The 100,903-nt window shown below is 63.1% G+C and carries 96 protein-coding genes, 1 pseudogene and 1 riboswitch; of the genes and pseudogenes, 47 read left to right on the forward strand and 50 right to left on the reverse strand.

Annotation, left to right across the window (positions count from 1 at the left end):
• Nucleotides 1-658 precede the first annotated feature (658 nt).
• From fliR to fliF, 13 genes are all read right to left on the reverse strand, one after another.
• Entirely contained in the window at nucleotides 659-1,441 is a 783-nt protein-coding gene (gene fliR / locus ACFSNN_RS26760) for a flagellar biosynthetic protein FliR (protein WP_134457571.1), read from the reverse strand.
• A gap of 37 nt (nucleotides 1,442-1,478) precedes the next feature.
• Nucleotides 1,479-1,748 (reverse strand): flagellar biosynthesis protein FliQ, encoded by a 270-nt coding sequence (fliQ, locus tag ACFSNN_RS26765; RefSeq protein WP_011490196.1) that lies wholly within the window; start codon nucleotides 1,746-1,748, stop codon nucleotides 1,479-1,481.
• Between the two features lie 61 nt (nucleotides 1,749-1,809).
• On the reverse strand, nucleotides 1,810-2,643 hold the full coding sequence (gene fliP, locus ACFSNN_RS26770; RefSeq protein ID WP_134457572.1) for a flagellar type III secretion system pore protein FliP: 834 nt from the start codon (nucleotides 2,641-2,643) through the stop codon (nucleotides 1,810-1,812).
• Nucleotides 2,643-3,254, reverse strand: a complete 612-nt coding sequence (gene fliO / locus ACFSNN_RS26775; RefSeq protein ID WP_208949495.1) for a flagellar biosynthetic protein FliO — start codon at nucleotides 3,252-3,254, stop codon at nucleotides 2,643-2,645. The genes fliP and fliO overlap by 1 nt, the downstream gene beginning before the upstream one ends.
• Nucleotides 3,251-3,715, reverse strand: a complete 465-nt coding sequence (fliN, locus tag ACFSNN_RS26780) for a flagellar motor switch protein FliN (RefSeq protein ID WP_106303379.1) — start codon at nucleotides 3,713-3,715, stop codon at nucleotides 3,251-3,253. The genes fliO and fliN overlap by 4 nt, the downstream gene beginning before the upstream one ends.
• Nucleotides 3,708-4,706, reverse strand: a complete 999-nt coding sequence (gene fliM, locus ACFSNN_RS26785; protein WP_012434692.1) for a flagellar motor switch protein FliM — start codon at nucleotides 4,704-4,706, stop codon at nucleotides 3,708-3,710. The genes fliN and fliM overlap by 8 nt, the downstream gene beginning before the upstream one ends.
• A 65-nt stretch (nucleotides 4,707-4,771) precedes the next feature.
• Nucleotides 4,772-5,272: a flagellar basal body-associated protein FliL gene (gene fliL, locus ACFSNN_RS26790; RefSeq protein WP_134459078.1), complete on the reverse strand. Its 501-nt coding sequence runs from the start codon at nucleotides 5,270-5,272 to the stop codon at nucleotides 4,772-4,774.
• A 477-nt stretch (nucleotides 5,273-5,749) separates the two neighbouring features.
• Complete coding sequence (locus ACFSNN_RS26795) at nucleotides 5,750-7,243, reverse strand: flagellar hook-length control protein FliK (protein WP_134457573.1); 1,494 nt, start codon at nucleotides 7,241-7,243, stop codon at nucleotides 5,750-5,752.
• Nucleotides 7,244-7,313: 70 nt separating this feature from the next.
• A complete protein-coding gene (gene fliJ, locus ACFSNN_RS26800; protein ID WP_106284820.1) occupies nucleotides 7,314-7,763 on the reverse strand; it encodes a flagellar export protein FliJ in 450 nt (149 codons plus the stop codon).
• A 2-nt stretch (nucleotides 7,764-7,765) separates the two neighbouring features.
• Entirely contained in the window at nucleotides 7,766-9,415 is a 1,650-nt protein-coding gene (fliI, locus tag ACFSNN_RS26805) for a flagellar protein export ATPase FliI (protein ID WP_012434688.1), read from the reverse strand.
• The gene (gene fliH, locus ACFSNN_RS26810) at nucleotides 9,409-10,092 is read right to left on the reverse strand and encodes a flagellar assembly protein FliH (protein WP_012434687.1); all 684 of its coding nucleotides are present in this window, start codon (nucleotides 10,090-10,092) and stop codon (nucleotides 9,409-9,411) included. Before fliH ends, fliI begins: the two co-directional genes overlap by 7 nt.
• Nucleotides 10,079-11,074 carry a flagellar motor switch protein FliG gene (fliG, locus tag ACFSNN_RS26815; RefSeq protein ID WP_134457574.1) on the reverse strand — a complete coding sequence of 332 codons (996 nt, stop codon included), beginning with the start codon at nucleotides 11,072-11,074 and terminating at the stop codon, nucleotides 10,079-10,081. The genes fliH and fliG overlap by 14 nt, the downstream gene beginning before the upstream one ends.
• On the reverse strand, nucleotides 11,064-12,863 hold the full coding sequence (gene fliF, locus ACFSNN_RS26820) for a flagellar basal-body MS-ring/collar protein FliF (protein ID WP_134457575.1): 1,800 nt from the start codon (nucleotides 12,861-12,863) through the stop codon (nucleotides 11,064-11,066). The genes fliG and fliF overlap by 11 nt, the downstream gene beginning before the upstream one ends.
• Nucleotides 12,864-13,098: 235 nt before the next feature.
• Here fliF and fliE point away from each other — a divergent pair, with 235 nt between their 5' ends.
• The 5 genes from fliE to ACFSNN_RS26845 all read left to right on the forward strand — a co-directional run bounded on the left by fliE (nucleotide 13,099) and on the right by ACFSNN_RS26845 (nucleotide 16,302).
• A complete protein-coding gene (fliE, locus tag ACFSNN_RS26825) occupies nucleotides 13,099-13,434 on the forward strand; it encodes a flagellar hook-basal body complex protein FliE (RefSeq protein WP_012434685.1) in 336 nt (111 codons plus the stop codon).
• A 217-nt stretch (nucleotides 13,435-13,651) separates the two neighbouring features.
• Entirely contained in the window at nucleotides 13,652-14,086 is a 435-nt protein-coding gene (gene fliS / locus ACFSNN_RS26830) for a flagellar export chaperone FliS (protein WP_012434684.1), read from the forward strand.
• Entirely contained in the window at nucleotides 14,083-14,409 is a 327-nt protein-coding gene (locus tag ACFSNN_RS26835; RefSeq protein ID WP_012434683.1) for a flagellar protein FliT, read from the forward strand. Before fliS ends, ACFSNN_RS26835 begins: the two co-directional genes overlap by 4 nt.
• A 91-nt stretch (nucleotides 14,410-14,500) precedes the next feature.
• On the forward strand, nucleotides 14,501-15,943 hold the full coding sequence (gene fliK, locus ACFSNN_RS26840; RefSeq protein WP_134457576.1) for a flagellar hook-length control protein FliK: 1,443 nt from the start codon (nucleotides 14,501-14,503) through the stop codon (nucleotides 15,941-15,943).
• Nucleotides 15,943-16,302: an EscU/YscU/HrcU family type III secretion system export apparatus switch protein gene (locus ACFSNN_RS26845; protein WP_012434681.1), complete on the forward strand. Its 360-nt coding sequence runs from the start codon at nucleotides 15,943-15,945 to the stop codon at nucleotides 16,300-16,302. The genes fliK and ACFSNN_RS26845 overlap by 1 nt, the downstream gene beginning before the upstream one ends.
• 3 nt (nucleotides 16,303-16,305) lie before the next feature.
• Here ACFSNN_RS26845 and ACFSNN_RS26850 read toward each other — a convergent pair whose 3' ends face one another.
• Both ACFSNN_RS26850 and ACFSNN_RS26855 read right to left on the reverse strand, forming a co-directional pair.
• Nucleotides 16,306-17,724, reverse strand: a complete 1,419-nt coding sequence (locus tag ACFSNN_RS26850; RefSeq protein ID WP_134457577.1) for a coniferyl aldehyde dehydrogenase — start codon at nucleotides 17,722-17,724, stop codon at nucleotides 16,306-16,308.
• A gap of 110 nt (nucleotides 17,725-17,834) precedes the next feature.
• Nucleotides 17,835-19,520, reverse strand: coding sequence for an isovaleryl-CoA dehydrogenase (locus tag ACFSNN_RS26855; RefSeq protein WP_134457578.1), 1,686 nt, complete (start codon nucleotides 19,518-19,520; stop codon nucleotides 17,835-17,837).
• Between the two features lie 308 nt (nucleotides 19,521-19,828).
• On the opposite strand from ACFSNN_RS26855, the gene ACFSNN_RS26860 reads away from it, so the two are divergent.
• Nucleotides 19,829-21,487, forward strand: coding sequence for a GMC family oxidoreductase (locus tag ACFSNN_RS26860; RefSeq protein WP_134457579.1), 1,659 nt, complete (start codon nucleotides 19,829-19,831; stop codon nucleotides 21,485-21,487).
• 172 nt (nucleotides 21,488-21,659) lie between these two features.
• The gene (locus tag ACFSNN_RS26865; protein WP_134457580.1) at nucleotides 21,660-23,414 is read left to right on the forward strand and encodes an OmpA family protein; all 1,755 of its coding nucleotides are present in this window, start codon (nucleotides 21,660-21,662) and stop codon (nucleotides 23,412-23,414) included.
• Nucleotides 23,415-23,473: 59 nt separating this feature from the next.
• On the opposite strand, the gene ACFSNN_RS26870 is transcribed toward ACFSNN_RS26865, so the two are convergent.
• Nucleotides 23,474-24,436 carry a LysR family transcriptional regulator gene (locus ACFSNN_RS26870; protein WP_134457581.1) on the reverse strand — a complete coding sequence of 321 codons (963 nt, stop codon included), beginning with the start codon at nucleotides 24,434-24,436 and terminating at the stop codon, nucleotides 23,474-23,476.
• A 174-nt stretch (nucleotides 24,437-24,610) separates the two neighbouring features.
• Between ACFSNN_RS26870 and ACFSNN_RS26875 the strand changes: the two genes are divergently transcribed.
• From ACFSNN_RS26875 to ACFSNN_RS26935, 13 genes are all read left to right on the forward strand, one after another.
• A complete protein-coding gene (locus tag ACFSNN_RS26875; protein WP_134457582.1) occupies nucleotides 24,611-25,387 on the forward strand; it encodes a glycosyltransferase family 2 protein in 777 nt (258 codons plus the stop codon).
• Nucleotides 25,388-25,513: 126 nt separating this feature from the next.
• A riboswitch (S-adenosyl-L-homocysteine riboswitch) is annotated at nucleotides 25,514-25,647 on the forward strand.
• 32 nt (nucleotides 25,648-25,679) lie between these two features.
• Nucleotides 25,680-27,101: an adenosylhomocysteinase gene (gene ahcY / locus ACFSNN_RS26880; protein ID WP_106284834.1), complete on the forward strand. Its 1,422-nt coding sequence runs from the start codon at nucleotides 25,680-25,682 to the stop codon at nucleotides 27,099-27,101.
• A gap of 129 nt (nucleotides 27,102-27,230) precedes the next feature.
• Nucleotides 27,231-27,584 carry a phage holin family protein gene (locus ACFSNN_RS26885; RefSeq protein WP_106284835.1) on the forward strand — a complete coding sequence of 118 codons (354 nt, stop codon included), beginning with the start codon at nucleotides 27,231-27,233 and terminating at the stop codon, nucleotides 27,582-27,584.
• Nucleotides 27,585-27,595: 11 nt separating this feature from the next.
• Nucleotides 27,596-28,426, forward strand: a complete 831-nt coding sequence (gene metF / locus ACFSNN_RS26890) for a methylenetetrahydrofolate reductase [NAD(P)H] (RefSeq protein ID WP_134457583.1) — start codon at nucleotides 27,596-27,598, stop codon at nucleotides 28,424-28,426.
• A gap of 298 nt (nucleotides 28,427-28,724) precedes the next feature.
• Complete coding sequence (locus tag ACFSNN_RS26895) at nucleotides 28,725-30,368, forward strand: ABC transporter substrate-binding protein (protein WP_134457584.1); 1,644 nt, start codon at nucleotides 28,725-28,727, stop codon at nucleotides 30,366-30,368.
• A gap of 341 nt (nucleotides 30,369-30,709) precedes the next feature.
• Complete coding sequence (locus ACFSNN_RS26900) at nucleotides 30,710-32,338, forward strand: ABC transporter substrate-binding protein (RefSeq protein ID WP_134457585.1); 1,629 nt, start codon at nucleotides 30,710-30,712, stop codon at nucleotides 32,336-32,338.
• Nucleotides 32,339-32,475: 137 nt separating this feature from the next.
• Nucleotides 32,476-33,486, forward strand: coding sequence for an ABC transporter permease subunit (locus ACFSNN_RS26905; protein ID WP_012434669.1), 1,011 nt, complete (start codon nucleotides 32,476-32,478; stop codon nucleotides 33,484-33,486).
• Between the two features lie 7 nt (nucleotides 33,487-33,493).
• Nucleotides 33,494-34,411, forward strand: coding sequence for an ABC transporter permease subunit (locus tag ACFSNN_RS26910; protein ID WP_134457586.1), 918 nt, complete (start codon nucleotides 33,494-33,496; stop codon nucleotides 34,409-34,411).
• Nucleotides 34,412-35,416, forward strand: coding sequence for an ABC transporter ATP-binding protein (locus ACFSNN_RS26915; protein ID WP_116143752.1), 1,005 nt, complete (start codon nucleotides 34,412-34,414; stop codon nucleotides 35,414-35,416).
• Entirely contained in the window at nucleotides 35,413-36,432 is a 1,020-nt protein-coding gene (locus tag ACFSNN_RS26920; protein ID WP_134457587.1) for a peptide ABC transporter ATP-binding protein, read from the forward strand. The genes ACFSNN_RS26915 and ACFSNN_RS26920 overlap by 4 nt, the downstream gene beginning before the upstream one ends.
• Nucleotides 36,425-37,588: a TraB/GumN family protein gene (locus tag ACFSNN_RS26925; RefSeq protein ID WP_134457588.1), complete on the forward strand. Its 1,164-nt coding sequence runs from the start codon at nucleotides 36,425-36,427 to the stop codon at nucleotides 37,586-37,588. Before ACFSNN_RS26920 ends, ACFSNN_RS26925 begins: the two co-directional genes overlap by 8 nt.
• Before the next feature lie 174 nt (nucleotides 37,589-37,762).
• Nucleotides 37,763-38,068, forward strand: coding sequence for a BrnT family toxin (locus tag ACFSNN_RS26930; RefSeq protein ID WP_244322806.1), 306 nt, complete (start codon nucleotides 37,763-37,765; stop codon nucleotides 38,066-38,068).
• Nucleotides 38,069-38,104: 36 nt separating this feature from the next.
• A complete protein-coding gene (locus ACFSNN_RS26935; protein WP_341868431.1) occupies nucleotides 38,105-38,365 on the forward strand; it encodes a BrnA antitoxin family protein in 261 nt (86 codons plus the stop codon).
• 71 nt (nucleotides 38,366-38,436) lie between these two features.
• Here ACFSNN_RS26935 and ACFSNN_RS26940 read toward each other — a convergent pair whose 3' ends face one another.
• The 6 genes from ACFSNN_RS26940 to pxpB all read right to left on the reverse strand — a co-directional run bounded on the left by ACFSNN_RS26940 (nucleotide 38,437) and on the right by pxpB (nucleotide 45,008).
• Entirely contained in the window at nucleotides 38,437-40,245 is a 1,809-nt protein-coding gene (locus tag ACFSNN_RS26940) for a tetratricopeptide repeat protein (protein WP_134457589.1), read from the reverse strand.
• Between the two features lie 213 nt (nucleotides 40,246-40,458).
• Nucleotides 40,459-41,415 carry a DUF979 domain-containing protein gene (locus ACFSNN_RS26945; protein ID WP_134457590.1) on the reverse strand — a complete coding sequence of 319 codons (957 nt, stop codon included), beginning with the start codon at nucleotides 41,413-41,415 and terminating at the stop codon, nucleotides 40,459-40,461.
• A complete protein-coding gene (locus ACFSNN_RS26950) occupies nucleotides 41,412-42,161 on the reverse strand; it encodes a DUF969 domain-containing protein (RefSeq protein WP_134457591.1) in 750 nt (249 codons plus the stop codon). The genes ACFSNN_RS26945 and ACFSNN_RS26950 overlap by 4 nt, the downstream gene beginning before the upstream one ends.
• A 288-nt stretch (nucleotides 42,162-42,449) precedes the next feature.
• Nucleotides 42,450-43,202: a 5-oxoprolinase subunit PxpA gene (pxpA, locus tag ACFSNN_RS26955; RefSeq protein ID WP_134457592.1), complete on the reverse strand. Its 753-nt coding sequence runs from the start codon at nucleotides 43,200-43,202 to the stop codon at nucleotides 42,450-42,452.
• A gap of 103 nt (nucleotides 43,203-43,305) precedes the next feature.
• Nucleotides 43,306-44,358, reverse strand: coding sequence for a 5-oxoprolinase subunit C family protein (locus ACFSNN_RS26960; protein ID WP_134457593.1), 1,053 nt, complete (start codon nucleotides 44,356-44,358; stop codon nucleotides 43,306-43,308).
• Complete coding sequence (gene pxpB / locus ACFSNN_RS26965) at nucleotides 44,355-45,008, reverse strand: 5-oxoprolinase subunit PxpB (protein WP_134457594.1); 654 nt, start codon at nucleotides 45,006-45,008, stop codon at nucleotides 44,355-44,357. The genes ACFSNN_RS26960 and pxpB overlap by 4 nt, the downstream gene beginning before the upstream one ends.
• A 207-nt stretch (nucleotides 45,009-45,215) precedes the next feature.
• On the opposite strand from pxpB, the gene ACFSNN_RS26970 reads away from it, so the two are divergent.
• The gene (locus ACFSNN_RS26970) at nucleotides 45,216-45,728 is read left to right on the forward strand and encodes a winged helix DNA-binding protein (protein WP_106284849.1); all 513 of its coding nucleotides are present in this window, start codon (nucleotides 45,216-45,218) and stop codon (nucleotides 45,726-45,728) included.
• 43 nt (nucleotides 45,729-45,771) lie between these two features.
• Here the strand turns inward: ACFSNN_RS26970 and ACFSNN_RS26975 are convergent, their stop codons facing one another.
• On the reverse strand, nucleotides 45,772-46,314 hold the full coding sequence (locus ACFSNN_RS26975; protein ID WP_244322807.1) for a 5-formyltetrahydrofolate cyclo-ligase: 543 nt from the start codon (nucleotides 46,312-46,314) through the stop codon (nucleotides 45,772-45,774).
• Nucleotides 46,315-46,391: 77 nt separating this feature from the next.
• On the opposite strand from ACFSNN_RS26975, the gene ACFSNN_RS26980 reads away from it, so the two are divergent.
• From ACFSNN_RS26980 to ACFSNN_RS26995, 4 genes are all read left to right on the forward strand, one after another.
• Nucleotides 46,392-48,359: a lytic transglycosylase domain-containing protein gene (locus ACFSNN_RS26980; RefSeq protein ID WP_134457595.1), complete on the forward strand. Its 1,968-nt coding sequence runs from the start codon at nucleotides 46,392-46,394 to the stop codon at nucleotides 48,357-48,359.
• 82 nt (nucleotides 48,360-48,441) lie between these two features.
• Nucleotides 48,442-49,395 (forward strand): complex I NDUFA9 subunit family protein, encoded by a 954-nt coding sequence (locus ACFSNN_RS26985; RefSeq protein WP_134457596.1) that lies wholly within the window; start codon nucleotides 48,442-48,444, stop codon nucleotides 49,393-49,395.
• Between the two features lie 26 nt (nucleotides 49,396-49,421).
• Nucleotides 49,422-50,075 carry a glutathione S-transferase family protein gene (locus ACFSNN_RS26990; RefSeq protein WP_134457597.1) on the forward strand — a complete coding sequence of 218 codons (654 nt, stop codon included), beginning with the start codon at nucleotides 49,422-49,424 and terminating at the stop codon, nucleotides 50,073-50,075.
• On the forward strand, nucleotides 50,072-51,304 hold the full coding sequence (locus tag ACFSNN_RS26995) for a multifunctional CCA addition/repair protein (RefSeq protein ID WP_134457598.1): 1,233 nt from the start codon (nucleotides 50,072-50,074) through the stop codon (nucleotides 51,302-51,304). The genes ACFSNN_RS26990 and ACFSNN_RS26995 overlap by 4 nt, the downstream gene beginning before the upstream one ends.
• Before the next feature lie 742 nt (nucleotides 51,305-52,046).
• Here the strand turns inward: ACFSNN_RS26995 and ACFSNN_RS27000 are convergent.
• Together ACFSNN_RS27000 and ACFSNN_RS27005 are read right to left on the reverse strand one after the other, a co-directional pair.
• A complete protein-coding gene (locus ACFSNN_RS27000; protein WP_134457599.1) occupies nucleotides 52,047-52,241 on the reverse strand; it encodes a DUF2905 domain-containing protein in 195 nt (64 codons plus the stop codon).
• 22 nt (nucleotides 52,242-52,263) lie between these two features.
• On the reverse strand, nucleotides 52,264-53,454 hold the full coding sequence (locus ACFSNN_RS27005) for a class I SAM-dependent methyltransferase (RefSeq protein WP_134457600.1): 1,191 nt from the start codon (nucleotides 53,452-53,454) through the stop codon (nucleotides 52,264-52,266).
• Nucleotides 53,455-53,467: 13 nt separating this feature from the next.
• Here ACFSNN_RS27005 and ACFSNN_RS27010 point away from each other — a divergent pair, with 13 nt between their 5' ends.
• From ACFSNN_RS27010 to glmS, 5 genes are all read left to right on the forward strand, one after another.
• Complete coding sequence (locus ACFSNN_RS27010) at nucleotides 53,468-54,286, forward strand: SDR family oxidoreductase (protein WP_134457601.1); 819 nt, start codon at nucleotides 53,468-53,470, stop codon at nucleotides 54,284-54,286.
• A gap of 90 nt (nucleotides 54,287-54,376) precedes the next feature.
• Nucleotides 54,377-54,772: a dihydroneopterin aldolase gene (locus tag ACFSNN_RS27015; RefSeq protein ID WP_106303481.1), complete on the forward strand. Its 396-nt coding sequence runs from the start codon at nucleotides 54,377-54,379 to the stop codon at nucleotides 54,770-54,772.
• Between the two features lie 3 nt (nucleotides 54,773-54,775).
• Complete coding sequence (gene ttcA / locus ACFSNN_RS27020) at nucleotides 54,776-55,795, forward strand: tRNA 2-thiocytidine(32) synthetase TtcA (RefSeq protein ID WP_134457602.1); 1,020 nt, start codon at nucleotides 54,776-54,778, stop codon at nucleotides 55,793-55,795.
• 126 nt (nucleotides 55,796-55,921) lie between these two features.
• Nucleotides 55,922-57,283 carry a bifunctional UDP-N-acetylglucosamine diphosphorylase/glucosamine-1-phosphate N-acetyltransferase GlmU gene (gene glmU, locus ACFSNN_RS27025; RefSeq protein ID WP_134457603.1) on the forward strand — a complete coding sequence of 454 codons (1,362 nt, stop codon included), beginning with the start codon at nucleotides 55,922-55,924 and terminating at the stop codon, nucleotides 57,281-57,283.
• Nucleotides 57,284-57,352: 69 nt separating this feature from the next.
• Nucleotides 57,353-59,170 carry a glutamine--fructose-6-phosphate transaminase (isomerizing) gene (gene glmS / locus ACFSNN_RS27030; protein ID WP_134457604.1) on the forward strand — a complete coding sequence of 606 codons (1,818 nt, stop codon included), beginning with the start codon at nucleotides 57,353-57,355 and terminating at the stop codon, nucleotides 59,168-59,170.
• Nucleotides 59,171-59,300: 130 nt separating this feature from the next.
• Here the strand turns inward: glmS and ACFSNN_RS27035 are convergent, their stop codons facing one another.
• Nucleotides 59,301-59,972: a DUF429 domain-containing protein gene (locus tag ACFSNN_RS27035; protein ID WP_134457605.1), complete on the reverse strand. Its 672-nt coding sequence runs from the start codon at nucleotides 59,970-59,972 to the stop codon at nucleotides 59,301-59,303.
• 196 nt (nucleotides 59,973-60,168) lie between these two features.
• Between ACFSNN_RS27035 and ACFSNN_RS27040 the strand changes: the two genes are divergently transcribed.
• Nucleotides 60,169-60,546, forward strand: coding sequence for a response regulator (locus ACFSNN_RS27040; protein WP_134457606.1), 378 nt, complete (start codon nucleotides 60,169-60,171; stop codon nucleotides 60,544-60,546).
• A 4-nt stretch (nucleotides 60,547-60,550) separates the two neighbouring features.
• On the opposite strand, the gene ACFSNN_RS27045 is transcribed toward ACFSNN_RS27040, so the two are convergent.
• The 3 genes from ACFSNN_RS27045 to ACFSNN_RS27055 form a co-directional block, all read right to left on the reverse strand.
• The gene (locus ACFSNN_RS27045) at nucleotides 60,551-61,153 is read right to left on the reverse strand and encodes a copper-binding protein (RefSeq protein WP_134457607.1); all 603 of its coding nucleotides are present in this window, start codon (nucleotides 61,151-61,153) and stop codon (nucleotides 60,551-60,553) included.
• A 74-nt stretch (nucleotides 61,154-61,227) separates the two neighbouring features.
• Nucleotides 61,228-61,488, reverse strand: coding sequence for a DUF6723 family protein (locus ACFSNN_RS27050; RefSeq protein WP_132376655.1), 261 nt, complete (start codon nucleotides 61,486-61,488; stop codon nucleotides 61,228-61,230).
• Between the two features lie 179 nt (nucleotides 61,489-61,667).
• Nucleotides 61,668-62,315 (reverse strand): glutathione S-transferase family protein, encoded by a 648-nt coding sequence (locus ACFSNN_RS27055; RefSeq protein ID WP_134457608.1) that lies wholly within the window; start codon nucleotides 62,313-62,315, stop codon nucleotides 61,668-61,670.
• 115 nt (nucleotides 62,316-62,430) lie between these two features.
• On the opposite strand from ACFSNN_RS27055, the gene ACFSNN_RS27060 reads away from it, so the two are divergent.
• From ACFSNN_RS27060 to ACFSNN_RS27080, 5 genes are all read left to right on the forward strand, one after another.
• Nucleotides 62,431-63,414, forward strand: a complete 984-nt coding sequence (locus ACFSNN_RS27060; protein ID WP_244322808.1) for a helix-turn-helix transcriptional regulator — start codon at nucleotides 62,431-62,433, stop codon at nucleotides 63,412-63,414.
• A 372-nt stretch (nucleotides 63,415-63,786) separates the two neighbouring features.
• Entirely contained in the window at nucleotides 63,787-64,440 is a 654-nt protein-coding gene (locus ACFSNN_RS27065) for a lytic transglycosylase domain-containing protein (RefSeq protein WP_134457609.1), read from the forward strand.
• Nucleotides 64,441-64,595: 155 nt separating this feature from the next.
• On the forward strand, nucleotides 64,596-65,282 hold the full coding sequence (locus ACFSNN_RS27070; protein WP_134457610.1) for a DUF2242 domain-containing protein: 687 nt from the start codon (nucleotides 64,596-64,598) through the stop codon (nucleotides 65,280-65,282).
• Between the two features lie 576 nt (nucleotides 65,283-65,858).
• Complete coding sequence (locus ACFSNN_RS27075) at nucleotides 65,859-66,065, forward strand: hypothetical protein (protein WP_134457611.1); 207 nt, start codon at nucleotides 65,859-65,861, stop codon at nucleotides 66,063-66,065.
• Entirely contained in the window at nucleotides 66,062-66,313 is a 252-nt protein-coding gene (locus ACFSNN_RS27080; RefSeq protein ID WP_106303515.1) for a hypothetical protein, read from the forward strand. The genes ACFSNN_RS27075 and ACFSNN_RS27080 overlap by 4 nt, the downstream gene beginning before the upstream one ends.
• A gap of 88 nt (nucleotides 66,314-66,401) precedes the next feature.
• Here ACFSNN_RS27080 and ACFSNN_RS27085 read toward each other — a convergent pair whose 3' ends face one another.
• The gene (locus ACFSNN_RS27085) at nucleotides 66,402-67,334 is read right to left on the reverse strand and encodes a DMT family transporter (protein ID WP_134457612.1); all 933 of its coding nucleotides are present in this window, start codon (nucleotides 67,332-67,334) and stop codon (nucleotides 66,402-66,404) included.
• Nucleotides 67,335-67,545: 211 nt separating this feature from the next.
• Between ACFSNN_RS27085 and ACFSNN_RS27090 the strand changes: the two genes are divergently transcribed.
• The gene (locus ACFSNN_RS27090; RefSeq protein ID WP_134457613.1) at nucleotides 67,546-68,298 is read left to right on the forward strand and encodes an IclR family transcriptional regulator domain-containing protein; all 753 of its coding nucleotides are present in this window, start codon (nucleotides 67,546-67,548) and stop codon (nucleotides 68,296-68,298) included.
• A 224-nt stretch (nucleotides 68,299-68,522) separates the two neighbouring features.
• Entirely contained in the window at nucleotides 68,523-68,732 is a 210-nt protein-coding gene (locus ACFSNN_RS27095) for a hypothetical protein (protein ID WP_012434606.1), read from the forward strand.
• A 154-nt stretch (nucleotides 68,733-68,886) separates the two neighbouring features.
• On the opposite strand, the gene ACFSNN_RS27100 is transcribed toward ACFSNN_RS27095, so the two are convergent.
• Both ACFSNN_RS27100 and ACFSNN_RS27105 read right to left on the reverse strand, forming a co-directional pair.
• Entirely contained in the window at nucleotides 68,887-69,165 is a 279-nt protein-coding gene (locus tag ACFSNN_RS27100) for a hypothetical protein (RefSeq protein WP_134457614.1), read from the reverse strand.
• A 127-nt stretch (nucleotides 69,166-69,292) separates the two neighbouring features.
• Nucleotides 69,293-70,054, reverse strand: a complete 762-nt coding sequence (locus ACFSNN_RS27105) for a Mut7-C RNAse domain-containing protein (protein WP_134457615.1) — start codon at nucleotides 70,052-70,054, stop codon at nucleotides 69,293-69,295.
• A gap of 94 nt (nucleotides 70,055-70,148) precedes the next feature.
• Between ACFSNN_RS27105 and ACFSNN_RS27110 the strand changes: the two genes are divergently transcribed.
• Nucleotides 70,149-71,018 carry an NAD(P)-dependent oxidoreductase gene (locus ACFSNN_RS27110; RefSeq protein ID WP_134457616.1) on the forward strand — a complete coding sequence of 290 codons (870 nt, stop codon included), beginning with the start codon at nucleotides 70,149-70,151 and terminating at the stop codon, nucleotides 71,016-71,018.
• 82 nt (nucleotides 71,019-71,100) lie between these two features.
• Complete coding sequence (locus tag ACFSNN_RS27115; RefSeq protein WP_134457617.1) at nucleotides 71,101-71,736, forward strand: LysE family translocator; 636 nt, start codon at nucleotides 71,101-71,103, stop codon at nucleotides 71,734-71,736.
• Nucleotides 71,737-72,006: 270 nt separating this feature from the next.
• Here ACFSNN_RS27115 and ACFSNN_RS27120 read toward each other — a convergent pair whose 3' ends face one another.
• The 6 genes and pseudogenes from ACFSNN_RS27120 to ACFSNN_RS27145 form a co-directional block, all read right to left on the reverse strand.
• Nucleotides 72,007-72,831 carry an OmpW/AlkL family protein gene (locus ACFSNN_RS27120; RefSeq protein WP_134457618.1) on the reverse strand — a complete coding sequence of 275 codons (825 nt, stop codon included), beginning with the start codon at nucleotides 72,829-72,831 and terminating at the stop codon, nucleotides 72,007-72,009.
• A gap of 172 nt (nucleotides 72,832-73,003) precedes the next feature.
• Nucleotides 73,004-74,248 carry a DUF2957 domain-containing protein gene (locus tag ACFSNN_RS27125; RefSeq protein ID WP_134457619.1) on the reverse strand — a complete coding sequence of 415 codons (1,245 nt, stop codon included), beginning with the start codon at nucleotides 74,246-74,248 and terminating at the stop codon, nucleotides 73,004-73,006.
• A 125-nt stretch (nucleotides 74,249-74,373) separates the two neighbouring features.
• Nucleotides 74,374-75,804 (reverse strand): DUF2957 domain-containing protein, encoded by a 1,431-nt coding sequence (locus ACFSNN_RS27130; protein ID WP_134457620.1) that lies wholly within the window; start codon nucleotides 75,802-75,804, stop codon nucleotides 74,374-74,376.
• A 493-nt stretch (nucleotides 75,805-76,297) separates the two neighbouring features.
• Nucleotides 76,298-77,245, reverse strand: a complete 948-nt coding sequence (argC, locus tag ACFSNN_RS27135) for an N-acetyl-gamma-glutamyl-phosphate reductase (protein ID WP_134457621.1) — start codon at nucleotides 77,243-77,245, stop codon at nucleotides 76,298-76,300.
• A gap of 184 nt (nucleotides 77,246-77,429) precedes the next feature.
• Complete coding sequence (locus tag ACFSNN_RS27140) at nucleotides 77,430-78,002, reverse strand: flavodoxin family protein (protein ID WP_134457622.1); 573 nt, start codon at nucleotides 78,000-78,002, stop codon at nucleotides 77,430-77,432.
• Nucleotides 78,003-78,202: 200 nt separating this feature from the next.
• Nucleotides 78,203-78,804 (reverse strand): annotated as a pseudogene (locus ACFSNN_RS27145) (YbhB/YbcL family Raf kinase inhibitor-like protein).
• Between the two features lie 265 nt (nucleotides 78,805-79,069).
• Here ACFSNN_RS27145 and ACFSNN_RS27150 point away from each other — a divergent pair.
• Nucleotides 79,070-79,759 carry a response regulator gene (locus ACFSNN_RS27150; protein WP_134457623.1) on the forward strand — a complete coding sequence of 230 codons (690 nt, stop codon included), beginning with the start codon at nucleotides 79,070-79,072 and terminating at the stop codon, nucleotides 79,757-79,759.
• Between the two features lie 91 nt (nucleotides 79,760-79,850).
• Here ACFSNN_RS27150 and ACFSNN_RS27155 read toward each other — a convergent pair whose 3' ends face one another.
• Complete coding sequence (locus ACFSNN_RS27155) at nucleotides 79,851-80,537, reverse strand: orotate phosphoribosyltransferase (RefSeq protein WP_007179868.1); 687 nt, start codon at nucleotides 80,535-80,537, stop codon at nucleotides 79,851-79,853.
• Between the two features lie 363 nt (nucleotides 80,538-80,900).
• On the opposite strand from ACFSNN_RS27155, the gene ACFSNN_RS27160 reads away from it, so the two are divergent.
• Both ACFSNN_RS27160 and ACFSNN_RS27165 read left to right on the forward strand, forming a co-directional pair.
• Nucleotides 80,901-82,133, forward strand: coding sequence for an MFS transporter (locus tag ACFSNN_RS27160; RefSeq protein ID WP_134457624.1), 1,233 nt, complete (start codon nucleotides 80,901-80,903; stop codon nucleotides 82,131-82,133).
• A 312-nt stretch (nucleotides 82,134-82,445) separates the two neighbouring features.
• Complete coding sequence (locus tag ACFSNN_RS27165) at nucleotides 82,446-84,728, forward strand: NADP-dependent malic enzyme (RefSeq protein ID WP_134457625.1); 2,283 nt, start codon at nucleotides 82,446-82,448, stop codon at nucleotides 84,726-84,728.
• A 226-nt stretch (nucleotides 84,729-84,954) separates the two neighbouring features.
• Here the strand turns inward: ACFSNN_RS27165 and ACFSNN_RS27170 are convergent, their stop codons facing one another.
• The gene (locus ACFSNN_RS27170) at nucleotides 84,955-88,554 is read right to left on the reverse strand and encodes an indolepyruvate ferredoxin oxidoreductase family protein (protein ID WP_134457626.1); all 3,600 of its coding nucleotides are present in this window, start codon (nucleotides 88,552-88,554) and stop codon (nucleotides 84,955-84,957) included.
• A 357-nt stretch (nucleotides 88,555-88,911) separates the two neighbouring features.
• Between ACFSNN_RS27170 and ACFSNN_RS27175 the strand changes: the two genes are divergently transcribed.
• Nucleotides 88,912-89,112 carry a hypothetical protein gene (locus tag ACFSNN_RS27175; RefSeq protein ID WP_134457627.1) on the forward strand — a complete coding sequence of 67 codons (201 nt, stop codon included), beginning with the start codon at nucleotides 88,912-88,914 and terminating at the stop codon, nucleotides 89,110-89,112.
• A gap of 157 nt (nucleotides 89,113-89,269) precedes the next feature.
• Here the strand turns inward: ACFSNN_RS27175 and hppD are convergent, their stop codons facing one another.
• A complete protein-coding gene (gene hppD, locus ACFSNN_RS27180) occupies nucleotides 89,270-90,367 on the reverse strand; it encodes a 4-hydroxyphenylpyruvate dioxygenase (protein WP_134457628.1) in 1,098 nt (365 codons plus the stop codon).
• Nucleotides 90,368-90,522: 155 nt separating this feature from the next.
• Between hppD and ACFSNN_RS27185 the strand changes: the two genes are divergently transcribed.
• Nucleotides 90,523-91,020 carry an Lrp/AsnC family transcriptional regulator gene (locus tag ACFSNN_RS27185; protein WP_134457629.1) on the forward strand — a complete coding sequence of 166 codons (498 nt, stop codon included), beginning with the start codon at nucleotides 90,523-90,525 and terminating at the stop codon, nucleotides 91,018-91,020.
• An 82-nt stretch (nucleotides 91,021-91,102) separates the two neighbouring features.
• Here ACFSNN_RS27185 and ACFSNN_RS27190 read toward each other — a convergent pair whose 3' ends face one another.
• The 8 genes from ACFSNN_RS27190 to paaA form a co-directional block, all read right to left on the reverse strand.
• On the reverse strand, nucleotides 91,103-91,771 hold the full coding sequence (locus ACFSNN_RS27190; protein WP_134457630.1) for a GNAT family N-acetyltransferase: 669 nt from the start codon (nucleotides 91,769-91,771) through the stop codon (nucleotides 91,103-91,105).
• Nucleotides 91,772-92,013: 242 nt separating this feature from the next.
• Nucleotides 92,014-92,622 (reverse strand): TetR/AcrR family transcriptional regulator, encoded by a 609-nt coding sequence (locus ACFSNN_RS27195; RefSeq protein WP_134457631.1) that lies wholly within the window; start codon nucleotides 92,620-92,622, stop codon nucleotides 92,014-92,016.
• Nucleotides 92,623-92,636: 14 nt separating this feature from the next.
• Entirely contained in the window at nucleotides 92,637-93,449 is an 813-nt protein-coding gene (locus ACFSNN_RS27200) for a DUF1835 domain-containing protein (protein WP_134457632.1), read from the reverse strand.
• 146 nt (nucleotides 93,450-93,595) lie between these two features.
• On the reverse strand, nucleotides 93,596-94,684 hold the full coding sequence (paaE, locus tag ACFSNN_RS27205; RefSeq protein WP_134457633.1) for a 1,2-phenylacetyl-CoA epoxidase subunit PaaE: 1,089 nt from the start codon (nucleotides 94,682-94,684) through the stop codon (nucleotides 93,596-93,598).
• 1 nt (nucleotide 94,685) lies between these two features.
• Nucleotides 94,686-95,237 carry a 1,2-phenylacetyl-CoA epoxidase subunit PaaD gene (gene paaD, locus ACFSNN_RS27210; RefSeq protein WP_134457634.1) on the reverse strand — a complete coding sequence of 184 codons (552 nt, stop codon included), beginning with the start codon at nucleotides 95,235-95,237 and terminating at the stop codon, nucleotides 94,686-94,688.
• A gap of 7 nt (nucleotides 95,238-95,244) precedes the next feature.
• Nucleotides 95,245-96,048 (reverse strand): 1,2-phenylacetyl-CoA epoxidase subunit PaaC, encoded by an 804-nt coding sequence (paaC, locus tag ACFSNN_RS27215; RefSeq protein ID WP_134457635.1) that lies wholly within the window; start codon nucleotides 96,046-96,048, stop codon nucleotides 95,245-95,247.
• Nucleotides 96,049-96,056: 8 nt separating this feature from the next.
• Nucleotides 96,057-96,341: a 1,2-phenylacetyl-CoA epoxidase subunit PaaB gene (gene paaB, locus ACFSNN_RS27220; RefSeq protein WP_007179854.1), complete on the reverse strand. Its 285-nt coding sequence runs from the start codon at nucleotides 96,339-96,341 to the stop codon at nucleotides 96,057-96,059.
• Between the two features lie 38 nt (nucleotides 96,342-96,379).
• On the reverse strand, nucleotides 96,380-97,378 hold the full coding sequence (gene paaA / locus ACFSNN_RS27225) for a 1,2-phenylacetyl-CoA epoxidase subunit PaaA (protein WP_134457636.1): 999 nt from the start codon (nucleotides 97,376-97,378) through the stop codon (nucleotides 96,380-96,382).
• Nucleotides 97,379-97,593: 215 nt separating this feature from the next.
• Between paaA and ACFSNN_RS27230 the strand changes: the two genes are divergently transcribed.
• Both ACFSNN_RS27230 and ACFSNN_RS27235 read left to right on the forward strand, forming a co-directional pair.
• Complete coding sequence (locus tag ACFSNN_RS27230) at nucleotides 97,594-99,216, forward strand: NAD(P)/FAD-dependent oxidoreductase (RefSeq protein ID WP_134457637.1); 1,623 nt, start codon at nucleotides 97,594-97,596, stop codon at nucleotides 99,214-99,216.
• A 91-nt stretch (nucleotides 99,217-99,307) separates the two neighbouring features.
• Entirely contained in the window at nucleotides 99,308-100,576 is a 1,269-nt protein-coding gene (locus ACFSNN_RS27235; protein ID WP_134457638.1) for an SGNH/GDSL hydrolase family protein, read from the forward strand.
• A gap of 45 nt (nucleotides 100,577-100,621) precedes the next feature.
• Here ACFSNN_RS27235 and ACFSNN_RS27240 read toward each other — a convergent pair.
• A partial coding sequence (locus tag ACFSNN_RS27240) for a hypothetical protein (RefSeq protein WP_377779200.1) occupies nucleotides 100,622-100,903 on the reverse strand: 282 nt, incomplete at its 5' end.

A 100,903-nucleotide genomic window follows, 5' to 3' on the forward strand; every position in this document is an offset into this window, starting at 1 on the left:
CAGCCCATTTCAAGGTGGACCAGCGGTTCCATGCAGCTGCATTGATCAGACCCAGGAGCACCGCCGGCCCTATTAGATATGCGAGAAGAAGCGCAGCGTCCCGCAACGAGACTGCACATTTGCCGAGTTCATGGCATTGAGCGATGGGCTCACCGGAGAGATGTGACCAGTGAGTGTGACTGAATGCGTACAAACATGCCCATGTCAGAAATAGACCGCAGACGGAACCGGCCAATGAGACACTAAAGCGCTTCACTTAATCTCCCAGAACAAGATTGATCTTGAACTCCGCAGACCGGAGTAACTCATCTCTGCAACTACGGTTGCCCTTGCCGAAACCGATTTCGACGAAAAGCGAAGAGATTAGGTATCCGATCAGTCCGAAAAGATGACTATTTTTGTAACGATTTGTCGATGTTTGATGCTGAGCCAAACAGGCAACGGAGACGGTTGATTTCTGTCGGACGCGTGGAAGTCGCGACCTGAGGCGACAACCTATTCCGCTAGTGCGGACACAAATCCAGCACTGTACGCAAAGCAAGCCGCTTCACTTCGGATCGTGCGCAAGAAAATGCCCGCGCGGAGCGGGCATATAGAGTGACGACTCGCTGCAACGTGTCGATGCAAAGGCCGCGTCGGCGCCTGAGTCCAACGCTTTCTATCTAAACCCCGCCGCCACACGCCCCATCTGATCGATACCAACCTCGAACAGCCGCGTGAAGAACGGAATCATATTCGGGACCATCAGTTGCAGAAGCAGCATGCCGATCAGCATGGTCAGCGGGAAGCCGATCTGGAACACGCCGATCTGTGGCGCGGCGCGATTCAGAATGCCTAGCGAGAGATTGGTAATGAGGAGCGCGGCGACCACCGGCAGCGACAACAGCAACCCGGCCGAAAACACCGTACTGCCGAAGTTCGCCAGCGTGCGCCAGCCGGGCGCGCCGAGAATGTTCGCCGACACCGGCACCGACTGGAACGTGGCGAGCAGCGCGCTGATCATCTGCAAATGGCCGTCGATCACCAGAAACACCAGCATGGCGATGGTGTTCATGTAGCTCGACAGCACCTGACTCGAACTGGCCGCCTGCGCATCGAAGAAGGTTGCAAAGCCGAGACCCATGCCGAGGCCGACAAAGTCGCCGGTCGCGCTGATCGCCTGAAACACGATCTGCATGGTCATTCCGAGCGCGATGCCGATCAGGAACTGGTTGACGATGATCCACACGCCTTCGGCCGAAAACACCGTGACTTGCGGCAGCGCACCGAGCGTGGGCGCGACGATGATCGTGATAAAGGCCGCGAGGCCGATCTTCACGCGGATCGGCAGCGAGCGGTTGCCGAGCACCGGCGCGGTGGCGACCAGCGCGAGGATGCGCACGAACGGCCACAGGAACGCGGTGAGCCAGGCGTTCAGTTGCGCGTAGGTGACGGAAAACATCGTGGCTCGGAAGGGAAGATGAAAACCGGCGCGCCGCTCAGTTGACGAGCGTCGGAATGTTGGTGAGCGTCTGACGCAGATAGTCGAGCATGGTCGTGAGCATCCACGGACCGGCGATCACCATCGTGACGGCGATCGCGAGCAGTTTCGGAATGAACGACAGCGTGCTTTCGTTGATCTGCGTGGCGGCCTGGAACAGGCTTACCACCAGGCCGACCACCAGCGCGACCAGCAGCAACGGCGCGGCGAGCAGCAGGCCGACATACATGGCCTGGTGCGCGAGCGTCATGACGGATTCTTGATTCATGGCGATGGGACCGAAAGCGTGAAGGGCGCGGGCGCGACTAAAACCGCGGTAAAAAAACGCGTTAAACGAAGCTCTGTGCGAGCGAGCCGAGCAGCAACTGCCAGCCGTCCACCAGCACGAACAGCATCAACTTGAACGGCAGCGAAATGGTCGCGGGCGACACCATCATCATACCCATCGACATCAGCACGCTCGCCACCACCATGTCGATGATGAGGAACGGAATGAAAATCGTGAAGCCGATCTGGAAGCCGGTTTTCAGCTCGCTCGTCACGAACGAGGGCACCAGCAGCGACAGCGGCACGTCTTCCGGACCTTGCATCGGCGCGGCGTGCGAAATCCGCGCGAACAACGCGAGATCGCTTTCGCGAGTCTGGCGAAGCATGAACGTCTTGAACGGCGCGAGGCCGCGGTTGACGGCGGTCTCCATCGGGATCGTGCCGTCGGAGAATGGCTTGTAGCCGTCGGTATAGGCCTTGTCGAGCACCGGCGACATCACGAACAGCGTAAGGAACAGCGCGAGTCCGACGAGTACCTGATTAGGCGGCGTCGTGGTCGTGCCGAGCGCCTGGCGTAGCAGCGAGAGCACGATGATGATGCGCGTGAAGCTGGTCATCATCAGCACCATCGCCGGCAGGAACGACAGCATCGTGAGCAGCAGCATCGTCTGCACGCTCAGCGAGTAGGTCGTGCCGCCGTTCGGGCCGGGGCTCGTGTTAAAGGCCGGCAGGCCCGCAGTCTGCGCGAACGACAGGGTCGGCAGTGCGAGCATCAACGCCGCCAGTGCGAACGGGGTGACAGGCGCCACGCGGCGCATGGCCGAAATCACTTTCAAAAGGGTGCTGGACATGCGAGCGGATTGCGCGTGACGCGCCGAAGAGAGACTGAACTGCATTACCGAACCCCGCCGCCTTGCCCGTTGAAACGTTTGCCCACTTCGCCTTTTAAAGCGTCGCGAAAACGTTGACCGAAGGTGCCCGGCAGTGCCGTGCCGGCAGCAGGCGCGCTTGCGGGGCCGGCCTGCGTGGCGCCGAGCGGATCGACGGCGGCCGAGCCTGCCGGCATCGTGTGAAGCAGACGGACATTGCCGGGCGCCGTGCCGAGCACGAGCCACATATCGCCGATTTCGACCACCGCGACCCGCTCCTTGCCGCCGAGCGAGGCGCCGCCGATGGTCTTCACGAGACCGCCGCGGTTCGCCGGCTGCAAGCCGAAGCGGCGCGCGAGCCACGCGCAACCGAACACCAGACCGATCACGACCAGCAGCCCGACAACGGTTTGCAATACCGCGCCGACGCCGAGCGCCGGAACAGCAGAACCCGCGCCGACGCCCGAGGCGATCTTCGCCGCGTTGTTGACCGCGTTCATGTCCGCCGCGAGAGCGGCCGAAGGTGCGAGCAGCGTGAAGATCGATGCAGTGAAGCATGCGGCCACGACGACATTCGCCGCCCGTGCAGCGCGATTCAGAACAGTGCGCGACACGGCGCGACCGGCGACGCGATTCATCGATTCAATTTCCGGATACGTTCGGACGGCGTAATGATGTCGGTCAGACGGATACCGAACTTGTCGTTCACCACCACCACTTCGCCCTGCGCGATCAGGCAGCCGTTCACCAGCACGTCCATCGGTTCGCCGGCCATGCCGTCCAGTTCCACCACCGAACCCTGCGCGAGTTGCAGCAGGTTGCGGATCGCGATCTTGGTGCGGCCGAGCTCGACGGTCATCTGAACAGGAATGTCCAGGATCATATCGATGTCGTTGCGCGTCGTGGTCGGCTCGACCTTCGACAGCGGCTGGAACACGCCGGCCGTCGTCGCGCTGACTTCCGAATTGTCGTTCTGCTCGGCCAGCGCGCTGGCCCAGTCCGCCATCGCCGCTTCGTCTTCGGCGGCGGCTGCGTCGGCGGCAAATTGCGGCGCGCCAGCGGCCAGTTCGGCCTCAGTCTTTGCGTTCAGGTCACTCATATCCACCTTCCTTCATCGTTTCGGCTGCGCTGATCATTTTCTGGACCCGCAACGCATACTGACCATTGAAAATTCCGTAGCCGCATTCCATCACCGGCACACCGTCGACTTTCGCCGTGATGTGTTCGGGGATGTTGATCGGCAGAACATCGCCTTTGCGCATGTTCAGGATCTGTTCGAACGTGACCGGCACCTGCGCGAGGTCGGCGGTCAGTTCCACTTCTGCTGCCTGCACCTGCTGCGACAGCACGCGGACCCAGCGGCGGTCGACTTCGAGCGCCTCGCCCTGGATCGGCGACGAGAGGATGTCGCGGATCGGTTCGATCATCGAGTACGGCATGCAGATATGCAGCGTGCCGCCCGTCGTGCCGAACTCGATCGAGAACTGCGTGACGATGACGATTTCGTTCGGCGTCGCCACGTTGGCGAACTGCGTGTGCATTTCCGAGCGCACGTATTCGAACTGCAGCGGGCGCACGCTTTTCCATGACGCCGTGTAGTTGTCGAACACCAGGTTCAGCAGCTTGTTGATGATGCGCTGCTCGGTCTGCGTAAAGTCGCGCCCTTCGACACGGGTATGGAAACGCCCGTCGCCGCCAAACAGGTTATCGACCACGAAGAACACCAGGTTCGGATCGAACACGAACAGCGAGGTGCCGCGCAACGGCTTCACGTGGACCAGGTTCAGGTTGGTCGGGATCGGCAGGTTGCGGGTGAATTCGCTGTACTTCTGCACCTTCACCGGGCCGACGGAGATTTCCGCCGAGCGCCGCATGAAGTTGAAAATGCCCACGCGCAACAAGCGCGCGAAACGGTCGTTGATGATTTCGAGGCCGGGCATCCGGCCACGGACGATGCGTTCCTGCGTCGCGATGTTGTAGGGCCGTACGCCTACACGGTCGCTTTGCTCGGCTTCCGAATCGGTTTCGCCGGTTACGCCCTTGAGGAGGGCATCGACCTCCTCCTGGGACATGAACTCTTCGTGGCCCATTCCTTATTCCTCGTGCGTCCCGTGGCGGTTGATGATGGCAGCGCTGATTAACGTCACGTCCGGCGTCACTGCACGACGAATTCGGTGAACAGCACGTCCTGGACGTGGATCGGCGCGGCGCCCTTGTCGGTCGGCTGCTCGATCAGCGTGCGCAGTTCCGTGGCGAGGGCGCGCTTGCCTTCGAGCGGCGCGAGTTCGTCAGGGTGCTTGTTCGACAATGCCAGCAGGATGCGGCTGCGCACTTCGGGCATGTGGTCGGTCAGTTCTTGCTGCGTCTTGGCGTCGGTGAGTTTTAGCGTCAGGCCGATGCGCAGGAAATGCTGCTGGCCGTCATCCGATTGCAGGTTCACCGTCATGGATTCGAGCGGGAAGAACAGCGGTGCTGGAGCCGGCGGCGGCGCTGCTTCAGCCGAAGTCGCGGCCGGGGCCCGCTTCGACATGAAGAACCAGACGCCCGCGCCTGCTGCGCCAGCGGCAATGATCGCAATCAGCACGATCAGGATGATGCGCTTCATCGGGCCGGGAGACGCCGGCGCGGCTTGTTGAGGTGCGGTCGTGGTTGCCATTTGGTTCGCTTTGCTTGCCTTTAGTGCTGGTGATGGTGATTGTTGTTGATTTGGTCGCTGCGCGATGGGCCGAAAAGAAGGGGGATTGTTGGTTATCTCTTGTTTTTGCTTCTTCTTTGGCCTTTCCTTGATTTGCTCGTGGTCTATTAGCGTTGCCCCTGTGCGGGGCGGCACCTACTTTCTTTGCCGCGGCAAAGAAAGTAGGCAAAGAAAGCCGCTTCACACCGCTAGCCCATAAGCGGGTCCCTCGCGCAGTCGCGCTCGTGGTCCATCTGGAATCCGTGCTCTCGCACACTCCGCGTCAGTGACAAAGCAGTCATTCTTCCGGCGGCGCTTCGCGCGCCGTCGCGGTTGATCTCCCCGTCGCTGGACGCAAATCGGCGCCCTTTTGAGGGCGCCGATGTCTAATCGTCCGCAATCGAGGTGCGGCTTGTGTTCGTCCTGGCGCGGCGGACGCCGCTGCCCGGGCGTCGAAATTCACGCGAATGTGTCGACCAGGCCTACCGTGCGGCGTACGGGGACGTTGACCGTCGAGGCCACCGCGTCGCCGCTGCCGCCGCCAAACGATCCGCTCCCGCCGCTCGAGCGGCCGCCGGAACGGCCGGAGTCGGCACTCTGCTGCTGGCCGCTCTGGCGCGCAAAGCCGTCGCTGACGCTCGCGCTTCCCAAACCAATGCCGTTGGATTCCATCGCCTCGCGTAACTTTGGCAGCGCGGCTTCGACGGCTTCGCGCACAGACTGGTGCTGCGACACGAACAACGCATGTGCATGGTTATCGGCAACCTGCAAGACAACCTGTAGCGGACCCAGATCCTTCGGATTCAAAGTCAACTCTGCGCTCTGCGAATGTGCGTTCGACAGAAACACCACCTTCTGGCTCAACGCGTCCTCCCAGTCAGTCGTGCCGACCTGCGGCGATAACGTATTCGCCGCTTCCGCCGCGCCAGCGTTGCCCGTGGTCTGGACGGCCGCCGTCGTGCTCGCCGCGCTCGCGGCCGCCTGCGAGGCGGCTAACGCCGCTGTTGCGGCATCCGCCGCGCTCTTGAAAGAGGCCAGGTCGTCGGCTTGCGTGCCGCCGGTCGCCGTTGCCGTCAATGCGTCCGCCGCAGCTTTTGCGGCCGCTGATGGATCGGCCACGGTCGTCGCCGCCGTCGTCATCGCGGCTTTCGATGCAGTCGACCCCTTGCCGTCGCCAAACAGGCCGGCCGCCAACGTCTTGCCGTCGGCTGTGCCGTTCAGTCCACCGTTCGTACCGTTCAAGCCGTTTGCCGAGGTCGCGGCGTTCGCGGCGGCGCCACTCGCCAACGCTTGCGCGGGAACGCCTTGACCATTCGCCAACGCGGCCAGCGCCGCCTGCAACGCGTCTTGCAATGACTTCGGATCGGTGGCGGCGGTTTTCTTGCCCGGCGTGCCGCCCGTCGTGGCGTCCGTGGTCGTGCCGGGCAGCGCGGTCGCGGCGTCGGTCAGAGCCGTGGCCGGGTCAGTGGCTGTCGGCGTGCTGGCGTTGTTCGTGTCGGCTTGAGCTTGAGCCTGCGCTTGAGCGGCAGCGGCCGCCGCCGCCGTGCCGGCGTCGGTCTGGCTCGCGGTGTTGCCGGTTTTTGCCGGCGCGGCGTTCGTCTTGTCGGTCGAAGCCTGTTGCGTCTCGCCCGACGATGCCGTGGACGAAGCCGAGTTCGTCGGCTTGCTCGTGTCCTTGCTGCTTGCGTCGTCCGCGCTCTTCGGCGCGGGGTCGGCCGGCGGCGGCGCGTCGTGCACGCTCGACGCAGACGGCGACGCTCCAGAAGACGCCGCGGCCGCAGCCGCAGCCTGCTGCTGGCTCGCGCTCAACGCAGCCGCGCTGTTCTGCTGGTCAATGCTCTGCTGCAAGGATTGCGAGAACGGTTTGGCATTCGCCGCAGCGGCCATGGCCGCGCTGGTGGACGTGCTGCTGGCGGAGCCGAGCAGCGAGCCGATCTGTGAAAGAAGCGACATAGGGAATCCTGTCAATCGGTCAAACGAGGTGTTCAGTCAATCGAGATGGCGCTCATGCGCCAGATGCGCGTCACGCGCCTTCGGCGCGCATCCGCAGAATCCGGGCGGCGTGTTCGTCGGCGTCGCGCTGGTCGCGCCGCGCCGTGGTTTTGGCTTCGGCGGCTTCGCCGCGCGCCTGCAGCACTTCGTACGAGCCCAGCTTCTGCTTCTGACGCTGCCAGTCGGGCTTGGCGGCCTCGACGCGCGCATTGGCCGTCACCAGCAAATTGCGCTGCTGCTCGATGGCGGCGTCGAGCGTGTCGATGAATGCCTGGAAATTGCGCATGTTTCCCGCGGGCATGCCGGTCTGGGCAGTCGCGGTGAAGCGCGCGTGATATTCGTCGCGGTACTGGACAAGGGCGTCGAGCTGCGACTGCACGTCGTTGCGCTCGCGCTGCGCGCGGCCCAGACGTTGCGCGGCGGCGTCCACATCGTCCTGAGCCAGGCCGATAAGGGTCTTGATCGGAAAGTGTTTCGCCATCGTCAGCCTCCTTGGGCAAACAGCGCGTCCAGCATCTCGAGACTCGGTTCAAAGTTTGCGCACTCGCGAAAACCTTGCTGCAAAAAGGCTTCCATCCGCGGATACAGCGCAATCGCGCGGTCGAGCAGCGCGTCGCGCCCGCTCGAATACGCGCCGACGTTGATCAGATCGCGGTTGCGCTGATAGCGCGACAGCATCTGCTTGAACATACGCGTCTTGTCCAGATGGTTATCGTCGATCAGCGCGGTCATTGCCCGGCTAATCGACGCTTCGATGTCGATGGCCGGATAGTGACCGGCTTCAGCCAGCGAGCGCGACAGCACGATGTGGCCGTCCAGAATCGCCCGCGCCGAGTCGGCGATCGGATCCTGCTGGTCGTCGCCCTCGGTCAGCACCGTATAGAACGCGGTGATCGAACCGCCGCCCGCCGGACCGTTGCCGGTGCGTTCGACGAGCGCCGGCAGCTTGGCGAACACCGAAGGCGGGTAGCCCTTGGTGGCAGGCGGCTCGCCCACGGCCAGCGCGATCTCGCGCTGCGCCATCGCATAGCGGGTCAGCGAGTCCATCAGCAGCAGCACGTGCTTGCCCTGGTCGCGAAAATACTCGGCAAGCGAGGTCGAATACGACGCGGCCTGCATGCGCAGCAGCGGCGAGACGTCGGCGGGCGCGGCGATCACGACTGAGCGCGCCAACCCTTCCTCGCCGAGAATCTGCTCGATGAATTCCTTCACTTCGCGGCCGCGTTCGCCGATCAGGCCGATCACGATCACTTCGGCGCTGGTGTAGCGCGCCATCGTGCCGAGCAGCACGGATTTACCGACGCCCGAGCCGGCGAACAGCCCCATGCGCTGGCCACGGCCGACGGTCAACAATGCGTTGATCGCGCGCACGCCGACGTCGAGCACCTTGTGAATCGGTTCGCGGTTCAGCGGATTGATGACCGGCGCGGACAGCGGGGCGTCGGCATGCGCGCCGAGTGGGCCGAGTCCGTCGAGCGGACGGCCGGACGCATCCAGCACGCGGCCGAGCAACTCCCAACCGACCGGCAGACGTTTGGCGCCCGCCATCGGATCGGCGATCGGCGCGCTTTCGAGCGGAAAAACGCGCGCGCCCGGGAGGAGGCCGATCACTTCGGTGGTCGGCATCAGAAACAGCTTGTCGCCGGAGAAGCCGACCACTTCGGCTTCGGCCATCGGCAGCGAACTGCCTTGCGGCAGTTCGATCATCACTTCGGCGCCCACGGACAGACGCAGGCCCACGGCTTCGAGCACCAGACCGGCCGCGCGCGTGAGACGTCCGCAGGCGCGCATCGGCTTGGCGATCGCATTGCGCGCGCGCAATGCGTCGAGGCGGCCGCGCCACGCTTGCATGTGCGGGTTGCTGTCGAGCGCAGGATCGTAAGGCGGGTGAGCGACTGCGGCGGAAGCAGGGCTCGCTGCGGCGGCATCGCGGCTCGCGGCGGCGCCCGTCGCCGGATGGGCATGGGCCGGATCGCGCAAGGCGGCTTCGATTGCCGCGACGGCGGCCGCCGCGGGTGTCACCGCAGCTGGTTCTTCCGCAAGCGCTTCGGCGCCGAACGACGCCAGCGCCAGTTCGCGTTCGAGCGGCGTCAGGTCGCTTGCGCGGATCTCTTCGAGCGTCGGCTTCACCATGTGCTCACCTTGCCGAGCGCGGCGGCCACGCGCTCCCAGCGCGTATCGATGCCGGCGTCCACTTCACCGGTGTTGGCTTGCGCGCGGCAGCCGCCGCGCTCCACCGCCGGATCGGTACGCACGGTCCAGCCGCGCGTTTGCAGTTCTTCCATCAAATAAGCTTCGACAACCGGCAGATCGGCGGGACTCACGATCAAAGCCGGTGCGCCGACCAGCGTGGGCTCGGCGGCCAGCACTTCACGTGCGGCGGCGATCAGCGCGGTCGGGTCGTGCTGCACGTGCTGGCGCACCACCTGTTGCGCGATGTCGAGCGCGAGCGCAACCAGCGTTTCGGAGATCGCGCCCTGAGCGCCGTCGAGCGCGGCCTTGAAGGTCTCGGCCAGCGCCGCGAGCCGCGCGGCTTCTTCGCGCGCTTCGCTCTGGCCTTGCTCGAAACCCTGCGCGTGGCCCTGGTCGTAACCGGCCTGATAACCGAGCGCCTGACCGGCCACATGGCCGGACGCGATGCCCTGTGCATGCGCGGCGTCGCGCAGACGTTCGAGTTCGGCTTCGAACGCGCCGTCGTCGACTTCGGGTTCGGGCGGCGCCGGCGGCACCGGATCGAACGACGCCATCTCCCAGCGCTGGTAGGCCGAGAGGCGTTCCTTCGCTGCGGAGTTCTGATCAGACATATGCATCTTCGGCCTTGCCGCCTAGAACGATCTGGCCGCCTTCGGCCAGGTTGCGCACGATCTGCAGGATGCGGCGCTGCTGCGTCTCGACTTCGGAGACGCGCACCGGACCGCGCGCGTCGAGGTCTTCGGCGAGCAGTTCGGCCGCACGCTGCGACATGTTCGACAGGAACTTCTGGCGCAGCGCGGGCGGCGCGCCCTTCAGCGAGATGATCAACGCCTCGGACTCGACTTCCTTCAGCAACAGCTGGATCGCGCGGTCTTCCAGATCGAGCAGGTTCTCGAACACAAACATCTGATCAATGATCTTCTGCGCAAGTTCCGCATCGTATTGGCGAACGTTCTCAATGACGCCTTCTTCATGATTGCTCGACATGAAGTTGAGAATTTCCGCCGCCGTGCGGATGCCGCCCATCGGGCTGCGCTTGAGGTTGTCGCTGCCGGACAGCAAGCCGGTCAGCACGTCGTCGAGTTCGCGCAGCGCGGCCGGCTGGATGCCGTCGAGCGTCGCGATCCGCAGCAGCACGTCGTTGCGCAGCCGTTCCGTGAAGCAGGCGACGATTTCCGAGGCCTGATCGCGGTCCAGGTGAACGAGAATGGTCGCGATGATCTGCGGATGCTCGTTCTTGATGAGTTCGGCGACCGCCGCGGAATCCATCCACTTGAGGCCTTCGATACCGCTGGTATCGCTGCCCTGCAGAATCCGGTCGATGATCGCGCCGGCCTTGTCGTCGCCGAGCGCCTTGGTCAGCACCGAACGGATGTATTCGTTCGAATCCAGCGACATACCGGTGTGCTGCTCGGCCTCGCGCACGAACTGCTGCAGGACTTCGTCGACCTGCTCGCGGGTCACGCTCTTTAATGCGGCCATCGCGACGCCGATCTTCTGGACTTCGCGCGGCCCGAGGAATTTGAACACCTGCGCGGCTTCTTCCTCGCCGATCGACATCAGCAGGAGCGCGCTCTTCATTACGCCTTCAGCGCTCATCGGACACCCAATTTTTCACGACGGTTGCAACGATCTTCGGATCCTGACGCGCGATGCTGCGCGCGAATTCCAGGTTCCGCTCATATTTGTGCTTGGCGCTTTCGAGCGCCAGCAGCTCGCTGTCGCTTTCCAGTTCGGCGACGCTGCTGCTACCGTTCGCGCCCAGGCGCTCGGCGGCGGGAATGCCGTCGAGCAGGATCGGCTCGTCCGGCGACGCCAGCGCCGCGACGGCGGCCGGCTCCGGCGGCGGGAAAGCGCGGCGCAGCGCCGGCTTCACCATCACGAAGTAGAGGAACAGGGCGACCGCGCCTATGCCGAGGTAAGTCGCGATCTGCTTGGCGAGCGCAATCATGTCCGGCGTGCGCCACCACGGCAGGTCGGCGTTCGGGTCGACTTCGGTGCTGAACGGGCTGTTGACCACGTTGACCGAGTCGCCGCGCGCCTGGTCGAAGCCCATCGCGTCCTTCACCAGTTGGTTGACCTGCGCGAGCTTGTCGGCGGTGACCGGCTGCATCGTGGCGTGACCCTTGGCGTCGACCACACGCAGATAGTTCACCACCACCGCCACCGAGAGACGCTTGATGCCGCCCATCGGCCGTTCCAGATGGCGAACCGTCTTGTCGAGTTCGTAGTTGGTCGTGGAGTCCTTGCGGTCGCTGACCGGCGTGGTCGTCACGCCGCTCGCGCCGTTGGGCGCGTTGATCGGCGCCGACGCGGGCTGCGGCGGCTGGTTCGACAGCGCGCCCGGCACGCCCGAGGCCGCGCCTTGCGACATTTCGGTGGCGCTGCTCGATTGCTGGCTGCGGATCGCCGCCTGTTGCGGGTTGCCGTTGGGGCCGTAGTTTTCCGAGGTCTGCTCGCTGTGCGAGAAGTCGATATCGGCGCTGACCTGCGAATGCGCGTTGCCCGAGCCGAACAGGGGCGCGAGGATCGCGTCGATGCGCTGCTGCGTGCTGCGTTCGATCTGCTGGCGGTACTTCAATTGCGAGGCGTCGAGTCCGCTGCCGGTGGACGGCTGCGTCAACAGGTTGCCGTCCTGATCGAGGATGGTCACGCCTTTCACCGGCATGTCCGGCACCGCCGACGACACCATATGCGTAATCGCCAGCACTTGGCCTTCGTCGAGCGCGCGGCCGGGGTAGAGGTTCACCAGCACGGAGGCCGACGGCGCTTCCTTGTCGCGCACGAACACGGAAGGCTTCGGAATCGCCAGATGCACGCGCGCCGACTTCACCGACGAAATCGACTCGACCGTGCGCTCCAGTTCGCCTTCCAGCGCGCGCTGATAGTTGATCTGCTCGGCGAACTGGCTGATGCCGAACTTCTGGTTGTCCATCAGTTCGAAGCCGACCGAGCCGCTCTTGGGCAAGCCTTGCGAGGCCAGACGCAGGCGCATTTCATGCACCTGCTCGGCCGGCACGAGGATCGCGCCGCCGGCGTCGGAGAACTTGTAGGGAATATTGGCTGCCTGAAGCGCCGTGATGATGGCGCCGCCGTCGCGGTCCGACAGGTTGCTGTAGAGCACCTTGTAGTCAGGCGCCCGCGACCACAGGAACAGCCCCGCCACCACGGCGACCAGCAGCGCCACCGCGAAAATCAGCGGCGCGCGCGGGTTGCCGCGCATTTGCGCGAGGCCGGACAGGCGCTGACCGAAGTTGCCACCGAGGTTGCTCCCCAGGCCGCCGAGGTCTGCTGCGCCGCCGGCCTGGCCGGCACCGGCGCCTGGCTGCGCGCCGGCTAGGCCCATGCGGGCGTCGGGGTTGATCAAAGAGTTGGCTGACGAATCCATGCGTCGGGTTTCTCCGGGATGCCTTTTGCGTTCTGCCCGCTACCGCACCGAGGGTCGGCGGGCGCACGGACAGAGACTTTCACCCTTGAAATTATCCGCAGCGCGGCTCAACCCGATTGCTTGAATAGAGCCGGGTTTCCCCCCTAGTTTCGGGGCTTTCCCGGATGGCCCGCTGCTATGCTTTCGTCCAGATCGGTACGGTTTGGCATGCCGGTCGTCCTTCCCTGGAGAAAACATGACTTTCCCCGTGAACGCGCTTTCGTCGGCGCTGCAACAGATGCAGTCGATGGCGGCGCAAGCGGCCGGCGGCAGCAATACGGTCGCTGACACGTCCGGCGCGGCGACGCCCACCGGCTTTGCGTCGGCACTGAAAGCCTCGCTGGACAAGATCAGCGGCGATCAGACCAAGGCGGTCGGCGAATCGCAGGCGTTCGAACTCGGCTCGTCGAACGTGTCGCTCAACGACGTGATGGTCGATATGCAAAAGGCCAACGTGGGCTTCCAGTTCGGCCTGCAGGTGCGCAACAAGCTGGTGTCCGCCTATAACGACATCATGCAGATGTCGGTGTGAACGCGGCTCGGGCGGCAGGGCTGTTCCGCCCGCCCGAACGCGTGCGCGCCGTGCGGCTCTCGAAGGCTGCACCATTTGGCCGCTTAATCCTCCTTGCGCTGGCCTAAAGCTTTCCCGCTGTCTTTCCGATAACAAGGTACAGGCAGAGATCGGGGCGCGGCAATGTGCCCGGATGAGGTGCCACGACCAACCGCAGTGCAAGAGAGGAGGAGCGCCGATGTTTTCCCCAGGACACTCTGGAGCCAATGCGTACGCACGCGTCGGCGTCGAGACAGGGGTGATGGGCGCGAGTCCGCATCGTCTGATCGTGATGTTGTATCAGGGCGCAAGGCAAGCGATCGCGCAGGCGCGCATGCATTTGCAGCAGGGCAATGTGCCGGCTCGCGGAGAGGCGGTCGGCAAGGCGATTCAGATCGTCGAAAGCGGGCTGCAGCAATCGCTCAACCTCGAGGCGGGCGGTGAGATTGCGGAGCGGTTGAACGCGCTGTATAGCTATATGTCGCGCCGGCTGCTCGAAGCCAACATAAAACAAAGCGAGGCGATGCTGGTCGAGGTGGACGGTCTTCTGGCCACACTCGAAGAGGCATGGATCGGGATTGCCCCGGAGATCGCGCGGATGGCAGCCCAGCCCGCCGCGGAAAGCATGAGATGACATCGAACGCAGAATACTTCGCCCGTTACGAGGCGATTGCAGCGATTTCCTGCCGCATGCTGATAGCTGCCCGGCGCGCACTGTGGAACGATCTGGTCCACCTGCAAGAGGAATACCGCCATCTGGTGGAGGCGCTGAAAGACGCCGAAACGGGCGTGAAGCTCGACGAGGCGGAGCGTCTGCGCAAGTACGCGCTGATCCGCCAGATCCTCGCCGACGATGCAGCGATCCGCGATCTGGCGAATCCGCGCATGGCCAATCTGTCCGCGCTGTTCGCCGGACGGCCGACGCGCGTGCTCAAGGAGCTGTACGGAGCGCGCTGAGTTGCGCCGCGCGCGCCGAGAGGCGCCTCTATCCATCCGGCTGACTGACTTTATTTGAGCGCGACGCCGCCAATGTGACCAAGGAATCGGCATGAACGGGATCGACACGACTGTCGCTTCGGTGCTCGCGAGCCGGATCGATAGTCTGCTCAATATCGCGCCAGGCAGTGCGGCTGCTTCGCAGGCCGGCACGGCGGGCGTCGAAACCGCGCCGACCATGCCGGCGCTCATTGAGACGCCCGCGCCGCAACCTTCCGCCCAGACCGCGCTGTCCGCCGTCGCGCTGACGCTCAATGCGATCGTGCGCTCGGGCGGCGAGGCGACGCCCGCCGTGATCGGCCAGACGCCGATCTGGCCGGCCGCGCCCGCGCTCGATATCGAAGTCGACGCGTTGCCGCTGTTCGACACGTCCGCCGCCGCAACGGCTTCCACCGCATCCACCGCCAATCCGAATGCCGCTACCACCGCTGCCACCGCGGCCACCGCCAATGTCGCGGCGGCCCAGGTGCCGGTCGCAGCGCTCGCCGCCGCGCTCGAACAGACCGTCGGCGATAGCGGCCTCTTTTATGAAGCGCATCTGGCGCAATGGCTGGCGGGTCAGCGCTCGCCCGCTTCGCTCGCCGGCGAGGCGCAAAACAAACTCGTTGCCGCTGCCGCGCAACTGCCGCTCGATTGGGCGAACGACGGCGGCGACGCGTCGCCCGCCAATCCGTCCGCCCGGCAGGGCATGGGTGCGGCGCCGAATGGTCCATCGAACGGCGGCGCGCAAGACGCCGGCGCCGCCGCTCGCGGGATGCCTTCGATCCCCAACGCGCAAGCCGCGCGTTTCGTGGCCGGCGAAGTGCTGGCCAGTTCCCTGTCCGACCTGAACGGCCAGCCCGCGCATGCGAGCCTGCACAACGCGGCCGCGCAAACCGTCGACGGCGGCACCTCGCAGAATTCGCAGCCGATGGCCGCCGCGGTTCATCCCGCGACCGTGCCGTTGGTGCGTCAGCAGCTCGATCTGCTCGCGACCGGGCAGTTTCGCTGGACCGGCGAAGCATGGCCGGGCGCCAAGCTCGACTGGACCATCGAACAGGAAGGCGACGAATGGGACCGCAGCGGCGGCGGCACGGCAAGCGAGGACGACCAGCCGTGGCGCACGCGCCTGACGCTATCGCTGCCGACGCTCGGCACCGTCGACGCGGAACTGACGCTGACCGGCACGCGCCTCGTCGCGCGCGTGCAGGCGAGTCCCGGCGGCGCCGCGCGTCTTGCGATGCAGGGTGAGAGCTTCCGCCAGCGGCTCGCGGCGGCGGGCATCCAGTTGAATGGCTTGACGATTCGCGAGATCGGCGGCGGCGCGCCCGCCACCGCCGCAAATGCAGCAGGCGCGGCGGCCGCACAGGCGGCGGCGTCGGCGTATGCGCGATCGGCTTCGGCGGCCGGTTCGGCGGAGGCGGGCGGTGCGGCCGGCTCGGCAGCGAACCGAACCGCGGGCGTGCGCCGTCGCGCCGCAGCCACGCCGCTCGACGATTTCGACTGGGACATGTGATGAGCCGCAAACATCGCCGCAGCGCGGCCGCGCTCGTCTACGACGCCCAAGGCAGTGACCCCGCGCCGCGCGTGATCGCCAAAGGCTACGGCATGCTGGCCGAGATGATCGTGCAGCGTGCCAAGGAAGCCGGCCTGTACGTGCACGAAGCGCCCGAAATGGTCTCGCTGTTGATGCAGGTGGATCTCGACGCGCGCATTCCGCCGCAGCTTTATCAGGCGGTGGCGGAAATGCTCGCGTGGCTGCATCGGCTGGAAAGCGGCGCTGAAAACGAGCCGCCGCCAGCCGCGAACGCCGACGCGCCGGATGTCATCGACGTGGTGGCCACCGAAATCGAAGGTGGACCGGCGACGCGCTGAGCGTCAGAACCGCATCATCAGTTTGAGCAGCGCGTCGACCCGTTTGCCGTACGGCGGCGAAATCCAGCCGCGCGCGTTCAGACGCGCCTGTGTCAACACCGGCTTCATCTTCGAGAACGTCACGAAGCCTTCGTAGCCGTGATACGCGCCCATTCCGCTCGCCCCGACTCCGCCGAACGGCAGGCTCTCGCACGCCAGATGCATCAGCGTTTCGTTGATCGCCATGCCGCCGGCAATGGTTTCGTGCGTCACGCGCTCAATGGTGGCGGTGTCGTCGGCGTAGAGATACAGCGCGAGCGGACGCGGCCGGGCGTTGATCCACGCGATCGCGTCGTCGAGCGTGTCGTAGGACACGATAGGCAGCAGCGGCCCGAAAATTTCCTCCTGCATCAGCGCGCATTCGTCCGGCGCGTTGGTGACGGCGATCAGCGGGAAGCGGCGGCTCGTTGCATCGGGCGAACTGTCGGTGAGCGCGTGCAATTGAGCGCCGGCGGCCTGGGCTTCGTCGGCGAGACGCTCCAGCCGCGCGAAGTGGCGCGCCGAAATGATCGACGTGTAATCCGGGTTGCCGGCGAAATTCGGATACATCTTCGCCATTCGCGCGCGCGCCCGTTCGACGAACGCCTGCTCCTTGCCACGCGGCACCAGCACGTAATCGGGCGCGACACAGGTTTGCCCCGCGTTGAGCGTCTTGCCGGCGATGAGGTTGTCCACCGCGTTGTCGAAACGCGCATGCGCGCCGATGATGGCCGGCGACTTGCCGCCCAGTTCGAGCGTGACCGGCGTCAGATGCTCGGCGGCGGCGCGCATCACTTCGTGACCGACCTTGGTCGAACCCGTGAACAGCAAGTGATCGAAGGGCTGCGCGCTGAAGGCGGCGGCGAGCGCGGCGTCGCCGTTCACCACCGCGACGTGATCGCGCGCGAAAGTCTGGCCGATCAACTGCTCGAATAGCGCCGACGTGCGCGGCGTCAGTTCGGACATTTTGATGATCGCGCGATTGCCGGCGGTCAACGCGCTGACCAGCGGCCCGACGGCGAGCAGCACCGGATAATTCCACGGCACGATGATGCCGACCACGCCGAGCGGTTGCGGCACGACTTTCGCGCGCGCCGGCAGCAGCCATTTGTTGGTGCTGCGGCGTTGTGATTTCATCCAGCGCTTGCCATGCCGTAGCGCGCCGTCAATTTCTTCCTTCACCAGCAGGAATTCCGCGAGCAGCACTTCCTGTTTCGCGCGATTGCCGAAGTCGGCGTTCATCGCATCGGCGAGTGCGTCGCGATTGTCGAGCATGACTTTGCGCAGCGCTTTCAGATGCGCAGCACGTGTGTCCCACGACGGATACGGCGCGCGCAAATAGGCGTGGCGCTGCTCGCGCAGCAGCGCTTCGAGCGCGGCGACTTCCGGCAGATCGTTCTTCATGTGTGTCCACTCCCTGATGGATTGCGTTGGGCGTCGAGTCGCGCTTTTATTGGGTTTGCTTGTGCTGCTTTTCCTGCTTTGCGGCGTGCCTGAAGCTTGCGTGCTGAACGTCAGGCAGGGAATGCTCTTTCGATGATCGCCGCGTGATCGAATGTGGCCGGCAGCGTGCCGTACACGCGGCCGCTTTCGCCGCAGCCATCGGCAAGACGCGTAGCGATGAACGCCTCTGCCACTTCGGCGGGCGCGTGTTTAAGCAGCAAGGTGGCTTGCGCGATCAGCACGACTTGCTGCGCGATCCGCCGCGCCGACGCTTCGCGATGCCCGGCCGGTCCGTTGAGCGTGGCGGCGAGTTTGCCGAGCGCGGCGCTCAATGCCGGATGCGCTTGCGCGTCCGCTTGCCACGCGGCGAACAGCGCCTGCGCCGCTTCCGGCTCGCGCTCCATTGCGCGCAGCACGTCGAGGCACATGACATTGCCGGAACCTTCCCAGATCGAATTCACCGGCGCTTCACGATAGAAACGCGCCATCGGACCGGTTTCGACGTAGCCGTTGCCGCCCCAGACTTCCATCGCCTCGCCGGTGAATTCCAGCGCGCGCTTGCAGACCCAGTACTTCGCCGCGGGCGTGACGATTCGGCGCCACGCGCGCTCGGCCAGCGAGGTGGAAGCGGCGTCGGTCGACTCTTCGAAAGCGCGCGCGAGGCGCATGAATAGCACCGTCGCCGCTTCCGATTCCAAAGCCAGATCGGCGAGCACGTTGCGCATCAGCGGCTGATCGGCGAGATGCCGGCCGAACGCGCTGCGATGACGCGCATGGTGAATCGCCTGCACGAGCGCCGCGCGCATCAGCGCCGCACTGCCGATCACGCAATCGAGCCGCGTGTAGTTCGCCATTTCGATGATGGTCGGCACGCCGCGTCCTTCGTCGCCGATCATGATGCCGAACGCGTCGAGGAATTCGACTTCGCTGCTCGCATTCGAGCGATTGCCGAGCTTGTCTTTCAGACGCTGGATCTGCACGTTGTTCTTGCGGCCGTCCGGCGCGAAGCGCGGCACGTAGAAGCACGAAAGGCCTTCGTGTTCGTCGGTGCGGCCGAGCACCAGATGCGCGTCGCACTGCGGCGCGGAGAAAAACCATTTGTGACCGACAAGCCGGTAGGCGGCGCCACGGCCGCTGCCGGCGGTGGAGTAGGCGCGGGTCTGATTGCTGCGCACGTCCGAGCCGCCTTGTTTTTCGGTCATGCCCATGCCGATCATCGCGGACGTTTTCTGCTTGAGCGGCAAATCGCGCGAATCGTGTTCGCGCGCGTAGAGCTTGTCGCGCAATGTAGCGAATAGCGCGGGTTCGCGTTGCAGCACGGGGATGCTCGCGAAGGTCATCGTCAGCGGGCACAGCGAGCCGGATTCGATTTGCGCATGCAGGAAGTAACCGGCGCAGCGCGCCACCATCGCGCCGCGTTGCGGATCGGAAAACGGCAGCGCGTGCAAGCCTTCGCGGCGCAGCAGCGAGAGCAGCGCGTGCCACGAAGGATGAAATTCCAGCGCGTCGATGCGCTCGCCGCGTGGACTATGCGTGACAAGCTCGGGCTCGTGACGGTTCGCCAGCTCGGCGAGCGCGAGCGTCTCGGGCGTGGTGAGCGCTGCACCGTGCCGCAGCAGTGCACCGCGATGCCACCCGGCGCCGTCGCGTTCGAGGGCGGCGGACAACGCGGCGTCGCTGGAAAACAGGTTGTAGTCCGCGAGGGGCGGAACCTGATTGGTCACCTCGTGAGTCTGGCCGAAGCTGTGCCGTTCCATCTGCTGTCTCCGTTCGACGCATGCTCGCCGGCGTTGGCCGGCAATGCGCTGTTTGATCGCCGCGTGTCATGCCGCGCGCTGAGAGGACGGCGTGTGCAACGCCGTGTTCGAATGCCGCGCGCAGCCGCCAGGCGGGCGTTAGCGCGTCTTTCATCATAGGGGCGCGGCGGCCGTTCCGTTTAGAGGAATCGCTCTGGCGCGAAGCCGCCGCGCCATCCGAACGCTCCCTACAATGCCGGGGAAACACACGTAGACAAGTGTGCACGACATAAGGGTTCGCGAGCAACGCGGCCCATCAGGAGGAGCGGATGCAATACGACTACATCATCGTCGGTGCGGGCTCGGGCGGTTGCGCGCTGGCGAGCCGTCTCGCGGATAGCTGCGCGGACGCGACGATCGCGCTGATCGAAGCCGGCCCGCACACGGACCGCAATCTGTTCGTCAACATGCCGGTCGGCGTGGCGGCCGTGGTGCCGCACAAACTCAAGACCAATTACGGTTATCTGACCACGCCGCAGCCGGGGCTCGGCGGACGGCAAGGGTATCAGCCGCGCGGACGCGGCTTCGGCGGATCGAGTGCGATCAACGCGATGATTTACACGCGTGGCCATCCGCTCGATTACGACGAATGGGCGGAATTAGGTTGCGAAGGCTGGTCGTGGGCGGAGGTGCTGCCGTATTTCCGCCGCGCCGAAGGCAACCAGCGCGGCGCCGATGCGTGGCATGGCGACAGCGGCCCGCTGACCGTCTCCGATTTGCGCTATCAGAATCCGTTTTCACGGCGCTTCGTGCAGGCGGCGATGGAAGCCGGCTACAAGCCGAATGGCGACTTCAACGGCGCGGACCAAGAAGGGATCGGCTTCTATCAGGTGACACAGCGCGACGGACGCCGTTGCAGCGTGGCACGCGCCTATATCTACGACCGCGCGCGTCCCAACCTGCATACGATCGCCGACGCGACGGTGCTGCGCGTCGCCTTCAACGGCAAGCGCGCGAGCGGCGTGGAGATCGTGCGCGGCGGCCGCAGGGAAACGCTCGAAGCACGCGCGGAGGTGGTGCTTGCCGCAGGCGCGTTCAATTCGCCGCAACTGCTGATGTGCTCGGGTATCGGCCCCGCGGCGCATCTTCAGTCGCTCGGCATTGCGGTGCTGCACGACGCGCCGGAAGTCGGCCAGAACCTGATCGACCACGTCGATTTCACGATCAACAAGCGGGTTTCGTCGATCGAGCCGACCGGCTTTTCGATTCGCGGCATTGCGCGGATGCTGCCGCAGTTCGTCACGTTCATGCGTCATGGGCGCGGCATGCTGTCGAGCAATGTCGCCGAGGCGGGCGGTTTTCTGAAGAGCACGCCGACGCTCGACCGGCCGGATCTGCAATTGCATTTTTGCGCGGCCATCGTCGACGATCACAACCGTCATATGCATTGGGGCCACGGTTATTCGCTGCACGTGTGCGTGTTGCGACCGCACAGCCGCGGCACCGTGACTCTCGCGAGCGCGGACGCGCGAACCGCGCCGGTGATCGATCCGCGTTTTTTCAGCGACCCGCGCGATCTCGATCTGCTGGTAGACGGGGCGCGGATGGCGCGGCGCATTCTCGATGCCCCCTCGCTCGCGCTGCACGGCGGCAGCGAGTTGTACACCCATTCTGGCCAGTCGGACGCGGAGTTGCGCCGCACGATCGCCGAGCATGCCGACACGATCTATCACCCGGTGGCCACCTGCCGGATGGGCGGCGACGCGCGCTCGGTGGTCGATCCGCAGTTGCGGGTGCGAGGCGTCACGGGGCTGCGGATCGTCGACGCCTCGGTGATGCCGACGCTGATCGGCGGCAACACCAATTCGCCGACGGTGATGATCGGCGAGCGCGCGGCCGATCTGATCACGGCGGCCCGTCGCGAATCGCAAACGGAACTGAAGATGGCATCGATCAGCAGAGCCGGCATGTCGGCGACGACCGCCTGAGCTTTCAGCGGCATGTCAGATTTTGCCGCCAAATATGAGACAAATTGAACGAACGTCTGCCAATTCGTCATAAATTGTGCCGTTTCGTTTATGAGATTTCCCGAAACCTATAATCGCGCCGCAAAAGGGAGCGTGCTAGGTGGCGCGTTCGGGAACTCGAGGAAGCGAAGCGATGAGCATCAACGCAATTCAACTGATTCAGTCCGCCATGACGGACGGTGTGGTGCGGCAGCTAGCGGGGCGCTTCGGGCTGCCGGCGGACGCGACTCAAAAGGTGCTGGCCGCCGCGGCGCCGGCGCTCGTCGCCGGTCTGATGCAAAAGGGCGCGACGCTCGACGGTGCGCGTTCGCTTTTCGCCACGATCCTCTCGCCGGAAGTAAACGGGCATATCGCCGAACAGCTGCCGCGCCTGATCGGCAGCACGACTGGCTTGAGCCAGCTGGAAATGGCCGGGCGGCAGTTGCTCGAACGAACTCTGGACCGCCGCGTCGACGTGCTGAGCGACGAGGTCGCCTCGCAAACCGGCGTGCCGGCGCACGCCACGCATGCCATGACGGGCATCGTCGGGGCAACGCTGCTCGGCTTGTTGAAGCGGCATTGCCTCGAAGGTCAGGGCAACGCCGGGCATTTGCCCACGCTGCTGGGTCATCAACTGCCGGTCATTGCGCCTTTTCTGAACGATCGCCTGATGGCCGCGCTCGGCCTGGGCGGCGTCGGCGCGTTTGCCGGCAACATATTGGCGCAATTGAAGGCTGTTTCGTCGCACATCGATCATCCGACGCCCGCGGCCACGCCGGCGGCCGACGCGTCGCCGAGTATCCAGGTGCCCGTGGACGCCGTGGTGCGCGGAGAGCGCCGCTCGCACACGTGGCTGTGGTGGCTGCTTGCGGCAATCGCTGCGGTGCTGGCGTTTCTGTTTTTGCGCGGCTGCCAGGGTGAGCAGAGCGCCGGCCGCGTCGGCGCGCACAACAGTGGCGACGCGCCGGTTACCGCGCAACCGGCTTTGGCGCCGGTTCAGGCTTCGGCCGCTGTGGTAGCTGCCAGCGATGTAGCGGCGTCGGCACCTGCCACCAGCGCCGCGACGCCCGCGAGTTCGGCAAGCGACCCGCAGCAACCGGCCGCCGCGATCGTGCCGACTCAAGACAGCCAGTTCAGCTTCACCGTCGACGCCGCCGGCAAGCCCACGCTGACGGCCACCGTCGGCAGCGAAGCCGAAAAGACCCAACTGATGGACGAGCTGACGAAGCGCCTCGGTCAATACAACTTCGTGCCGAACATCACGGTCGATCCGTCCACGAAACCGGCCGACTGGCTGGCCCATGTCGACAGCCTGTTGCCGCTGCTGTCGCTGCCCGGCGCGGAAGTGAAAGTGGCCGGCACGCACATCGAACTGAGCGGCACTGCCGCGGACAAGAAGCTCGGCTGGCTCGACAAGCTGAAGTCGCTGCTCGGCACGTCGTATCAGATCGGTTCGTTCGACGTCGCGCACGCCGTCGCCGATGCCAACGAGAACTTCCGCAGCGCGATCAAGAACCTGCTCGCGCCGGATAGTTCGTGCGCGGCAGCGGACGTGGTCAAAGTGCTGAACCTGCAGGTGATCAACTTCGCGAGCGCCAGCGCGCGTGTGCCGGCTTCGGCTGTGGATGATCTGAAGCAGTCGGCGCGCGTGCTGAACGCCTGCGCGGGCAACGGCAAGACGGCGCGGCTGGAAGTGGCGGGCTATTCGGACAACGTCGGCGGCGAACAGGCGAATCTGCAATTGTCGAAGCAACGTGCCAATGCGGTGCGCGCCTACCTCGTCAAGACGGGCGTGCCGGCTGATTCGCTGTTGGCGCAAGGCTATGGTCAGGCGCGTCCGGTGGCGAGCAACGACACGGCGAGCGGGCGCTTTGCCAACCGCCGCATCGAGTTCGTCGCGCAGCAGTAACTGCGCGCTGGAATCATCGCGTAAGACATGCCGCCCGGTTCGCGCCGGGCGGCTTTGCTTCATTCGGCGGGCCGCTTCGGAAACGGTGTCGTGATACCCGTCACGCCGATGCCCGGCCCGAGCATGAAATCGTCGGCGGCCTGGCCTGGCAGCGCCTCGCGCGCGACTTCGAGCCACGCGCGCGCGGCGTGTGACAAATAACCATTGCGGCGCCAGCCGATCGCCATTTCCCACGGAATCTCCGGTTCCACCACCGGCCGGCAGGTGAACTGCGCAGGGTCCAGACGCCGGCAATACGGCGCCGGCAACAGGGCGATGCCGACGCCGGCCAGCACCAGCGCCGCCATGAAATCCCAATGCCCGCTGCGCCCGACGATGGTCGGCGCAAAGCCGGCGGTGCGGCACGCGTTCAAGACGACATCGTTGAGAGCGAGACTTTCGCCGTAGAACACGAACGGCTCGTTGGCGAGTTGCGCGAGCGGCACCTCGTGCAGATCGTCCCAACTCGAGCCCGTGCGGGCGACGAGCCACAGCAACTGACGCGTCATGGGCAGCACGTCGATATTTTCCGGGTCGACGGGCTGCAGCACGCCGCCTAATTCCAGTTCGCCGTTGATCAGCGCCGTTTCGATGGCGCGTGAGCCCTGCTCAAACAGCTTGAGTTCGATTTTCGGATAGCGCTGGCGAAACGCGGCGATGGCCGGCGTGAAGAGCGAGCCGCCCATGGGCGGAATGCCAATGGTGAGTTGACCGCGGCCGAGCGTGTCGAGATCGTTCAGCTCCGCCTGCAATTGCGCGTGCGCCGCCAGCACGTCCTGGCCGCGTTGGTAGACGATCCGTCCGGCATCGGTCAGCACCATCTGGCGCCCGTCGCGCAGCAGCAGCGGCGAGCCGATTTCGTCTTCCAACGACTTGACCATTTTGCTGATGGTCGGCTGCGTGACGAACATCTGCTCGGCCGCGACGGTGAAACTCTGCTGACGCACCACTTCGACGAAATACCGTAGCGCACGTAGTTCCACGATCTCAGGCTCCAGAATTCCAAATTGGAATGATTCGCTGGATTGTAAGTCAATATATTTATATTGCAGAGAGCCGATCCAGAAACGTCGCGGCCATTTCAAGATGCCCCCGGCGGCAAGCGGAATAACATCAGGAGATTTTCACCGCCGAGCCGCCCATCACGCCCGTTCATCATGACGCCCATTTCGATCATCATTCCCTGCTACAACGGCGCTGCGACACTTGCGCGCGCTCTGCAAAGTTGCCGGACCCAGCCTGAAGCCACGCAGATCGTCGTGGTGGACGACGGCTCGATCGATGCCTCCGCGGACATCGTGGCCGAATGCGGCCGCCTCGACGCGCGCGTGGGTCTGCTGCGGATGCCGTGCAACGGCGGCGCGGCGCGAGCGCGCAACTGGGGCGCGATGCATGCGTCGCATGACCTGGTCGCCTTCCTCGACGCCGACGACGAATATCTGCCCGGCGCCCTCGCCGCCGCGAGCGCATTCCTCGCGCAAAACCCGCAGGAAGTGTCCGTGCGGCTCGACGTCGAGTACGCGGATTTTCCGCGCGAGCTCACGGCTCACCCTGACTTTGCCACGCATGCTGCAACGCTCAGCAATACGGTGCCCAGCGGCCTGTTCATCCGCCGGGCGGCTTATTTCGCGCTCGGCGGCTTTCCGATGGACGACGCGTTTCGCCGTATCGGCGGCGAAGACGGCGCGTTTTCGTGGGCGCTGCGCGATATCTTCGGCAACCCACGGCTGAGCGATGCGAAGCGTGTGCGCATGCATTACCACACGGGCATTCACGCCGAACGCTACTTCCGCGTTGCACTCGGACTGCAGATTCCGGATCCCGCCGATGTCGCCGAAGCGTTCCGCGTGTCTAAGCAGTTTCTCGACACCGCGCGCACCGGCATCGCGCAATTGCGCGCGGCGAATTTGACGGCCGAGGCCACCGCGTCGTAGGCCGTACGACGCCTGCAAGGCGTCCATCACGGCGGCTGCGCGCACGCACGAAGCGCAAGAAACCCGCGCAGCCTGAAAACTTGATCCGTGCCCCGAAGCCATCTCGTTTTGCTACAATCGCCGTTCGTCTTCGAGGAGCGTTGCGACGGGTACCGCGAACCAGCTATTCGCCGGCCGCCCGCCAGGCTCGGAGACTTCAATCGGAGGGCTGGATGCGCATAGCGCTTCCTGTCCACCGCATCGAACCGCGCTCACGTCAAATTTCTAGTCACTACTTAGAAAGGAGGGCGTGATGAACGCCGCTGTTATCGATTCCAAAAATTCCCAGGACTTCGTTGTTGCCGACATGTCGCTTGCCGACTGGGGCCGCAAGGAGCTCAACATTGCCGAGACGGAAATGCCCGGTCTCGTGCAGACGCGCGAAGAATACAAGGCGCAGCAGCCGCTGAAGGGCGCGCGCATTGCAGGTTCGTTGCACATGACGATCCAGACCGGCGTGCTGATCGAAACGCTGACCGCGCTCGGCGCCGACGTGCGCTGGGCCTCGTGCAACATCTTCTCGACGCAGGATCACGCCGCCGCCGCAATCGCCAAGGCCGGCACGCCGGTGTTCGCATTCAAGGGCGAATCGCTCGACGAGTACTGGGAGTTCTCGCACCGCATTTTCGAATGGCCGAACGGCGAATTCGCCAACATGATCCTCGACGACGGCGGCGATGCCACGTTGCTGCTGATCCTCGGCTCGAAGGCGGAAAAAGACCGCTCGGTGATCTCGAAGCCGACCAACGAAGAAGAAGTCGCGCTGTACAAGTCGATCGCGTCGCACCTCGACGCGGACCCGACGTGGTACTCCACGCGCCTCGCGCACATTCAGGGCGTGACGGAAGAAACCACGACCGGCGTGCACCGTCTGTATCAGATGGAAAAAGAAGGTCGTCTGCCGTTCCCGGCGATCAACGTCAACGACTCGGTCACCAAGTCGAAGTTCGACAATCTGTATGGCTGCCGTGAGTCGCTGGTCGACGGCATCAAGCGCGCGACCGATGTGATGATCGCGGGCAAGATCGCCGTGGTGGCCGGTTACGGCGACGTGGGCAAGGGCTGCGCGCAATCGCTGCGTGGCCTGGGCGCGACCGTGTGGGTCACCGAAATCGATCCGATCTGCGCACTGCAAGCGGCGATGGAAGGCTACCGTGTCGTGACGATGGAATATGCGGCGGACAAGGCCGACATCTTCGTGACGGCAACCGGCAACTACCATGTGATCGGCCACGACCATATGAAGGCGATGCGTCACAACGCGATTGTCTGCAACATCGGTCACTTCGACTCGGAAATCGACGTGGCGTCGACCCGCCAATACGAGTGGGACAACATCAAGCCGCAAGTCGACCACATCATTTTCCCGGACGGCAAGCGCGTGATCCTGCTGGCTGAAGGCCGCCTCGTGAACCTGGGTTGCGCGACGGGCCACCCGTCGTTCGTGATGTCGAACTCGTTCACGAACCAGACGCTTGCGCAGATCGAACTGTTCACGCAAGGCAAGAAGTACGAGAACAAGGTGTACGTGTTGCCGAAGCATCTGGACGAGAAGGTCGCACGCCTGCATCTGGCGCGCATCGGCGCGAACCTGACCGTGCTGTCGGACGATCAGGCCGGCTACATCGGCGTCGACAAGAATGGTCCGTTCAAGCCGAACCACTACCGCTACTAAGCGCGTCGCGGCGGTTTGACCGCATGACAGTTTGACGACAGGGCGGCGCATGATGCGCCGCTTTGTCCGCCATGCCCGCCGCTTTACGCGCTTTTCCCGTTATCGGACATCCTGCCGAAGGAGCTCTACATGACCTTGCTGCTGACCTGGCTGATCAACGCGCTTGCGCTCCTGATCATCACCTACCTCGTTCCGTCGATTCATATCCGCAGTTTCGGCACCGCATTGATCGTCGCGGTGGTGCTCGGGTTGATCAACACGATCCTGCGACCGGTGCTGATCCTGCTGACGCTGCCCGTCACGATTCTCACGCTCGGACTCTTCATTCTGGTGGTCAATGCGCTGTGCTTCTGGCTGTGCGCGTCGCTCCTGAAGGGCTTCGAAGTGTCGGGTTTCTGGTCGGCGTTCATTGGCTCGATTCTGTACAGCATCGTTTCCTGGCTGCTGTCCGCGCTTATTTTCGGCAACCGCAGTCTCGGTTGACTCACTGAATCATGAACCCGATCGAACTATCATTCGAATTCTTCCCGCCGAAAACGCAGGAAGGCGTCGACAAGCTGCGCGCCACGCGCGCACAGCTTGTCACGCTCAAGCCCAAGTTCATGTCCGTCACGTTCGGCGCCGGCGGCTCGACGCAACAGGGCACGCTCGATACCGTCGTCGAAATGGCGAAGGAAGGGCTGGAAGCAGCGCCGCACGTGTCGTGCATCGGCTCCTCGAAAGAGAGCCTGCGCGCGATTCTCAACCAGTACCGCGCGCATGGCATTCGCCATATCGTCGCGCTGCGCGGCGATTTGCCGTCGGGCATGGGCGAGGTCGGCGAGTTGCGTTACGCGTCGGAACTGGTGAGCTTTATCCGCGCCGAATTCGGCGACTGGTTCTGGATCGAGGTGGCCGGCTATCCGGAATACCATCCGCAGTCGCGCTCGCCGCGTCACGATCTGGACAATTTCGCCCGCAAGGTGAAGGCCGGCGCCAATTCGGCGATCACGCAGTACTTCTTCAACGCGGACGCGTACTTCCGTTTCGTCGACGACGCACGCAAGCTCGGCGTCGATGTGCCGATCGTGCCGGGCATCATGCCGATCACGAACTTCTCGCAACTGATGCGTTTCTCGGAGATGTGCGGCGCTGAAGTGCCGCGCTGGGTCGCGCGTCGGCTGGAAAGCTTTGGCGACGACCGTGAGTCGATTCGCGCGTTCGGGCTGGATGTGGTGACGGACCTGTGCGGACGTCTGATCGACGCCAAAGTGCCGGGCCTGCACTTCTACACGCTGAACGGCGCTGCGGCGACCAAAGCGATCTGCGAACGGCTGGCCGTTTAAGCTCGCATCACGTCGGGAAGACGAAACCGCGCGGCGCGTTTGGCCGCGCGGTTTTTTTTCGCGCGACGAATGGCGCGGCGGCGGGCGGCGCGCGCCTCTTATGGGTGCCAGCCGAGCGCCACGCGAACGAAGCCGAAACCGGGGATTCCCTGCTTGCGAGACCGCAGCAGCGGCTGCTGCGCCGCAATAAACACGCCCGCGCCAATGAAGCTTGCGGCGCGTAAGCCCTCATTGAACCCGATTTTTGTGCTGTCTATGATCAAAGCGCAGCTGACGTGGCTGCTGTGCGGAGAACGTGATGACGGTACCCAAGTTGCTGTTTGCAGTTCGCCAAACCTGCCTTCCTGTGCTGAGCGCCTGTGCGGTTCTGAGCGCCGCGCTGTTGCCCGCCGTCGCCGACGCGGCCAAGCTGCCCGACAAGACCCTCGTGTTCTGCTCCGAGGGCAGTCCGGCGGGCTTCGACAGTGCGCAGTACACCACCAGCGTCGAGTTCAGCGCGGCGTCGTACACGGTCTACAACCGGCTGATCGAGTTCGCGCACGGCAGCACGGATATCGAACCGGGCCTCGCCGAAAAATGGGATGTATCGCCCGACGGGCTCACCTATACGTTTCATTTGCGCCACGGCGTGAAGTTCCAGACCACGTCGTTCTTCAAGCCGACGCGCGAATTCAACGCCGACGACGTCGTCTTTACCTATCAGCGCATGCTCGATCCCGAGCAGCCTTTCCGCAAGGCGTACTCGGTGCCGTTCCCGTACTTCACCGATCTCGGCCTCGCCAAGAACATCGCGAAAGTCGAAGCGGTCGATCCGTATACGGTGAAATTTACGTTGAAGGAGGTCGATGCGCCGTTTTTGCAGCAGATCGCCATGCCGTTCGCATCGATTATCTCGGCTGAGTACGGCGATCAGCTATTGAAAGCGGGTAAGGCGTCGGATATCAATCAATATCCGGTCGGCACGGGTCCGTTTATTTTCCGAAGCTATACGAAAGACGACACGATCCGCTTCGACGGTAATCCGGATTACTGGAAGCCGGGCGTCGTCAAAGTCGGCAAACTGATATTCGCGATTACCGTCGATCCGGCCGTGCGTCTGCAGAAATTGAAACGCGGCGAATGCCAGGTCATGTCGTATCCGCGTCCCGCCGATATTCCGCAAGCTAAAGCCGACGCGTCGCTCGTGGTCCCCAATCAGGTCGGTTTCAATCTCGGCTTTATTGCCTACAACACCACCAAGAAGCCGCTCGACAACGTGCTGGTGCGCCGCGCGCTCGATATGTCGATCAATAAGAAAGCGATTATCGAATCGGTGTATCAGGGTGCCGGACAAGCGGCGACCAACCCCATGCCGCCGACCCAGTGGGGCTATGACAAGAATCTGAAGGATGCTCCATACGACACGGAAAAAGCCAAGGCACTGTTGAAACAGGCGGGTTATCCGGACGGCTTCGATTTGACGCTCTGGGCGATGCCGGTTCAACGGCCCTATAACCCGAATGCGCGGCTGATGGCGGAAATGCTGCAATCCGATTGGGCGAAGATCGGCGTCAAGGTGAAGATCACCACTTACGAGTGGGGCGAATATATTCGCCGCGGCCATGCTGGCGAGCATGAAGCCATGCTGATCGGCTGGACCGGCGATTATGGCGATCCGGATAACTGGCTCGGCGTGCTGCTCGGGTGCGACGCGGTGAACGGCAGTAACTTTTCCAAATGGTGCTACAAACCGTATGACGACCTGATCAAAAAGGGGCGCGGCACGACGGATCTGGCGGAGCGCACCAAGGCTTACACGGAAGCTCAGGAAATTTTCAAGGATCGGGTCCCGTTTACGCCGATCGCCCACTCCACGGTCTATCAGCCGATCAGCAAGGACGTCACCGGCTTCAAGATCGACCCGTTCGGCCCGACGCAATTCATGAATGTGGGTCTGAAATAAGGACGGCGGGCCATTTTTTGCTGAGACGGCCCTCTAGAGCCGCATGCTCCGGCCAGCGCCGGCGTGCGGCCGCCGCTTATGCCCGAACGGTTTCCGATCGTCCGCGCTGCGTGGGACCGGAGTAACCGCTAAAGCGCCAACTCCGGTCGTTCGCGCTGCGTGGGACGGGAGTAACCGCTAAAGCGCTAACTCCGGTCGTTCGCGCTGCGTGGGACCGGAGTAACCGCTAAAGCGCTAACTCCGGTCGCAACACCAGGAATTTCCTCCGCTTGGTGCTGTGAGCCAAGCTCAAGTAATATCGCGCTACGCCGGCGGGAGCCGGCCACGAACCTGGAGGAAACATGAAGCAAAACAATCTGTTGCGCGCCGCGCGTGTTACGACGCTCGTCGCAGCTGCAGCGGCATCGATGGTGGGCGCAAGTGTCGCGCGCGCCGAGATTCCGAATAAAACCCTGGTCTACTGCTCAGAAGGCAGCCCCGCGGGTTTTGATCCTGCCCAATACACCACGGGCACCGATTTCACGGCCAATACGTTCACCGTCTACAACCGCCTCGTCGAGTTCGAACGTGGCGGCACCAAGGTCGAGCCGGGCCTCGCCGAAAAGTGGGACGTGTCCGCGGACGGCAAGACCTACACGTTCCATTTGCGTCATGGCGTGAAGTTCCAGACCACGTCGTTCTTCAAGCCGACGCGCGAATTCAACGCGGACGACGTCGTGTTCACGTTCCAGCGCATGCTGGACCCGAACTCGGCCTTTCATAAGGCTTACCCGGTCCAGTTCCCGTACTTTACGGACATGGGCCTCGACAAGCTGATCACCGGCGTCGAAAAGGTCGATCCGTACACGGTCAAGTTCACGCTGAAGGAAGTCAACGCGCCGTTCATCCAGAATCTGGCCATGGAATACGCGTCGATCCTGTCGAGCGAATACGGCGACCAGTTGATGAAAGCCGGCAAGGCCGCCGACATCAACCAGTTCCCGGTCGGCACGGGCCCGTTCATTTTCAAGAGCTACACGAAGGACGCAACGATCCGCTTCGACGGCAATCCGGATTACTGGAAGCCGAACGCGGTGAAGATCTCCAAGCTGATCTTCTCGATCACGCCGGACGCCGGCGTGCGCGTGCAGAAGATCAAGCGCGACGAATGCCAGGTGATGAGCTATCCGCGTCCGGCCGACATCGCTCCGCTGAAGGCTGAAGCGAACATCGCGATGCCGTCGCAACCGGGCTTCAACCTCGGCTACCTCGCGTACAACGTGACGCACAAGCCGGTCGACAAGGTCGAAGTGCGTCAGGCGCTCGACATGGCGATCAACAAGAAGGCGATCATCGACTCCGTGTACCAGGGCGCAGGCCAGGCCGCCACGAATCCGATGCCGCCGACCCAATGGTCGTACGACAAGAACCTGAAGGGCGCGGCTTACGATACGGACAAGGCCAAGGCCCTGTTGGCCAAGGCTGGCTATCCGAACGGCTTCGATATCACTCTGTGGGCAATGCCGGTGCAGCGCGCATACAACCCGAACGCCCGTCTGATGGCGGAAATGATCCAGGCCGATTGGGCCAAGATCGGCGTGAAGGCGAAGATCGTCACGTATGAGTGGGGCGAGTACATCAAGCGCGCTCACGCCGGTGAGGACGACACGATGCTGATCGGCTGGACCGGCGACAACGGCGATCCGGACAACTGGCTTGGCACGCTGCTCGGCTGCGAAGCGGTGAACGGCAACAACTTCTCGAAGTGGTGCTACAAGCCGTTCGATGACCTGATCCAGAAGGGCCGCGTCACGTCCGATCAGGGCGCGCGCACGACGGCTTACATGCAGGCGCAGCAGATCTTCGCGCAACAACTGCCGTTCTCGCCGATCGCTCACTCCACGGTGTACCAGCCTGTCAGCAAGAAGGTCGTGGATATGCGTATCGAACCGCTCGGCTATGCGCGCTTCGACGGCGTCAGCATCAAGTAATTCGTCAAGCTAGTCGTAAATTCGCGCAGTACGCTTTTCGCACGGTTAGAAAACTGGTCGAAATGGTCCGGCGACCGGGGTCACGAGCCCTCGTCGCCGGTTGCGTTTTTTCTTCACCAAGACCATAGGGACGAACCATGTTCCGCTTTGTTTTGCGCCGCATCGGCATGGTGATTCCGACTTTCATCGGCATCACGATCCTCGCGTTTGCGCTGATTCACCTGATACCGGGCGACCCCATCGAAGTGATGATGGGCGAGCGCGGCGTCGATCCCGCCATGCACGCCGCGGCAATGCACCGGCTCGGACTCGACGAATCCCTGCCCATGCAATACGTCCACTACATTGGACGCGCGTTGCACGGCGACCTCGGCACCTCGATCATCACCAACACCAGCGTGATGGGCGAATTCCTCGCACGCTTTCCCGCCACCGTCGAACTGTCGATTTGCGCGATGCTGTTCGCATTGATCGTCGGCTTGCCGGCGGGCGTGTTCGCGGCTTTGCGGCGCGGCACGGTGGTCGACCACGGCGTGATGGGGACGGCGCTGACCGGCTATTCCATGCCGATCTTCTGGTGGGGCTTAATCCTCATCATGGTGTTCTCCGTGAAGCTCGGCTGGACGCCGGTGTCCGGCCGCATCGCGGTCGAATACGACATTCCGCACGTGACCGGGTTCATGCTGATCGACGCGATGATGTCCACCGACGAAGGCGCCTTCAAATCCGCGCTCAGTCACCTGATCCTGCCGGCTATCGTGCTCGGCACGATTCCGCTGGCGGTGATCGCGCGCATGACGCGTTCGTCGATGCTCGAAGTGCTGCGCGAGGACTATATTCGCACCGCGCGCGCGAAGGGCTTGTCGCCGGGGCGCGTGATCGTCGTGCATGCGTTGCGCAATGCGCTGATTCCGGTGGTGACGGTGATCGGTCTGCAGGTCGGCACGCTGCTCGCGGGCGCGGTGCTGACCGAGACGCTGTTTTCGTGGCCGGGTATAGGCAAGTGGCTGATCGACGCGATCGGCCGGCGCGACTACCCGGTGGTGCAGGGCGGTATTCTGATGATCGCCACGCTGGTGATCGTCGTGAACCTCGTCGTCGATTTGTTGTACGGCGTGCTGAACCCGCGCATCCGCCATACGAGGTGAGCTGAAAATGGCAGACATACAAAACACAGTCCCCCAGTCGGTCACTCCTCCGAGTGGCCGCGCTATCGCCGCCCGTGAATTCTGGGCGAATTTCTCACGCAACCGCGGCGCGGTCAGCGCCGGCGTCATCGTGCTCGTGCTGATCTTCATCGCGATCTTCGCGCCGTTGATCGCGCCGCACAGTCCGATCGAACAGTACCGCGACTTCGTGAAGATTCCGCCCGCCTGGCTCGATGGCGGCAACTGGAAGTTCATTCTCGGCACCGACGAAGCGGGCCGCGACATCCTCTCGCGTCTGATGTACGGCGCGCGGCTGTCGTTCTGGATCGGCTTCGTCTCGGTGGTGCTCGCGCTGATTCCGGGCGTCGTGCTCGGTCTGATCGCGGCTTTCTTCGAGAAGTGGGCCGACACGCCGATCATGCGCATCATGGACGTGCTGCTCGCGCTGCCGTCGCTGCTGCTCGCCGTTGCGGTGGTCGCAATCATCGGTCCGGGTCTCGTCAACACGATGCTCGCGATCGCGATCGTCGCGCTGCCGGGCTACGTGCGTTTGACGCGTGCATCCGCGCAGGGCGAGTTGCAGAAGGAGTACGTGACGGCTTCGCGCGTGGCGGGCGCCGGCACCATGCGCCTGATGTTCTCGCAAGTGCTGCCGAACTGCACCGCGCCGTTGATCGTGCAGGCCACCTTGGGCTTTTCGTCGGCGATTCTCGATGCCGCGGCACTCGGCTTTCTCGGCCTCGGCGTGCAGCCGCCTTCAGCGGAGTGGGGCGCGATGCTGGCCTCGGCGCGCGATTACATCGACAGCGCCTGGTGGATCGTCACCATGCCGGGTTTGTCCATCCTGATCTCGGTGCTTGCCATCAATCTGCTCGGCGACGGGCTGCGCGACGCACTCGATCCCAAACTGAAAAGGATGGCCTAAATGTCTAGCTTATTGACCATCCGCAATCTGGCGGTGAACTTCAACGGCCTGCCCGCTGTCGACCGCATCAACCTCGATGTCGCGCCGGGCGAAGTGGTCGGCGTGGTCGGCGAATCGGGCTCGGGCAAGAGCGTGACGATGATGGCGCTGATGGGCCTCATCGACGCGCCCGGCAAAGTCACCGCCGACGAAATCACCTTCAACGGCAAGAACCTGCTGAAGGCATCGGCGAAGGAACGCCGCAAGATCATCGGCAAAGACATCGCGATGGTGTTCCAGGACGCGCTCACCAGTCTGAATCCGAGCTACACCGTCGGCTATCAGATCAAGGAAGTGCTGAAGCTGCACGAAGGCTTGCGCGGCAGCGCGTTGGACAAACGCGCTCTGGAACTGCTCGATCAGGTCGGCATTCCCGACCCGAAAGGCCGCATCGGTTCGTTTCCGCATCAGATGTCGGGCGGCATGAACCAGCGCGTGATGATCGCCATGGCGATTGCATGCAACCCGAAGCTGCTGATCGCCGACGAACCGACCACCGCGCTCGACGTGACGATCCAGGCGCAGATCATGGAGTTGCTGATCAAGCTGCAGAAGGAACGCGGCATGGCGCTCGTGCTGATCTCGCACGATCTGGCAGTGGTGTCCGAAGTCGCGCAACGCGTCGCGGTCATGTACGCTGGCGAAGTGATCGAAACGAACAAAGTGCCGGACATCTTCGCCGCCCCGCATCATCCGTACACGGAAGCGTTGCTGGCGGCGATTCCCGAGCACAATGTCGGCGCCGTGCGGCTCGCCGCACTGCCGGGCATGGTGCCGGGCCGCGACGACCGTCCCAAAGGGTGTCTGTTCGCGCCGCGCTGCAAATATGTGGTCGACGACTGCCTGAAAGCGCGCCCCGCACTCGCGCCGATGCAAGGTCACGCTGAAGTGGCGCGCGTGCGCTGCATCAAACCTTTGAACCTGAGCGGCGACGCCAACGTTCACACCCATGGAGGCGCACGATGAACGCAGTACTCGAAACGCGGCGCCAGTCGGACCATGCGGGCGACCACGTGCTGGTCGCGGAACAGCTGGCGCGCTACTACACGGTCAAGCGCGGCATGTTCGCGTCCGGCACGGTGAAGGCGCTCAACGGTGTCTCGTTCGCGCTCGAACGCGGCAAGACACTGGCGGTGGTCGGCGAATCCGGCTGTGGCAAATCGACGCTCGCGCGTCAACTCACCATGATCGAAGCGCCCTCCGCGGGCCGTCTGCTGATCGACGGTGAAGACGTGGCCGGCGCCGATCACGCGAAGATCGCGGCGCTGCGGCGGCGCGTGCAGATGGTGTTCCAGAACCCGTTTGCCTCGCTGAATCCGCGCAAGACCGTCGAGCAGACGCTCGGCGAACCGCTCGCGATCAACACGCAACTGAGCGCAACCGAGCGCGCCGAACGGATCGCGCAGATGATGCGCACCGTCGGTCTGCGTCCGGAACATGCGAAGCGCTATCCGCATATGTTCTCCGGCGGCCAGCGTCAGCGTGTGGCCGTTGCGCGCGCGATGATTCTCGACCCGCAGATCGTGGTCGCCGACGAACCCGTATCGGCGCTCGACGTATCGATCCAGGCGCAGATTCTGAATCTGTTCATGGATCTGCAGGAGCAGTTCAAGACCAGCTACGTGTTCATCTCACACAATCTGTCGGTGGTGGAGCATATCGCCGACGACGTGATGGTGATGTACTTCGGCGGCGTGGCGGAACTCGGCGACAAGAAGCGGATTTTCTCGAACCCGCGTCATCCGTACACGCGCGCGTTGATGTCGGCCACGCCTTCGATCTTCGAGGCGGATCGCACGATCAAGATCAAGCTGCAAGGTGAAATGCCTTCGCCGCTGAATCCGCCGTCGGGTTGCACATTTCATCAGCGCTGCCCGTACGTGATCGACCGCTGTCGCAGCGAGGAACCGAAGCTGCGTGAAGTGGATGGCCGCCAGGTGTCGTGTCACCGCGCCGAGGAGGTGGGTGACGTGGATGCCTGATGGGTTGGCGGCGCGTCGTCTTGCGCGCCGCTTGCGTGATGGCGGCCTGAACGCCGCTTCAACGCGGCGCTGGTGGGCGCGTGCACTGGCTGGTGCCGCGCTCTTCGGCGTTTGTTTTGTATTTCATCTTGGCATAGGGCTGTCCGGCGTGGCGCATGCTGCGGGGGCGGCCGCCAATGCACCCGCGCAGGCGGGACGTCCGGCGCTGCCGGTGCCTAACATGCCGGCTCCGCCACGCGCCGGCTTGCCGGGGTCCAACCTGCCTCCCGCTTCACCGCCTGCCTTGCCGGGCACCACGGCGAGCGGCCCGGTGCGCGCGCAGCCAGCGCGCATGCCGTTCTATGTCGCGACGCGCGGCACGACCACCATCTACGTGCTCGGCACACTGCATGTCGGCGATCCCGCCGACTATCCCGCCGATCAGCCTTTCCGCGCCCCGATCCTCGGCGCGCTCGCCGCCTCGCCGACGCTGGCGCTCGAACTCTCGCCCGACGAACTGCTGGTTTCGCAAGACGACGTCTCGAAGTACGGCGTCTGCCGACGCGACTGTCTGCCGGGACTGCTGCCCGATCCTTTGTGGCGCAAGCTCGCCCTCCGGCTGCACGGCAACCCGGCGGCACTCGACGCCATCAAGAAGATGCGGCCGTGGCTCGCTTCGTTGCTGGTCGAAACCTACGATTCGCTGAGTGCCGGCCTGCAGACCGAGTACGGGTCGGAAGCGCAACTGCAAAACGTGTATCTGCGCACGCGCGGCAAGATCGTCGGTCTCGAAACACTGTCGCAGCAAATGCGCGCATTCACGGGGCTGTCGCTCGCGCAGCAGCGCGAGATGCTGGCACAGGATCTGGTGCAGACGCCCGCGGAAAATGTCGCGGACGTGCGGACCTTGCATCGGCTGTGGCGTGTGGGCGACGCGGATGCGATCGCCGCCTGGCAGGCCGCGAAATCCGAAAAGCTGGCCCGTGACAAACGCATCTCCGATTCGATCGACAACAAGATCGTCTATGACCGCAACCGGCGCTTCGTTTCGCGAATGCTGATGATCGCCGCGCCGAACAAGCCGGTTTTCGTGGCGATCGGCGCGCTGCATCTGGGCGGCCGCAAGGGCGTGCTGCAGCTTTTGCGGCAGCACGGGTTCGTGGTCGAGGCGGGGTGAGGTTCATCGGAACCGAACACGGAAAACATACGTAACGACTCAAACGTCCTAAACCGGATCGGCCGTTCGGCCATCATAGGAACCGGTATCTGAAGCACCCAGTCCGACGTACACGTATGCCGCAAAATGCTCGCGGCACACGCAGCCATAGCGGCCCTTTGCATGCTATGATGTATGTACAAACGTCAATACAGGTGGCGCGTGCTGTTTGAGTGGGACGAAATCAAAAATCAGATCAACATCCGCAAACACGGCATCGATTTTCAGGATGCTATCGACGTGTTCAATCACCCGTTACTCACGGCGTTGGACCAGCGGGAAGACTACGGCGAAGACCGCTGGTTCGCGATGGGCTGGATCGCAAACATTGTGGGAATCGTGGTGTATGTCGAACGGATTGAAGACGTGATCCGGATCATTTCGGCACGCAAGGCAACGCGGCACGAGGTCAGGCACTTCAAGCAGCGTGTCTGGCATTGACGGACACTGTGGCAATCAGGCATGAGCAGAGGTGAAATGATGGTTAAAGCATCGGGAACAGACTGGAAGCGGCTCGCCAAAACAGACGACACGCAAATCGATACGAGCGACGTGCCCGAACTGGGCGACGATTTTTTTCAACGCGCCGAGTTGCACGTTCCGCCGAAGCAAGCCGTGACAATGCGTCTGGATGCGGACGTGCTGAACTGGTTCAAGGAGCAGGGGCAGGGTTATCAGACGCGCATCAACAAGTTGTTGCGCGCCTATATGCTGGCGCAGCAGCGGCGGCGTCCGTAAGGCCGCACTTCGTCGATGCCCGGTGTCAGCGGTGCTGCGCACAGGCGTCGGGCCTCAGCGCAGTGTGGCCGTTAGAACCTGCCTTCGCGCAGTGCGCGGGTCACGTTCTCGACCACCGGCACCCAATCTCCTAGCATCGGCTGCCGGAACAATCTCATCCCCGGATACCACGGTGAGTCGCTGCGTGCTTCGAGCCAGCGCCAGTCCGAATTGGCGGGCAACATCAACCACACCGGCTTGCCCAACGCTCCCGCCAGATGCGCGACGCCGGTGTCCACGGCGATCACCAGATCCAGGTTCATGATCAACGCGGCCGTGTCTTCGAAGCTGTGCAGCTCGGCGGTGAAATCGTGGGCACGGAAAGCCGCTGGCGCCTCGGCCAGTTGCGCATGCGCGGGGCCTTTCTGCAGCGCGTACCAGGCAACGTCTTCCATGTCGCTGAGCGCGCCTAGTTCGGCTAGCTGCATCGAGCGGTAGCGGTCGTTGCCGAAGCCGGGACTGCCGGCCCAGACGAGTCCCACCTTGCGCTTCGACTTGTCGGTCGCGCCGAGCCGTTTGCGCCATGCCTTGATCTTCGCTTTGTCGGCGAACAGGTAAGGCACTTCTGCGGGAATGTCAGCGAGACGATCCAAACCGATACACGATGGCACGCTCATCATCGGCACCCAGAAATCGTACTCGCCGTCGGGTTTGCCGCTGAATGCGCGATGCACGCCCGCGATCCGTTCGACCAAAGGCAGCAGCGGTTCGCGCACGCACAGGTCGACCGTTGCACCGCGCTGGGCGAGCACGCTCGCAAAGCGCAGGAACTGGAAATGGTCACCGAAACCCTGCTCGCCGACCAGCAACAGACGGCGCCCCTCTAGCGACTCGCCACGCCATTCAGCAACGCCCAGCACCGCGATCGCGTCATAGTCGCTCTTGCGCCAGCGCAGCGCGAATTCGGCCCAGCCCTGTCGATAGTCGCCGCGTTTGAGCAACAGCCACGCGAGATTCTGATGCGCGTCCGCATAGTGCGGATCGAGTGCGAGCGCCTGGCGATAAAAGCCTTCCTCTTCGTCCAGCCGGCCTTGCGCGCCGAGCGATCCGCCCAGACACACGAGATGAGTCGGAATCGGTTTGAGCGCGACCGCGCGCCGGTAATGCGCTTCAGCGCCAGCGTAGTCGCCGAGCTTGCCGATCAGGCTGCCCAGATTGATGTGCGCCTCCGCGTAATTCGCGCGCAGCGACAGGGCTCGCTCGAAGCTGGCGATCGCCGCGCCGTGATCGCCTCGCGCTTGGTGCGCATTGCCCACGTTGAAGTGCGCTTCCGCCGATGCCGGATCGAGCGACAAGACCTCCCGATAACACGCCAACGCTTCGTCGAAACGCTCGAGTTTGCTGAGCACCGTGCCGAGGTTCAGACGTGCGTCGAGCAGCGTGGGGTTCGACGCCAGCGCCAATCGATACTGCTCGATCGCTTCACTGTGATCGCCTTGTGCTTGCAGTGCGACGCCGAAGTTGTTGTGCGCATCGGCGAAATCAGGCTGGAGTTGCAGCGCCTGGTCATAGCAGATCATCGCTTCATCGAGGTGGCCGAGTGCGGCGGCCACGAGTCCGCGGTTGCTCCAGCAGGCGGCATCGTGACGGTCGAGTTTGAGTGCGCGGCTCATCAGGCTCGCGGCCGTGTCGTGATCGCCGCGCTGGAATTGCAGCACGCCGAAGTAGTGCAGCGCTCCCGTATGAGCAGGATCGAGCACGAGTGCTTCGCGATAGAGGGATTCGGCGGCGTCGAGCCGGCCGGCTTGATGCGCTTCGAGCGCGGCGTCGATCAATGAGGCAAGGTAAGCGGCGTGCGACGGTTCGGTGCGCGCGTGATCAGGCGGGGATCGATGTTCCATGGAAACCTGCGGGAGAGCGTCGGCGGCGTGCGTTGCGCGCACCGGCGTGTGGATGGGAGAGCGTCCAGCATCGTAGAGTCGCCGCCCATTTCCCGACGATCGGACGCATCCTAATTCGGTCGCGTCCGCGCGTTGCAGTGAGTCCGTTTCACCGACGTATCGCAGAGCGGTCCTGCGATACGTCGGTGTTGCTCGATATCAGCGGTAAGAGTCCTATAAAAACATCAGGAAATTCAGCAGCAAGATATTCACGACCAGCAAGGTCAGCGCAGTGGGAATCTGCACTTTGATCACCGCGTTCTTATCCGGCAGCTCCAGCAGCGCGGCCGGCACCATGTTGAAGTTTGCGGCCATCGGCGTCATCAGCGTGCCGCAGTAGCCGGAGAACATGCCGATCGCGACCATCACCGCCGGGTTGCCGTGAAACACGCCCACCAGAATCGGCACGCCGACACCGCCTGTCATCACCGGGAACGCGGCGAAGCCGTTGCCCATCACCATGGTGAACAGCGCCATGCCGATGCAGTACACGGCCACCGCAATGAAGCGATAGTCGAGGCTGATGTACGCCGTCGTCACGTGCGCGACCGCCTTGCCGACGCCCGCGTCCGAGAACACGAGGCCGAGCATGCCGAGCATTTGCGGCAGCACGGCGGCCCACGACAGGGCGTCGACCAGCCGGCGGGCTTCCTTCATCGACTGGCCGACGGTGTCGCGCGTCATCACGCAGGCGATCGCCAGCGCGATCACGCAGCCGATGCCGAAACCGATCAGCGTGACGTTGGCCTTCTCGATCAGCGGAATGCCGCCGAACACCAGATGGCTCGCCGACAGCGTGATGATCACGGTGACGACCGGAATGGTCAGCGCGGGCACGAACAGCTTGTTGCGCAGACGCGCGGCGCTCGCCTTGCGTGCTTCGAGCGACAGCACCCTGGGCTTGCCCGCGGTGACGCCGCCGAAGCCGGCGATCAGCGCCATGACGATCACCAGCACACCGACCACGGCGGGCGGCAGCTTGTCGCCGATCAGGAAGATCAGCGCGTAGAGAATCCAGAAACCACCGGCGGTGAAGCGGCGCGGGTGATCCTTGTCCGTGACGATCATGCCGCCGACAACCAGCAGCACCACGCCCAGCAGCCAGAAAAGATAGGTGATCGTGAGCGTCATGCTTTGTCTCCTGCGGCGGATTGCGTCGACGTACCGGCGGCGTTGTTCGCCGTGGCATTGCCGCGCAGTTCGCGCTCTAGCTTGCGGTCGAGCAGATAGAGGCGGAAGCCGTGAATGAGAAACGCGCAGATCGCGGTCGGAATGCCCCACACGGCCACGTGAATCGGTTCGACGACGATCCCTGCTTCTTTCAGGAAGGTGGTCATCAGCACGATCGCGCCGAACGCGACGAAGATGTCCTCGCCGAAGAAGAGGCCGACGTTGTCGGTCGCCGCGGAGAACGCGCGCAGTTTGAAACGCACCGCGTCGCTGATCTTGCCGAAGCGGGTCTCGGTGGCGCCTTCGGCCATCGGCGCGATCAGCGGACGCACCATCTGCGGATGGCCGCCGAGTCCGGTCAGGCCGACCGCGGCGGTCAGCTCGCGCACCAGCAGATAGACGATCAGAAGACGCCCGGCGGTCGCGGCCTTGATGCCGCCGATCCACGTTTGCGCGCGTTCACGCAGGCCGTGCCGTTCGAGCAAACCGATCACGGCGAGCGGAAGAAGAATGATCAGCGGGATATTGCGGGTCTTGATGAAGCCGGTGCCGATCTCGGCAAGAATCTTTTCAGGCGGGAAGTGCGCGGCCAGGCCGGTGATAATCGCGGCGACCGCCACGATCAACATCGGATTGAACCGCAATAAAAAGCCGACGATGATGACGGCCACGCCAATGAGCGGCCATAGACTGACTGTTGTCTGCATCTGGATCTCCAAACAGGGTTTCAACCTCGCCGCTTGTGACGGCTAACGTGGGCCGGCGGCTGGTGGTCCAGACGCCGTCTTGCTGCCACGGCTCTTGACGGCCGCGTTTGCTTCGAACTACACCTGCATCTACACCTGCGCCTGCTGATCGACTGCGGGTACTGCAATGCGTCCTGTACCTGGCAAACGCCCCGCATGAAGCGGGGCGTTGCAATATGCACGAGGTTTGAATCGCGCTGTCCGGCTCGCGCTCCTGGCGACACTTCGGGCGATGCTTCGGCCGGCGCTTCAGGCGCGCGCGGCGCCGGCCGCGTGGACCTCGATGCCCGCGTCCTGCAACGCGCCGCGAATGCGCCGCGCGAACGCCAGAGCATGCGGACCGTCCCCGTGCAGGCAGATGGTCTGTGCGTTCAGCGACACCCATTGACCGTCCACGGCCTGCACGCGTTGCTCGCGAATCATGGCGAGCGTGCGCGTCAGCACTTCGTCTTCGTCGTCGAGCAGCGCGCCGGGTTCTTTACGCGGCACCAGCGAGCCGTCCGCGCGATAGCCGCGATCGGCAAAGACTTCTTCGACGGCGACGAGACCCGCGTTGCGCGCGGCCGTCACAAGCCCGCTGCTGGCAAGCGCGAACACCGCCACCGATGGATCGAAATCGTGCACCGCCGAGACGATCGCGTCGGCGATCTTGCTGTCGCGCGCGGCCTGGTTGTAGAGCGCGCCATGCGGCTTGACGTGCGCGATGCGCCCGCCCTCGGCCTGGGCAATCGCCGACAGCGCGCCGAGTTGATACAACACGCCCGCGTAAATCTCGTTGGCCGGCAGATCCATTTCCTTGCGGCCGAAATTCTCCGGGTCGTTGAAGCTCGGATGCGCGCCAATCGACACACCTTTCTGCACCGCCCAGCGCACGCAGTCGCGCATCGCGTTGGCGCCGCCCGCGTGCCAGCCACACGCGATGTTCGCCGAGCTGACGAGGTCGAGCAGTGCTTCGTCGGACCCGCAGCCTTCGCCGAGATCGGCGTTCAAATCGATTTCCATGGTGTTCCTCTACTTTTCAACAAAACGCCGGGCAGCCCCAGGTTTCCTGGGCTCCTCGGCAACTGGCGCGAAGCGCCAGGTTGGAGACGCTTATCGTTCGTCGTTACAGTGCCGCGACGGCCGGCTGCCGTGCGCAGCGTTCTTCATGCATTGCGATCGCGGCGTCGATCTGCCGCAAATACGTACGTTCTTCCAGCAAAGCCTGGCGCGCCTCGTAGGGTGTCGTCGGGATGAAGCGGACGGCGGCGTTCAGGCGCACTTGCGCGAGCTTCCACAGATCCGCCTGAATCACCGCGCCGATCTTCGGATAGCCGCCGGTGGTTTGCGCGTCGCTCATCAGCACGATCGGCTGGCCGTTCGGCGGCACCTGGATCGTGCCGGGCAGCACGGCGTGCGAAAGCAGATCGGCCTTGCGCGTGCGCTTGAGTTCGGTGCCCGCGAGGCGGTAGCCCATGCGATTGCTGTTCGGCGTGACGAGCCATTCATCGGACCAGAACGACTCGTGGGCTTCATCGGTGAAGCTCTCGTATTCCGGCCCGCGCAGCACGCGGATCGGCACCGCCCACGGCACGCCCGACGGATGACGGCCACGCCGCAGCGGCTCATGGACCAGCACGAACTTGCACCAGGCGGGCGCCTTGACGCCGAATTCCGGCGCCTCGGGGGTAAAGCCGAGATGGCCGCGCTGCGGCGGCGCGCCGACCGGCAGGCGGTCGCCGTCGCGCAGCGCGCGGCCGCCGAGTCCGCCGAAATGGCCGGCCAGATCGGTGCTGCGCGAGCCGAGCATCGGCAGGACGTCGACGCCGCCCGCCACGCACACATAGCCGCGCATGCCGCGCTTCGCCGCATTGAGCACCAGCTCCTGGCCGGCCTGCACCGGCAGGCTCCACCACGAGTACACAGGCTTGCCGTCGAGCGTCGCGCCGAATTCGGTGCCGGTGATGGCGACCCGCGTGGCGCGCAGAAAGCGCAGCACGGTCGGGCCGAAGGTGATTTCCAGACCCGCCGCATCGGGCCGGTTGCCGACCAGCCGGTTGCCCACTTCGAGCGACAGACGGTCGAGCGCCCCACCCATCGCGACGCCGAGATGCCGGTAGCCGTGACGGCCGAGATCCTGAATCGTGGTCAACAGACCCGCGCGAATCACATCGATCATGCGTGTATCCCCGCGATGGTGAAGCGCACCCGGTCTCCCGGCTGCAACAGCGTGGGCGGCCGGCGTGCCGGATCGAACAGCGGCAGCTCGGTGCGGCCGATCAACTGCCAGCCGCCAGGCGAGGTGGCCGGATAAATCCCTGTCTGTTCGCCTCCGATGCCGACCGAGCCGGCCGGCACTTCGAGCCGCGGCGACGCGCGGCGCGGCGTGTGCAGCGCGGCTTCGAGGCCGCCCATGTAGGCGAACCCCGGCTGGAAGCCGAGAAAGAACACGACATAGTCACCCTGCGAATGACGTTCGACGACCTCGCGCACGCTCAAGCCCGTGTGATTCGCGACCGTCTGCAGATCGGGGCCGAACTCGCCGCCGTACTGCACCGGAATCTCGACTTCGCGGCCCAGCGCGGGCGCGTCGCTCACCGCGTCCCAAGCCGCCTGAAGATGGCTCACCAGCGCGTCGCGGTCGGCCTCGAGCGGGTCGAAGACGAGCGTGAGGTTGTTCATGCCCGGCACCACCTCTAGCACATGCGGCCAGTCGCGCGCGGCCTCGGCGGCCGCCCACACGCGCCGCTGGCATTCCAGCGTGGCGGGCGGCGGCGCTTCGCAGACTAGCGCGGCATCGCCGAGCGGAAAGATTCTAGGTTGGATCATGAATTAAGGGCCCAGGTCGAGTCGGAGAATTCGGGCACAGCACGCCCTTTGATCGGTTATCGGCATCGGGCAAACGGCGGTTGAAGCGTACATTATCAATAAAATATCAACAATTTCTCAATAAGCGTTTGTGCCAGGCTCGCTGGGATCCGACGCGCGTCGTACACTCCCGACACCTTCCCAACCTGTTTGCCGAGAATCGTCACCATGTCGCGCCATCCCACCAAGATCGTCTCCTCGGAACATCTCGTGTCCGAGACCAGCGCGGAACTGTCCGAACTCGAGTACGCGCTCATCATGGCGGGCAATGCATTCAACCGATGGATGGTGCGCTGCATGTCGGCGGCGGGCGAAAAGGACATGACCGCCATCGAGGTCTCGCTGCTGCACCACGTCAGCCATCGCGAGCGCCGCAAAAAGCTGGCGGACATCTGCTTCGTGCTGAACATCGAGGACACGCACGTCGCCACCTACGCGTTGAAGAAGCTCGTAGCTAGAGGGTATGTAAAAAGCGAAAAGACCGGCAAGGAAGTGTTCTTCTCGGCAACCGACGCGGGCCGCGAGCTTTGTCTGAAATATCGCGAGGTGCGCGAGAGCTGTCTGATTTCGACGCTGAAGGAAAGCGGCCTGACCAACGAGCAGATCGGCGAAGCGGCGCAACTGATGCGCAACGCCTCGGGTCTTTACGACACGGCCGCGCGGGCGGCGGCGTCTTTATAACGCAGGGATGTCTCTTTGCCGCAGCGCGGCGCTGGCCAGTTGCTTAATCCACCGGGCGCGGATAGAGCGCGGCCTCGGTGACGATCAGGTCGAGCGGAATGTCATGGACTTCGCGCAGAAATGCCTGCGTGCGGCAGGCTTCATACGCGATGCCGACCGTGATCGGCTTGGTCTCTCCGGGCCACGCAGCCAGCGTGCGATCGTAATAACCGCCGCCGTAGCCGAGCCGGTAGCCGTGCGAATCGAAGCCCACGCACGGCACGAACAGCAGTTGCGGAATCACGATGCGCCCGGACGCGGGCTCGCCGATCTTGTGATGGCCGATCCTCATCGGCGTGTTGGGAGTCCATGCGTGAAATTCAAGCGGGGCGCTACGTTCCTTGACCACCGGCAGACTCGCCTCGCGTTGCGCATCTGCCGCAAGCCAGACCGAGATCGCGGCCCGCGCGTCGAACTCGCCGGCGAGCGGCCAGTAGAATCCTACGCTGTGCACGCCGTACTGCTTTAACGCATCGAGCAGGTGCCGGGCGAGCGCGCTATTGTGCGCGGGCTCGGAAGCGGCTTGCAGCCTTGCTTCCAATAGCATTTTCCGCAGCGCCTTTTTCGATTCCGCGGCAGGGTTGCATGCTATGCTTGGGTTCAATTCGCGCTCCAGAAACAACGATGTCAAAACGCCTTTACCGAGTATATCGCGCGGCCGGTCTGGCGCTTGCCGCTGCGGCACTCGTCGCGTGCAGCACGGCCTCCGCCGTCAAGCCCCTTCCCCTTTCGCAACTCACGAACGACGACCAGATCTTCGTCCAATTGCGCGAAGCCGCCCGCAATAATGACGCAGGGCGCGCCGCGCAACTGGCCGCCATGATTCCGAGCTACCCGGCGCCTTCGTATCTGGAGTACTTCCAGATCAAGCCGCAGTTGTTCGATTCGAGCGGCCACGCGCGGATCGACGCGCCGGACGCGCCGGTGCTGGCGTTCCTGCAGAAGTACGACGGCCAGGCGATCGCCGACCGCATGCGCAACGACTACCTCACGGTGCTCGGCGCACGGCACGACTGGCGTAACTTCGATCAGCAATATGCCCGCTTCGTGCTGAACGACGACACGCAGGTGAAATGCTATGCGCTCGAATCGCGTGCCTCGCGCGGCGAAAACGTCGCCGACGCGGCGCGCGCGCTGCTGGTCGATCCGAAGTGGTACGGCGACGGCTGCGTCGATCTGATCACCTCGCTGTCCATCAACCAGCAGTTCAATTCCGCCGACGTGTGGCAACAGATCCGCCTCGCCTACGAACAGAACTACACCAACACAGGCGCCAAGCTCGTCGACGCGCTCAGCAACCAGCCGCCCGATCCGGTGCTGTTCAATCAGGCCACCACCACGCCGCCGCTGTTGCTCGCGCGCGGCGTCGGCCCGGATACGCAGTCGCATCAACTCGCGCTGCTGGCCATCACGCGCATGGCGCGCAACGATCCGGCCATGGCCGCGGCCACGTTCGCGTCGGTGGCGCCGTCGCTGAGTTCGCCCGAGCGCGCCATCGGCTGGGGCACGATTGCCTATCAGGCTGCCGCCAAGCAGATGCCGAGCGCGGTGGATTGGTATCGCCTGTCGGTGAATGCGCCGCTGTCGAACCCAGCGTATGAGTGGCGCACCCGCACCGCCTTGCTCGCGGGCGACTGGACGATGGTGCGCTGGTCGATTGAACAGATGCCCGCTGCGCTGCGCAATCAGCCGTCGTGGGTCTACTGGCATGCCCGCGCGCTCAAGCAGGCCGGCGACACGGCCACCGCCACCCAGGAATTCGAGTCGATCTCGCAGGGCTACAACTTCTACGGTCAACTGGCGGCGGAAGAGTTGGGCCAGAAGATCACGGTTCCGCCGAAAACCACGGTGAGCGACGCCGAAGTGCAACAGGCCGGCAACACGCCCGGTTTCGATCTGGCGCAGCGTTTCTACGCGCTGAATCTGCGGCTCGAAGGCAATCGCGAATGGAACTGGCCGCTGCGCACCATGAGCGATCGGCAACTGATCGCGGCCGCCGAATACGCGCGCCGAATCGAACTGTATGACCGCACCGTCAACACGGCGGACCGTACGAAGAGCGAGCATGATTTCTCGCTGCGCTATCTGTCGCCGTTCAAGGATATCGTCGAGCGCGATTCGCAGTCGAATGGGCTGGACGTGGAATGGGCTTATGGACTGATTCGCCAGGAGTCGCGTTTCATCATGAACGCGCGCTCGGAAGTCGGCGCGAGCGGTTTGATGCAGTTGATGCCGGGCACCGCGCAACTGGTCGCGAAGAAGATCGGCCTCGGTCCGATCTCGCGCGAACAGATGAACGACATCAACACCAACATCCTGCTGGGCACGAACTATCTGTCGATGATCTACAATCAGTTCGATGGATCGGCCGTGCTCGCCACCGCGGGCTATAACGCCGGCCCCGGCCGTCCGCGCAACTGGCGGCAGTCCTTGCAGCATCCGGTGGAAGGCGCGATCTTCGCCGAGGCGATTCCGTTCCAGGAAACGCGCGACTACGTTAAGAATGTGTTGTCCAACACGGTCTACTACGCGGCATTGTTCGAAGGCCGTCCGCAATCGCTGAAGGCGCGTCTGGGTTATATCGCGCCGTAAAGCGCCGTGCCGCCGCCGCTTCATTCAGAGGCGGCGGCGCGCCACGCCAGCCGTTGCCGCGGCTTCCACCAGGGAGTCGAAAATGCGACATAAAGCCATTGCGATTATCGGCGGCTCCGGTTTTATCGGCAGCCATCTCGTCAACGCCCTCGTCGAAATGGGCAAAGACGTGCGCATCGCCACCCGGCGGCGTTACAACGCCCGCCATCTCACCCTCTTGCCCATCGACGTGATCGAAGCGGACGTGTTCGATCCGGTTCAACTCGCGCGCTTCGTAGAAGGCGCGGATTGCGTGATCAACCTCGTGGCCACGCTGCACGGCAAACGCGGCACGCCTTACGGGTCGGAGTTCGCGCGGATGCACGTGGAACTGCCGACCAAAATCGTGGCCGCGTGCGAAGGCAAGGGCGTGCACCGGCTGCTTCATGTGAGCGCGTTGGGCGCCGATCCGAACGGACCGAGCATGTACACACGCTCGAAGGGCGACGGCGAGAAGGCCGTGCACGCGGCGAATCTGGCGTGGACGATTTTCCGGCCTTCCGTGGTGTTCGGCCCGGAGGATCAATTCCTCAACAAGTTCGCCGTTCTGCAACGGATGTTTCCGGTGATTCCGCTCGCCATGCCGGATGCGAAATTCCAGCCGGTCTATGTCGGCGACGTGGCGAAGGCGATCGTCAACGTGCTCGATCTCGACGCCGCCAGCGGCCGCACTTATGAACTCGGCGGCCCGACCGTTTACTCGCTCGAAGATCTCGTCAAATATTGCGGCGATGTGATCGGCAAGCATGCACGCATCATCCGCTTGCCGGAGGCGTTCGCGCGCCTGCAGGCGCTGACATTCGAAATGGCGCCCGGCGAACCGGTGATCTCGCGCGACAATCTCGATTCGATGAAAGTCGACAACGTGTTGAGCGGACCGCTTGCGCCCGAACTCGGCATCGAGCCGGCCAGCATCGAAGCGATCGCGCCGATCTATCTGACCGGTGCGTCGACGCGTTCACGCTTCGACACATTCCGCGCCAGCGCGGGGCGTTAAATTTTTTTCCATTCCTTATACAAAGCATGAAGCTGCTTATTGGTGATAAGAACTACTCGTCGTGGTCGATGCGGCCGTGGCTGCTATTCAAACACTTCGACATTCCGTTCGAGGAAGTGTTGATTCATCTGAATCAGCCGGACACCAACGCAAAAGTGCTCGCGCTTGCGCCGTCGGGTCCGGGCAAGATTCCATGCATGGTCAACGACGACGGTTCGGCCACGTGGGATTCGCTAGCGATCGCCGAAACGCTGGCTGAGCGCTTTCCTCAACACGCGCTGTGGCCGCGCGACGCGGCGGCACGCAGCCGCGCGCGTAGCGTGAGCGCGGAAATGCATTCGGGCTTCGGGGATTTGCGCTCGAACATGTGGATGAACATTCGCGCATCGTTTCCGGGCAAGAACGCGACGCCGGGCACGCTTGCCGATATCGCGCGGATCGAGGCGATCTGGCGCGGCTGTCTCGAGACTTACGGCGGCCCGTTTTTATTCGGCGAGTTCAGCATTGCCGATGCAATGTACGCGCCGGTCGTGATGCGTTTTAACACGTGGCAGCCGGCGCTGTCGGAAGTCTCCAAAGCTTATGTGCGGCGCGTGACGGAACTGCCGGCGGTGAAAGCGTGGATCGACGACGCGCTCAGCGAAACGCATGCGGTTCCGTACCTGGACGTATGTCCATGAACATCTATGCAGTAGGCGGCGCGATCCGCGACGAGTTGTTGGGCGTGCCGGTGCAGGACCGTGATTACGTGGTGGTCGGTGCGACGCCGGAGCAGATGGTGGCGCAGGGCTACCGTCCGGTGGGCAAGGATTTTCCGGTCTTCCTGCATCCGCAGACGCATGAGGAGTACGCGCTCGCCCGCACGGAGCGCAAGACGGCGGCCGGCTATCACGGCTTCCAGTTCTTCTATGCGCCGGACGTCACGCTCGAAGAAGATCTGGCGCGCCGCGATCTGACCATCAATGCCATGGCGCGCGAGGTGCGCCCGGACGGCGAGTTGACCGGCCCGGTGATCGATCCGTTCAACGGCCAGGGTGACTTGCAGGCGCGCGTGTTTCGTCACGTCAGCGATGCGTTTCTCGAAGACCCTGTGCGGATTTTGCGGATTGCGCGGTTCGCGGCGCGCTTTGTGGACTTCACGGTCGCGCCGGAGACGCTGGCGCTCATGCGCAAGATGGTGGCCGACGGCGAAGTGGATGCGCTGGTGGCTGAGCGCGTGTGGCAGGAAGTGTCGCGCGGCTTGATGGAGAAGAAGCCGTCGCGCATGTTCGAGGTGCTGCGCGAGTGTGGGGCGTTGGCGCGGATTCTGCCGGAGATTGACGCGCTGTTTGGCGTGCCGCAGCGTGCCGATTATCACCCTGAGGTGGACACGGGGGTGCATGTGATGATGGTGGTCGATCATGCCGCGCAGCAGGGGTATGCGTTGCCGGTTCGATTTGCTGCGCTGGCGCATGATCTCGGCAAGGCGACCACACCGGAGGACGTGCTGCCGCGGCATATTGGCCACGAGGGGCGCAGCGTGGATCTGTTGAAGCCGTTATGCGAGCGGCTGCGGGTGCCGAACGATTGCCGCGATCTTGCGGTGCTGGTTGCGCGTGAGCATGGCAATATTCATCGCGTGATGGAGATGGGCGCTGCCGCGCTGGTGAGGTTGTTGGAGCGCAGTGATGCGATTCGGAAACCTGCGCGGTTTGCTGAAGCGTTGCAGGCTTGTGAGGCGGATGCTCGCGGGCGGCTTGGGTTTGAGATGCGGGAGTATCCGCAGGCTGAGCGGTTGAGGGTGGCGCTTGTCGCTGCGCGTGGCGTTGATGCAGGTGCTGTGGCTATGCGGCTTGCTGACGCGCCTGCGGGGATTAAGGATGCTGTGCATCAGGAGCGGGTGCGGGCTGTGGAGTTGGCTATTTCGTAGGGGTTTTGGTGTTCGGTTTGGTGTGGTTCGTTGTGCTTGGGGTGTTGGCCTTTCCTTGAATTTTTAGTGGTCTATTAGCGTTGCCCCTGTGCGGGGCGGCACCTACTTTCTTTGCCGCGGCAAAGAAAGTAGGCAAAGAAAGCCGCTTCACACCGCTAGCCCATAAGCGGGTCCCCCGCGCAGCCGCGGTAGTGGTGCATCTGGAATCTGTGCTCTCGCGCATTCGGCGCCTGTGACACAGCACTCATTCTTCCCGCCTCGCGCTGCGCGCTCGTCGGAACGGTCCGGCTGAAAAACAGCGGAGTCGTTCGCATGGCGGGCACTGGCCCCGCCTCGAAACTGGCAGATGCCAAACTCGGCTGCTCAATTCTTCAACGTTGCACTTAGGTGCCGTACAGTAGGCATCCTAACTATTAAAAGCACAAAAAAATCGTGGGTTGTTTGCCGAACGACCGCGACGGCGCGCGCAGCGCCGCCGGATGTATGACTGCTTTGTCACTTACGCCGAATGTGCGAAAGCACTGATTCCAGATGTACCACTACCGCAACTGTGCGGGGGACCCGCTTAAGAATTAGCGGTGTGAGCCGCTTTCTCTTGCCTACTTCTCTTTGCGGCGGCAAAGAGAAGTAGGTGCCGCCCCGCACAGGGGCAACGCTAATAGACCACAAACAAATCAAGGAAAGGCCAACCCTCAGCCAACCAGAAAAAAACACCCCCACCGCCAAAGGCAAAAAACCGAACCTACAAAACCCTGGCAACAATCGACAACAGCATGGAAAGCACCAACGTCGACATAAACGGAAACGGGTACTCCCGCCCAAAAATCCGCAAAGTCACATCGCCAGGCAACCGCCCAATACCGATTTTCCTGAGCCACGGCCAGCAAGACGACAACACCGCCACGGCAATAAACGTAGTCAACAGCCAGCGAATCATGGCCAGCTCCTGAAGCAAAAATTCACAACGTATGCGACCGGTCGCCACTGGAAAACGCCTGCAGCGTCTCATCCAGTCCGCGCGAAAACGCAATCACCTTGAACAACTCTCCCATCTCCGCCTCCGACAACAACTTCTGCACCGCATTCGCCGCAGGCAAATATCTCGCCGTATCCGCAGGATCGATTTCAGATAACACGTCGGTAATCCCGGCATTCAGCAAAAATCGCGCTTGCGACGTAAACCCCAGCAAGTCCGCACCCGTCTCGACGCCCGCTTCGGCGATGCCGGTAAATTCCACATGCGCCGTGATGTCCTGCAAACCCGGATAGAGGAACGGATCGCCATGCGCCCGGTGCCGGTAGTGACACATCAACGTGCCCTGCGCACGCTGCGCATGGTAATACTCGTGACGCGGAAAACCATAGTCGATGAAGAAGGCCGCGCCGCGCGCAAGCATCGTGCAGATGGTCCGCGTAAATGCGCTCGCGGCTTCGTGCGTTTCGGTCACGTAGTCTTCGCCGGCGGTTTCGATTTCCGACAGCAGCGCGAGATCCGCGGCGGCGGGCACAGGCCGGTCGTCGAATGCGAACGCCTCGTCGCGCCACACCACGCCGCGCTCGTGCCACGCCCCGCCGTTGGACGCGAACAGCCGCACCGGCATCGCGTCCAACACCTCGTTGCCGATCACCACGCCCTCGAATCGCTCCGGCAAAGCATCCAGCCAGCGCACTTTGGCAGCAAGCGTGGGCGCGGCGGCTTCGATCGTGTCCCGCTGGCGTTCGCGAAGCTCGCCCGACAGATCCACGATCGAGTAGCTGTCGAATTCCGCACCCAATGCGTCGAGCGCGTTCAGCACGCCGGCGGCGAGTTTGCCCGTTCCGGCGCCGAATTCCATCACGTCGCGCGTGCCGCTCGCTTGCAAGGCCTCGGCAACCGGGCGCGCCAGTGTCGCGGCGAACAGCGGCGACAGTTCCGGCGCAGTGACGAAGTCGCTGCCGTCGTCGCCGCGCAGCCCGAATTTGCGGGCGCCGCCGCTGTAATAGCCGAGTCCCGGCGCGTAAAGCACGCGTTCCATGTAACGGTCGAACGGCAGCCAGCCGCCGGCGGTGTCGAGCTCCGTGCGGATCTGCGCGACCAGCGCTTCGGACTGCGCAAGCGCGCCTGGGCCGGGAGCAGGTAAACTATCGGGTTGGTGAGCTTTCGGATTCATCCCCGCATTGTAAATGACCGTCTCTCTGGACACCGCCGCCCCCCGCGCGCCCGAAACGCCGCGCGTCGTGCTGATTACCGGCGCCGCCCGCCGTATCGGGCGGGCGCTCGCGCTCGGCTTTGCCGCGCGTGGCTGGGACGTGGCCGTCCACTACGGCGCATCGCGGGAAGAGGCCGACGAACTGGTCGCTGAAATCACCGCGCTGGGCCGCCGGGCCGTCGCCTTGCACGCCGAATTGGGCGATGAAGCGCAAGTCGAGCGGCTTTTGCCGGCTTGTATCGACGCTTTGGGCCTGCCGTCGTGTATCGTCAACAACGCGTCGCGCTTCGAGGAGGACACGGCGCAAACCGTCGGTTACGAACTGCTGCTGAAGCTGACCGCGATGAACGTCGGCGCGCCGCTGGTGCTGGCGCGCAGGCTGTTCGAAGCGACGCCGGACGCCGCGCGCACCGACGAAAGTCTGCGCAGCGTCGTCATCAACGTGCTGGATCAGAAGCTGTACAACATGAACCCGGACTATCTGTCTTACACGCTGACCAAGGCGGCGTTGCAGACAGCCACGGTCGCGCTGGCGCAGGCGTTGGCGCCGAAAGTCCGCGTGGTCGGGCTTGCGCCCGGTCTGACGATGCAATCCGGTGATCAAACGCCGCAAGGTTTTGAAGCCGCTCACCGTACTACGCCTTTGGGCCGCGCGTCGCGGGCCGAGGATATTGTCGCCGCCGCGCTGTATCTCGCGGATGCAGCGGGCGTCACCGGAACGACGCTGGTGGTCGACGGCGGGCAGCACCTCGTGCCCCTGCCGCGCGACGTTATGTTTTTGACGGGCGCCTGAAGCGCGCGCGGCCGGCCGTGATAGCGGCGGCCGCCGCGCGGTGAAGCGTCCCTTTGCGTGCTCCGCACGCCTTTTTCGACTGGAACGAACATGTTTGCCGCTCTTTCGCATCCCCGGCTCGCCGATTGCCGCCGGCTCTTTCTGCGCAATTACGAAGTGCACATCAACATCGGCGTGCACGACTTCGAAAAGCGCGGCGAACAGCGCGTCGTGATCAACGTCGAACTGTTCGTGCCGCTCGCGCTGTCCACGCCGGTTCAGGACAAGCTGACCGAAGTCGTCGACTACGACTTCATGCGCTCCACCATCTCGCGCCGCGTCGAGCAAGGCCACATCCACTTGCAGGAAACGCTCTGCGACGACCTCGTCAAGACCATGCTGGAGCATCCGCAAGTGCGGGCCGCGCGCGTGTCGACGGAAAAGCCGGACGTTTATCCTGATTGCGACGCGGTGGGCGTCGAAGTCTTCCGTATCAAGGAGGATTAAGCCATGAATGCTCCGGAAATCCTGAACGGCGCCGCGACCGCCTCGGCTGCTTCGACTGCTGAAGCCACCGAGGCCACGCAGGCCGCCGCGCGGACCAAGACGCCGCTCACGCGGCGTGAGCAGAAAGAAGCGTACGAGAACAACAAGCTGTTCAAGCGGCTCGCGCGCCAGGTTGGCGAGGCGATCGTCGACTTCAACATGATCGAGAACGGCGACAAGGTCATGGTGTGCCTGTCGGGCGGCAAGGACAGCTACGCGATGCTGGAAATTCTGATGCGGCTGCGTGAGCGCGCGCCGATCAACTTCGACATCGTTGCGGTGAATCTCGACCAGAAACAGCCCGGCTTTCCCGAGCACGTATTGCCCGAGTACCTGAAGCAGCTCGACATTCCGTTTCACATCGAGAATCAGGATACGTACAGCATCGTCAAGCGGCTGGTGCCGGAAGGCAAGACCACCTGCTCGCTGTGCTCGCGGCTGCGGCGCGGCATTCTTTACCGCGTGGCCGGTGAACTCGGCGCGACCAAGATCGCGCTCGGCCATCATCGCGACGACATTCTGCAGACGCTGCTGCTGAACATGTTCTACGGCGGCAAGCTGAAGGGCATGCCGCCCAAGCTGCAATCCGACGACGGCAAGAATATCGTGATCCGTCCGCTCGCCTACGTGAAGGAAACGGATCTGGAGAAGTACGCCGAGCTGCGTGAATTCCCGATCATTCCGTGCAACCTGTGCGGCAGCCAGCCGAATCTGAAGCGCGCGGAAATGAAGGCGCTGGTGCGCGATTGGGAGAAGCGCTTCCCGGGCCGCATCGAAAATATGTTCAACGCACTGTCGAACGTCGTGCCTTCGCACTTAATGGATCACAAGCTGTTCCCGTTCGCGGGTCTGCGCGCGACCGGCGAGGCCGATCCGCAAGGCGATATCGCGTTCGACGAAGAGCCGTGTTCGACCGATGCCGCAGGAGGCGCAATGCCCGGCGCGACCAAGTCGATTTCCATCGTCCAGTTCGACGATCTTTGACAAAAAACGCCCGTGGTATGGGCGTTTCCGCACATTGCAGCACGCATCGAGGCCGCCACAGCGGCCTTTTTCGCTAGAGGGTGCGTGTTAGAATCGACGCCTCCAAACTCGTCTATTTGCCGTGCCATGAACATTGTGATTTTGGCGGCAGGCACCGGCAAGCGCATGCGGTCCGCGCTTCCCAAGGTGCTTCATCCCCTGGCTGGCCAGCCGCTCCTCGCTCACGTTATTGACACGGCTCGCACGCTCAAGCCCACGCAACTCGTGGTGGTGATCGGCCACGGCGCCGAAGCCGTGCGCAAAGCGGTTGCCGCGCCGGACGTCCAGTTCGCCGTGCAGGAACAGCAGCTCGGCACGGGGCACGCGGTGCAGCAGGCGCTGCCGCTGCTCGATCCTTCAGCGCCCACGCTGGTGCTCTACGGCGACGTTCCGCTTACGCGCGCCGGCACGCTGCAGGCGTTGACCGAGCGTGCGGGGCAGGGCGGCTACGGCGTGCTCACCGTCACGCTCGCGGACCCGAGCGGCTATGGCCGCATCGTGCGTGATGCGCAAGGCAAAGTGGCGCGCATCGTCGAGCAGAAAGACGCGACGCCCGAGCAACTCAAGATCGCCGAGATCAACACCGGCATCATCGTCGCGCCGACCGAGCGTCTGGGCGGCTGGCTTGCCGCGTTGAAGAACGACAATGCGCAAGGCGAGTTCTATCTCACCGACGCGGTCGAGATGGCGATCGAAGCCGGACTCGAAGTCGTGACCACGCAGCCGGAAGACGAGTGGGAAACGCTCGGCGTGAACAGCAAGCAGCAGCTTGCCGAACTCGAGCGGATTCATCAGCACAACGTGGCGGATGCGTTGCTGGTCGCGGGCGTGACGCTCGCCGATCCGGCGCGTCTGGATGTGCGCGGCACGCTCGAATGCGGCCGCGATGTCTCGATCGACGTGAACTGCGTGTTCGAAGGCCGCGTGACGCTGGCTGACAACGTCACCATCGGACCGAACTGCGTGATCCGCGATGCGAACATCGGCGCCGGTACGCGCGTCGACGCATTCACGCATATCGAAGGCGCCGAAGTCGGCGCGAATGCCGTGCTCGGACCGTATGCGCGCTTGCGCCCCGGCGCGTCGCTGCACGACGAGTCGCATGTCGGCAACTTCGTCGAGGTGAAGAACGCGGTGCTCGGCCGCGGCTCGAAAGCGAACCACCTCACGTATATCGGCGACTCGGATATCGGCGCGCGCGTGAACATCGGCGCGGGGACCATCACCTGCAATTACGACGGCGCGAACAAATTCCGCACGATCATCGAAGACGACGTGTTCGTCGGTTCGGATACGCAACTGGTTGCGCCGGTGCGCGTGAAGCGCGGCGCGACGATCGCGGCGGGCACCACGGTCTGGAAGGATGTCGAAGCCGACGCGCTGGTTCTGAACGACAAGACGCAAACGAGCAAAACGGGCTACGTGCGTCCGACCAAAAAGAAGAGCTGATAGGCGTGCGGCGCGTAAAAAACGCGCTCATTGAAATCCAGCACTTAGAGCACTGAAAAGGAATGAGCCATGTGTGGCATTGTCGGCGCGGTAGCGCAACGTAATATCGTTCCCGTCCTGATCGAAGGACTGCGTCGCCTCGAATATCGCGGCTACGATTCGTGCGGCGTGGCCGTGCTCGGCAAGGACGGGCCGCGCCGCGCGCGCAGCGTGGCGCGCGTGGCCGACCTCGACGAGCAGGTGCGCGAGAGCCACCTTGAAGGCATCACGGGTATCGCCCATACGCGTTGGGCGACGCACGGCGCGCCGGTCACGGACAACGCACACCCGATTTTCTCGAAAGATACGTTGGCGTTGGTACACAACGGCATCATCGAGAACTACGAATCGCTGCGTGAAATGCTGCGTGGCAAGGGCTACACGTTTGTCTCGCAGACCGACACAGAGGTTATCGCGCATCTGATTCACAGCCTGTATCGCGGCGATCTGTTCGCGGCGGTGCGTGAAACTGTCGGGCAATTGCACGGCGCGTATGCGATCGCCGTGTTGCATAAGGACCAGCCGCATACGGTGGTCGGCGCGCGGCAGGGTTCGCCGCTGGTGGTCGGGCTCGGCCAGGGCGAGAACTTCCTCGCTTCGGACGCGCTGGCGCTCGCGGGCAGCACCGAACGGTTCATCTTCCTCGAAGAGGGCGACGTGTGCGAACTGTCGCTCGATGGCGTGCGAATCGCCGATCGCGACGGCAATGAAGCGCAGCGCGAAGTGCGTCAGGTGGCGGCGTATGGCGGCGCGGTCGAACTCGGCCCGTATCGCCACTTCATGCAGAAGGAAATTTTCGAGCAGCCGCGCGCGATTACCGACACGATTCCGCAAGCGGATTCGTTCGACGCATCGCTGTTCGGCGAGGGCGCGGGCAAGGTGTTCGCGGAAATCGACAGCCTGCTGATCCTTGCATGCGGCACGAGCTACTACTCGGGGCTGACCGCGAAGTACTGGCTCGAATCGATCGCGAAGATTCCGACGCAGGTGGAAATTGCCAGCGAGTATCGCTACCGTGAGTCGGTGGCGAATCCGAAGTCGCTGGTAGTCGTGATCTCGCAGTCGGGCGAAACGGCGGATACGCTCGCGGCGCTCAAGCATGCGCAGGAACTCGGTCACAAACATACGCTGGCGGTCTGCAACGTCGGCACGAGCGCGATGGTGCGTCAGACCGAATTCTCGTTCCTGACGCACGCGGGTCGCGAGATCGGTGTAGCGTCGACCAAGGCGTTTACCACGCAACTGGTTGCGCTTTTCGTGCTGGCGGCGACACTGGGCAAGATGCGCGGTCGTGTGAGTGACGAGCAGGAAGCGGAATACCTGAAGCAACTGCGCCACTTGCCGGCGGCATTGAATAGCGTGCTGGCGCTGGAGCCGCAGATCATCGCGTGGTCGGAAGAGTTTTCGCGCAAGGAACATGCGTTGTTCCTCGGGCGTGGCCTGCACTATCCGATCGCACTCGAAGGCGCGCTGAAGCTCAAGGAAATTTCGTATATTCACGCCGAGGCTTATCCGGCTGGCGAGTTGAAGCATGGGCCGCTCGCGCTCGTGACGGAAGCGATGCCGGTGGTGACGGTGGCGCCGAACGACACGCTGCTGGAAAAGCTGAAGTCGAATATCCAGGAAGTGCGCGCGCGCGGCGGTGAGCTGTACGTGTTCGCGGATGCGGATACGAAGATCGTCAATGACGAAGGTCTGCATGTGATCCGGATGCCGGAGCACTACGGTTTGCTGTCGCCGATTCTGCATGTGGTGCCGTTGCAGTTGCTGGCGTATCACACGGCGTGTGCGCGGGGCACGGATGTGGACAAGCCGCGGAATCTGGCGAAGTCGGTGACGGTGGAGTGAGTTGCCGGCTGGGTCGTTGACGGTTGTTGTTAGTGTGTAATCGAAGCGCTTCTGCCTTGCAGGTAGAAGCGCTTCGCGCTTTACGGCGTCTCATTCGTTGCCGACGGCGCTTGAGCACACGCGTATAAGCTCAATCGCTCAAGCAGCTCGACTTCCTCGTTCTGCTGCCGTCAATCGGAGCCGGCACGACGATGAATCCACCGAGTTCATCTCCATACGTCACGACTCTCGCTTCTTGCAGGTAATGAGCGCTCAACGCGCACAGCGCCGCATCCACTTCGTCGATAGACCTTAGCGAAGCTGCTTCAATTCCCGCATCTTTCAGAACCTCTCGGCGTTGCGTTCGTTTTTTCTTTGCAGAAGCAGCCTCAGTCTTGAGAAGCGCGCTGGTGATGGCGTGGGGAAACGTCTCGAAGCAGACTCGGCCGTTGGCTTCGCCTCGATGTGTGAAAAGAGGAAAATGCGGTACGAATGTCTGATAAACGCGCTCGCCGTTGAACATCCACTCGTAAAATCCGCTCTGACTGGCCAAGGCCAATTCACGAGTCGGCGTGGCAAATGAAAAGATTCGTTGCCGGGCGAGTTCTTTTTCGGCTTGCCTGCCAGCATCGCCAATTCGCCACAAACAGGGCGCATCAATACCTACCGCTGCCACCTCGAATTGGAGGCACTTTTCGAGCATGTAGGCGGGCGGCTCCTTGCTGATGTTGCACACAATCTCGGTGCCACGAAGAATGACGAGGTGATTCCCTTTCCGGTCTCCGCCAATATCGATTCCAGCTACAACTCGTTCCAACTTCATCGTGCAATTGCTCCTGAATTGAATCCCTGCGTCGGCGCGCGATGTTCTCCTCTGCGGCTATCGTTACTGGGTGCGATGCTGTTTCACTCAGTATCTTTTACTGCAATGGCGGTGATTGAGCTGAGCCTGAATCGCCGTGTGAACTTTGGCCGACACCAGACTGCCAAACGGGATAGGGCGACTCGGATAAATGGGTATGGCAAGCGTACTGCTGGTAGACGATGACGAGGAGGCGTTGGCCGCATGGGGCGCCATTTGTGCCGCTGATGGATTTGAAGTAAGGAGCGCGAGCGACGGCCAGTCGGCCTTGGCCATGTTCATTGAAGCCCCAGTCGATATAGTGGTCGCGGATTGGCGGATGCCAGTCATGTCGGGGAGCGAGTTTTGCCATCGGTTGCGAACACTTCCTGGATTAGCCGACTTCGCTTTCATTCTGGTTTCCGGAGAGCCTAGTCCGCCCGCTTTTGTCAGCTACGATGGCTTTCTTCGTAAGCCGGTAGATGGGCCAATTTTATTGGCTACGATGCATCGGCTGCTGGCTGAGCACGTCACGCATCGGCAACGGCATCGATAGGTCGCTATTCCCTCACCAGTTCCACCGCCGCCGCCGAAACGAATTCCGCGCGCACGCTATCGCCGACTTTCAACCCATCGAGCGAAATATCCTTTGCGGCCCTGAGCATCTGCAGATGCCTCGGGCCACGCAGCGTCACCATGCGGCTCTTGCGATCGATCTTCATCACCGTCGCGACCACCTTCACGCTATGCGCCGACGACGCGTAGCCCGCCGACGCCGGTATTGCCGCGGTCGTCTCCACGCGCTCGCGCACACCTTTTGTCGCGAGCTTGTCAATGCTCAACAGTAGCGCCTGCTGATAAGCAACGTTGAGCTTGTCGCCGACCTTGAGCCGGCTGACATCGGCCAGGGAAGGATTGACGTCGACATCGGCGAGATTGCCGCGTGGTCCGCGCAGCGTGACGCTATTCGTGGCGGTATTGATGGCGACGACGCGAACCTGTGCGTGAATCACCTCGGCGCGTCCGAGTGCCTGTTGTCCGGCGGGGGCACTGGCGTCCTGTGCGAAGCCGGATTGACAGAGCGTGGCGGCGAGCAGGCTCAAGAGGGAGGCCGCACGCCGCACGACCGCGGCCGATGAACCGACTTTGCGCGCGTAGATCATTTGCTGCTCCCGGAGTGATCGCCACCGACGATGAAACTCGAGCGATCAACGCAACACCGGCCACGCACTCGCTTCTACAACTCCGGCCGCGCCAGGTCGCTGATGACAATATGTTCGCCGTACACCTGCGCCGCCGCGACGGCTTCCAGCTTGGTCGCATACGGCCCGAGTTCAGGCGCGCCGTCGAACGGAAACAGTACGCGTCCGTCCGTGGTTCGAACCACTTTCAACACGCCGAAGAAACGCCGGTAGCCGGCCAGCTTCGACGTGGCTGAAATTTCAAAGTCGTCTTCCGACGTCGCGGGGACGCTGGGAATAAATGCGGTCTTGCTCATACCTGAAAACATCTCTTGTTCGATGGGCCGGCAGCGGCATGAAACGCCAAGCCTACACCCGGTTGTCCGGGGAAGATATTCGCCGGCGGGCTTCATTGTCTCAAATCCGTGCGGACTCAACCGGCGAGCCAGCACGCAAGCCGGGTGGTGGTCGGTGACAAGGCCGCCCGAAAGTCTGCTCAGGCGTCTTTGACGGCCGCCGCGTGCTCGGCCGCCAGCGCCACGTCCCGCTCGCTCACACGCACGAAACTCGGCCGCGAGCAGATGCGCTCGACGTACTCGAGCAGGACCGGCGTTTCGGGCACCAGCTTGAACATCATTCCCCAATGCAAGGCGATGCCCCACAAGATATCCGCCGCCGACATCGTGTCCCCGAGCAGATAAGGCGCGGCTTGCAACTGGCTTGTCACTGTTCCGATCATCGAATCGAAATCGCCGTAGGGTGACGTGGCGGCCGGGGCGGGGTCGCGCTTCATCGCTTTGTCGACCAGCGCGGGCTCGTAGCACGCCGCGTAGTACACCAGCCAGCGCAGATACGGTCCGCGCGACGGATCATCGAGCGCCGGCGCGAGACGCGCTTCAGGAAACAGGTCCGCCAGATAGATGAAGATCGCGACCTGTTCGGTAACGAGCGCGTCGCCGTGGAGGATCGCCGGCACTTTACCGAGCGGATTGATGGCGAGATAGGGCGCTTGACGCTGTTCGCCGGCTTTCATGTTCAGCACTTTCAACTCGTATGGCGCGCCAAGTTCTTCGAGCAATGTGAGTGCGCTGACGGAGCGGCACTGCGGCGAGTGGAACAGCGTGATCGTGCGATCTGTGGTCATGGCTTGAGCCTTCCCGAGTAAGTGTGGTGGACGAAAAACCCGGGCGCGGAGGCAACGATGAGGCGCCGGAGGTGTCTTCATCCTAAGCGACCATACCTGTCAGTTTGTGGCAGGTATGACTACACTTGTCCGCATGAGAGCGAGCCGCCTTCTTTCCATCCTCATGACGCTGCAGGCGCGTGGCCGCGTCACCGCACAGTTTCTCGCCGATGAATGCGCGGTGTCGTTGCGCACCATCTATCGCGATATCGACGCACTGAGCGCCGCCGGCGTCCCCGTTCATAGCGAGCGTGGGGCAGAGGGCGGCTACCGCCTGCTCGACGGCTACCGCACACGGCTGAACGGCCTGTCCTCGCAGGAAGCGGAGTCACTGTTCCTCGCCGGCCTGCCCGGCCCGATGCAGGCGCTCGGCCTGGGCGCGGTGATGGCCGGTGCGCAGACCAAGTTGCTCGCCGCGCTGCCGGTCGAATTACGCTCGACCGCGGAGCGCATGCGCTCGCGTTTTCATCTCGACGCCCCCGCGTGGTTTTCGGACGCGGACGAACCCGCCCATCTGCCTTTGATCGCGCGTGCGGTATGGGAGCAGCATCCGCTGGAGATTCGCTATCAGAGTTGGAAAGCCGAGAAGTTTCGCCGGATCGAACCGCTCGGCATCGTGCTGAAAAGCGGCGCGTGGTATGTGGTTGGGCGCGTGGGGCAGCATGTGCGCATCTACCGCATTTCGCGCATTCTCGAATTGAGCCTGTTGGACGAGACGTTCGAGCGGCCTTGCGCGTTCGATCTCGCCACTTACTGGCAGGAGAGCACGCAGCGTCTCTCCGAAGAAATGCATGCGAGCGAAGCGACGCTGCGTCTGTCGCCTTGGGGCATGCAGATGCTCGATGTCTTCACGTCGCCGTTCGCGCGTTCGGCGGCGATCATCGGAGAGCCGGATCCCGCCGATGGTTGGCGCACCGTGACGCTGCCGGTCGGTTCGGTGAGGCAGGCGTGCGCGGAGTTGCTGCGCTTCGGAACCGAGGCAGAAGTGCTGGCGCCGCCCGAGTTGCGCGCGCAGATGTCGGAGGTTGCGGCGGCGCTGCATCGCCGTTATGCGCAATGACGGCGTGACGGCATCCGTCGCAGGCGCGCTCAAACGGCGCGCGAGATGGCCGGCATACGGCTCAACCACACGCCGATATGAAGTCAGGCGCAGGCGGCGAGCGTGTCCGAGCGCCTGAGTGTCATAAACAACAGCAGCAAGTTCGACTACTAGCTAAACGGTGAATTGCAACTAACAGCACAAGAGTTGAGAGACAAAGAAACTGTTCGACAATCCGGCGGGCGGGCTACGTGTTGGAGTGCGAAGCCACCGCGCTAAAACTCAAATCAGGCCTGGTCGATCGCGATTCCTAAGACGAATTTCGACTGTTTCTGGGTCTGATTTGGGGGCAGAGCTATAATGCCCGGATCCCCTTTTTTCCCGTCCTCCGCTATGAGCCGGTTACTTTGCCTGATCGTGCTTTCGCTCGGCCTGATGCAGACCGCGACGGCCGACGAAAACACCGACCGAATGTCCGCGTATCTGACGCAAAAGTTCGGTCTGGCAAAAGAAAAGGCTCAAAAGATTTCCGACGCGGTGCAATCCGCCGCTTCGAAATATTCCCTCCCGCCGGCGCTCTTGCTGGCGATCATCTCGATCGAATCCCGCTTCAAGGAAAAGGCCAAGGGCGCCAACGGCGCGACCGGGCTGATGCAGGTTGTGCCGGGCGCGCATCGCGGGCTGTTGAGGAACGTCAAGGACCTCACCGAACCGACCGCGAACATCGAAGTGGGCTCGGCGATTCTGTACGGCTATATGCGCTCGGCCAACGGCGACATGAACGCCGCGCTCAAGAGCTACGGCGGATCGCAAGCGTATGCGCAAAAGGTGAGCTTGCGCGTCGAAGACTTTGCGGCAGTCGCACCGTCGCAAGACGCCGCCCAGCAATCGGACGCGCAGGCCGGCATGTGCACGGCACGATCCACGTCTGACCGTTGTGCGGAACCAGGCAACTGGGTCAACGCGTTCACCCTTCCGGCTGTCAATGCTGCCGGGTTGAACGGCACCGCTACGCCGGCGACCGGACCTCACGCGACGTCGCATTAAGCAGCCCCCGGCCCTTTTTCTGCCGTCGCGTTGCAGTCGCGGCGATGCTTTGTCACGTCCTGTACGACAGCCGTTGCGCGGTTTTTACGCACAGTTCGTAACCGCTCTACAATGCATTCCCATTCGCGCTGACGCAGCGCCTCTTCCGACCGATCATGTTGACCTCGCTTTTCAGAATCACAGCCGCCGCGTGTGTCGGCCTGCTGACGCTTGCCGCCTGTAGCAGCACGCCTCAGCCGAAATTCCAGCAGGAATTGTTCGAAACGGGCGCGAGCCCCTATGCGCGCAATTTCAATTCGAGCACGACGGATAGCTGCGAGGCCGCGCGTCGGGCGCTCCTGAGCCAAGGCTATCTGACCACGATGACGCGCAACGACACCGTCGACGGTACCAAGAATTTCCAGCCGACGGGCGACACCCACGTGGTCGTCGAATTTCATGTGGTCTGCACGCCGGGGGAAGAGGCGAGCGACACCAGCATCGTCTACGTCAACGCCGTGCAGAACGGTTTTGCGCTGAAGAAAAGCGACACGTCGGCGAGTGTCGGACTGAGCGTGCTGGGTTCGTTGTCGCTGCCAATCCGCTCGAACAGCGATGCAATGGTCAAGATTTCGAGCGAGACCATTCCGTCAGGCAAGTTCTACGACCGGTTCTTCGGACTCGTGGACCACTATCTGCAAACGGTGGTGCGCACGCAGCCGGTCGCCAATAACCGCATCGAGACGCGCCTTTTGCCGGTGCCGGTCGAAGCGACGGCGCCGGTGCCCGTTCCCGCGATGCCCGATGCGATCGGCAAAGCGGCGTCCGTGCAACCGGCGAGCGGCGCCGGCGTGGTGCCCTGATCCATCCGCGGGATTTCGCGATGTCGAGGCTGGTCAACATGCGATCAGCCTTTAATCGCATCGCGATGCATCACTTATCCTATGTCTTTTACTTCATACGTATACATATGTAGTAATAGTTAACAAGGGTTAACCCCTTCTGTGGATAACTCCCAAATGTTCCGTCACATCAACGTCATGCAGACTCCATAACCCTTCGGATCACGTCTGTAGAGAAACCGCCAACTCGGGATAACTTTGCTGGGGCTTGCCTCGCAAGGCGTCTTATCAAGATTCCGCACACAGGCTGTTCCATGCGCTATCCCAAAGTTATTCATAGGGAAATGTGGATAACTCGCGTTTGAAGTCGTTTTTCCAATAGGTGCCGGGCAAGTTTTTCAACTCGGCCAAGCGCTCGCCAGCGTACAGACCGCTTTCGGCCATACGCGCACATTAAAGTCGGACGGTACAAAGATTGCGTCTCTCTTTTTGCAAGCGCAACTGTTGCTATTTAGTCAAAACCATTTCGGCAACGGCTGATCCAGGCATAGAGTTAAAGTGTTTTCTGAAGTTATTGGTGCGGTGCGGGGGTGTGTAATGAAACGCAGAACAGCACGACAGCTTGTCCGTCTTCTTTCGGATCTTCGACATGCCAGCCACTGCAGTACGCTGCGGGCGGCAGCCACCAACCGGGCCATCGCGCTCGCCTCCACTGAACACGAAGCGGATGTCGCCGAGAGCGACGACAACACCGAGGCCGCGCGCGACGCGCGTCAGGACAAGCCGGCCCGGAGCAGATCATGAGAACGTCGAGCGAACAGTCACTGCGGTTTCTAGTCGATAAGTGGCTTGCGCCGGAGCCTTCGGCGGCGGTTCATGTCACCGAGTTCAGCCGTACTCGCCTGGGAGGCCGGCGTTATGTGCGCGTCGAGACTTCGCTTCAGGCGGGCTCACGCGGCCTGTTTTTCTTTCGTCACGACGACGGCTGCTGGTGCGTGTTTCCGCCGACCGCCGATACACCGTCTCTGCTTGCTTATCCGCGGGCGGCCTGAGCGCGGCAAGTAAGCCAACGACACCGACCGGCTGGGCAAACAAACACATTGCACGCGCCAGCGCCGAATGCGGCGCCTGGCTCCGTCCTCAAGACGACGCGTGCGGCACTCGTTCACGCCCGCGTTGCCACGCCGGCATGACCTGACACACGATCAAACCCGCGAGCATCAGCGCGCATCCGAACAGTGCGCGTGCCGACAGTGTTTCGCCGAGCACGAGCCACGCCGCGAGCGCGGCGAACACGCCTTCCATGCTGAAGATCACCGCCGCGTGCGACGGCGCCGCGTGCTTTTGCGCGACCACCTGAATCGTATAGGTGACGCCGACCGACAGCGCCCCGCCGTACAGGATGGTCGGCGCGGCGCGCACGATCACCGCCAAGCTGATTGGCTCGATGGCGAGACCGACGACGAGACATGTGAGCCCGCACGTCACGAACTGCACGAGCGCGAGCATCAGCGTGTCGTGGCGCAGCGCGAAACGTCCGACCAGCATCATCTGAATGGAGATCACGAGCGCGCCGGCAAGCTGATACCAGTCGCCGTACAGCATTGAAAAATGTTCGTTGACGCTCAGGAAATACATGCCCACTGCCGCGAGCACCGCACCGAGCCACGTGCCGATTCCCGTCCGATGTCTGAACAGCACCCCCAGCAGCGGCACGATCACTACGTACAGCGAACTGATGAAACCCGCGTTGGCGACCTTCGTGTATTGCAAGCCGATCTGCTGCAGCGAAATCGAGGCGGCCAGCACCATGCCGAGCAGCGCGCCCGCGCCGAGCAACTCGCGTGCGCCACCGGGCTCGCGCTTCGACAGTTCAGCGAGTGCGGAGCGCCGCACGCAAACGATCAGCGTCAACACAACGAGCGCGCCGAGCAGGAAGCGCAGGCCAGTGAAGAGAAACGGGCCGATCGCATCGAGACTCAGGCGTTGCGCGACGAACGCGGAACCCCAGATTATCGCGGCGATCAGCATCAGAACATTGGCGCGCAGATGTTGGCGGGTGTCGGTTTTCAACGGTGGAGTTTTCTAATTCGGTTGTTGCGACGGGCAGACGTCGATTTTATCCGCGAGCGCGGAAAAACCCGACGTGGAGCGAACACCTGAGCGCAAACGCGACCGAATCGCCACTCATTTCCCGGCCGACCCGCGCGATAATCGCGCGAGTCGGGCCTGAAACCTCAAGACACGACAGCTTCAACGACGGCCCGATTTTCAGGCGAACGCAATGGACGAAAAAGACTGGATCGCCGGCGCCGCGAAAGCGCTGGCGATCATCGAAGCATTTGACGAAGAGCACGCGCGCATGACGCCGACCACAGTGGCCGGCCGCGCGGGTCTATCCCGCACGGCGGCGCGCCGTTATTTGCTGACGCTGCGCGAACTCGGCTACGTGGATACCGACGGCAAGCTGTTCTGGCTCGCGCCGCGTGTCTTGCGGCTCGGGCAGTCGTATCTGGAGTCGGCGCGCTTGCCGCGTACCGTGCAGCCGTTCCTCCAACGCATTACCGCGACCGTGCAGGAGACCGCGCTGGTCGCGATCCTCGACGAACACGACGTGGTGTACGTTGCGCGCAACGGCGTGAACCGGGCAATGGCAGTGGGTTTCGTGCTCGGCTCGCGCGCGCCGGCGCCGTTGTCGTCGGCGGGACTGGTTCTGCTGGCGTTCCAGGCGCCGGAGAGCATCGAACAGTGGCTGGCGTCGTATCCAATCAAGGTGTTCACGCCGCACACCTATTCGACGATCGACCAGTTGCGCGATGTGCTCGGCGAAATTCGCCGCAATGGCTACGTGGTCACCGACCAGCAACTGGAGTTGGGCGTGCGCGGCGTCGCGGTGCCGCTGCGCGACCGGCACGGTTCGGTCGTGGCGGCAATCAGTGTCAGCATGCCGATCGGACAGGAGTCGGCCAATGCCGCGCTACACCGCGTATTGCCAACCCTTTTGGAGAACGCCAGCCTGCTGCGCAACCTCGTTTGAGGCGGCCTAGGTGAATCCCCTGGTATGGGCTGTTTAATGAGTGAAAGCGGGTCGAAAGCAAGCTGTCTCCCGGAAAATACATATCGAGTTTTGGGCATGACAAACCGCCTACACTGGGTAATACTCTCCCGCGGGGAGCGGGAAGGCGCCTCAAGCCCTGTCTGCTTCACCGTGCAGCTTATTCATTCACATTGACTCAGTCGTCCAGGTTTGGGGAACAACACATGAAAAAAGTTATCGTCTCGCTCGCAGCCGCTTCGATCGCGCTGGTTTCCGTTCAAGCTTTCGCACAAGCGTCGGACGCAGCACCGGCTGCTGCAGCAAGCGCGCCGAAGAAGCATCACATCAAGAAGCTGAAGACGCACGGCAAGCGCGCTCCGGTTTCGGCAGCCGCTTCGGCAGCTGGCACGAACGACAAGGGCGTGCAAAACTAAGCTGCCGCCCGATACTTCGGGCCAGCTTCACCGGTCGATTGCACGGCGCCGCTAGCCGGCGAGTGCGGCACGATCCGGACGAAGGTGTAGCAAGCAAAAAGGCCAGAGCACGAGCTCTGGCCTTTTTGCATTCGGGACAGCTTTGTTGCGGCGATCAGCCGGCAAGGCCGCGCTTGATGACTTCGTTCAGCAGACCGGTCATGCCTTCGGGATGAGTCGCGGCGCGCTCTTTCAGTTCGGTCACCAGATCGCCGTTCAGCTTGCACGCAAACGCGACGAGGCCCTGCGCCTGATCGAGCTTGCGCTGCTCGCGGCGATCGAGCTTCGGCTCGGCCACGGCGGCTTTGCCGAAACGGTCGGCGCTCGACTGCTTCATTGCGTTGTTGAGCTTGAGTGCCTTGTTCTTTTCAAGGTCGGTTTTTTTCATCGCCATTCGGAAGGCCTCTGCCAGATAAGTAATCCCGCATTGTACGCACCGCGCCGGACGTCGCGCGAGCGCAAGGTGTTCGGGGGCCGCGCACACCGATCGGCACGCGCAATCGGAACCGGGGTGAACCGCTCTACGTTCGCACGGACTGGTCCGGCGCGACAGCCACGCTGTCCATCAGCGCGCGCATTCTTTGCCAATGCGTGCCTTCCCAGAACACGCGGCGGCACACGTCGCAGGTGACGAATTGCGCATGCCGTTCCAGCACACCGTCGGGCGCACGTGTGCCGACTTCTTCCTTGGCGATGCGCCGCAGCGGCACGTTGCACATCAGGCATAAGCGGAACGGTTGCGCGCTGCCGGCCAGATCGAGCCGTTCAAACACTTCGCGCAATTGTTCGCGCGGCCTGAGCGTGCGAATGTAGCAGCCATGCGTGATGCTGCGGCGTTTCAATAATTCGCGGTCGCGTGTCAGGACAATGCGCTGCTCCGCAGCGGCCAGCGCTTCAATGTCGGCGTCGGGGTAGTGGTTGTCGTACAGAGTGTCGAAGCCCGCGAGCCGCAGAAGCGGCGCGAGACCGCCCAGATGCGCGTCGGCGATGAAACGCACCACGCGCAGCGGCCGTTCGCGCACCCGCAGGAGCGGCTGAATATCGAGCGCTTCAAACTTCGGATAGACGGCAACGCGATCGCCGTCCGCAAGAAGATGATTGAAACCGACCGACTCGCCGTTGACCAGAATCAGCTCGATCTCGGTGTGCGGCACGCCGAGCGCTTCGATCATGTGCTTCGCGGTGGCGCCCGGCGCGCAGGCGTAAGTGAACGCGCGCCGGCGCAGCGGCCGGGCGAGAAAGTCGTTCAGCTCCTCGTAGAAGCGGAATGTCGCGCTCACCATCACCGCAGTATCGCACCGTGTTTCTTTGCGCGCTGTCCTGCACGTGTCGCATGGGTGTGTTTTACTTCCAGTTCTTTAGAAGACGGAGCGACAGATGGACATCGGTTTTATCGGTCTCGGCGAGATGGGCGCCGCGATGGTTGCAAACATGTTGAAAGCCGGGCATCAGGTGCGCGTGTGGAACCGCTCACCGGAGCGCGCGCAGCCGCTCGCCGACGCAGGCGCGCGCGTCGTCGCGACGCCGGCCGAAGCGTTTGCGGGCGACGCCGTGTTCTCCATGCTCGCCGACGATAGCGCCTTGCGCGAGGTCATCACCGCTTCGTTGCTGGAACACGCTCCACGCGGGCTGATCCACGTGAACATGGCGACGATCTCGGTGGCGCTGGCCGAGGAACTGGCGACGGCGCATGCGTCGCGCGGCGTCAACTACGTCGCCGCGCCGGTGTTGGGCCGGCCCGACGTCGCGGCGGCGGGCAAGCTGACCATCGTGGCGGGCGGCCCGGCGGAATCGATCGACCGCGTGCAGCCGATTTTCGACGTGATCGGCCAGAAGACCTGGCGCATCGGTTCGCTGCCGCAACAGGCGAACGTCATGAAGCTTGCCGCCAACTTCATGCTCGGCGCGGCCGTCGAAACGCTCGGCGAAGCGGCCACGCTGGTGACCGGGCACGGCGTCGCCATGCAGGATTTCCTGGACGTCATCACGAGCGGCCTGTTTCCGGGGCCGGTCTATTCCGGCTATGGCAAGTTGATCGCGGAGCAGCGCTACGAGCCGGCGTTGTTCAAGGCGCGTCTCGGTCTGAAAGACATTCGTCTCGCGCTGGCCGCTGCCGACGCCGTGACGACGCCGCTGCCGATCGCCAGCGTGGTGCGCGACAGCCTGATCGAAGCTGTGGCGCACGGCGACGGCGAGAAGGATTTCGCGGTGCTGGGCCAGGTGGCCGCGCGTCGAGCCGGGCGCTAAAAGCTAAAACGAACTGACAGGCGGCACTGAAGGACGCGGGCGGGCATAATAGCCGCCCGATACCTTATCTGCTGTGATTTCCATGAGTCTGCATACCTGGTGGCTATTCGCCGCCACTGTCTTCGTCGTTTCCGCGATTCCTGGTCCGAATATGCTGCTCGTGATGACGCACGGCGCCCAGCACGGCTTGCGCCGCTCCAGCGCGACCATGGCGGGTTGCCTGTCGGCGCTGGTGCTGATGCTGGCGGTGTCGGCGGCGGGTCTCGGTGTTTTCCTCGAGGCGTGGCCGGCCATGTTCAACGCGCTGCGGATGATCGGCGCGGCTTACCTCGTGTATCTCGGCATCAAGGCGTGGCGCGCGCCGGCTGACGAAGCCGCCGCCGGCAATGCCGACGAACTCGCCGCGAAGCCCGCGCGCTCGCGCTTTGCGCTGTTTCGCAACGGTTTTCTGGTGGCGGGCAGCAATCCCAAGGCGATTCTGTTCGCGGCGGCGCTGCTGCCGCAATTCATCGACGCCGCGCAGCCCAAGCTGCCGCAGTTCGGCGTGCTCGTCGCTACGTTCGCCGTGATCGAGGTGAGCTGGTATCTGGTGTACGCGGGATTCGGCACGCGCATCGGCGCGAAATTGAAGAGCCGCAGCGTCGCGCGGATGTTCAATCGGCTGACGGGCGGCGTGTTCGTCGGCTTCGGCGCGATGATGGCGCTGGTCCGCCACTGAGCGCGGGCCGCAGCGCCACGTCAACGGAGGCGGCAATACGTTTAGTGATGTGTTGCACATTCGCAACATTGAGGGTCTACCCTAATTCTTATGTTGCGCCGCACCAAGCCGTTTGCTATAGTTTGTCTTGTCTCCTCCATGTCTCCTCTGATATGGATTCAGCCCGCCAACTTAGGCGGGCTTTTTTTTGCCTCGAATTTCCAGTTCCCAGAAAAGACCAAGCCGGCTGACCTTTGCGGGGCCGCCGGCTTTGTTGCGTCAGGACGGAACTCAGAACTTGTACGACACGGCGAGGAACGAAATGATCGGGTCTGCCTTCAGTTCCGCCTTCGACACCCCCAGTTCCGTGCCGTCCGCCGCCTTGATGATGACCGACGAGGTCGTCTTCAGCGGAATGTAGGTGACCGACGCCACCAGGCCCCAATGATCGGTAATGTTGTACGCAAGGCCCGCGTTGAACACCGGCGCCCAGGACGATGACGCTTTCGCCGACACCTGCGTCTGCCCCGGCTTGCCCGCGCCGGCAGCCAGCACGGCACCTAAGTTGTTTTGCGTCGACTGGACGAAGTTCTGGCCCAACTGCACGTCCGAGAACCAGTTATACGACACGCCGATGCCGACAAACGGCCGAAAATGCGCCGTCGGAGCATTGAAGTAGTACTGGAACAGCAGCGCCGGACTCCATTGGCGCACGCTTTTCACGATCGGGTTGGCCTGCGGATCGCCGAGATCCTGTTGGCCGAGCGCGCCGGCCGGTCCCGGCGGTTTGATGGTGCCATGCCCATAGATCTTGAAGACCGGCGGCACGCCCGCCACCGTCGTCACGGCGATGTGATCGGTGAGGTAGTGGCTGAACACCAGGCCGACGGTGTTGGCGCTATTGGTCGACAAACTCGTGCCGGGCGACGTGAAAGAATTCGGCAGACGCAGCGGCGTGTTGATCGGCGTCGGCGCGACATTGGTGGTGAGCGGCGAGCTCGAATCCTGCGGCATCACGTGAAACCAGCCGAGCACGGCAACGTTGTCGCCCGCATGCTGGGCGTGCGCGCTGGCGGACAGGCAGGCGGCCAGTAACGCGAAATAGATTTTTTTCATCTTGTTCCTCCTGGGGCGCGGCTCAAGCATCGCGCGCGGCAAGCGGCGGCGGGTTCGCGACCACGCCGGCGCGCTGCATATTCGTTGGGCACCGGCTGCCGCAGCGATGACGCTGCGCAGCAGCCGGGAAGCGAACGCCACGTTGCGGATTGGCGGGCGCGTGCTGCGTCCGTTACTGGACGAAGGCGCCGATCGTGAAGTACGGCGAGGCCGCGTTGGTCAGATCGAGGTAGCCGAACACGCCACCCGTGAAGATCATCTTTCCGGTCGGCGTGGTGCCGGTGGAAGCGCCCACGTGCGTCGTCGTCACCACGCCCGGCACGGCTTGCGTGAAGTCGAGATTCAGCGCCGTCGCGAGCGATGCCTGCGATGCGTTGAACGGATCGAGCAGCGTGGCCTGGGTGCCTTCGAGCGCGGTGGTGCGGTAGTCGAACTGGCTATCCACGCCGATGTACTCCCCGTTCTGCGAGTTCACCGTGATCGCGCTTTGCGGCGACAGAATCGAGATGCCCGATTCGTCGTCGGCGAACGGGCCGAGCGCGCCGTTTTGCGGCACCGTCACCGACGAGTTCGCCGCGCCCGTTCGCACCAGGATCGGCACGAGCTGGTTGCGCAGCTTGCCGACGATCATGTAGCCGCGCGCCTCCGGAGTCGCCGCGAGCGTCGGTTTGGCCTGGCCCTGGAAGTTGTTGGTCTGGAACGCGCCGCTGCCGTCCGCCGCCGGCGCGAAGTTGCCGCCCGGCTGCTGACACTTGCCCGCATTGACGCCGGAGTTGTCGCACTCGGTCCACGTGCCGTCCGCGTTGATCGTGATCTTCGAATCGACCGCGACCGGCGCGAAGTTTTGCGACGGCACCTGGTGATAGCCGAGCTGGTTGTACGTGCCGGCCACGTTCGCGAGATTCGTTTCAATCGACGAGAAACCGATGAACGGGTAGTACGGGAACTTGGTATCCGGCACGGCGCCCACGCCGAGAATGCCGCCAAACGAAATCTCCGCGCCCGGGATCGTGCCGCCCGCCACGCCTTCGCCAACGAAAATCCGCGCCGGACGATTCGGATCGAGACTCGCGCCGTTCAGGCGGAACGCGCATTGGTTCAGTTTGTTGGTCGGCAGGAGAGTTTCCTGAGTCAGCGTGCCGCTGGCGGACTGGCCCGCGCGCGTCGGGACGACGGTGCCGGTGGTCGCCGGGATCGGCGACTCGATGTAATTGACCTGCCAGGTCATCTTGGTCGTATCGAGTTGCAGCTTGACCAGTTCGCCGTCACCGCCGCCGCCCGTAAACACCGTGCTGTAGTCCAGCGACGCCGGACACAGCCGGACTTCTGTCACCGGTCCGTCGCCTCCGCCGCCGCCACCGCACGCCCCCAGCAACGGTGCAGCAAGAGCGAGCACCGAAAGGATTCTCCAATTCATACCGCCTCCAGAATTTTCTCGTTGTGTGTGGCCGGCTCCCAGTCCCGCCACCTCTTTGCTATTTGTCTCTCGTACTGCCCACTGCCGGTCCGCTGTGGCTTATTTGCGTTGCTCACTTGCGCGATTTACTTGCTGATCTGCGCTCCGATGCCGAAGTACGGCGCGCTCGAAGCCGTGCTGCTGAGTTGCGACGTCGGCGCCACGCCGCCATTGACCGTCCCTTGAATCTCGATCGCGTACAGGCCGCCCGAAGCGATCGCGAGTCCTTGTTGACCGTTGGCCTGCTGGACACCGACCAGTCCCGGGCTCGGCAAACCGTAGCCGAGGCCGAAGCCGTCTTCGCCCGCGGAAGTCGACGGATTGATGAAGGTGCCGACGCCACCCTGGATCAGCGCCGCGGTGTACTTGAAGTTCGAGTCGGCACCGACGTAGCCGCCGTCGAAGCCGCCGGAGGCAAGCGGCGTGGCGGCGGCAAGCATGGCGATACCGGATTCGTCGTCGACCTTGGCGTCGAGGTGCAGCGGGGCGGTGCCCAGATTCACGGAGCCCGTGCGGATCACGAGCGGCACCGTGGCGCCGTTGATCTGGCCGAGAATCATGTGCGCCGACGCGGACACGCCGCTCGGCTGATTCAGCGGCGGCAGCTTGAGCTGCGTGCCGATCTGCGGCGCGTTCTGGCTGTCGAAGTAGCCGCTGCTATTGGCGGCCCATGCCGTGCCTGTGGTCAGGCAACCGCTCGAACTCGGCGTAAAGGCCGCGTTCGCCGGATTGGAGCCCGTGCAGTTGCCGGCCGCGTCGAAGGTTTCGACCGTGTTGGTGGCGGTCGCCGCGTATGAGCCCGACGGCACCAGGTGATACAGCAGACCGTTGTAGGTGCCGGCCAGCTTGGTCACGTCGTTCGTCGTGCTGGCGAAGCCGAGGAACGGATAGAAATCGAAGTGCCGGTTAGGGACTGCGCCGACATGATCGATGATGCCAGGAATGATGGTCAGTCCGTCGTACTCGACTGTCGCGCCCGGAATGCCGCCGCCGGCCACGCCCTGGCCGACCAAGATCATCGGCGGGTTCGGGTTGTTGACGAAGTCGGGCGTCGTGTAGGTCGTGCCGTTGGCGGGTGCGGTGCCGGTGCCTTTGCCGAGGATGAATGCGCAACGCGTTTGCTCTGCGGTCGGCAGCGTGCCGGTCGGCGGATGAATGACCGCGCCGGTGATCTGAGTGCCTTCGCGCGTGAGCGTGACATCGGCGCTGGTCAGCGGGATCGGCGACTTGAGCCACTTCAGCGTGTACGTCATCGCCGTCGCGTCAATGTTCAGCTGCACCACTTCGCCGCTGCCCGCGCCACCCAGGAAGGTGCTCTTGACGATGTCGGCCGTTGCCGGGCACAACGCCGCCGCGCCGGCGCCCGAGGCGGGCGGACCTTGCACGCCGCAGCTCGCGCCCGAACATTGCGGTGCGTTGATCGCGCCTGGATTGTCGGCCTCGCCGCCGCCGCAAGCGATCAGGAATGGGGCCGTGGCAATGGCCAGCGCGAGGCCTCGAGTAATGGCGTGCGACATGCAGCTGTCTCCCTTCATGTAATTGTGCGAGCTAATTTCGCTGCGCGGATAATGGCTGTCAATTGAATGAGCCGTCTAAAAAGACCGATTCAAACAGCGCATTTTTTGCCACGCACGCACCGCGTTGACATCAGCGGGCCTTTTAAACAAAAAAGGATTTTTCGCCTGAAGGGCGGCAACGTTGCTTCGTCGCACTCCCTTGCCAGGTAAGCCTTCGAGCAAAATGGCTCTATCATCTGCGAACGACCGTTCGCGAAAAAATCCGGAGTTTCCCTAGGCGGAAAACTATGCGGCATACGTCGATATCAGGAATGAATTACCGGCGATTTGTCGGGTAGTCCGATTTTTATTTTTTAAGAAATACGGGCTACTACTGATTAATCGGGGAAAGGGAATTTTGATTGGCGCGCATTTAAAACAGAAAGGCCGGTCTTTTGCAGACCGGCCTTTCAATTGATTGACGGCGAATTACCGTCGGCAATTGCGAGCTCGATTAGCGTTTCAAGCCGCTTTCCTCAGCGGCGCCGATCGCGAGGTTCATGCACTGGATCGCGGCGCCCGACGCGCCCTTGCCCAGGTTGTCCAGACGCGCGACGGTCACGAAGCGCTCTTCGTTGCCGAACACGAACAGGTCGACCCGGTTCGTGTCGTTGTTTGCCTGCACGTCGAAGAAGCCGCTGTCCAGGTTCGCTTCCGCGTCGAACGGTGCGACGTTCACGAACGCCTCGCCAGCGTAGTACTCGGCGAACAGCGCCTGCACGTCTTGCGGCGTGGCTTTCTTCGCCAACTGGTTCGGCGAGAAGAAAGTGGTGACCGCCAGCCCTTTATAGAAGTCGCCGACGATCGGTGTGAAGATCGGCGCCGACTTCAAGCCAGTATGCGCGGCCATTTCCGGCAGATGTTTATGCGTAAGACCGAGCGCATACGGACGCGGGCTCTTGAGCTTGTCGTTGCCGCCGGCTTCGTAGTCGGCAATCATTTTCTTGCCGCCGCCGCTGTAGCCGGTGATCGAGTACGCGTGCGCGGCGAACTCGGGCGCCACCACGCCGGCTTCGACCAGCGGACGCATGGCGAGCACGAAGGCCGATGCATGGCAGCCCGGCACGGCAATGCGTTTCGCCGTGCGCAGACGCTCGCGTTGCGAGCGGGCCAGTTCGGGCAAACCGTAAGCCCAGTCGGCAGACGTGCGGAACGCAGTGCTCGCATCGATCAGCACGGTGCGATCGTTTTCGACCAGCGAGGCGGATTCGCGCGAGGCGACATCCGGCAGGCACAGGAACGTGACGTCCGAAGCGTTGATGAGACGACGGCGCTCTTCGAGGTCTTTGCGCTTCGCTTCTTCGATACGCAGGATCTCTACGTCGGCGCGTTGCGACAGGTATTCAAAAATCTTCAGGCCGGTCGTGCCTTCCTGTCCGTCGACAAAAACTTTCGTGCTCATCTCGCTCTCACTGGCTTGCTGGAAACGGGGCGCGACACCGCGCCGGAACGTCATTTTAAGACCTGACGGCGCCGGGCGTGCATAAGGGGTGAAAAAACGACGATGCGCGCCGAACATGACATCGGCGTGACCTGTTGTAAGGCAGATGCAAGCCGATGCCGGCCGGATCGCGGCAGTCCGCGCGTCAGCGGGCTCCGGCGATCCAGCGCGCCGTGACCGCGGCTACGCGTGCGCCGAACATCCGCGCTGTTTCCAGATCGCCGGGGGGCGGTGCTTCTTCCGGCGAGGCGTCGGCCGGTGATTGCGTGAGCAGGCCGGTCGAGCCGCCCACATAGTTCAGGTCGTTGCGGGTCGCCGCCTTGGTGTTGGACGGCATCATGCCGGTGCCCGCCCAGATCATGCCGTGCTGCATGGCCAGCGTGACGAAGTACTGGATCGTCGAGAACTTGTCGCCGTTCATGGTCGCGGAGTTGGTGAAGCCGGCCGCGATCTTGTCCTTCCACGCCTGCTCGAGCCACGGCTTCGAGCTTGCATCGGCGAATTTCTTGAAGTCGGCGGAGGGGCCGCCCATGTAGGTCGGCGCACCGAAGATGATGGCGTCGGCCGCGGCCAGTTCAGCCCAGGCTGCCTCGTCGATCTCGCCGACCGGCATCAGTTTCGCGTCCGCGCCGGCTTCGAGGGCGCCCGCCAGCACGGACTCGGCGGCTTTCTTCGTGTGGCCGTAGCCGCTGTGATAAACGATGACGATCTTCGACATGAGACGCTCCAGCAAAGTGAAAAGACGATGGGTCGGGCACGGCGGTGGTGCGCAACTGCGGCGGCGCGCCGGCGTTGAGCACGTCGCACATAGCGTGCACGGATGACCAAAGTTCCGGGCGGGCGGCAATATGACGCAAGCCGTACGCCAGCCACAGCGGCGCGGTTTGCACGCGATCCGCTGTGCCGCGATACGCGAAATCAGCGCCCGTAATTGACCACCATCCGCGCAAAGCCGAGCGTGGCGGTGCCAATCTCATGATCGAACATCAGCGCGGGACGGCCTTGCGCGAGGCGCAGGTCGACGGTGCTGAGCGCATAAACGGTGACGATGTAGCGATGCGGTTGCCCGGCGGCGGACAGGGGCCGCCATAGCCGTCGGTATCGAAGTCGTTGCGCGCTTCGACCGCGCCGAGTTTGCTAAGGAAGCCAGACGAACTCGCATTCTCCGGCAAGCTGGTGACAGTCGCCGGAATGCCGGCCACTGACCAGTGCCACCAGCCGCGGCCCGGCGCATCCTGATCGAACATGGTGACGGCAAAGCCGCGCGTGCCGGGCGGCGCGTCGTGCCAGGAAAGTTGCGGTGAGCGGTTGCCGCCTTTGCAGTCGTCCTGATTGAAAACCTGGGCGTCCGCCACGGTGCCGCCGGCGCGGAAGCTGGCGCTCGTCAGCGAAAACGCGCCTTCGGCAAGAGCATGAGGCCCGTGCGCGGCCAGTAGCGCGAGGCCCAGCATGGCGCAGGGAAACGACGGCAGACGGCGCAACGGCGAAGCAATCGAAACAACCAGGCAACGCGAGCGCATGTGCCGGTTCTCCTGTGAGGGCGCGAGGCGGTTGTCCTCGCGATGGTTATTGTCCCTATTTTGTGCCTCAAGGTCGATTCAAGTCTAACATTAGCTCCGTGACACATCATTGTCACGGTCCGCTGGAATTTGCGGGCCAGAATCGGCTATAGTCGGAAGAATTTTCCGCGCGGATATAGCCCGCGCCCTCACTCGTTTCAGTATCAAGAATACATAAGACATGTCGGAAGTTTTGCAGAGTGGTTTATCTGTCGAGGGGAGGGCAATGCAAGATCCAGTCAGGGTTGTGGTGGCTGACGACCATCCGGTTATTCTGTTCGGCGCCGAGCAGGCTTTGCTCAAGTTTCCCGGTTTGCAGGTCGTCGCGCGTGCGCGACAGTCAACCGAATTGATCAAAGTACTGCAAACCATTGCCTGCGACGTGCTCGTCACGGATCTGGCAATGCCAGGCGGTCAATACGGCGACGGTTTGCCGCTGATCGGCTACCTGCGCCGCAATTTCCCAAAGCTTCCCATCGTCGTCCTGACGATGCTTGAGAACGCGGCGCTACTTAAGCGGCTGAGCGAACTCGGCGTGACGTCCGTCGTCAACAAGTCGGACGATCTCAGCCATATTGGGCTCGCGGTGCAGCACGTCAGCCGCAACCTCGAATATATGAGCCCGTCGGTGAAGGCGTCGCTAGATGCATTGCGCATGAACGCCGGCGGCAAGAACGACGAAGTCATGCTGTCGAAGCGCGAGTTGGAAGTGGTGCGCCTGTTCGTGTCGGGCATGACGATCAAGGAGATATCGGAGCACCTCAACCGCAGTATCAAGACCATTAGCACGCAGAAGAACACCGCCATGCGCAAGCTCGGCATCGAACGGGATTCCGAGTTGTTCCAGTACGCGCAGAGCAATGGCTTGCTGAACCTGTCGTCGCATTCAACCGAAGACGATAGCGGAGCGTCTTAAGGTCGCATGCAAGACTTAAGGCAAAATAGAAAAGGGCGCCTGTTGATAAGACAGGCGCCCTTTTTACTCGACCCGCGCGAGGCGGAGACGCTTACTGCGGCGTCGAGGTTGCGCCGCCGTGCGCCGCCGACCATTCAGCCGGCGCGTGCAGGAATTTTTCCACTTCGTCGAGCGTCTTGGTGTCGAAGTACTTGTTTTCCTTCGCGACGCGCAACACGTCCCACCACGTGGCAAGCGCGTGCAGATCGACGTCGATGTCTTTCAGCACCGACACGCTTTCCTTGAAGATGTTGTAGTGGAACAGCACGAAGCAGTGGTTCACCGTGGCGCCGGCGGTGCGCAGCGCATTGATGAAGTTGATCTTGCTGCGGCTGTCCGTGGTCAGGTCTTCGACCAGCAGCACGCGTTGACCTTCGGTCAGCAGGCCTTCGATCTGCGCGTTACGGCCGAAACCCTTCGGCTTCTTGCGCACGTATTGCATCGGCACCATCAGGCGATCGGAGAGCCATGCCGCGAACGGGATGCCGGCGGTTTCGCCACCGGCGACGGCGTCGATCTGCTCATAACCGACGTCGCGCAGAATCGTGGTCTCGGCCATTTCCATCAGGCCGCGGCGCACGCGCGGATACGAGATCAGCTTGCGGCAGTCGATATAAACCGGGCTCGCCCAGCCGGACGTGAAAATGTACGGTTTCTCCGCGTTGAAGTGCACGGCTTGCACTTCGAGCAGCATTTTGGCGGTCGTGTCGGAGATCGTCTGGCGATCGAAGCCTGTCATGGGCGGATCCTTGGGTGTGAGCGGGGAGAAGCGGGCGCGCGGCCCGGTGGCGCAGCAAGCGTGGCATTCCGCGCCATGTTGGGCGGAATACGCGGCCGGTCAGTGGAGTGCAGGCCGGTTTTTGCTGCGCGCGTAGGCCGACATTTTACCCGAAACGGGCCCTTCCGAGGAGGCCGTCGTGCGTGGCCGCAGTGAATGACGGTCATAACGGACGCACCGGGCGAGCTTGCCGAACATTGAAGGACGGCGCTGGACGAGCGCTTTTTGGTTCGCTTGTGGGCCCTTAAGGGCGCCTTTACACTCACGCGCATTTCTCGGGCGCTTGCCGCCATTGCCGCCCATTCGACCTACGGAATACTTTCAATGAACGTCGCTCCCTCCGCCGCCGACTCCCGCGCATCCGTGCGAAATGGCTATGCCGGCCGCGCGTTGATCGCCTCGGTGCTCGGCTACGCGATGGACGGCTTCGATCTGCTGATCCTCGGCTTCATGCTGCCCGTGATTGCCGCCGATCTGCATCTGAGCTCCACGCAGGCCGGTTCGCTCGTCACCTGGACACTGATCGGCGCGGTGGCGGGCGGGTTGGTCTTCGGCGTGCTGAGCGACTATTTCGGCCGCGTGCGCATGCTGACGTGGACGATCCTGATCTTTGCCGTGTTCACCGGCTTGTGTGCGCTCGCGCAAGGCTATGCCGATCTGCTGGCCTATCGGACCATTGCCGGAATCGGGCTGGGTGGCGAGTTCGGCATCGGCATGACGCTGGTGGCCGAAGCATGGCCGGCAGCGCAGCGGGCGCGCGTGTCGTCGTATGTCGGCTTGGGATGGCAGCTCGGCGTGTTGGCGGCGGCATTGCTGACGCCGCTGCTGTTGCCGGTGATCGGCTGGCGCGGCATGTTCGCGCTCGGGCTGTTGCCGGCGGTGGTGTCGTTCTTCGTGCGGCGCCGCGTTGAAGAACCGGCGCTCTTTACCGAGCGTGTGGTGCGCGGCATGCGCAAGCTGCCGTTGAAATTACTGGTGGCGGACGGCCGCACCACGCGGGCAAGCATCGGCGTGACGATTCTCTGTTCGGTCCAGAACTTCGGCTACTACGGCCTGATGATCTGGCTGCCAAGCTATCTGTCGAAGACCTTCGGCTATTCGCTGACCAAATCCGGACTGTGGACCTCCGCGACGATTCTAGGCATGGCGTGCGGCATCTGGCTGTTCGGCATCGCCGCCGACCGCTTCGGCCGCAAGCCGACTTTTCTGTTCTATCAGGCGGGCGCCGTGGTGATGGTGTTCGTCTACGCTCACCTGAACACGCCGATGGCATTACTGATCGGCGGCGCGGCGATGGGCGTGTTCGTCAACGGCATGATTGGCGGTTACGGTGCGCTGATCTCCGAGCTCTACCCGACCGATGCGCGCGCCACCGCGCAGAACGTGCTGTTCAATGCCGGCCGCGCGGTGGGCGGTTTCGGACCGGTGGTGGTAGGCGCTCTGGCCGCGCGCTATTCGTTCGGCGCGGCGCTCGCTTTGCTCGCGTCGATCTACCTGCTCGACATCTTCGCGACACTCTTCCTGATTCCCGAACGACGCGGCGCCGAGCTCGAGTGAGTGCGAACCACCTGTCCATGACCTGCGGATGACACGCCGCAAGAAGCCCGTCGATGCGGCGCCGCAGCAATGCGCACGCTCTGTTTCGCCGATGGCGAGCATGGTTAACCAGTCAGTGCATCGTCTCATTCGGGGTGTACACTAACCGACCCGCAAAGCACTCCGCATCGTCCGGTCCTCGGGCGAGGTTCGACGCGGCGCCCAACCGGCGCAAGCGAAAACCGCCTCAATCGATTATCCATTCGATAGATGCGCGCGACGCTGACGGTGCGGTGTGCCGGGCCCAATTTCTTACGTCTCGCAGGCCAAAAAATGGACGAACAACTTAAGCAAAGCGCTCTCGCATACCACCAGAATCCGAAACCCGGCAAGATTTCGGTCACGCCCACCAAGCCGCTATCGAACCAGCTCGATCTGTCGCTGGCGTACTCGCCGGGCGTCGCCGCGGCCTGTATGGCGATCTACGACGAGCCGCTCGACGCGCAGAAATACACCTCGCGCGGCAACCTGGTCGGCGTGATCACGAATGGCACGGCCGTGCTTGGTCTCGGCAACATCGGCCCGCTCGCCGCGAAGCCGGTGATGGAAGGCAAGGGCTGTCTCTTCAAGAAGTTCGCCGGCATCGACGTGTTCGACATCGAACTCGCCGAGTCCGATCCTGACAAACTGGTCGAAGCGATCGCGATGCTCGAGCCGACGCTCGGCGGCATCAACCTCGAAGACATCAAGGCGCCCGAGTGCTTCTACATCGAGAAGAAGCTGCGCGAGCGCATGAAGATTCCGGTCTTCCACGACGATCAGCACGGCACGGCGATTATCGCTTCCGCGGCGATCCTGAATGGCCTGAAAGTGGTCGGCAAGAAGCTCGACGAAGTGAAACTGGTGTGTTCGGGCGCGGGCGCTGCGGCAATCGCCTGTCTGGACCTGCTGGTGAATCTGGGCCTGTCGAAGAAGAACGTTCTCGTCACCGACTCCAAGGGCGTGATCTACGAAGGCCGCGGCAACCTCGATCCGTCGAAGGAACGCTACGCGGCGAACACCGAGGCACGCACGCTCGCTGACGCGATCCGCGGCGCGGATGTGTTCCTCGGCTGCTCGAGCGCCGGCGTGCTGAAGCCGGAGATGGTCGCTGAAATGGGCACGCAGCCGCTGATCCTCGCGCTGGCCAATCCGGAACCGGAAATCCGCCCGGAAGACGCCAAGAAGGTTCGCCCGGACTGCATCATCGCGACCGGCCGTTCGGACTATCCGAACCAGGTCAACAACGTGCTGTGCTTCCCGTTCATCTTCCGCGGCGCGCTGGATGTCGGCGCGACCACCATCACGGAAGAAATGAAGCTCGCCTGCGTGCGCGCCATCGCCGAGCTGGCTGAAGAAACCGATCAGGGCGACGAAGTCGCGAAGGCCTACGAAGGCCACTCGCTGGAATTCGGCCCCGAGTATCTGATTCCGAAGCCGTTCGATCCGCGTCTGATCATCAAGATCGCGCCGGCTGTCGCGCAAGCCGCGATGGATTCGGGCGTGGCGACCCGTCCGATCAAGGACATGGACGCGTATCGCGAAGAACTCGGCACGACGGTGTATCGCACGGGCATGGTGATGCGTCCGGTGTTCGCGGCCGCGAAGGCGGAGCCGGCGCGTATCGTGTTCGCCGAAGGTGAAGACGAGCGCGTGCTGCGCGCCGCGCAATTCGTGCTGCTGGAAAAGATCGCAAAGCCGATTCTGGTCGGCCGTCCGTCGGTGATCGAGATGCGTCTGAAGAAGATGGGCTCGAAGCTCAAGTGCGGAGACGACTTCGAAATCGTCGATCCGGAAGACGATCCGCGCTATCAGAAATCCTGGCAGGCTTACCACGAACTCGGCGCGCGCGAAGGCGTGACGCCGGACGTGGCGAAGGCTGCGATGCGCAAGTTCAACACGCTGATCGGCGCGATCCTCGTGCGCCTCGGCGAAGCGGACGGCATGATCTGCGGCATGATTGGCCAGTACCACGCGCATCTGAAGTTCATCGAGCAGGTGCTGGGCAAGGCGGACAACGTGCAGAACTTCGCTGCCATGAACCTGCTCATGCTGCCCGGCCGCAATCTGTTCATCTGCGATACGTACGTGAACGAAACGCCGACCGCCGAGCAACTCGCCGACATGACGATGCTGGCTGCGGGTGAGATGGAGAAGTTCGGTATCACGCCGAAGGTGGCGTTGCTGTCGAACTCGAACTTCGGCAGCGCGCCGTCGTCGTCGTCGCAACGCATGGCCGCAGCTCGCAAGCTGATTGTCGAACGTGCGCCCTCGCTCGAAATCGACGGTGAGATGCATGGCGATGCCGCGCTGTCGGAAGTGGTGCGCAAGGCTGCGTTCCCGGGCACGACGCTGACTGGCGAAGCCAACCTGCTGATCATGCCGAACGTGGAAGCGGCGAACATCACGTACAACCTGCTGAAGATGATCGGCGGCGAAGGCGTGACGGTCGGCCCGTTCCTGCTGGGCGCGGAAAAGCCGGTGCACATCCTGACGCCGGCTGCGACCGTGCGCCGGATCATCAACATGACGGCAGTGGCTTCGGCCAACGCACGCAAGGCAGTGAACGCGAAGTAATGCGGATGCTTTGAGAATCGGAGCGGCGCGTCGTCGAGGCGCGCGCGACGAGTCTGCGAAAAAAGCCACGGATGTCGTTTCCGTGGCTTTTTTGTTGGCGCGCTGTCTTTGCAACAGCATCGCACGTCACTTTTCACAGCGCAGCACAGCACGTAAAAAAGGCGACTGTCCGCGAGGACCGCCGCCTTTCTGTTTTCAGACCGGCGAGCCGGTCAAGCCATCCCGATCACGCCGCGTGTTGCGTCTTGCCGGCCTCCGGCGACCGCCACCGCGCAAGCAACTCGTTCCATTTGACGCGCACGCCCTTCAGGTTGTTTTCCTTCACGTGACCGTAGCCGCGAATGCCGTCCGGCAGATTCGCCAGTTCGACTGCCAACTCACGCTTTTGCGTAGTCAGGCCGGCGATCAGTTCGCGCACCAGCGCTTCGTACTCGCCGATCAATGCACGTTCGGTGCGGCGCTCTTCCGTCTTGCCGAACACATCGAGCGCGGTGCCGCGCAGGAACTTGAAGCGTGCCAGCACGTGCATCGCGCTGAAAACCCACGGGCCGTACTTCTTCTTCACCAGATGACCCTTGGCATCTTTCTTCGAGAACGTCGGCGGCGCGAGGTGAATGTGCAGCTTCCAGTCGCCTTCAAAATTCGCCTTCAGCTTTTCGATGAACGCCGGATCGCTATACAGACGCGCGACTTCGTACTCGTCCTTGTAGGCCATCAGCTTGTGCAGGTTCTTCGCGACGGCTTCGGTCAACGGCAACTGGCTGTCGATCGAATCGAGCGCCGACTCCGCTGCACGCACTTGCGACACCAGCGCGCGATAGCGGTCGGCATACGCGCTGTTCTGCCACGCGGTCAGATACTCGGCGCGTTTGTCGATCAGCGTGTCGAGCGCCTTCGGCGTGTGCAGCGAGATGATCTTGCTGCTCGCCGTTTCCGCCGCGGCGCCGCGTCCTTGCGATTGCGCGAGCTTGCGCACGCCGGCCAGATCGTGCGCGGCGCGGCGGCCCCACTCGAACGCCGCACGGTTCTTCTCGACCTGTACGTTGTTCAACTCGATGGCGCGCATCAGCGACTGATACGTGAGCGGCACCCAGCCGCGTTGCCATGCATAGCCGAGCACGAACGGATTCGTATAGATCGCGTCGCCAAGCAGCGCGACCGCGAAGTGATTCGCGTCGACCGTATCGACACCGTCGTCGCCGGCGGCGGCGCGCACGTCGGCTTCCGTGCTGCTGCCCGGGAAGCGCCAGTTCGGGTTCTTGATGAGTTCGGCGGTCGGCGTATGCGCGCTGTTCAACACGACACGTGTGCGGCCCGCCTGCATACGCGACACGCATTCGTCGCTTGCCGTGACGATCGCATCGCAGCCGATCACGAGACTCGCTTCGCCCATGGCGATGCGGGTCGCATGAATGTCGGCCGGATTCTTCGCGATCTGCACGTGGCTCATCACGGCGCCGCCTTTCTGCGCGAGGCCGGTGACGTCGAGCACGGTAACGCCCTTGTTCTCCAGATGCGCGGCCATGCCGAGCAGCGCGCCGATCGTCACGACACCCGTGCCGCCGACGCCTGTCACCAGCACGCCATACGGCCGCTCCATGGACGGCAGGTCGGGTTCCGGCACCGGCGGCATCGCGTCGCCGGCGAGACCGGAAGCGGCCTTCGGCTTGCGCAACTGACCACCTTCAACCGAGACGAAGCTCGGGCAGAAACCGTTCACGCACGAGAAGTCCTTGTTGCAGGTGGACTGATTGATCTGGCGCTTCGTGCCGTACTCGGTGTCGAGCGGCTCGACCGACAGGCAGTTCGACTTCACCGAGCAATCGCCGCAGCCTTCGCACACGGCCTCGTTGATCACGACGCGGCGTGCCGGGTCCGGATACGTGCCGCGTTTCCTGCGGCGGCGTTTCTCCGTTGCGCAGGTCTGGTCGTAAATCAGGATCGTGGTGCCGGACACTTCGCGCAGCGCGCGTTGTACCTCGTCGAGCTTGTCGCGATGATGAATGTCGATGCCCGGCGCGAGGCCGACATTCGCCGAGTACTTCTCCGGCTCGTCGGTGACGATCACGATTTTCGTCGCGCCTTCGGCGGCGAGTTGATGTGTGATCTGCGGCACCGTCAGCACGCCGTCGACCGGTTGGCCGCCGGTCATGGCGACCGCGTCGTTATAGAGAATCTTGTACGTGATGTTGGCCTTCGACGCGATCGCCGCGCGAATCGCCAGCAGCCCGGAGTGGAAGTAGGTTCCGTCGCCGAGATTGGCGAACACGTGTTTGTCGTTGCTGAACGGCGCCTGGCCGATCCACGCCACGCCTTCGCCGCCCATCTGGCTGAAGGTGCTGGTGCTGCGGTCCATCCACACCGTCATGTAATGGCAGCCGATGCCGGCCATCGCGCGCGAGCCTTCCGGCACGTTGGTCGACGTGTTGTGCGGACAGCCCGAGCAGAACCACGGCTTGCGTTCGGCTTCGACGCGCGGGCGTGCCAGCGCTTTTTCCTTTGCTTCGATCACGGCGATGCGCGTGGCGATGCGCGCGCGCACATCCGACGGCAAGTCGAACTTGTCGAGCCGCGTGGCGATCGCCTTGGCGATGATCGCCGGCGAAAGTTCGTAGTGCGCCGGCAGCAGCCAGTTGCCCATCGGCACCGACCATTCGCCGCCCGCGCCGTCTTTCTCGTCGAACTTGCCAAACACGCGCGGACGTTGCGCGTCGGGCCAGTTGTACAGTTCTTCCTTGATCGCGTATTCGAGAATCTGGCGCTTTTCCTCGACCACCAGAATTTCGTCGAGGCCACGCGCGAAGGCCTGCGCGCCTTGCGCTTCGAGCGGCCACACACAGCCGACCTTGTACAGACGGATGCCGATGCGCGAACAGGTTTCGTCGTCGAGACCGAGGTCGGTCAGTGCCTGGCGCACGTCGAGATACGCCTTGCCGCCGGTCATGATGCCGAAGCGCGCATGCGGCGAATCGATTTCGACGCGGTCGAGTTTGTTGGCCCGCACGTAGGCGAGCGCGGCATACCATTTGTAGTCGAGCAGACGCGCTTCCTGCACCAGCGGCGGATCCGGCCAGCGGATATTCAGGCCGCCCTCGGGCATCGCGAAGTCTTCCGGCAGAATGATCTTCGTGCGATGCGGGTCGATGTCGACCGATGCCGACGACTCGACCACATCGGTCACGCATTTCATTGCGACCCACAGGCCGGAATAGCGGCTCATCGCCCAGCCGTGCAGACCGAAGTCGAGATATTCCTGCACGTTCGACGGGAACAGAACCGGCAGGCCGCACGCCTTGAAAATGTGTTCGGACTGGTGCGCGAGCGTGGACGATTTCGCGGCGTGGTCGTCGCCGGCAAGGACGAGAACGCCGCCGTTGCGCGCCGAACCGGCCGAGTTGCCGTGCTTGAAGACGTCGCCGGAACGGTCGACACCGGGGCCTTTGCCGTACCACATCGAGAACACGCCGTCGTATTTGGCGCTCGGGTACAGATTGACTTGCTGCGAACCCCAGACGGCGGTAGCCGCGAGGTCTTCGTTGACGCCTGGCTGGAACACGACCTGATGCGCGGCGAGATGTTGTTTCGCCTTCCACAGGGATTGGTCGAGTCCGCCGAGTGGCGATCCGCGGTAACCGGAGATAAAGCCGGCGGTGTTGAGCCCGGCGGCCCGGTCGCGTTCCTGCTGCAGCATCGGCAGACGCACTAGCGCCTGGATACCGCTCATGTACGCGCGGCCGCGTTCGAGGGTGTATTTGTCGTCGAGCGTGACGGAAGATAGCGCGGCTTCGAGCGAGGCTCGCTGACCTGCGTCTAGCGGGGCGTTCATTATGTGTACTCCTCCAACCAGTTTGGGATCACCAAAACTTTTTTGGGCCGCAGCATCTTGTGAATGCGTAGGGCCGGGGCCGTCATATTGACGTGTTTTAAGTGATGGTAGCACTGGTGGAAACCCGCCGCAGCCTAGGAAGAACGAGGCTTCCGCGTTTGTCGCGAATGTCGGCGCGCATGCGCGCTCCTCGCCGCGCATCGCTCTGGCGACAGCCTGTAACAAGCTGTAAAAACTACAAATCTGCGGAACCGCGCTCGAAATGTCTGTCTAACCCCCACCTGTGAGCAATGTCCGCGCAACGCTCCGCATTCGGCGGAGCTTCACGACAACAGGGCAGTTAGAAAAGGAGTACGCATGAACACTAGAAACATCCAGACCTTCCTGATGGTCTCGGCAGCATTTTTCGCCATGAGCGCACCGGTGCGCTCGAATTCGGGCAGTGCAGGGGCGCTGTCGAACGCGGTCACCCGTACGGCGCAGGTCGCACCGGCACGCATTGCCATGAACCGCGTCACGCGATCCGTTAAGCCCGGCGAGGAAGACCAGAATTCGTGATGCGCCGCGCATGCGGTGTGTCGGTTGAATAACCTGCCGTTGTCCTACCTAGGTTTCGCTTGAGATAACGGCGCCATGAAAAAGGGCGAAGATCGTGAGATCTTCGCCCTTTTTCATTTGGATCTACACAGCCGCTCTCGTGAAGCGGCCCAAGCCGTCAGACCTTGTCTTGCACCACGCCACGGCGAATCTGATCCAGTTCGATCGATTCGAACAGTGCCTTGAAGTTGCCCTCGCCGAAGCCCTGATTGCCCTTGCGCTGAATGATCTCGAAGAAGATCGGGCCGATCTGGTTTTCCGTGAAAATCTGCAGCAGCAGATCTTCGGGCGCTCCGTCGATCAAAATCTTGCGTTTGCGCAGTTCGTCGAGAGGCTCGCCGTGATTCGGCACGCGGCGATCGACCAGCTCGTAATACGTGTCGATCGTGTCGAGCAGCGAGATTTTCGATGCGCGCAAGCCGTCCACCGTGCGATAGATGTCGTTGCTGCCGAGGGCAATGTGCTGAATGCCTTCGCCGTGATACGCGTCGAGATATTCCTGAATCTGGCCGGCGGTTTCCGAACCTTCTTCATTGATCGGGATGCGGATCTTGCCGCACGGCGAGGTCATCGCCTTCGACTTCACGCCCGTCACCTTGCCTTCGATGTCGAAATAACGCACTTCGCGGAAGTTGAACAGACGCTCGTAGAACTCCGCCCATTCCTGCATCCGGCCGCGATGCACGTTGTGCGTCAGGTGGTCGATGTAGGTCAGGCCGTGGCCGAGCGGGTTCGGGTTTGCGCCGGGAATCGGTTCGAAGTCGACATCGTAAATGTCGATGTTGCCAATGCTGTTCGGCTCTGCGCCGTTCTTGCCACGCCACCGATCGACGAAATAGATCAGCGAGTCGCCAATGCCCTTGATCGCCGGAATGTTCAATTCCATCGGGCCGGTTTTGTTGTCGAAGCCCCAAGCGCCTTTTTCCAGCGCTTCTTTGTATGCCTTGGCGGCGTCCTGAACGCGGAAAGCGATCGCGCAGATCGAAGGGCCATGCAAACGCGTGAAGCGTTGCGCGAACGAATCCGGCTCGCCGTTGACGATGAAGTTGATTTCCCCCTGGCGGTACAGCGTCACGTCCTTATGACGATGCCGGGCCACGGCGGTGAAGCCCATCTGTTCGAAGAGCTTGCCGAGTGCCTTCGGATCCGGCGCGGTGTATTCGATGAACTCGAAGCCGTCGGTGCCGAGCGGATTTTCCCAAGTTGAAACCTGCATTGTCTGTCTCCTGATGGGCGCGAGCCGGTTGGGCGATTGCGCGACTGAATGACGCCAGTGTAAAGGCCTATCTGCGGCGAAAACTTGCGAAGTTAATCGCGCGTCGCTACGCTGACGCTAGTTTCTAGCTCAACGTTTCGAATGGACGGCAGAAAATGGCCAGTATAGAGATAGACGCCATCGACAGGCGAATTCTGGCGATTCTTCAGGAGAACGGCCGGCTGTCGAATCAGGAAATCGCCGAGCGCATCAATCTTTCGCCGAGTCCGTGTCTTCGGCGGATCCGTCGGCTGGAAGAGAGCGGCGTGATTCGCGGCTATGTGGCGCTGCTCGATGCTCAACAGCTTGGTCTCGATTTGCTTGCCTATGTGAATGTGCGACTCGAAAAGCGCGGCGGTCCGGCGCTCAGTTCGCGAGGCGACGCCACGCATGCGGATCTGTTTCGCGCGGCGGTGCAAACCTGGCCGGAAGTGGTGGCATGCCACGCGATGACCGGCGACATGGATTATTTGTTGCGCGTCCAGGTGAAAGACATGGCGCACTTTTCGCGCTTCGTGCAGGACCAGTTGCTACATCATCCGTCGGTCATCGACGTGAAATCGAGCTTCTCGCTGGAAAAGTTTAAGGAGACGACCGCGCTGCCGATCTTGTGAGGCGAACTGCGGGGTGAGAAGAAAAGCAAACAAAAAGGGCAGCCACAGGGCTGCCCTTTGTTCTTGCTGAAGCTCAATGCTCTCAGGCTGCGACAGCCGCCGGCATGAACGACTCGAACAGCTTCGACGCCTGACGCGCCTGCCGCTTGAGCGCGTAGTCGAACACGGCGGCCTGTTCCTGCAGCATTTCCGTGATGATGCTCGATTGATCCGCCGGCGGCAGCGTGAGGTAAGCGTCTGCCTCGCCGTACGCGTATTCGATCTTCATGCCGGCCTTCTTCGCGATATGCATCATGGTCGAATTGCGCGACAGGCAGTGCATGTACAGCATGGTGACGTGCGTATTGCGGCTGCGAATGGCGGCACGCTCGAACAGCTTCGAGCCTATGCCCTGGCCGCGGACGCTTTCCAGCACGGACACGCCGAACTCAGCCGTACGCTTGTCGCCTTCGGCCGGCAGGTAAGCCAGGTGGCCAACGCCGGTCAACTGCAATTGGTCGTTGAAGACGCCGAAGACGGTGTCGCGCTTGAAGTCGATCGCGCGAACATAGTTTTCGATGACGTGGTCCGGCACGATCTGGCCGAAGCGCAGAAGCCGGTCGTCTTCGTCGAGCGCCAGGAAGTGGGTGAGCAGGCGTTCGCGGTCGACTACAGTGAGCTCGCGGACCAGAGCAGGCGCACGACCGGCTGGCTGCATCAAGCGATCGTGCGCGACGATCGGCTCAGCGGCGCGGGGTGTTGTCAAGTTCATGGTCGGGTTCTCCTTTTGGTCGAGCGGCGTGGTGCACCGCAAAAGCAATTTTAGCGGAGATCGACACTACGCACTAGGGAAAACCCGTATCAATATTTGAAGAGGTTGCCTAAAAAGCTTGCACCCTATTTTTATGTAATTGATTTTAAATAATAAATAAATGAGACGAGCGTTCGAAACACGATGTCGCACGTCGGTCGCTTTCAGTCATTATTTCGTATGAATATTGTTGCGGTGCGGGATCAGGCCGGGTTTGAGCCCAATCCGTGGTCCACCATGCCGACCACTTGTTCGGCAAATTCACGGTAACCCATCCGGCCATCCGGCTTCAGCCAAGTGAAGGTCCAGTTGATCATGCCGAACACCATCATGGTGAGCGCCGTCTGGTTGTCGCGCGTGGCGCGCTCTGGATAGGCGCGAGCCAACTGCCGCGCAAAAGCCGCCACCACGTCACGCTGACGGTTCAGGATCACTTCGCGCTGGGTGTCGACCAGATACTTCACGTCGTTCAACAGCGCGACGTGCCGGCTGTGCGATGTCTCATACTCCGACAGAAACGCCCGGATCAGCTCGGCGAAGGTTTCGCGCTCCGATAAGCCGCGCCGCTGGCTCGCTCCTTCCACCTCCGCGATGATCAGCATCAGCCGCTTGGTGTAACGGTCCAGCAGATCGAACAGGATCGCTTCCTTGCTGGCGTAGTAGTGGTAGAGGCGCGCTTTCGAGGTGCCGCTCGCGGCGGCGAGGTCGGCCATCGAGGTACTGGGATAGCTGGTCTGGGCGAACTTCGCCGCGGCGAGTTCGAGAATCTGTTCGCGCTGGGTTTCGTGGTCGGGCGCTCGGGTGCGGGCCATAGTCGTCTGTTCTATTAATGTGGACAGGGGGCGAACGCCGCGCACAATTCGAGCGTGCGCCAGGCGCTTGCGTCGCCGCGCAGCTTGATGCGCCGGGTTGCGGCCATTTCACGGAAGCGCCACAGCACAACAGTGTCGCTGACCAGGAAGCCGAGCTCGGCGGCCATTAATTCGGCGGCGACGCGCGCGGCGGGCTGCCAGTCTTCAGTCACATGCTCGAGAATCAGCGCATCGAGTTCCGCGAAGCTGCCGCTCGTAAAAGTATTGTCGCGCCAGCGCCGGGTTTCGCCGTTCGCGTGTTTGACTTCCTGCCATTCGAGCGCGAGCCGGCTGATGCGCAGCACGGAAATCGGCGCGGCGTCCGGCAGACGGGATTGCAGAACGGCCGGCGCGAACATGCCGACCGACGTCGCGCGGTCTTTGCGGCTGTGCGCCCACGCGCCCGGATCGGTGAGGTCACGAATCGACAGACGCACTTCGTTCAGACGCTGCGGGTTGTTGCGCAGGTGATAGCAGACGCGGCGCAGCATCAATTGATCCGATGCGCTTTCGCCGTGCCAGACCACCAGATTCGCTTCGCCGCGCGCGATATTGTCCAGCGCCGCGGCCTGCTCGCGGAATTCCCGCAGGAAATCGCGCTTCGTGTCGGCGCTCACGCGATCCCAGAAGTCCGCGCGCACGTCGGGCGAGTCGTCGACGCCGCGCAGCGGGCCGACCGCGAGATCGTCGCGCAGTGCGTGCACGCGCTCGTCGCGGCCCGCATCGCGCAAAGCGGTGCGCAGTGACTCGGCGGCGACATCGCCGTTGGTGAGGTGGATCGTGCTCATCGGCAGTGGCGTAGGGCGGTTGACAACATTAGGGGCCGCTCACCGACCGGAACAGGTGTCCGGTCGCGAGCGGCCCCTAGTGTAAGCGGATCGCGGACCTGCTGAAAGCGCGACGGGCGTCTTGCGGGCCCGCCTTCGCACGCGGCTCAACGTTCGTCGTAGCTCACCACCACGCGGTCGCTGATCGGATGGCATTGACACGTCAGCACGAAACCGTCGCGGATTTCGTGTTCTTCGAGCGTGTAGTTCTTTTCCATCTTCACTTCGCCTTCCAGCACCTTCGCGCGACAGGTGCAGCAGACGCCGCCCTTGCACGCATAAGGCAGCGCGAGGCCGGCGCGCAGGCCGACGTCGAGCACGCTCACGCCCTGATACGGCAGGCGCAGCTTGCGGCGCTTTCCGTCGAGCACGATTTCGAGGTCGGCAGCCGGCGTATCTTCGGTGATTTCGAGCGGCGGCACGCCCGCTTGCGGCAGCGGCGAACCGAAGCGCTCCACATGCACCTTTTCCGATGGCACGCCGGCGGCTTTCAGCGCGGCTTCGGCGGCGTCCATCATCGGAGCGGGGCCGCAGATGAAGGCTTCGTCGATCGCGTCGGCCGGCAACAGATTCTCGATGAAGGCCGCGCACTTATCCTGATCGAGCACGCCGTTGAACAACTCGACGTCCTGCAGATCGTCGGACAGCACGTGATAGAGCACGAAGCGGTTCATGAAGCGGTTCTTCAGATCTTCGAGCTCTTCCGCGAACATGATCTGATCGACGCTACGGTTGCCGTACACGAGCGTGAAGGTGCTGCGCGGTTCGACTTCGAGCGTCGTCTTGATGATGGCCAGCACCGGCGTGATGCCCGAACCGCCCGAAAACGCCAGATATTGCTGACCCTGATCGGCGTTCAGATGGGTGAAGAAGCGTCCGTCCGGCGTCATCACGTCGATCGTGTGGCCGGGCTGCAGCGTGTCGAACGCAAAGTTCGAGAAACGTCCGCCGCGTACCCGCTTGATGCCGATGCGCAGTTCGCCGTCGCGGTCGTAATCGGTGACGCCGACGCAGATCGAATACGAACGGCGCGTTTCCTCACCGTCGATATGCGTCTTCAACGTGACGAACTGGCCTTGCGTGAAACGATAGTGGTCGCGCAGTTCGGCGGGGACTTCGAAGGCGACCGAAACCGAATCGGCGGTTTCGGGCCGCACTTCGCGGATACGCAGCGGGTGAAATTGCGGAGTGGCCATATCAGTATGGTTTGAAGTAGTCGAAGGGTTCGCGGCAGTCGAGGCAGCGGTACAGGGCTTTGCAGGCAGTCGAGCCGAATTGCGCGAGACGCTCGGTGTGCGCCGAGCCGCAACGCGGACACGACGGCGCGGGCAGCGCGCGGGGCACAAAGCGCATCACTTTTTCCTGCACGGGCGCGGGCGAACCGCAATTGCCCGTGGGCGGCGCAATGCCGTAGGCGCGCAGCTTTTCGCGGGCATCGGCGGTCATCCAGTCGGTCGTCCAGGCCGGCGCGAGCACCGTGGCGATCCGATAGGGCTTGAGTTCGGCCGCGTCGAGCGCATGCGAGACGTCCTCGGCGATCTGCGACATAGCCGGGCAACCGGAGTAGGTCGGCGTGATCACGACTTCGAGCGTGCCGTCGGCGTCGCGCCGCACATCGCGCAAAATGCCGAGTTCGCGAATCGACACCACCGGAATCTCCGGGTCCGGCACCGTTTCGAGCACGGCCCATGCGCGGGCGAGGGTGGCGTCGATTGTTTCGGTCGTGCGGAGGGCTGTCGAAGTCGTCATCGTCGGATTACCAGGTGGCGCCGGGGTGTTGGCGTGCAAGGCTCTGCATTTCAGCCAGCACGAAGCCCATGTGCTCGGAATGTTCGCCGTGCTTGCCGGTCGTGACGTGCTTGACCGGTTCGGGCAACGTCAAGGTGGCTTCGTCGAGCGTGGCGCGCACGTCGTCGAGCCATGCTGTTTCGAGGTCCGACGTCAACGGGCCGATGCCGGCTGCCGCGATGCTTTCCTCGACGGCATCCGTGCTGAAGAACTCCCGCGTATACGGCACCAGATAGTCCAGCGCGGCTTGCGCGCGGCGGTGCGATTCTTCCGTGCCGTCGCCGAAACGGATCAACCACTCGCGTGCGTGGTGCGCGTGATAACTGGTTTCCTTGATCGACTTGGAGGCAATCGCCGCCAACTGCTCGTCGCTGGATGCCATGAGGGCAGTCCACAGATGCGCCATCAGCGTCGAGTAGAGGAAATTGCGGACGATCGTGACCGCGTAATCCTTTTCGGCTTTCGCCGTGGCCGACAGCGGGCCGACATGCGGCAACTCGGCGAGCGTGAAGTTGGCGAACTCGCGCTCGGCGCGAAAGTACGCGTAGTCGTCTTCCGTGCGGTTTTTGCCGGTGAGTTGCTGTTCGAGCGACGCCGCGTGCGTGTACAGCAGCCGCGCCTGGCCAATCAGGTCGAGGCTCATGTTCGACAGCGCGATATCTTCTTCGAGGATCGGGCCGTGGCCGCACCATTCGGTATTGCGCTGACCGAGGATCAGCGCGGTGTCCGCGAGGCGCAGCACGTACTGGAGATGTTGGGGCGTGATGGTCATGGCCGCGCTTACATGTGGTTGACTTCGTCGGGGAGCGTGTAGAACGTCGGGTGGCGGTAGATCTTGTCGCCAGCCGGTTCGAACAGTTCCGCCTTGTCTTCCGGCGCGGACGCCGTAATCGCCGACGACGGCACCACCCAGATGCTCACGCCTTCCTGGCGGCGCGTGTAGACGTCGCGCGCCATGCGCAGCGCCATCGGCGCGTCGGCGGCGTGCAGGCTGCCGCAGTGTTTGTGGTCGAGTCCCTGCTTGCTACGCACGAAGACTTCCCAAATCGGCCATTCCTTGTTCATTGCAAATCTCCTGATTCTTTGTCCGGCAAACCGCGCGGTTAGGCGGCGTGCTGTTGTGCGCGCTGGCGCTGTTTTTCGGCGTGGGCGAGGGCGGCTTCGCGGACCCAGGCGCCGTCGTCGTGGGCTTTGACACGGGTGGCGAGACGCTCGCGGTTGCACGGGCCGTCGCCGTTCACCACGCGCCAGAACTCTTCCCAGTCGATGTCGCCGTAGTCGTGATGGCCGCGCGCTTCGTTCCATTTCAGGTCCGGGTCGGGCAGCGTGACGCCGAGCACCTTGGCCTGGTCGACGGTGGCGTCGACGAATTTCTGGCGCAGGTCGTCGTTCGAGATGCGCTTGATGCCCCATTTCGACGACTGGTTGCTGTGGATCGAATCCTTGTCGCTCGGGCCGAACATCATCAGCACCGGCCACCACCAGCGGTTCACGGCCTGCTGGACCAGTTCGCGTTGCGCTTCGGTGCCGGCCATCATCGACATGAGCGCGTCGAAACCCTGGCGCTGATGGAACGACTCCTCCTTGCAGATGCGGATCATGGCGCGTGCGTACGGGCCATACGTGCAGCGGCACAGCGGAATCTGATTCATGATCGCCGCGCCGTCCACCAGCCAGCCGATCACGCCGACGTCCGCCCAGGTCGGCGTCGGGTAATTGAAGATGCTCGAATATTTGGCTTTGCCCGAGTGCAGCGCGGCGATCAGCTGATCGCGCGACACGCCGAGCGTTTCCGCTGCGCTATATAGATAGAGGCCGTGGCCGGCCTCGTCCTGCACCTTGGCGAGCAGAATCGCCTTGCGCTTCAGGCTGGGCGCGCGCGTGATCCAGTTACCCTCCGGCAGCATGCCGACGATTTCCGAATGCGCGTGCTGCGAGATTTGCCGGACCAGCGTCTTGCGGTAGGCCTCCGGCATCCAGTCTTGAGCTTCGATCTTGCCGTCGGCGGCCATGACCGCGTCGAACTGCACCTGCTCGGACGAATCTGCGCCCGCGTCCAGCGGAGCGACATTGCCGGGAATATCCAGGGATTGCGTGTACATGGGGACGCTCTCTGCGGAAGTTGTCTGTGTGCGCACAGTATAAGCCAACCGACCGGTCGGTTAATAAATTTTTTGAGATGAGTCGATCGGGCCGATAGGGGCTTGCGCGGCTTCCTTTGCAAGGGTTTCGTCCGGCCGCCGCCCCGTCCCTACACTAAACCTATAAAATTGCGAATTGGCCGCGATTTGCGGCCTTCCTGCATCCCCCGGTACTCATGTTACGTCTAAGCGAAATCAAACTCCCGCTCGATCATCCCGAGAGCGCTCTCGAAGCCGCCGTACGCGCGCGCCTCGCGGAACTCGGCGTGGCTGCGGATGGGCTCATCCGATACACCGTGTTCCGCCGCGCGCATGATGCGCGCAAGCGCGCCGACATCAAGCTCACGTACATCGTCGATGTCGAGGTTACGGATGAAGCGGCGGCGCTCAAGCGGCTCGCCGACGTGCCGCATTGCGGCGTGACGCCCGACATGACTTACCAGTTCGTCGCCAAGGCGCCCGCGCAGATGACCGCGCTGCGCCCCGTCGTAATCGGCATGGGGCCGTGCGGCCTGTTTGCCGGGCTGATCCTCGCGCAGATGGGCTTCCGGCCGATCATCCTCGAGCGCGGCAAGGCTGTGCGCGAACGCACCAAGGACACCTTTGGCCTGTGGCGCAAATCGGTGCTCAATCCTGAGTCGAATGTGCAGTTCGGCGAAGGCGGCGCGGGCACTTTCTCCGACGGCAAGCTATACAGCCAGATCAAGGATCCGAAGCATTACGGCCGCAAGGTGCTCGACGAATTCGTGCGAGCCGGCGCCCCGGAAGACATTCTGTTTCTGAGCCGGCCCCATATCGGAACTTTCCGGCTGGTGAGCATGGTTGAAAAGATGCGAGCGACCATTCACGAGCTTGGAGGCGAGGTGCGTTTTGAAAGCCGCGTCGACGATATCGAGATCGATCAGGGCAAGGTGCGCGGGCTGAAGCTGTCGACCGGCGAAACGCTGCGCTGCGACCATGTCGTGCTGGCGGTCGGCCATAGCGCGCGCGATACCTTCCAGATGTTGAACGACCGCGGCGTCTATATTGAAGCGAAGCCGTTTTCACTCGGTTTCCGGATCGAGCATCCGCAGGGGTTGATCGACCGCAGCCGGTTCGGCAAATTTGCCGGTCACAAACAGCTTGGCGCCGCCGACTATAAGGTGGTGCATCACTGCAGCAATGGCCGCGCCGTCTACAGTTTCTGCATGTGCCCGGGCGGCACCGTGGTGGCAGCGACCTCCGAGCCGGGCCGCGTCGTGACCAACGGTATGAGCCAGTATTCGCGGGCCGAGCGAAATGCCAATGCCGGGATCGTGGTCGGCATTACGCCGGACGACTATCCGGGCGGGCCGCTCGCCGGCATTGCTTTCCAGCGCAAATGGGAAGAGCGGGCTTTCGAGCTCGGCGGCGGTAACTATATGGCGCCGGGCCAGCTGGTCGGCGACTTTATCGCCGGGCGGCCGTCCACGACGCTGGGTTCGGTGGTGCCGTCGTACAAGCCGGGCGTGCATCCGACCGATCTCAGCACGGCGCTTCCCGACTACGTGATCGAGGCCATTCGCGAAGCCTTGCCGCAAATGGACAAGAAGATCGCCGGGTTCGCGATGCACGATGCCGTGCTGACGGGCGTCGAGACGAGAACGTCGTCGCCGATTCGCGTGCGTCGGCGGGACGACTATCAGAGCATGAATGTCGAGGGCCTGTATCCGGCCGGCGAAGGCGCTGGCTATGCTGGTGGGATCTACTCGGCGGCCATCGACGGGATCGAAGTCGCCGAGGCGCTCGCGTTGAAGATGGCCGGGGCGCAGACGGCCTGAGTCGGCAGAGCGCGGGAACGCCGTCGTGCAGATCCGCGACGGCTGGTGCGATCGGGCACAATGCACGTTTTGCCTCGAACCGACGACCCGAATGACCATTCGCACCCTGGCTGCTGCTTGCGGCGCGGCGCTGCTTGCCCAGTTTGCCGTTTCCTCCACCGTTTTTGCCGCCGACGCTCCGGCACATTGGGTCACCGCCTGGGCGACGGCGCTGCAACCTATCCCACAGCGGGCGGACTTGCCGCCGCTCTACCGCGCACCGGAAGTAGCTGGCCGCACGGTGCGCCAGATTGTCTATCCGACGTTGTCCGGAAAATCGGCGCGCGTCCACCTGAGCAACCGGTACGGCAAAACTCCGCTCGTTATCGAAGATCTGCGCATCGCACGCTCGGCGGGCGGCGCGGCAGCAAGTGGTGGCGGGACGCGCGTGACCTTCGGCGGCAACGGCACAGTCTCAATTCCGCCGGGTGGCGAGTTGGACAGCGACCCAGTCGCAATCGATATCGCCGAAGGTGCGCCTTACTCTGTCAGCGTGTATGTGGGGCCCGAGCAGCGCATCGTGGCGTGGCATCGCGTTTCGAACCAGGTGAACTACGTTTCGACGCCGGGTAATCACACGGCGGACGCTTCCGCGGAAGAGTTTCGCGGCCGGTTTACGCAATATGTGTGGATGACCGGATTGTCGGTGGACGCGGCGCCTGCATCCGCCGCCGTTGCCGCGATCGGTGACTCGATCACCGACGGCATGCGCTCCAGTCTGAATCAGAATCGCCGCTGGCCTGATGTGTTGGCGCGCCGGTTTGCCGCTAGCGGCGACCGGTCGACCGCGATCGTCAATCTGGGAATCAGCGGCAACCGCTTGCTGAGCGACTCCCCTTGCTACGGCGACGCGCTCGCGACGCGCTTCGAGCATGACGTGCTCGCGCGCCCGGACGTCAAGACGGCGATTCTGCTGATCGGAATAAACGACATCAACTTCGCGGCAATGCCGCCGCGCAATGGTCTCGATTGCGACTTTCCGCACACCTCGGTGACCGCCGCCGATCTGATTGCCGGCTACCAGCGGTTGATCGCTACGGCCCGGCATGCCGGCGTGAAGGTGTTCGGTGCGACGCTGACGCCGGCGTCGCTTGCGCCGCAGCGAGAAAGCATTCGGCTCGCTGTCAACCAGTGGATTCGGACTAGTCATGCTTTCGATGGCGTCGTGGACTTCGACGCAGCGTTGCGTGACCCGGCACAAGTGGAGCGCCTGCAGCGCAACTTCGACAGTGGCGATCACATCCATCCAAGCGACGCGGGTTATGCAGCAATGGCGGAAGTAGTCCCGATGGACGCGGTAGTGAAATCGACCCGCAAGTGAGCCGCCAAAAAGATTTCGGTCAAACCCTTGTCATATGGCCGATGTTCACCTAAGATTCGCCTCCTCGTTGCAGAACGAGGCCGCGGCAGAAACCAGCGGGCGTAGCGTCAACAAGGTTTTAAGCGAAAGCGAAAAAATGTTGTTGACGAAACGAAAAAGAGCCTTCATAATCTCGTTTCTCTGCTGCTGATGCAGCGACGCAGAACGAAGCGGTGCCGGGTGGTTGGGAAGTCGACAGCGCGCGGTGCCGGTTTGGTGGTGAATGCGGAATCGATCTTTAAAAATTAACAGCCGATAAGTGTGGGCGCTTGATGCGCGACGCGCAGT

Origin of the sequence: Paraburkholderia dipogonis (assembly GCF_042680985.1) — a bacterium.
In the GTDB taxonomy this organism is placed as follows: domain Bacteria; phylum Pseudomonadota; class Gammaproteobacteria; order Burkholderiales; family Burkholderiaceae; genus Paraburkholderia; species Paraburkholderia phytofirmans.

Bases quoted from the DNA above. Each gene is read 5' to 3' on its own strand.
- fliO (WP_208949495.1), bottom strand. From the start codon at position 3,254: ATGAATCGCGTCGCCGGTCGCGCCGTGTCGCGCACTGTTCTGAATCGC.
- paaB (WP_007179854.1), bottom strand. From the start codon at position 96,341: ATGAACAAGGAATGGCCGATTTGGGAAGTCTTCGTGCGTAGCAAGCAG.
- fliS (WP_012434684.1), top strand. From the start codon at position 13,652: ATGTTTTCCCCAGGACACTCTGGAGCCAATGCGTACGCACGCGTCGGC.
- paaE (WP_134457633.1), bottom strand. From the start codon at position 94,684: ATGGCCACTCCGCAATTTCACCCGCTGCGTATCCGCGAAGTGCGGCCC.
- ACFSNN_RS27105 (WP_134457615.1), bottom strand. From the start codon at position 70,054: ATGGTGAGCGCGACATTCCGCTTCTACGAGGAGCTGAACGACTTTCTC.
- ttcA (WP_134457602.1), top strand. From the start codon at position 54,776: ATGAATGCTCCGGAAATCCTGAACGGCGCCGCGACCGCCTCGGCTGCT.
- ACFSNN_RS27190 (WP_134457630.1), bottom strand. From the start codon at position 91,771: ATGAACTTGACAACACCCCGCGCCGCTGAGCCGATCGTCGCGCACGAT.
- ACFSNN_RS27130 (WP_134457620.1), bottom strand. From the start codon at position 75,804: ATGTCGCACGCCATTACTCGAGGCCTCGCGCTGGCCATTGCCACGGCC.
- ACFSNN_RS27015 (WP_106303481.1), top strand. From the start codon at position 54,377: ATGTTTGCCGCTCTTTCGCATCCCCGGCTCGCCGATTGCCGCCGGCTC.
- ACFSNN_RS26975 (WP_244322807.1), bottom strand. From the start codon at position 46,314: ATGCTATTGGAAGCAAGGCTGCAAGCCGCTTCCGAGCCCGCGCACAAT.
- ACFSNN_RS27095 (WP_012434606.1), top strand. From the start codon at position 68,523: ATGAAAAAAGTTATCGTCTCGCTCGCAGCCGCTTCGATCGCGCTGGTT.
- fliL (WP_134459078.1), bottom strand. From the start codon at position 5,272: ATGGCAACCACGACCGCACCTCAACAAGCCGCGCCGGCGTCTCCCGGC.
- glmU (WP_134457603.1), top strand. From the start codon at position 55,922: ATGAACATTGTGATTTTGGCGGCAGGCACCGGCAAGCGCATGCGGTCC.
- ACFSNN_RS27045 (WP_134457607.1), bottom strand. From the start codon at position 61,153: ATGATCTACGCGCGCAAAGTCGGTTCATCGGCCGCGGTCGTGCGGCGT.
- ACFSNN_RS27235 (WP_134457638.1), top strand. From the start codon at position 99,308: ATGACCATTCGCACCCTGGCTGCTGCTTGCGGCGCGGCGCTGCTTGCC.
- ACFSNN_RS26970 (WP_106284849.1), top strand. From the start codon at position 45,216: ATGTCGCGCCATCCCACCAAGATCGTCTCCTCGGAACATCTCGTGTCC.
- ACFSNN_RS27160 (WP_134457624.1), top strand. From the start codon at position 80,901: ATGAACGTCGCTCCCTCCGCCGCCGACTCCCGCGCATCCGTGCGAAAT.
- ACFSNN_RS27115 (WP_134457617.1), top strand. From the start codon at position 71,101: ATGAGTCTGCATACCTGGTGGCTATTCGCCGCCACTGTCTTCGTCGTT.
- ACFSNN_RS27195 (WP_134457631.1), bottom strand. From the start codon at position 92,622: ATGGCCCGCACCCGAGCGCCCGACCACGAAACCCAGCGCGAACAGATT.
- ACFSNN_RS27170 (WP_134457626.1), bottom strand. From the start codon at position 88,554: ATGAACGCCCCGCTAGACGCAGGTCAGCGAGCCTCGCTCGAAGCCGCG.
- ACFSNN_RS26915 (WP_116143752.1), top strand. From the start codon at position 34,412: ATGTCTAGCTTATTGACCATCCGCAATCTGGCGGTGAACTTCAACGGC.
- ACFSNN_RS27100 (WP_134457614.1), bottom strand. From the start codon at position 69,165: ATGGCGATGAAAAAAACCGACCTTGAAAAGAACAAGGCACTCAAGCTC.
- ACFSNN_RS26865 (WP_134457580.1), top strand. From the start codon at position 21,660: ATGAGCATCAACGCAATTCAACTGATTCAGTCCGCCATGACGGACGGT.
- pxpA (WP_134457592.1), bottom strand. From the start codon at position 43,202: ATGGAAATCGATTTGAACGCCGATCTCGGCGAAGGCTGCGGGTCCGAC.
- ACFSNN_RS26875 (WP_134457582.1), top strand. From the start codon at position 24,611: ATGACGCCCATTTCGATCATCATTCCCTGCTACAACGGCGCTGCGACA.
- ACFSNN_RS26925 (WP_134457588.1), top strand. From the start codon at position 36,425: ATGCCTGATGGGTTGGCGGCGCGTCGTCTTGCGCGCCGCTTGCGTGAT.
- ACFSNN_RS26905 (WP_012434669.1), top strand. From the start codon at position 32,476: ATGTTCCGCTTTGTTTTGCGCCGCATCGGCATGGTGATTCCGACTTTC.
- ACFSNN_RS27060 (WP_244322808.1), top strand. From the start codon at position 62,431: ATGACTACACTTGTCCGCATGAGAGCGAGCCGCCTTCTTTCCATCCTC.
- ACFSNN_RS26990 (WP_134457597.1), top strand. From the start codon at position 49,422: ATGAAGCTGCTTATTGGTGATAAGAACTACTCGTCGTGGTCGATGCGG.
- ACFSNN_RS26985 (WP_134457596.1), top strand. From the start codon at position 48,442: ATGCGACATAAAGCCATTGCGATTATCGGCGGCTCCGGTTTTATCGGC.
- ACFSNN_RS26895 (WP_134457584.1), top strand. From the start codon at position 28,725: ATGACGGTACCCAAGTTGCTGTTTGCAGTTCGCCAAACCTGCCTTCCT.
- glmS (WP_134457604.1), top strand. From the start codon at position 57,353: ATGTGTGGCATTGTCGGCGCGGTAGCGCAACGTAATATCGTTCCCGTC.
- ACFSNN_RS26855 (WP_134457578.1), bottom strand. From the start codon at position 19,520: ATGGAACGGCACAGCTTCGGCCAGACTCACGAGGTGACCAATCAGGTT.
- fliE (WP_012434685.1), top strand. From the start codon at position 13,099: ATGACTTTCCCCGTGAACGCGCTTTCGTCGGCGCTGCAACAGATGCAG.
- hppD (WP_134457628.1), bottom strand. From the start codon at position 90,367: ATGCAGGTTTCAACTTGGGAAAATCCGCTCGGCACCGACGGCTTCGAG.
- ACFSNN_RS26930 (WP_244322806.1), top strand. From the start codon at position 37,763: ATGTACAAACGTCAATACAGGTGGCGCGTGCTGTTTGAGTGGGACGAA.
- ACFSNN_RS26910 (WP_134457586.1), top strand. From the start codon at position 33,494: ATGGCAGACATACAAAACACAGTCCCCCAGTCGGTCACTCCTCCGAGT.
- ACFSNN_RS26885 (WP_106284835.1), top strand. From the start codon at position 27,231: ATGACCTTGCTGCTGACCTGGCTGATCAACGCGCTTGCGCTCCTGATC.
- fliQ (WP_011490196.1), bottom strand. From the start codon at position 1,748: ATGAATCAAGAATCCGTCATGACGCTCGCGCACCAGGCCATGTATGTC.
- ACFSNN_RS26935 (WP_341868431.1), top strand. From the start codon at position 38,105: ATGATGGTTAAAGCATCGGGAACAGACTGGAAGCGGCTCGCCAAAACA.
- fliJ (WP_106284820.1), bottom strand. From the start codon at position 7,763: ATGGCGAAACACTTTCCGATCAAGACCCTTATCGGCCTGGCTCAGGAC.
- ACFSNN_RS27065 (WP_134457609.1), top strand. From the start codon at position 63,787: ATGAGCCGGTTACTTTGCCTGATCGTGCTTTCGCTCGGCCTGATGCAG.
- fliI (WP_012434688.1), bottom strand. From the start codon at position 9,415: ATGGTGAAGCCGACGCTCGAAGAGATCCGCGCAAGCGACCTGACGCCG.
- ACFSNN_RS26835 (WP_012434683.1), top strand. From the start codon at position 14,083: ATGACATCGAACGCAGAATACTTCGCCCGTTACGAGGCGATTGCAGCG.
- ACFSNN_RS27010 (WP_134457601.1), top strand. From the start codon at position 53,468: ATGACCGTCTCTCTGGACACCGCCGCCCCCCGCGCGCCCGAAACGCCG.
- fliN (WP_106303379.1), bottom strand. From the start codon at position 3,715: ATGAGTGACCTGAACGCAAAGACTGAGGCCGAACTGGCCGCTGGCGCG.
- fliP (WP_134457572.1), bottom strand. From the start codon at position 2,643: ATGCAGTTCAGTCTCTCTTCGGCGCGTCACGCGCAATCCGCTCGCATG.
- ACFSNN_RS26940 (WP_134457589.1), bottom strand. From the start codon at position 40,245: ATGGAACATCGATCCCCGCCTGATCACGCGCGCACCGAACCGTCGCAC.
- ACFSNN_RS27090 (WP_134457613.1), top strand. From the start codon at position 67,546: ATGGACGAAAAAGACTGGATCGCCGGCGCCGCGAAAGCGCTGGCGATC.
- ACFSNN_RS27140 (WP_134457622.1), bottom strand. From the start codon at position 78,002: ATGTCGAAGATCGTCATCGTTTATCACAGCGGCTACGGCCACACGAAG.
- ACFSNN_RS27155 (WP_007179868.1), bottom strand. From the start codon at position 80,537: ATGACAGGCTTCGATCGCCAGACGATCTCCGACACGACCGCCAAAATG.
- ahcY (WP_106284834.1), top strand. From the start codon at position 25,680: ATGAACGCCGCTGTTATCGATTCCAAAAATTCCCAGGACTTCGTTGTT.
- ACFSNN_RS26845 (WP_012434681.1), top strand. From the start codon at position 15,943: ATGAGCCGCAAACATCGCCGCAGCGCGGCCGCGCTCGTCTACGACGCC.
- ACFSNN_RS27165 (WP_134457625.1), top strand. From the start codon at position 82,446: ATGGACGAACAACTTAAGCAAAGCGCTCTCGCATACCACCAGAATCCG.
- ACFSNN_RS27055 (WP_134457608.1), bottom strand. From the start codon at position 62,315: ATGACCACAGATCGCACGATCACGCTGTTCCACTCGCCGCAGTGCCGC.
- ACFSNN_RS27125 (WP_134457619.1), bottom strand. From the start codon at position 74,248: ATGAATTGGAGAATCCTTTCGGTGCTCGCTCTTGCTGCACCGTTGCTG.
- pxpB (WP_134457594.1), bottom strand. From the start codon at position 45,008: ATGATCCAACCTAGAATCTTTCCGCTCGGCGATGCCGCGCTAGTCTGC.
- ACFSNN_RS26900 (WP_134457585.1), top strand. From the start codon at position 30,710: ATGAAGCAAAACAATCTGTTGCGCGCCGCGCGTGTTACGACGCTCGTC.
- fliM (WP_012434692.1), bottom strand. From the start codon at position 4,706: ATGGGCCACGAAGAGTTCATGTCCCAGGAGGAGGTCGATGCCCTCCTC.
- ACFSNN_RS26980 (WP_134457595.1), top strand. From the start codon at position 46,392: ATGTCAAAACGCCTTTACCGAGTATATCGCGCGGCCGGTCTGGCGCTT.
- ACFSNN_RS26850 (WP_134457577.1), bottom strand. From the start codon at position 17,724: ATGAAGAACGATCTGCCGGAAGTCGCCGCGCTCGAAGCGCTGCTGCGC.
- fliF (WP_134457575.1), bottom strand. From the start codon at position 12,863: ATGGATTCGTCAGCCAACTCTTTGATCAACCCCGACGCCCGCATGGGC.
- ACFSNN_RS26795 (WP_134457573.1), bottom strand. From the start codon at position 7,243: ATGTCGCTTCTTTCACAGATCGGCTCGCTGCTCGGCTCCGCCAGCAGC.
- ACFSNN_RS26945 (WP_134457590.1), bottom strand. From the start codon at position 41,415: ATGACGCTCACGATCACCTATCTTTTCTGGCTGCTGGGCGTGGTGCTG.
- ACFSNN_RS26950 (WP_134457591.1), bottom strand. From the start codon at position 42,161: ATGCAGACAACAGTCAGTCTATGGCCGCTCATTGGCGTGGCCGTCATC.
- argC (WP_134457621.1), bottom strand. From the start codon at position 77,245: ATGAGCACGAAAGTTTTTGTCGACGGACAGGAAGGCACGACCGGCCTG.
- fliG (WP_134457574.1), bottom strand. From the start codon at position 11,074: ATGAGCGCTGAAGGCGTAATGAAGAGCGCGCTCCTGCTGATGTCGATC.
- fliR (WP_134457571.1), bottom strand. From the start codon at position 1,441: ATGTTTTCCGTCACCTACGCGCAACTGAACGCCTGGCTCACCGCGTTC.
- ACFSNN_RS27080 (WP_106303515.1), top strand. From the start codon at position 66,062: ATGAGAACGTCGAGCGAACAGTCACTGCGGTTTCTAGTCGATAAGTGG.
- fliK (WP_134457576.1), top strand. From the start codon at position 14,501: ATGAACGGGATCGACACGACTGTCGCTTCGGTGCTCGCGAGCCGGATC.
- ACFSNN_RS27150 (WP_134457623.1), top strand. From the start codon at position 79,070: ATGCAAGATCCAGTCAGGGTTGTGGTGGCTGACGACCATCCGGTTATT.
- ACFSNN_RS27005 (WP_134457600.1), bottom strand. From the start codon at position 53,454: ATGAATCCGAAAGCTCACCAACCCGATAGTTTACCTGCTCCCGGCCCA.
- ACFSNN_RS27070 (WP_134457610.1), top strand. From the start codon at position 64,596: ATGTTGACCTCGCTTTTCAGAATCACAGCCGCCGCGTGTGTCGGCCTG.
- fliH (WP_012434687.1), bottom strand. From the start codon at position 10,092: ATGCATATGTCTGATCAGAACTCCGCAGCGAAGGAACGCCTCTCGGCC.
- ACFSNN_RS26995 (WP_134457598.1), top strand. From the start codon at position 50,072: ATGAACATCTATGCAGTAGGCGGCGCGATCCGCGACGAGTTGTTGGGC.
- metF (WP_134457583.1), top strand. From the start codon at position 27,596: ATGAACCCGATCGAACTATCATTCGAATTCTTCCCGCCGAAAACGCAG.
- ACFSNN_RS27185 (WP_134457629.1), top strand. From the start codon at position 90,523: ATGGCCAGTATAGAGATAGACGCCATCGACAGGCGAATTCTGGCGATT.
- ACFSNN_RS27075 (WP_134457611.1), top strand. From the start codon at position 65,859: ATGAAACGCAGAACAGCACGACAGCTTGTCCGTCTTCTTTCGGATCTT.
- ACFSNN_RS27200 (WP_134457632.1), bottom strand. From the start codon at position 93,449: ATGAGCACGATCCACCTCACCAACGGCGATGTCGCCGCCGAGTCACTG.
- ACFSNN_RS27040 (WP_134457606.1), top strand. From the start codon at position 60,169: ATGGCAAGCGTACTGCTGGTAGACGATGACGAGGAGGCGTTGGCCGCA.
- ACFSNN_RS27120 (WP_134457618.1), bottom strand. From the start codon at position 72,831: ATGAAAAAAATCTATTTCGCGTTACTGGCCGCCTGCCTGTCCGCCAGC.
- ACFSNN_RS26860 (WP_134457579.1), top strand. From the start codon at position 19,829: ATGCAATACGACTACATCATCGTCGGTGCGGGCTCGGGCGGTTGCGCG.
- paaC (WP_134457635.1), bottom strand. From the start codon at position 96,048: ATGACCATCACGCCCCAACATCTCCAGTACGTGCTGCGCCTCGCGGAC.
- ACFSNN_RS26960 (WP_134457593.1), bottom strand. From the start codon at position 44,358: ATGATCGATGTGATTCGCGCGGGTCTGTTGACCACGATTCAGGATCTC.
- ACFSNN_RS26920 (WP_134457587.1), top strand. From the start codon at position 35,413: ATGAACGCAGTACTCGAAACGCGGCGCCAGTCGGACCATGCGGGCGAC.
- ACFSNN_RS27230 (WP_134457637.1), top strand. From the start codon at position 97,594: ATGTTACGTCTAAGCGAAATCAAACTCCCGCTCGATCATCCCGAGAGC.
- ACFSNN_RS27175 (WP_134457627.1), top strand. From the start codon at position 88,912: ATGAACACTAGAAACATCCAGACCTTCCTGATGGTCTCGGCAGCATTT.
- ACFSNN_RS27035 (WP_134457605.1), bottom strand. From the start codon at position 59,972: ATGAAGTTGGAACGAGTTGTAGCTGGAATCGATATTGGCGGAGACCGG.
- ACFSNN_RS27000 (WP_134457599.1), bottom strand. From the start codon at position 52,241: ATGATTCGCTGGCTGTTGACTACGTTTATTGCCGTGGCGGTGTTGTCG.
- ACFSNN_RS27050 (WP_132376655.1), bottom strand. From the start codon at position 61,488: ATGAGCAAGACCGCATTTATTCCCAGCGTCCCCGCGACGTCGGAAGAC.
- ACFSNN_RS27110 (WP_134457616.1), top strand. From the start codon at position 70,149: ATGGACATCGGTTTTATCGGTCTCGGCGAGATGGGCGCCGCGATGGTT.
- paaD (WP_134457634.1), bottom strand. From the start codon at position 95,237: ATGACGACTTCGACAGCCCTCCGCACGACCGAAACAATCGACGCCACC.
- paaA (WP_134457636.1), bottom strand. From the start codon at position 97,378: ATGTACACGCAATCCCTGGATATTCCCGGCAATGTCGCTCCGCTGGAC.